Origin of the sequence: Paracoccus ferrooxidans (assembly GCF_029909815.1) — a bacterium.
Lineage (GTDB): Bacteria > Pseudomonadota > Alphaproteobacteria > Rhodobacterales > Rhodobacteraceae > Paracoccus > Paracoccus versutus.
Genome location: NZ_CP038198.1, coordinates 335,600 through 444,936, shown reverse-complemented (window position 1 = coordinate 444,936; position 109,337 = coordinate 335,600). Strand labels below are relative to the sequence as shown.

General features: G+C 69.1%; 105 protein-coding genes, 1 tRNA gene and 7 pseudogenes (2 of these 113 running past the window's edge). 50 read left to right on the top strand and 63 right to left on the bottom strand.

Annotated elements, in window-relative coordinates:
- The 5 genes from E3U26_RS02235 to E3U26_RS02215 all read right to left on the bottom strand — a co-directional run.
- Positions 1-631, bottom strand: partial view of a manganese-dependent inorganic pyrophosphatase gene (locus tag E3U26_RS02235; RefSeq protein WP_036758444.1) — the 5' portion only. It extends 290 nt beyond the left edge of the window; only the first 631 of its 921 coding nucleotides appear in the window; it begins with the start codon at positions 629-631; the stop codon falls past the left edge of the window.
- Between the two features lie 66 nt (positions 632-697).
- Positions 698-1,339, bottom strand: coding sequence for a DUF1345 domain-containing protein (locus E3U26_RS02230; protein WP_116222760.1), 642 nt, complete (start codon positions 1,337-1,339; stop codon positions 698-700).
- Positions 1,339-1,674: a DUF4440 domain-containing protein gene (locus E3U26_RS02225; RefSeq protein WP_036758438.1), complete on the bottom strand. Its 336-nt coding sequence runs from the start codon at positions 1,672-1,674 to the stop codon at positions 1,339-1,341. Before E3U26_RS02225 ends, E3U26_RS02230 begins: the two co-directional genes overlap by 1 nt.
- Entirely contained in the window at positions 1,664-2,710 is a 1,047-nt protein-coding gene (locus E3U26_RS02220) for a TraB/GumN family protein (protein WP_449044501.1), read from the bottom strand. The genes E3U26_RS02225 and E3U26_RS02220 overlap by 11 nt, the downstream gene beginning before the upstream one ends.
- A gap of 61 nt (positions 2,711-2,771) precedes the next feature.
- A complete protein-coding gene (locus tag E3U26_RS02215; RefSeq protein WP_072463616.1) occupies positions 2,772-4,073 on the bottom strand; it encodes a glycosyltransferase family 4 protein in 1,302 nt (433 codons plus the stop codon).
- Positions 4,074-4,270: 197 nt separating this feature from the next.
- Here E3U26_RS02215 and groES point away from each other — a divergent pair, with 197 nt between their 5' ends.
- Positions 4,271-4,558: a co-chaperone GroES gene (gene groES, locus E3U26_RS02210; protein WP_036758429.1), complete on the top strand. Its 288-nt coding sequence runs from the start codon at positions 4,271-4,273 to the stop codon at positions 4,556-4,558.
- Between the two features lie 38 nt (positions 4,559-4,596).
- Positions 4,597-6,234, top strand: coding sequence for a chaperonin GroEL (groL, locus tag E3U26_RS02205; protein ID WP_499105328.1), 1,638 nt, complete (start codon positions 4,597-4,599; stop codon positions 6,232-6,234).
- A 323-nt stretch (positions 6,235-6,557) separates the two neighbouring features.
- Here the strand turns inward: groL and E3U26_RS02200 are convergent.
- The 3 genes and pseudogenes from E3U26_RS02200 to ccoS form a co-directional block, all read right to left on the bottom strand.
- Positions 6,558-7,142 (bottom strand): annotated as a pseudogene (locus tag E3U26_RS02200) (AMP-binding enzyme); the annotation flags it as partial.
- 205 nt (positions 7,143-7,347) lie between these two features.
- Complete coding sequence (locus E3U26_RS02195; RefSeq protein WP_499105327.1) at positions 7,348-7,533, bottom strand: DUF6522 family protein; 186 nt, start codon at positions 7,531-7,533, stop codon at positions 7,348-7,350.
- A 99-nt stretch (positions 7,534-7,632) separates the two neighbouring features.
- Positions 7,633-7,809 carry a cbb3-type cytochrome oxidase assembly protein CcoS gene (gene ccoS, locus E3U26_RS02190; RefSeq protein ID WP_449045727.1) on the bottom strand — a complete coding sequence of 59 codons (177 nt, stop codon included), beginning with the start codon at positions 7,807-7,809 and terminating at the stop codon, positions 7,633-7,635.
- 41 nt (positions 7,810-7,850) lie between these two features.
- On the opposite strand from ccoS, the gene E3U26_RS02185 reads away from it, so the two are divergent.
- Positions 7,851-8,033 carry a hypothetical protein gene (locus E3U26_RS02185; protein WP_499105326.1) on the top strand — a complete coding sequence of 61 codons (183 nt, stop codon included), beginning with the start codon at positions 7,851-7,853 and terminating at the stop codon, positions 8,031-8,033.
- Here E3U26_RS02185 and E3U26_RS02180 read toward each other — a convergent pair.
- The 12 genes and pseudogenes from E3U26_RS02180 to E3U26_RS02125 all read right to left on the bottom strand — a co-directional run bounded on the left by E3U26_RS02180 (position 8,014) and on the right by E3U26_RS02125 (position 14,176).
- The gene (locus E3U26_RS02180) at positions 8,014-8,235 is read right to left on the bottom strand and encodes a DUF2189 domain-containing protein (RefSeq protein WP_499105324.1); all 222 of its coding nucleotides are present in this window, start codon (positions 8,233-8,235) and stop codon (positions 8,014-8,016) included. The genes E3U26_RS02185 and E3U26_RS02180 overlap by 20 nt on opposite strands.
- A 109-nt stretch (positions 8,236-8,344) precedes the next feature.
- Complete coding sequence (locus E3U26_RS02175; protein ID WP_243786049.1) at positions 8,345-8,578, bottom strand: DUF2189 domain-containing protein; 234 nt, start codon at positions 8,576-8,578, stop codon at positions 8,345-8,347.
- Positions 8,579-8,586: 8 nt separating this feature from the next.
- Positions 8,587-8,820 carry a hypothetical protein gene (locus tag E3U26_RS02170; protein ID WP_499105323.1) on the bottom strand — a complete coding sequence of 78 codons (234 nt, stop codon included), beginning with the start codon at positions 8,818-8,820 and terminating at the stop codon, positions 8,587-8,589.
- Between the two features lie 54 nt (positions 8,821-8,874).
- Positions 8,875-9,351 (bottom strand): cytochrome c family protein, encoded by a 477-nt coding sequence (locus E3U26_RS02165; protein ID WP_499105322.1) that lies wholly within the window; start codon positions 9,349-9,351, stop codon positions 8,875-8,877.
- 127 nt (positions 9,352-9,478) lie between these two features.
- Positions 9,479-9,592: pseudogene (locus E3U26_RS02160) on the bottom strand (cbb3-type cytochrome c oxidase N-terminal domain-containing protein); the annotation flags it as partial.
- Between the two features lie 119 nt (positions 9,593-9,711).
- Positions 9,712-10,352 (bottom strand): annotated as a pseudogene (locus E3U26_RS02155) (cbb3-type cytochrome c oxidase subunit II).
- Between the two features lie 266 nt (positions 10,353-10,618).
- Entirely contained in the window at positions 10,619-10,918 is a 300-nt protein-coding gene (locus E3U26_RS02150; RefSeq protein WP_499105320.1) for a cbb3-type cytochrome c oxidase subunit I, read from the bottom strand.
- Positions 10,919-10,954: 36 nt separating this feature from the next.
- On the bottom strand, positions 10,955-11,215 hold the full coding sequence (locus E3U26_RS02145) for a hypothetical protein (RefSeq protein WP_499105319.1): 261 nt from the start codon (positions 11,213-11,215) through the stop codon (positions 10,955-10,957).
- A 73-nt stretch (positions 11,216-11,288) separates the two neighbouring features.
- Entirely contained in the window at positions 11,289-11,819 is a 531-nt protein-coding gene (locus tag E3U26_RS02140) for a dihydrofolate reductase family protein (protein WP_499105318.1), read from the bottom strand.
- Positions 11,820-11,881: 62 nt separating this feature from the next.
- Complete coding sequence (locus E3U26_RS02135; protein WP_499105317.1) at positions 11,882-12,529, bottom strand: glutathione S-transferase family protein; 648 nt, start codon at positions 12,527-12,529, stop codon at positions 11,882-11,884.
- A gap of 16 nt (positions 12,530-12,545) precedes the next feature.
- Positions 12,546-12,989, bottom strand: coding sequence for an SRPBCC family protein (locus E3U26_RS02130; RefSeq protein ID WP_499105316.1), 444 nt, complete (start codon positions 12,987-12,989; stop codon positions 12,546-12,548).
- Positions 12,990-13,003: 14 nt separating this feature from the next.
- Entirely contained in the window at positions 13,004-14,176 is a 1,173-nt protein-coding gene (locus E3U26_RS02125) for a DJ-1/PfpI family protein (RefSeq protein WP_499105315.1), read from the bottom strand.
- Positions 14,177-14,263: 87 nt separating this feature from the next.
- Here E3U26_RS02125 and E3U26_RS02120 point away from each other — a divergent pair, with 87 nt between their 5' ends.
- The gene (locus tag E3U26_RS02120) at positions 14,264-15,274 is read left to right on the top strand and encodes a GlxA family transcriptional regulator (RefSeq protein WP_499105314.1); all 1,011 of its coding nucleotides are present in this window, start codon (positions 14,264-14,266) and stop codon (positions 15,272-15,274) included.
- A 159-nt stretch (positions 15,275-15,433) separates the two neighbouring features.
- On the opposite strand, the gene E3U26_RS02115 is transcribed toward E3U26_RS02120, so the two are convergent.
- Positions 15,434-16,486: a proline racemase family protein gene (locus tag E3U26_RS02115; protein WP_036760659.1), complete on the bottom strand. Its 1,053-nt coding sequence runs from the start codon at positions 16,484-16,486 to the stop codon at positions 15,434-15,436.
- Between the two features lie 146 nt (positions 16,487-16,632).
- Positions 16,633-17,634: a glycine betaine ABC transporter substrate-binding protein gene (locus E3U26_RS02110; RefSeq protein ID WP_036760660.1), complete on the bottom strand. Its 1,002-nt coding sequence runs from the start codon at positions 17,632-17,634 to the stop codon at positions 16,633-16,635.
- Positions 17,635-17,963: 329 nt separating this feature from the next.
- Here E3U26_RS02110 and copM (E3U26_RS02105) point away from each other — a divergent pair, with 329 nt between their 5' ends.
- The gene (copM, locus tag E3U26_RS02105) at positions 17,964-18,329 is read left to right on the top strand and encodes a CopM family metallochaperone (RefSeq protein ID WP_036760661.1); all 366 of its coding nucleotides are present in this window, start codon (positions 17,964-17,966) and stop codon (positions 18,327-18,329) included.
- Between the two features lie 127 nt (positions 18,330-18,456).
- Here the strand turns inward: copM (E3U26_RS02105) and E3U26_RS02100 are convergent, their stop codons facing one another.
- Together E3U26_RS02100 and hpbA are read right to left on the bottom strand one after the other, a co-directional pair.
- A complete protein-coding gene (locus tag E3U26_RS02100) occupies positions 18,457-19,008 on the bottom strand; it encodes a cupin domain-containing protein (protein ID WP_499105313.1) in 552 nt (183 codons plus the stop codon).
- Positions 18,965-21,001, bottom strand: coding sequence for an NADH:flavin oxidoreductase (hpbA, locus tag E3U26_RS02095; RefSeq protein WP_499105312.1), 2,037 nt, complete (start codon positions 20,999-21,001; stop codon positions 18,965-18,967). The genes E3U26_RS02100 and hpbA overlap by 44 nt, the downstream gene beginning before the upstream one ends.
- A gap of 148 nt (positions 21,002-21,149) precedes the next feature.
- Between hpbA and E3U26_RS02090 the strand changes: the two genes are divergently transcribed.
- From E3U26_RS02090 to E3U26_RS02065, 6 genes are all read left to right on the top strand, one after another.
- Positions 21,150-21,791, top strand: coding sequence for a TetR/AcrR family transcriptional regulator (locus E3U26_RS02090; RefSeq protein WP_499105311.1), 642 nt, complete (start codon positions 21,150-21,152; stop codon positions 21,789-21,791).
- Between the two features lie 101 nt (positions 21,792-21,892).
- Entirely contained in the window at positions 21,893-22,891 is a 999-nt protein-coding gene (locus E3U26_RS02085) for a glycine betaine ABC transporter substrate-binding protein (RefSeq protein WP_072464124.1), read from the top strand.
- Positions 22,892-23,288: 397 nt separating this feature from the next.
- Positions 23,289-24,176 (top strand): ABC transporter permease, encoded by an 888-nt coding sequence (locus E3U26_RS02080; protein WP_499105310.1) that lies wholly within the window; start codon positions 23,289-23,291, stop codon positions 24,174-24,176.
- Positions 24,169-25,296: a quaternary amine ABC transporter ATP-binding protein gene (locus E3U26_RS02075; RefSeq protein ID WP_499105309.1), complete on the top strand. Its 1,128-nt coding sequence runs from the start codon at positions 24,169-24,171 to the stop codon at positions 25,294-25,296. Before E3U26_RS02080 ends, E3U26_RS02075 begins: the two co-directional genes overlap by 8 nt.
- Positions 25,293-26,087, top strand: coding sequence for a pyrroline-5-carboxylate reductase family protein (locus tag E3U26_RS02070; protein ID WP_499105308.1), 795 nt, complete (start codon positions 25,293-25,295; stop codon positions 26,085-26,087). The genes E3U26_RS02075 and E3U26_RS02070 overlap by 4 nt, the downstream gene beginning before the upstream one ends.
- On the top strand, positions 26,084-27,556 hold the full coding sequence (locus E3U26_RS02065) for an FAD-dependent oxidoreductase (RefSeq protein WP_499105307.1): 1,473 nt from the start codon (positions 26,084-26,086) through the stop codon (positions 27,554-27,556). The genes E3U26_RS02070 and E3U26_RS02065 overlap by 4 nt, the downstream gene beginning before the upstream one ends.
- Before the next feature lie 6 nt (positions 27,557-27,562).
- Here the strand turns inward: E3U26_RS02065 and E3U26_RS02060 are convergent, their stop codons facing one another.
- Positions 27,563-28,402: a LysR family transcriptional regulator gene (locus E3U26_RS02060; RefSeq protein WP_499105306.1), complete on the bottom strand. Its 840-nt coding sequence runs from the start codon at positions 28,400-28,402 to the stop codon at positions 27,563-27,565.
- Between the two features lie 115 nt (positions 28,403-28,517).
- Here E3U26_RS02060 and E3U26_RS02055 point away from each other — a divergent pair, with 115 nt between their 5' ends.
- The 3 genes from E3U26_RS02055 (at position 28,518) to hpbD (ending at position 31,998) form a co-directional block, all read left to right on the top strand.
- Entirely contained in the window at positions 28,518-29,756 is a 1,239-nt protein-coding gene (locus E3U26_RS02055; RefSeq protein WP_116221257.1) for an aromatic ring-hydroxylating oxygenase subunit alpha, read from the top strand.
- Positions 29,757-29,758: 2 nt separating this feature from the next.
- The gene (locus E3U26_RS02050; RefSeq protein ID WP_499105305.1) at positions 29,759-30,826 is read left to right on the top strand and encodes an FAD-binding oxidoreductase; all 1,068 of its coding nucleotides are present in this window, start codon (positions 29,759-29,761) and stop codon (positions 30,824-30,826) included.
- Between the two features lie 62 nt (positions 30,827-30,888).
- Positions 30,889-31,998, top strand: a complete 1,110-nt coding sequence (hpbD, locus tag E3U26_RS02045; RefSeq protein WP_499105304.1) for a mandelate racemase/muconate lactonizing enzyme family protein — start codon at positions 30,889-30,891, stop codon at positions 31,996-31,998.
- A 345-nt stretch (positions 31,999-32,343) separates the two neighbouring features.
- Here hpbD and E3U26_RS02040 read toward each other — a convergent pair whose 3' ends face one another.
- Both E3U26_RS02040 and putA read right to left on the bottom strand, forming a co-directional pair.
- Positions 32,344-33,753, bottom strand: a complete 1,410-nt coding sequence (locus tag E3U26_RS02040) for a Glu/Leu/Phe/Val family dehydrogenase (protein WP_499105303.1) — start codon at positions 33,751-33,753, stop codon at positions 32,344-32,346.
- A gap of 63 nt (positions 33,754-33,816) precedes the next feature.
- On the bottom strand, positions 33,817-37,236 hold the full coding sequence (gene putA, locus E3U26_RS02035) for a bifunctional proline dehydrogenase/L-glutamate gamma-semialdehyde dehydrogenase PutA (RefSeq protein ID WP_499105302.1): 3,420 nt from the start codon (positions 37,234-37,236) through the stop codon (positions 33,817-33,819).
- Between the two features lie 109 nt (positions 37,237-37,345).
- Here putA and E3U26_RS02030 point away from each other — a divergent pair, with 109 nt between their 5' ends.
- Positions 37,346-37,810 carry an Lrp/AsnC family transcriptional regulator gene (locus E3U26_RS02030; protein ID WP_036759560.1) on the top strand — a complete coding sequence of 155 codons (465 nt, stop codon included), beginning with the start codon at positions 37,346-37,348 and terminating at the stop codon, positions 37,808-37,810.
- A 4-nt stretch (positions 37,811-37,814) separates the two neighbouring features.
- Here the strand turns inward: E3U26_RS02030 and E3U26_RS02025 are convergent, their stop codons facing one another.
- Both E3U26_RS02025 and E3U26_RS02020 read right to left on the bottom strand, forming a co-directional pair.
- Positions 37,815-38,762: an ornithine cyclodeaminase family protein gene (locus tag E3U26_RS02025; protein ID WP_499105301.1), complete on the bottom strand. Its 948-nt coding sequence runs from the start codon at positions 38,760-38,762 to the stop codon at positions 37,815-37,817.
- A gap of 30 nt (positions 38,763-38,792) precedes the next feature.
- A pseudogene (locus E3U26_RS02020) lies at positions 38,793-38,954 on the bottom strand (proline racemase family protein); the annotation flags it as partial.
- Between the two features lie 282 nt (positions 38,955-39,236).
- On the opposite strand from E3U26_RS02020, the gene E3U26_RS02015 reads away from it, so the two are divergent.
- On the top strand, positions 39,237-39,917 hold the full coding sequence (locus tag E3U26_RS02015; protein ID WP_499105299.1) for a GntR family transcriptional regulator: 681 nt from the start codon (positions 39,237-39,239) through the stop codon (positions 39,915-39,917).
- Positions 39,918-39,975: 58 nt separating this feature from the next.
- Here E3U26_RS02015 and dnaE read toward each other — a convergent pair whose 3' ends face one another.
- A complete protein-coding gene (gene dnaE, locus E3U26_RS02010) occupies positions 39,976-43,446 on the bottom strand; it encodes a DNA polymerase III subunit alpha (protein WP_499105297.1) in 3,471 nt (1,156 codons plus the stop codon).
- 92 nt (positions 43,447-43,538) lie between these two features.
- Here dnaE and E3U26_RS02005 point away from each other — a divergent pair, with 92 nt between their 5' ends.
- The 4 genes from E3U26_RS02005 to E3U26_RS01990 are packed head-to-tail and all read left to right on the top strand — an operon-like array spanning position 43,539 to position 48,097.
- On the top strand, positions 43,539-45,053 hold the full coding sequence (locus E3U26_RS02005) for an ABC transporter ATP-binding protein (RefSeq protein ID WP_243785737.1): 1,515 nt from the start codon (positions 43,539-43,541) through the stop codon (positions 45,051-45,053).
- Complete coding sequence (locus E3U26_RS02000; protein WP_116222730.1) at positions 45,040-46,110, top strand: ABC transporter permease; 1,071 nt, start codon at positions 45,040-45,042, stop codon at positions 46,108-46,110. The genes E3U26_RS02005 and E3U26_RS02000 overlap by 14 nt, the downstream gene beginning before the upstream one ends.
- Positions 46,107-46,997, top strand: coding sequence for an ABC transporter permease (locus tag E3U26_RS01995; RefSeq protein ID WP_214272734.1), 891 nt, complete (start codon positions 46,107-46,109; stop codon positions 46,995-46,997). The genes E3U26_RS02000 and E3U26_RS01995 overlap by 4 nt, the downstream gene beginning before the upstream one ends.
- Before the next feature lie 23 nt (positions 46,998-47,020).
- Positions 47,021-48,097: a BMP family ABC transporter substrate-binding protein gene (locus tag E3U26_RS01990; protein WP_036759571.1), complete on the top strand. Its 1,077-nt coding sequence runs from the start codon at positions 47,021-47,023 to the stop codon at positions 48,095-48,097.
- A gap of 55 nt (positions 48,098-48,152) precedes the next feature.
- Here the strand turns inward: E3U26_RS01990 and dps are convergent, their stop codons facing one another.
- From dps to E3U26_RS01965, 5 genes are all read right to left on the bottom strand, one after another.
- A complete protein-coding gene (dps, locus tag E3U26_RS01985) occupies positions 48,153-48,626 on the bottom strand; it encodes a DNA starvation/stationary phase protection protein Dps (RefSeq protein ID WP_024844371.1) in 474 nt (157 codons plus the stop codon).
- A 145-nt stretch (positions 48,627-48,771) separates the two neighbouring features.
- On the bottom strand, positions 48,772-49,005 hold the full coding sequence (locus tag E3U26_RS01980; protein ID WP_011748063.1) for an acyl carrier protein: 234 nt from the start codon (positions 49,003-49,005) through the stop codon (positions 48,772-48,774).
- A 136-nt stretch (positions 49,006-49,141) separates the two neighbouring features.
- Positions 49,142-49,879 (bottom strand): beta-ketoacyl-ACP reductase, encoded by a 738-nt coding sequence (fabG, locus tag E3U26_RS01975; RefSeq protein WP_499105294.1) that lies wholly within the window; start codon positions 49,877-49,879, stop codon positions 49,142-49,144.
- 64 nt (positions 49,880-49,943) lie between these two features.
- On the bottom strand, positions 49,944-50,870 hold the full coding sequence (gene fabD / locus E3U26_RS01970; protein WP_036759576.1) for an ACP S-malonyltransferase: 927 nt from the start codon (positions 50,868-50,870) through the stop codon (positions 49,944-49,946).
- 72 nt (positions 50,871-50,942) lie between these two features.
- A complete protein-coding gene (locus E3U26_RS01965; protein ID WP_499105293.1) occupies positions 50,943-52,280 on the bottom strand; it encodes a two-component system sensor histidine kinase family protein in 1,338 nt (445 codons plus the stop codon).
- A gap of 58 nt (positions 52,281-52,338) precedes the next feature.
- On the opposite strand from E3U26_RS01965, the gene E3U26_RS01960 reads away from it, so the two are divergent.
- Together E3U26_RS01960 and E3U26_RS01955 are read left to right on the top strand one after the other, a co-directional pair.
- Complete coding sequence (locus E3U26_RS01960) at positions 52,339-53,205, top strand: MBL fold metallo-hydrolase (RefSeq protein ID WP_499105292.1); 867 nt, start codon at positions 52,339-52,341, stop codon at positions 53,203-53,205.
- A 93-nt stretch (positions 53,206-53,298) separates the two neighbouring features.
- A tRNA-Asn gene (locus E3U26_RS01955) sits at positions 53,299-53,373 on the top strand.
- A gap of 310 nt (positions 53,374-53,683) precedes the next feature.
- Here the strand turns inward: E3U26_RS01955 and E3U26_RS01950 are convergent.
- The 3 genes and pseudogenes from E3U26_RS01950 to E3U26_RS01940 form a co-directional block, all read right to left on the bottom strand.
- Positions 53,684-54,304, bottom strand: coding sequence for an ArsR/SmtB family transcription factor (locus E3U26_RS01950; RefSeq protein WP_499105291.1), 621 nt, complete (start codon positions 54,302-54,304; stop codon positions 53,684-53,686).
- 74 nt (positions 54,305-54,378) lie between these two features.
- Positions 54,379-54,744 (bottom strand): annotated as a pseudogene (locus tag E3U26_RS01945) (FAD-dependent oxidoreductase); the annotation flags it as partial.
- A gap of 290 nt (positions 54,745-55,034) precedes the next feature.
- Positions 55,035-55,589 carry a helix-turn-helix domain-containing protein gene (locus tag E3U26_RS01940; protein WP_072462771.1) on the bottom strand — a complete coding sequence of 185 codons (555 nt, stop codon included), beginning with the start codon at positions 55,587-55,589 and terminating at the stop codon, positions 55,035-55,037.
- Between the two features lie 234 nt (positions 55,590-55,823).
- Between E3U26_RS01940 and E3U26_RS01935 the strand changes: the two genes are divergently transcribed.
- The 4 genes from E3U26_RS01935 (at position 55,824) to purU (ending at position 60,852) form a co-directional block, all read left to right on the top strand.
- Entirely contained in the window at positions 55,824-58,271 is a 2,448-nt protein-coding gene (locus E3U26_RS01935) for a GcvT family protein (RefSeq protein WP_499105289.1), read from the top strand.
- A gap of 178 nt (positions 58,272-58,449) precedes the next feature.
- Positions 58,450-58,881 carry a RidA family protein gene (locus E3U26_RS01930; RefSeq protein WP_499105288.1) on the top strand — a complete coding sequence of 144 codons (432 nt, stop codon included), beginning with the start codon at positions 58,450-58,452 and terminating at the stop codon, positions 58,879-58,881.
- Positions 58,882-58,955: 74 nt separating this feature from the next.
- Entirely contained in the window at positions 58,956-59,861 is a 906-nt protein-coding gene (folD, locus tag E3U26_RS01925) for a bifunctional methylenetetrahydrofolate dehydrogenase/methenyltetrahydrofolate cyclohydrolase FolD (protein ID WP_275600358.1), read from the top strand.
- Between the two features lie 106 nt (positions 59,862-59,967).
- Positions 59,968-60,852, top strand: a complete 885-nt coding sequence (gene purU, locus E3U26_RS01920) for a formyltetrahydrofolate deformylase (protein ID WP_036761466.1) — start codon at positions 59,968-59,970, stop codon at positions 60,850-60,852.
- A gap of 455 nt (positions 60,853-61,307) precedes the next feature.
- Here purU and E3U26_RS01915 read toward each other — a convergent pair whose 3' ends face one another.
- The 5 genes from E3U26_RS01915 to dsbD form a co-directional block, all read right to left on the bottom strand.
- A complete protein-coding gene (locus E3U26_RS01915) occupies positions 61,308-61,937 on the bottom strand; it encodes a DsbA family protein (RefSeq protein ID WP_114537879.1) in 630 nt (209 codons plus the stop codon).
- Between the two features lie 86 nt (positions 61,938-62,023).
- Positions 62,024-62,683: a DsbA family protein gene (locus E3U26_RS01910; protein WP_499105287.1), complete on the bottom strand. Its 660-nt coding sequence runs from the start codon at positions 62,681-62,683 to the stop codon at positions 62,024-62,026.
- Positions 62,680-63,432 (bottom strand): L,D-transpeptidase, encoded by a 753-nt coding sequence (locus E3U26_RS01905; RefSeq protein WP_499105286.1) that lies wholly within the window; start codon positions 63,430-63,432, stop codon positions 62,680-62,682. Before E3U26_RS01905 ends, E3U26_RS01910 begins: the two co-directional genes overlap by 4 nt.
- Positions 63,429-64,235, bottom strand: a complete 807-nt coding sequence (locus E3U26_RS01900; protein ID WP_499105285.1) for a TlpA disulfide reductase family protein — start codon at positions 64,233-64,235, stop codon at positions 63,429-63,431. The genes E3U26_RS01905 and E3U26_RS01900 overlap by 4 nt, the downstream gene beginning before the upstream one ends.
- Positions 64,232-66,007 (bottom strand): protein-disulfide reductase DsbD, encoded by a 1,776-nt coding sequence (gene dsbD, locus E3U26_RS01895; RefSeq protein WP_499105283.1) that lies wholly within the window; start codon positions 66,005-66,007, stop codon positions 64,232-64,234. The genes E3U26_RS01900 and dsbD overlap by 4 nt, the downstream gene beginning before the upstream one ends.
- A gap of 95 nt (positions 66,008-66,102) precedes the next feature.
- Between dsbD and E3U26_RS01890 the strand changes: the two genes are divergently transcribed.
- Positions 66,103-66,780 (top strand): response regulator transcription factor family protein, encoded by a 678-nt coding sequence (locus tag E3U26_RS01890; RefSeq protein ID WP_499105282.1) that lies wholly within the window; start codon positions 66,103-66,105, stop codon positions 66,778-66,780.
- Complete coding sequence (locus E3U26_RS01885) at positions 66,777-68,135, top strand: sensor histidine kinase family protein (protein WP_499105281.1); 1,359 nt, start codon at positions 66,777-66,779, stop codon at positions 68,133-68,135. Before E3U26_RS01890 ends, E3U26_RS01885 begins: the two co-directional genes overlap by 4 nt.
- A gap of 182 nt (positions 68,136-68,317) precedes the next feature.
- On the opposite strand, the gene E3U26_RS01880 is transcribed toward E3U26_RS01885, so the two are convergent.
- The 7 genes from E3U26_RS01880 to E3U26_RS01850 form a co-directional block, all read right to left on the bottom strand.
- Complete coding sequence (locus E3U26_RS01880; protein WP_499105280.1) at positions 68,318-69,274, bottom strand: aldo/keto reductase; 957 nt, start codon at positions 69,272-69,274, stop codon at positions 68,318-68,320.
- Positions 69,275-69,474: 200 nt separating this feature from the next.
- Complete coding sequence (copM, locus tag E3U26_RS01875; protein ID WP_499105278.1) at positions 69,475-70,887, bottom strand: CopM family metallochaperone; 1,413 nt, start codon at positions 70,885-70,887, stop codon at positions 69,475-69,477.
- A gap of 105 nt (positions 70,888-70,992) precedes the next feature.
- Positions 70,993-71,412 (bottom strand): hypothetical protein, encoded by a 420-nt coding sequence (locus E3U26_RS01870; protein ID WP_499105277.1) that lies wholly within the window; start codon positions 71,410-71,412, stop codon positions 70,993-70,995.
- Positions 71,413-71,439: 27 nt separating this feature from the next.
- On the bottom strand, positions 71,440-71,925 hold the full coding sequence (locus E3U26_RS01865; RefSeq protein WP_072462587.1) for a DUF411 domain-containing protein: 486 nt from the start codon (positions 71,923-71,925) through the stop codon (positions 71,440-71,442).
- Positions 71,926-71,927: 2 nt separating this feature from the next.
- Positions 71,928-73,076 carry a type 2 periplasmic-binding domain-containing protein gene (locus E3U26_RS01860; RefSeq protein ID WP_499105276.1) on the bottom strand — a complete coding sequence of 383 codons (1,149 nt, stop codon included), beginning with the start codon at positions 73,074-73,076 and terminating at the stop codon, positions 71,928-71,930.
- A gap of 10 nt (positions 73,077-73,086) precedes the next feature.
- Entirely contained in the window at positions 73,087-74,499 is a 1,413-nt protein-coding gene (locus E3U26_RS01855; RefSeq protein WP_499105275.1) for an amidase, read from the bottom strand.
- Positions 74,500-74,967: 468 nt separating this feature from the next.
- On the bottom strand, positions 74,968-75,216 hold the full coding sequence (locus E3U26_RS01850; protein WP_036755171.1) for a hypothetical protein: 249 nt from the start codon (positions 75,214-75,216) through the stop codon (positions 74,968-74,970).
- 768 nt (positions 75,217-75,984) lie between these two features.
- On the opposite strand from E3U26_RS01850, the gene E3U26_RS01845 reads away from it, so the two are divergent.
- Positions 75,985-76,593, top strand: a complete 609-nt coding sequence (locus E3U26_RS01845; protein ID WP_449045279.1) for a TetR/AcrR family transcriptional regulator — start codon at positions 75,985-75,987, stop codon at positions 76,591-76,593.
- 27 nt (positions 76,594-76,620) lie between these two features.
- On the opposite strand, the gene E3U26_RS01840 is transcribed toward E3U26_RS01845, so the two are convergent.
- The gene (locus tag E3U26_RS01840; protein WP_084197070.1) at positions 76,621-76,734 is read right to left on the bottom strand and encodes a hypothetical protein; all 114 of its coding nucleotides are present in this window, start codon (positions 76,732-76,734) and stop codon (positions 76,621-76,623) included.
- Here E3U26_RS01840 and E3U26_RS01835 point away from each other — a divergent pair.
- Together E3U26_RS01835 and E3U26_RS01830 are read left to right on the top strand one after the other, a co-directional pair.
- Entirely contained in the window at positions 76,700-77,125 is a 426-nt protein-coding gene (locus tag E3U26_RS01835) for a condensation domain-containing protein (protein ID WP_499105274.1), read from the top strand. The genes E3U26_RS01840 and E3U26_RS01835 overlap by 35 nt on opposite strands.
- Positions 77,125-80,352, top strand: a pseudogene (locus tag E3U26_RS01830) (AMP-binding protein); the annotation flags it as partial. The gene E3U26_RS01835 and the pseudogene E3U26_RS01830, both read left to right, overlap by 1 nt.
- A gap of 61 nt (positions 80,353-80,413) precedes the next feature.
- Here the strand turns inward: E3U26_RS01830 and E3U26_RS01825 are convergent.
- A complete protein-coding gene (locus E3U26_RS01825) occupies positions 80,414-81,049 on the bottom strand; it encodes an AMP-binding protein (RefSeq protein WP_338117762.1) in 636 nt (211 codons plus the stop codon).
- Between E3U26_RS01825 and E3U26_RS01820 the strand changes: the two genes are divergently transcribed.
- The 4 genes and pseudogenes from E3U26_RS01820 to E3U26_RS01805 all read left to right on the top strand — a co-directional run.
- A complete protein-coding gene (locus tag E3U26_RS01820) occupies positions 81,025-82,098 on the top strand; it encodes a TonB-dependent receptor (protein ID WP_499105273.1) in 1,074 nt (357 codons plus the stop codon). The genes E3U26_RS01825 and E3U26_RS01820 overlap by 25 nt on opposite strands.
- The gene (locus tag E3U26_RS01815; RefSeq protein WP_255469838.1) at positions 82,095-82,226 is read left to right on the top strand and encodes a hypothetical protein; all 132 of its coding nucleotides are present in this window, start codon (positions 82,095-82,097) and stop codon (positions 82,224-82,226) included. The genes E3U26_RS01820 and E3U26_RS01815 overlap by 4 nt, the downstream gene beginning before the upstream one ends.
- Entirely contained in the window at positions 82,205-82,516 is a 312-nt protein-coding gene (locus E3U26_RS01810) for a TonB-dependent receptor domain-containing protein (RefSeq protein ID WP_499105812.1), read from the top strand. The genes E3U26_RS01815 and E3U26_RS01810 overlap by 22 nt, the downstream gene beginning before the upstream one ends.
- Positions 82,462-82,908 (top strand): annotated as a pseudogene (locus E3U26_RS01805) (TonB-dependent receptor domain-containing protein); the annotation flags it as partial. The gene E3U26_RS01810 and the pseudogene E3U26_RS01805, both read left to right, overlap by 55 nt.
- Before the next feature lie 234 nt (positions 82,909-83,142).
- Here E3U26_RS01805 and ureG read toward each other — a convergent pair.
- Genes ureG through E3U26_RS01765 form a run of 8 tightly spaced genes read right to left on the bottom strand, consistent with a single transcriptional unit; the run spans position 83,143 to position 88,544 of the window.
- A complete protein-coding gene (ureG, locus tag E3U26_RS01800; RefSeq protein WP_114537839.1) occupies positions 83,143-83,763 on the bottom strand; it encodes an urease accessory protein UreG in 621 nt (206 codons plus the stop codon).
- Positions 83,760-84,404, bottom strand: coding sequence for an urease accessory protein UreF (locus E3U26_RS01795; protein ID WP_449045285.1), 645 nt, complete (start codon positions 84,402-84,404; stop codon positions 83,760-83,762). Before E3U26_RS01795 ends, ureG begins: the two co-directional genes overlap by 4 nt.
- Positions 84,379-84,882: an urease accessory protein UreE gene (locus E3U26_RS01790; RefSeq protein ID WP_499105271.1), complete on the bottom strand. Its 504-nt coding sequence runs from the start codon at positions 84,880-84,882 to the stop codon at positions 84,379-84,381. Before E3U26_RS01790 ends, E3U26_RS01795 begins: the two co-directional genes overlap by 26 nt.
- Before the next feature lie 2 nt (positions 84,883-84,884).
- Positions 84,885-86,576, bottom strand: coding sequence for an urease subunit alpha (gene ureC, locus E3U26_RS01785; protein ID WP_499105270.1), 1,692 nt, complete (start codon positions 86,574-86,576; stop codon positions 84,885-84,887).
- Between the two features lies 1 nt (position 86,577).
- On the bottom strand, positions 86,578-86,883 hold the full coding sequence (locus tag E3U26_RS01780) for an urease subunit beta (RefSeq protein WP_036755153.1): 306 nt from the start codon (positions 86,881-86,883) through the stop codon (positions 86,578-86,580).
- A 1-nt stretch (position 86,884) separates the two neighbouring features.
- Positions 86,885-87,427: a HupE/UreJ family protein gene (locus E3U26_RS01775; protein WP_114537843.1), complete on the bottom strand. Its 543-nt coding sequence runs from the start codon at positions 87,425-87,427 to the stop codon at positions 86,885-86,887.
- An 11-nt stretch (positions 87,428-87,438) separates the two neighbouring features.
- A complete protein-coding gene (locus E3U26_RS01770) occupies positions 87,439-87,741 on the bottom strand; it encodes an urease subunit gamma (protein WP_036755147.1) in 303 nt (100 codons plus the stop codon).
- Positions 87,742-87,749: 8 nt separating this feature from the next.
- Positions 87,750-88,544 carry an urease accessory protein UreD gene (locus tag E3U26_RS01765; RefSeq protein WP_036755143.1) on the bottom strand — a complete coding sequence of 265 codons (795 nt, stop codon included), beginning with the start codon at positions 88,542-88,544 and terminating at the stop codon, positions 87,750-87,752.
- 384 nt (positions 88,545-88,928) lie between these two features.
- Here E3U26_RS01765 and urtA point away from each other — a divergent pair, with 384 nt between their 5' ends.
- From urtA to E3U26_RS01725, 8 genes are all read left to right on the top strand, one after another.
- A complete protein-coding gene (gene urtA, locus E3U26_RS01760; RefSeq protein WP_499105269.1) occupies positions 88,929-90,215 on the top strand; it encodes an ABC transporter substrate-binding protein in 1,287 nt (428 codons plus the stop codon).
- A 49-nt stretch (positions 90,216-90,264) separates the two neighbouring features.
- The gene (gene urtB / locus E3U26_RS01755) at positions 90,265-92,175 is read left to right on the top strand and encodes an ABC transporter permease (protein ID WP_499105268.1); all 1,911 of its coding nucleotides are present in this window, start codon (positions 90,265-90,267) and stop codon (positions 92,173-92,175) included.
- A 1-nt stretch (position 92,176) separates the two neighbouring features.
- A complete protein-coding gene (urtC, locus tag E3U26_RS01750) occupies positions 92,177-93,412 on the top strand; it encodes an ABC transporter permease (protein ID WP_499105267.1) in 1,236 nt (411 codons plus the stop codon).
- Positions 93,409-94,149, top strand: a complete 741-nt coding sequence (gene urtD / locus E3U26_RS01745; protein ID WP_114537846.1) for an urea ABC transporter ATP-binding protein UrtD — start codon at positions 93,409-93,411, stop codon at positions 94,147-94,149. The genes urtC and urtD overlap by 4 nt, the downstream gene beginning before the upstream one ends.
- A gap of 3 nt (positions 94,150-94,152) precedes the next feature.
- Positions 94,153-94,860 carry an ABC transporter ATP-binding protein gene (gene urtE, locus E3U26_RS01740; RefSeq protein WP_499105266.1) on the top strand — a complete coding sequence of 236 codons (708 nt, stop codon included), beginning with the start codon at positions 94,153-94,155 and terminating at the stop codon, positions 94,858-94,860.
- 635 nt (positions 94,861-95,495) lie between these two features.
- A complete protein-coding gene (locus tag E3U26_RS01735) occupies positions 95,496-97,748 on the top strand; it encodes a caspase family protein (protein ID WP_499105265.1) in 2,253 nt (750 codons plus the stop codon).
- 185 nt (positions 97,749-97,933) lie between these two features.
- The gene (locus E3U26_RS01730) at positions 97,934-98,404 is read left to right on the top strand and encodes a MarR family winged helix-turn-helix transcriptional regulator (RefSeq protein WP_499105264.1); all 471 of its coding nucleotides are present in this window, start codon (positions 97,934-97,936) and stop codon (positions 98,402-98,404) included.
- The gene (locus tag E3U26_RS01725) at positions 98,401-99,606 is read left to right on the top strand and encodes a multidrug effflux MFS transporter (protein ID WP_499105263.1); all 1,206 of its coding nucleotides are present in this window, start codon (positions 98,401-98,403) and stop codon (positions 99,604-99,606) included. Before E3U26_RS01730 ends, E3U26_RS01725 begins: the two co-directional genes overlap by 4 nt.
- 82 nt (positions 99,607-99,688) lie before the next feature.
- On the opposite strand, the gene E3U26_RS01720 is transcribed toward E3U26_RS01725, so the two are convergent.
- Positions 99,689-100,399: a GntR family transcriptional regulator gene (locus E3U26_RS01720; RefSeq protein ID WP_072462566.1), complete on the bottom strand. Its 711-nt coding sequence runs from the start codon at positions 100,397-100,399 to the stop codon at positions 99,689-99,691.
- A gap of 215 nt (positions 100,400-100,614) precedes the next feature.
- On the opposite strand from E3U26_RS01720, the gene E3U26_RS01715 reads away from it, so the two are divergent.
- The 7 genes from E3U26_RS01715 to E3U26_RS01685 are packed head-to-tail and all read left to right on the top strand — an operon-like array spanning position 100,615 to position 106,762.
- Positions 100,615-101,802 (top strand): ABC transporter substrate-binding protein, encoded by a 1,188-nt coding sequence (locus E3U26_RS01715; RefSeq protein ID WP_036755121.1) that lies wholly within the window; start codon positions 100,615-100,617, stop codon positions 101,800-101,802.
- Between the two features lie 60 nt (positions 101,803-101,862).
- Positions 101,863-102,732: a branched-chain amino acid ABC transporter permease gene (locus E3U26_RS01710; RefSeq protein ID WP_499105261.1), complete on the top strand. Its 870-nt coding sequence runs from the start codon at positions 101,863-101,865 to the stop codon at positions 102,730-102,732.
- A gap of 10 nt (positions 102,733-102,742) precedes the next feature.
- On the top strand, positions 102,743-103,759 hold the full coding sequence (locus E3U26_RS01705) for a branched-chain amino acid ABC transporter permease (RefSeq protein ID WP_499105260.1): 1,017 nt from the start codon (positions 102,743-102,745) through the stop codon (positions 103,757-103,759).
- The gene (locus E3U26_RS01700; RefSeq protein ID WP_036755116.1) at positions 103,756-104,538 is read left to right on the top strand and encodes an ABC transporter ATP-binding protein; all 783 of its coding nucleotides are present in this window, start codon (positions 103,756-103,758) and stop codon (positions 104,536-104,538) included. Before E3U26_RS01705 ends, E3U26_RS01700 begins: the two co-directional genes overlap by 4 nt.
- A 4-nt stretch (positions 104,539-104,542) precedes the next feature.
- Positions 104,543-105,265: an ABC transporter ATP-binding protein gene (locus tag E3U26_RS01695; protein ID WP_036755114.1), complete on the top strand. Its 723-nt coding sequence runs from the start codon at positions 104,543-104,545 to the stop codon at positions 105,263-105,265.
- A gap of 7 nt (positions 105,266-105,272) precedes the next feature.
- A complete protein-coding gene (locus E3U26_RS01690; protein ID WP_072462565.1) occupies positions 105,273-105,980 on the top strand; it encodes an aspartate/glutamate racemase family protein in 708 nt (235 codons plus the stop codon).
- 44 nt (positions 105,981-106,024) lie between these two features.
- Positions 106,025-106,762, top strand: a complete 738-nt coding sequence (locus E3U26_RS01685) for an aspartate/glutamate racemase family protein (RefSeq protein WP_214272705.1) — start codon at positions 106,025-106,027, stop codon at positions 106,760-106,762.
- A 125-nt stretch (positions 106,763-106,887) separates the two neighbouring features.
- Here E3U26_RS01685 and E3U26_RS01680 read toward each other — a convergent pair whose 3' ends face one another.
- A complete protein-coding gene (locus E3U26_RS01680) occupies positions 106,888-108,957 on the bottom strand; it encodes an HAD family hydrolase (protein WP_499105257.1) in 2,070 nt (689 codons plus the stop codon).
- Positions 108,958-108,960: 3 nt separating this feature from the next.
- Positions 108,961-109,337 carry the 3' portion of a hypothetical protein gene (locus E3U26_RS01675; RefSeq protein WP_499105256.1) on the bottom strand. Its footprint extends 97 nt past the window's final position, so 377 of the gene's 474 nt are visible here — the last part of the coding sequence; the start codon falls outside the window, past its right edge — the gene reads right to left on this strand; its stop codon occupies positions 108,961-108,963.

Here is a 109,337-nt window from a genome sequence, read left to right as displayed (position 1 = left end):
CGCCCAGCTCGTATTCCTTGCTGTCCATACGCAGCAGGGCTTCCTCGGTAAAGGCCGACACGTCCGACTTGGCCGCGAACATCTCGGCCGCGTATTCGGGGATCGAGACGCCCAGATCCTTTGCCAGCTTCTCGGCCACGAAACGGTCGTGGGGCGTGGTGGTCGGGCTGCGGAACTCCAGCGTGTCCGACAGGATGCAGGTCAGCATCGCGCCCTTGATGGCGCGGGGCGCGCGGGCCAGATCCTCGTCGCCGATCAGGTCGTGCATGATCGTCGCGGTGCAGGCCAGCGGGCGGATGGTGATGTTGATCGGCAGGCGCGTGCGGATGCCGCCGGCCAGCAGGTGGTGGTCGATGATCTCGATCACATCGGCCTCGGCCAGCGAATCGGGCAGCTCGGCGGGGTTGTTGGTGTCCACCACCACGCATTGCTCGCCCGGCGCCACGTCGGCGATGATCTGGGGCTGGTCGAGGCCCCATTTCGCCAGCATCCAGGCGGCCTCGGTGTTCGGCTCGCCCTGAAGCACGGCCTGCGCGGGGGTCTTGCGCACCTCGGACAGATACCAGGCCCAGATGATGGGCGAGCCGGTCGAATCGGTGTCGGGGGCCTTGTGGCCGAAAACCTTGATCATGGGGATCCCCTGAAGCTTGGGCGGAAAATTCGCCGGGGTTATAGGGGCGCGGCCCGGCAATGTCTATCAACCCGGCGAGACGGCCGCATTCACCGCCAGCGCCAGCAGCACGGTGTTGTAGAAGAACGAGAAGGCCGAATGGAACAGCGTCACCCGCCGCATCCGCGTGCTCAGCGCCGTCACGTCCGCGGTCTGCGCCGCCATGCCCAGCGTGAAGCTGTAATAGAGGAAATCCCAGATCCCCGCATCCGCGTCCGGGGCCAGGCCCGGAAAGCCCAGGCCCCGCGCCTCGGTCCCGTCCGGGCCGGGCGCATACCACAGGCTGGCATAGTGGAAGGCCATGACGGTATGGATCATCGCCCAGCCCAGCGGCACCGAGGCCAGCGCCAGCACCGGGCGCAGCGCGATCCCGGCATGGGGGTCGCGGATCGTCAGCAGGATGGCGGCCAGGCTGATCGCCACCGCGCCGACGGCCAGCGGCACGATCAGGATCATCCCCTCGTCGTCGCGGTCGGCCTGGCCGCGCAGATCCTGCGCGCTGATGCCCCGCATCAGAAGCCCGGTCAGCAGCAGGTAGCCGGTGCAGAACAGCACGGAAAAGACCAGCAGCCGGTCCACCGGCTGCATGCGGTAAAGCGCCAGCCCCGCGGCAAGGCCAAGCGCAAAGCTCAGCAGGAAGCGCAGGTGCCTGCGCAGGTCTTGCAGCATCAGACCGGGGTCTGCTGGTGCTGCAGGATGCGCCAGTCGCCGGCGCGGCGGATCCAGGTCGTGGTGCAGAGCGCGCGATAGGTCTCGGCCCCGGCGCGGCGCGCGGTGGCGCGATAGGCCAGCACGCAAACCTCGTCGGTCTCGATGCTGGCGCGGTCGGCCATGGTCACTTCCTGCCAGCGCGGGGCGGATTGCAGCGCGGCGATCACCGCGGCGCGGTTCATGATGCCCCTGGGCTGAAAGGCCATCAGGCAGGAGCCGTCAAGCTTGCGCGCCGCCTCGGCCACCCCGGCCAGCCAGAATTCGCGTTCCTCGCGCCAAAGCTCATCCGCCATCGCCCGTCCCCTCCTCCAGCATGATCGGGCTGATGCTCCAGCCCCTTTCCTCCAGCAGCCGCAGCACGCCATGCTCTCCCGGCAGGTGCAGCGCGCCAAAGCCGATCACCACGCCCTTGCCCTGCCCGGCCGCCTCGGCCGCCGCCTGCTCAATCGGTTCGATCCAGCTTTCGTTCCGCCGGTCCATCAGCTTTTCCTGCGCCAGCCGCATCTGCTCGTCGACCGCGGCCCGGCTCAGGCCGGAATGGTCATAGGCGTCGAAACGGCCGAACTCCCAGATCAGCCAGCTGTCGCCGGCGAAATAGGTATCGGCCAGCGTCACCGCGTAATCGTCGGCATATTCGGCGGCGGGCATGGCGGCGCGGATCATGTCCTCTTCTTCCCTGGGGGTCATGTCCGCGAACAGGGTCAGGACCGTGTCCCAGGGCTCCAGCGCGCGAACCGGCACCCCGGCGGCCTGGGCGCGTTCCACCAGCAGGTGATCGAGCCCGCCGGGATCGCCCCTTTCCTCGATCAGCCGCATCATGCAGGGCGAGACCCCCAGCATGACCGCCACATACCAGGGCCGCAGCCGGCTGGCGATCACCGCCGGCAGGCCCCGCGCCTCCAGCGCGGCCGCCAGCGATTTCCACTCGGCATCGGTGAAGCGCTCGGGCAGGGTCGGCCCCTCGGGATCGACCAGCAGGGACGGGTCCGCGGCCATGGCCTGGGTCAGCCGCGCCTCTTCCTCGGGGCCGGCCTCGACCATCAGCAGGGCGGCTTCGTCGAGTTCGGGGCCGAAGCGGTCCATGGCGAGGCCGTGGCGCAGATCGGCGAAGTGATAGGTGCCCAGCAGCGTCACCCGCCGCTCGCCCTTTTCGGCCCGCCAGAACAGGCCCTGGCGATAGGGCACGCCCTCGGCGGCCGCGTGCAGTTCGGCCAGCCGCGCGGGCGGCATGCGCTCGAACAGGTTCTGGCCCACGCAATCCTGCGCCGCCGCCGGCAAGGCCAGGGTCGCGGCGGCGAAAAGGGCGGTCAGGATCGGCTTGAGGCGCATGGGATCGGTTCCGGCATCGAGGATGGCGGCAGCATGGCACGGGCGCGCGCAGGGCGCCAGCCTAGCGCGGCAGCGGCAGCTCCTGCGGCGGGGGCGCCCCGGCCGCGACCGCGCGCCAGATGCGCTCGACCTGCGCGGCCTTGGCGGCCCAGGTGAAATCGCGCATGACGCGGGCCTGCCCCGCCGCCGCCATCGCGGGCAGCACCGCCGGATCGGCGGCGATGGCCTCCAGCCGGGCGCGCAGCCCCGCCACCAGATCGGCGCGGCGGCCCATCGGAATGCGGAAACCCGTCGCGTCGTCGACCAGCTCGCCCGGTCCCGCGTAATCGGCGATCACCGGCACCACGCCAAGCGCCATCGCCTCCAGCACCACGCCGCCGCCGAACTCGCGCACCGAGGGGAACACCAGAAGCTGCGCCTGCGCCGCGACGCCCTGCACCTCGGCATGCGGCAGCCAGCCGTGGAAACGCACCGCCTGCCCCACCGCTTCGCGGGCGACCAGGTCGCGCAGCGCCTCGGCCTGCGGGCCGTCGCCGACGATGTCCAGCACCATCCGGCCGTCGCGCAGCAAGGGCAGCGCCGCCTCGATCGCCATGTCGGCGCCCTTGTAGGGCACCAGCCGGCCGATGAAGCAGCCGCGCAGCGGCAATGTGCCGGGCTGCGGCGCGGTCAGGCTGAAGCGCGAGGGCTCGATGGCGTTTTCCGGCAGCCAGACGGTCTTGGCCCGGTAGCGCGCCGGGATCTCGCCCAGCGTGTGCAGCGAGCCGCAGAGGATGGCCGAGGCATGGCGCAGCATCGCGCCGCGGCCCGGCAGCGCCTTGTAGGCGCCGCGGACATAGGACAGCCATTCCCTTTCCCGCCGCCGCTCGCTGTCGAACCCCCTGGGCCAGGGCACGCCGCCGTTCAGCGGCCCCAGGACGAAGGGCACGCCCGCGCGGGCGCAAAGCGGCGCGATGCGGCTGTTCGCCGTCGGCGTCAGCGGCGTCACCCGATGCACGACATCGTATTGCCCGGCGCGGATCGCCGGGCCGAAGGCGCGCCAGACCAGCCGCTCGAAATAGCCGTAGCCCAGGGTCGAGACCGCGGTCTTCATCGTCCAGCCCACGCCCTTGCCCATGCTCAGCCGCTCGGCCAGCCGCCACATCGGCGCGGCCAGCTTCTCGCTGTCGATGGCGGTGAAATCGCGCCCCTCGACCAGGCCGGCGCGCAGGATCGCCTCGCGGTTGCGGACCTGGGTGACGATATGCACATCGGCCACCCCGCGCAGCGCATGGGCCAGCGACCAGCCGACCAGCGGCACCGAGACCCATTCCGGGTTCGCCGCCTCGGCGATGACAAGGGCCTTCAGACGCCGTTCCACCATAAGCTCCGCCCCCGCTGCTTTCCCTTCGGCCTAGCCGCGCCGCGGAAAGCCCGTCAAGCGGATTTCATGGCCGATTTCGCGATTGCAGACCGTTGACAGGCCGCGGGCAGGCGCCTAGATGGTTCGCCATTGGCACTCACCCGATCCGAGTGCCAACAGCTGCAACACTGCAACCTGAAACACCGGAGTGTTCTACAATGGCTTTCAAACCGCTGCACGACCGCGTTCTGGTCCGTCGCGTCCAGTCGGACGAGAAAACCAAGGGCGGGCTGATCATCCCCGACAGCGCCAAGGAAAAACCCGCCGAGGGCGAGATCATCGCCGTGGGCGAAGGCGCGCGCAAGGATTCGGGCGAGCTGATCGCGCCCGCGGTCAAGGCCGGCGACCGGGTGCTGTTCGGCAAATGGTCGGGCACCGAGGTCTCGGTCGATGGCGAAGAACTGCTGATCATGAAGGAAAGCGACATCCTGGGCATCATCGCCTGATCGTCCCCTTCCGATAACCCATTCAAGGAGCAGAACAGATGGCTGCGAAAGAAGTTAAGTTCAACAGCGACGCGCGTGACCGGATGCTGAAGGGCGTGAACATCCTTGCGGATGCGGTCAAGGTGACGCTGGGCCCGAAGGGGCGCAACGTGGTGATCGACAAGTCCTTCGGCGCGCCGCGCATCACCAAGGACGGCGTTTCGGTCGCCAAGGAGATCGAGCTTTCCGACAAGTTCGAGAACATGGGCGCGCAGATGGTGCGCGAAGTGGCCTCGCGCACCAATGACGAGGCCGGCGACGGCACCACCACCGCCACCGTTCTGGCCCAGGCCATCGTGCGCGAGGGCCTCAAGGCCGTGGCCGCCGGCATGAACCCGATGGATCTCAAGCGCGGCATCGACGTCGCGACCGCCAAGGTCGTGGAAGCCATCAAATCCGCCGCCCGCCCGGTCAACGACAGCTCGGAAGTGGCGCAGGTCGGCACCATCTCGGCCAATGGCGAGGCCTTCATCGGCCAGCAGATCGCCGAGGCGATGCAGCGCGTCGGCAACGAGGGCGTGATCACCGTCGAAGAGAACAAGGGCATGGAGACCGAGGTCGAGGTCGTCGAGGGGATGCAGTTCGACCGCGGCTATCTCTCGCCCTATTTCGTCACCAACGCCGACAAGATGATCGCCGAGCTGGAGGATGCCTACATCCTGCTGCACGAGAAGAAGCTGTCGTCGCTGCAGCCGATGGTGCCGCTGCTCGAGGCCGTGATCCAGTCGCAAAAGCCGCTCCTGATCGTGGCCGAGGACGTCGAGGGCGAGGCCCTGGCGACGCTGGTCGTGAACAAGCTGCGCGGCGGGCTCAAGATCGCCGCGGTGAAGGCGCCGGGCTTCGGCGACCGCCGCAAGGCCATGCTGCAGGACATCGCCATCCTGACCGGCGGCCAGGTGATCTCGGAAGACCTGGGCATGAAGCTGGAGAACGTCACCATCGACATGCTGGGCCGGGCCAAGAAGATCTCGATCAACAAGGACAACACCACCATCGTCGACGGCGCCGGCGAGAAGGCCGAGATCGAGGCGCGCGTCGCCCAGATCCGCCAGCAGATCGAGGAGACCACCTCGGACTACGACCGCGAGAAGCTGCAGGAGCGCGTGGCCAAGCTGGCCGGCGGCGTGGCGGTGATCCGCGTCGGCGGCATGACCGAGATCGAGGTCAAGGAGCGCAAGGACCGCGTGGACGACGCGCTGAACGCGACCCGCGCCGCGGTGCAGGAAGGCATCGTGGTCGGCGGCGGCGTGGCGCTGGTGCAGGGGGCCAAGGCGCTGGAAGGGCTGGCCGGTGCGAACTCGGACCAGGAAGCCGGCATCGCCATCATCCGCCGTGCGCTGGAGGCGCCGATGCGCCAGATCGCCGAGAACGCCGGCGTGGACGGCGCCGTGGTTGCCGGCAAGGTGCGCGAATCCTCGGACAAGGCCTTCGGCTTCAACGCGCAGACCGAGGAATATGGCGACATGTTCAAGTTCGGCGTGATCGACCCGGCCAAGGTGGTTCGCACCGCGCTGGAGGATGCGGCCTCGGTCGCCGGCCTGCTGATCACCACCGAGGCGATGATCGCCGAGAAGCCCGAGCCCAAGGCCCCCGCCGGCGGCATGCCCGACATGGGCGGCATGGGCGGCATGATGTAAGCCGACCCGCCTTCGGCTAGGACCGGGCCGCCCCGCAGGGGGCGGCCTTTTTCGCGGGCGGACCGCGCCAAAACAAGGGCCTTGCCGCGCACCGGGGCCGCACCGGGGCCGCACTGGGCCGGGCTGGGGCCGCACCGGGCCGGGGTGGGCCGGGCTGGGGCCGGGAACCCGTCGGGAAAGGACGGGCCGGCCCAGGGCCCATGCAAGGCCATGCGCTTTTCCTGGCAGAGGCCACAGCCCTCCCCCGGTCCTTTACCCGAAGATTTTCATGCCCTGGAAGACGGAGACGGCCTGGCGACCGCAGGCCGCGCCCTGTCAGGCCTTCAGCGCCTTCTCGGCTGGTCGTAGAGCCCGGCGAAGCGCTGGCGCAGCAGGTTCTTTTGCACCTTGCCCATGGTGTTGCGCGGCAGTTCCTCGACGAAGAGCACGCGCTTGGGCTGCTTGAACCTGGCCAGCCGCCCTGCCAGCGCCGCCAGCACCCCCGCCTCGGCCAGCGCAGGACTGCCGGTCGGGACCACGACCGCCGTAACCCCCTCGCCGAAATCGCCATGCGGAAGGCCGATCACGGCGGATTCGACCACGCCGGGCAGCGCGTCGATCTCGGCCTCGACCTCCTTGGGATAGACGTTGTAGCCGCCGGTGATGATCAAATCCTTGCCGCGGCCGACGATGTGCAGATAGCCGCGCTCGTCGAATTTCCCCAGGTCGCCGGTGATGAAGAAGCCGTTCTCGCGCAGCTCGGCGGCGGTCTTTTCCGGCATGCGCCAATAGCCCTTGAACACGTTCGGGCCGCGCACCTCGATCATGCCGATCTCGCCCCGCGGCAGTTCCACGCCGGTCTCGGGGTCGGTGACGGTGATCTCGGTTCCGGGCAGCGGCAGGCCGACGGTGCCGGCGATGCGCGCGCCTTGTCTTTCCAGTCGAGGAGGACCAGACACGGCTGACAGTCGGGATCGCCGATAGACGAGGATGAAAATTCCTCGAAATGACTGAAGATATTCATCTCAATATATTGTTTTCCTGTATTAATATACCTCAAGATAATCAACCTTTCCGGCGGATCGCGACCGGAAACGCGATGGCCGACACGCAAAATTCTCTGCCAGAGGCACTTTATCTCCCGTTCCCAGCCGCGGGCTTGCGGGCGGGCATGACGAAGCGCAGGCGCTTCGGGATGCGGTCCTCGGCATCGATGACGATCCTGAAGATGTGGCCGTCGTGATGGAAGGTCAGGCGGTGCAGGCCGATGTCGCTGCCTGCGCCGCGCTCGGTGCGGCTGGTGGTGCCGCCGCCGCGCATCAGGGCTCGGGTGGCCTCGGCCGGCTGCCGAAAGCCGCGGCAAGCAGGTCCGCGCCGACGACGAAGCGGCCGTCGGCAATCTCGATCCGCTCGGCTTGCTCAGCTTCGGCCGCAGGGGCGCCGTGCCCGCCTTCCCCCTTCGTCGCCGGTCATCAGGACGCGCCATGCCGCCCCATCCAGACCCTTGAACTCGCGGTTGCGCAGCGCCCACAGGAAAGCCGCAAGCCCCGAAAGGCCCAGGGCCAGCGACAGCGGGATCAGCAGGGCCAGGCTCATGCCCGATCCCCCCGGCTGGCACGGAACAGGTGCCAGGTGCCGTGGCCCGGGACAAGATCAGGATCAGCTCCAGAAGCCCGGTCGCGACGCTGCGCGCGATGCCCTGCGTGACGATCCCGCCCCAGGCCAGCGAGGGGCCGGGATTGCGCGCCAGCATCGCAAAGCTGAACCCCGGCGCGGTCAGCGCATCGCGCCGCTCGGACATCAGCATCGGCAGGGCATAAAGGCTGATGCGAAGGCGAAGCCCGCGAACAGCTCACCGACCAGTCTGCCGGTCAGCAGCAGCATCCAGCCGTGCAGGGTGGTGAAGGTGTCGGCCAGCGCCTCGCCCGCCCCCGGATAGGATCGCAGCCCGAAGAACAGCGCGTAAAGCAGGTCCGCCGTGCGGCAGCCAGAACAGCAGCAGGCACAGAAGCAGTCCCGCATAGGCAAGCTGCGCGCCCGCAGCGGCGCGGGAATGGCGCATGTCGGCCAGATACGCGCCTTCGCCCCGTGCCAGCGCGCGAAAGCCCGATGGCCAGGACAGGCCCCAGGATCATGCGCCCGCCAGCGCGGGCAACACCAGGTATATCAGGCAGAAATGCCACAGGGCCCAGACCGCCGCGACCGAAAGCAGGAACAGCGCTACCCCAAGGTTGGCCAGGGGGTTGCGGCGGAAATCGCGCCAGCCCGCCGCAAGGCAGTCCAGCGCCACCCGCGCGGACAGGTTGCGGGCCAGCGTGTCCTGGGGCCGCGGGGACGCGCGCCGCATGGGAAGGGGTTCCAGCATTAACGCCCCTAACAGTTGTGCCGGTCGGGCGAGATCGCGGCGCATTCGGGCTGCGAGCGAAAGGCCACGGCGACCAGATGGACATTGGCGGCGGCAAAGACCAGCAGCGCCACTGCCGCGGCACAGATCGCCAGCCGCCTTTGCGACCCCGGCAGGCCGGCGACGTAAAGCGCCAGCAGGTTGCGCTCGACCTCGCTCAGCCGGCCTTCCCATGCCGGCAAGACCCCGGCGCGGCCGTTCATCAGCGTGGCGCGGATCGCGCCGGGCGTGCCGCCATAGATCCATTGCTCGTCGGCCTATGAGGGCGCACCGATGCTCATGCCGCCCTCGCCCCGCTCGCCATGGCACGAGGCGCAGTTGTCGGCGAACAGCGTCGCGGCGGGGCTGCCGGGATCGGCGGTGCCGTCGAAGGCGATGACATAGGGCACCAGCTGCTCGATCTCTGCGCGCGACAGCATCCCGTCGCGGCCGAAACCCATGATCTGGACGCTATTCGTCTCGGGGTGGTTGTTGTTGACGCCGACGCAGATCAGCTGGGCAATATCGGCGGGGTCTGTGGACCGCAGCCAGTCGCCGTCGTCCAGCGCCGGGAAACCCGTGCCGCCATGGCGGTCCCTGCCCTGCCCCTCGGCGCCGTGGCAGGCGGCGCAATTGTCGACAAAGAGCCGCGCTGGCGCCGGGCGGGCCACGGTCATCAGACCGGCATCCGCCGCCAGCGCCTTGAAATCGCCCGTGGCGAAGCGGTCCTTCCAGCCCGCGCACAGGGCGGTCATGCAGGCATGGCCGGCCTCGGTCTCGGTGGCCTTGGTCGATGCCCAGTAGGCCGCGGGTATAGTCGCGGCCCAGGGGCCAGGCGGGCAGCAGCACCCAGGCGACGACCGAATAGGCGAAACTCAGCGCCGGCGCCCAGATCACGATGCGCGGAAAGGGCGTGTTCAGCTCCTTGATGCCGTTCCAGTCATGGCCGGTGGTTTCGTGGCCGGTGACGGGGTCGATCTCTTGCTTGCCGCTCATCCCCGGCCCCCTGCCGCGCCGAGGGGCGCCAGGCCAGCCACAAAGCCACGCCGAAGAAACCCATCATCCAAAAAGCCCGAAGGTCTTGGCCATCAGGACCAGGAAATCATGCAGCGCCATCACCCGCCCTCCCCGCTGGCGACCCCGGTCAGCCGGCCCAGGGATTGCAGATAGGCGGCCAGCGCATCCATCTCCGTCAGCCGCCCCGGATCGCCGTCGAAGGCGCGGATGGGCGGCCGGTCGCCGTGGCGTTCCGCAAAACCCGCCGCGTCGCCGTCGGGCATAGCCTGCCCGGCGGCGTCGCGGGCGGCATGGGCGACCATCCCGTCGTCATAGGGCACGCCAAGCCGCACCAGCACGGCGATCTCCAGCGGCCGCATCAGCCAGGGACAGGCCGGCATGATCGAGGCCGGCACCAGCTCGCGCGCGCGACGCGCCAGTCGTCGGAATACTTGCCCCCCAGCCGGGCGATATCCGGCCCGGTGCGTTTCGATCCCCACGGCATCGGGAAATCCCAGGCGCTTTCGCCCGCGACCGAATAGGGGCCGTGGCGGTCGATCTCATCGGCCGGGGTGCGGATCATCTGGCTGTGGCAGGCAATGGCAGCCCTCGCGCATGTGGATCTCGCGCCCCAGTTCCAGCGGCGTCGGCGGCGCAGATCCGCGGGGATCTCGACCGTGCGCTGGATGGTGAAAAGCGGCGCGATCTCGACGATGCCGCCGGTCGAGGCCGCGACGATGATCCCCGCCACCAGCCCCATGGACAGCTTTCCAGGCTGCAATGCAGCCTCAGCATCGCGCTCCTCCGCCGCCATGGTCGCGTGGACTTGCTCACGCGCGCGGCGCTGGCGGAAGGTGGCGAGGGTATTGGCCACGCAGATCAGCACCCCAAGCAGGAACAGCGCGCCGCCGAATGTGCGCAGTAGGTCATAGGGCGCCATCGCCATCACCGATTGCAGGAAGCCGTGGGACCGCGCGCCACCTGCGTCATGATGCGCCACATCAGCCCCTGGGGGATGCCCGCGTTCTACATGGCGACGACATGGACCAGCGTCCCCGCCACCCCCAGTCGGAAATGCCGCTCGACCGCCCGCGGCCAGCGCATCCTGTCCTGCCCGGCCAGATGGGGCACCAGCGTATAAAGCGAGCCGAAGACGATCATCGCCAGCCAGCCAAGCGTGCCGGAATGGACGTGCCCGACCGTCCACTCGGTGCAATGCGACAGCGCGTTGACCGGCCGGATGGCCAGGAACAAGCCCTCGAAGGCCAAGAGCCCGTAGAACGCCGCCGCGACGAACATGAAACGCAGCGTGGCGTCGTCGCGCACCTTGTGCCCGACGCCGTTCAGCGTGGGTTGCGCCCGTCAGACAGCCCGTGACCGCCCCGGCAGCAGAACAGGTTGTAGCCCTGCAGCAGCACCCAGGGCCCCCGGCAGCCCCGCGCGCGCGTTGCGCTGGACGACATGGAACAAGGCCGGGATCAGCGCATTGCCGCCAAAGCCGAAGAGGATGCCGGTGGCATGGGCCGGCCGCAGCGGCCCGAAGCGGGTGGCGGGCCAGGGCGGCGTCGCCTCGGGCCAATAGAGCAGCCCCGCCCCCGTCAGGCTCGCGCAAGGCGCCGCCATCGCGGCAAGATAGCTCCGCCGGCACGGACCGGCGACGCACGCGTGTCCGGCCGGGGCACCCCCCCCCGCCGCGCTAGGCGGGCGCGTATGTCAGCCGGATCACCTCCCCGCCGATGCGGTCGCTGGCGACAAGGCGCAGCGGGGGCCGGGGGCCGGCGAAGAACGGCTTGCCGCGGCCCAGCACGACCGAGTGGACGTAGAGCCGATATTCGTCGATCAGCCCCCACTCGCCCAGGCTTTGCGCCAGCTCCGGCCCGGCGATGTCGATCTCTCCGGCGCATTCCGCCTTGAGGCGGCGGATCCGCGCCTCGATGTCATCCGAAACCAGCGTCGCATTGGGGCCGACCGAGGTCAGCGAGCGCGAGACCACCCATTTCGGCTGGCGCCGCCAGGCATCCGCGAAGGCGCGGTCTTCGGCGCTCCATTCGGGATGGTCCTCGTCCCAACAGCGCATCACCTCGTAGATGCGGCGGCCGTAGAGGCTGCCGGCCAGGCCGCGCACCTGCCCGGTCCAATGGTCAAACAGCACCGGATCGGGCGCGAAGGCGTCGTGATCGACATAGCCGTCCAGCGACAGGTTCATTCCGAAGACGAATTTCGCCATGCTGCATATCCTCCCTGGCCGTTGGTTCAGCCCGCCGTGATCCTGCCGCAAGCGGTCCCTGCTCAGCCATTCGATGCCGTGAACACCGCCCGCTGCGCGTCGAAGGCGCGCTGATAGGCGGGACGCGCCTTGCCGCGCGCGACATAGGCGCAGAGGTTCGGAAATGCGTCCAGCATGCCGCTGCCCTCCAGCCTGCGCAGCACCGTCACCATCAGCAGGTCGCCGGCGCTGAAGTCCCCGTCAAGCCAGTCGGCATCGCCGAGCCGGTTGGACAGTTGTTCCAGCCGGCCATGGATGCGTTTTTCCAGCAGGGGAAGGCGGGCCCGGTGCCAGGGCTTGTCGTGTTCATGGTAACGCGCCTGTTCGTGCTCGACGATGGGCGGCTCCATGGTGTTGAGCGCGGCAAAGATCCACATGATCGCCCGCGCCCGCGCATTCGCCTCCTCTGGCAGCAGGCCCGCATGGCGCGCGGCGATGTGCAGCACGATGGCGCCCGACTCGAACAGGGCCAGATCGCCCTCCTCATAGGTCGGGATCTGCCCGAAGGGGTGAAGCGCCAGATGCGCGGGCTGTTTCATCTCGTCGAAACTGACCAGCCGGACATCGTAAGGCTGGCCGACCTCCTCCAGGGCCCAGCGGACGCGCATGTCGCGCGCCAGCCCCTGGCCACGGTCGGGGGATTGCGCGAAGGCGGTGATGGTGGGGGTCATCGGAAAACTCCCGCGCCTATTGGTCGATTTCGGGCTCGACCAGCTTCGCCAGCTTGCGCAGCGAATCCTGCCAGCCGAGATAGCAGGCCTCGGCGGGGATCACGTCCGGCACGCCCTGCTGCTCGATGGTGATCTCGGTGCCGACGGAGACCTGTTTCAAGTCCACCGTGACCTTCATCTCGCCCGGCAGGTTGGGGTCGTCGAACCCGTCGGTATAGACGAGGCGCTGGCCGGGGATCAGTTCCAGATAGGTGCCGCCAAAGGAATGGCTCTGGCCGGTGGTGAAGTTGCGAAACGACATCCGGTAGCGGCCGCCGACCTTCGCCTCCAGTTCGTGGACGGTGCAGAGAAAGCCCCAGGGCGGCAGCCAGCTTGCCACCGCGTCGGGCTCGAGGAAGGCGCGATAAAGCTTTTCGGGCCTGGCCGCGATGACGCGGTGCAGTCGGATGGTGCTAGGCATGGTGTCCTCCGTGTCTACCTTGGATATTCCAGTTGCATGGCCACCGCGTCGGCGGTGCCTGCACCGTAACGCGCGGCGATCGCGGCAAGGGTCCGGTCGAGGGCCTCGGCGGGCGGGCTCTCGGGAAAGATGGGGACGCGCCGCGCCTCCGGTCCGTCCGTGCCCTGCCGGTCGGGGATGAGGCGGATGCCGTTCCGGGTCTCGACCGTGCCGCTCGGGGCATATGCCGTCACCGTCGACCGATAGGTCCGCGACCAGGCATCGGCTGCCAACGCCAGCGAGACCTCGTCCATGCCCGGTGCAAGGGCGATGCCCAACTCCTCATGGTTCCAGAAAGCCAGCCGGTTGGCCAGAACTGTCACCGCGAAAGGCCGGCTCAGCGCGAAGGCGCCGCTGGCATGGCGTGCGTCCCATCGGGCGATGCCGAGATCGCGGGCGACCGCTTCCGCCCTGGGCCGGCCGGCGATGGCCTCGATCAGGGTCAGCATCATCGGCATCGAGGCAGTGATGCCGGTCGTCGTCACCACGCCGCCATCCGCGACCATCCGCCGGTCGGGGGCATGGGCGATGGTCGGGTCGATCTTCCGCAGCCGGTCCAGGTAATACCAATGCGTCACCGCGCGCTTGCCCTTCAGCAATCCGGCGGCAGCGACGACCTTGGCGCCGGCGCAGATGCCGACGATCACCGCGCCCTTCCTCGCCTGATCCCGCAGCCAGCCCGTCACCACGGGGTCGTCGTCGCGGCTCATGGCGGGGACGATCACGTAGTCCGCGCCGCGCGGATGGGCGGCGTCGAATGCCGCGATGGTCATGTCGGGCTGCACGGTCAGCGCGGGAAACAGCCGCACCGGGCCGGGGCCGGTGGCAAGCGAGACCACCTCGGCCACATCGGCGCGCTTCAGGATGCCAGGGGGCAGCAGGTAATCGGTGGTCTCGGTCGCATCGTTGAGGCCGACGATGGCGATCAGGGGACGAGGGCGTTTCGGCTTCAGCGCAGCAAGCAGGGCGTCGGTCTCCGCTTGCGGCACCGGCGGGGCCAGGGCCACGGATGCGGGCGGCAGCGAGGCGATCCAGAGGCCGAAGCCCGCCGTCGAGAGAACGGCCAGTCCCAGGATGGCCCCCAGGACGAGGCGACGTTTCATCGGCTTGCTGGGCCGTGCCGGGCGGTCAGGCTGCAGGTCGCTCATGCCGGTTGCTCCTTCCTGCGCGGTGGCGGTCAGCTTTCGGCGATGGGGCAAGGATAGCAAGGTGCGCCTCTGGCAGAAATGACAGAAATGCCGTATTTTCGGCCAATGCACCAGGTCGCCTTCATCCTTTATCCAGGTTTCGAACTGCTGGACATCTCGGGGCCGGCATCGGTCTTCAACGGCGCCAATCGCGCCCTGGGCCAACGCGGCAGGCCGGCATTCTACAAGGTCGTGCCCCTGTCGGCCCAGGGCGGGGCCGTCGACAGCAGCAGCGGCATCGCCCTGGAAACCCGCCCCATCGCCGAACTGCCGGGGAAAGCCGGGACCGTGCTGGTGGTGGGCGCCGAACGGGAGCCCCTGCTGCAGGCGATGGCCGACCCCGTCCTGCGCTCCATGCTTCCGCGGCTGACGGCAGAGGCCGGGCGCTTCGGCTCGGTCTGCACCGGCGGCTTCGTCCTGGCCGCGTCCGGGCTGCTCGACGGGCACCGGGTCGCCACGCATTGGGACGCCTGCGAAGCCTTCGCGCGGGCCTTTCCCGGGGTCGCGGTCGAACCCGAGGCGCTTTACCTGGCCGAAGGCAGGCTCTGGACCTCGGCGGGGGTGACGACGGGCATCGACATGGCGCTGGCGATGGTGGCGCATGACCTCGACGCGGGGATCGCCGGCGAGGTGGCCAAGCGGCTGGTCCTCTATGCCCGGCGGCCCGGCTACCAGTCGCAGTTCAGCCCCCTTCTCAGGGCCCAGGCGCGGGGCGACAACCCGTTCGGGGATCTGATCGGCTGGATGCAGGCGAACCTCGACGCGCCCCTGGACGTGCCGTCGCTGGCAGCCCGCGCCGGGCTGTCCGAGCGCAGCTTCCACCGCAAGTTCACTGCGGCGACGGGCCAGACCCCGGCCCGCTTCGTCGAGACCGCCCGGCTGGATGCCGCGCGCCTGCTCCTGTCCCGCGGGCTGCCGCTGAAGACCGTCGCCGCGCAGGTCGGCCTGTCCCCGGCCCCGCGGTTCGTGCAAGCCTTCGAGCGCCGCTTCGGCATCACCCCGCGCCTGTTCCGGGACATGCATATGGACCCGCCGGCCGCAGCGGACGCGATCGGCTGAACCGTCGCCATGCCGCAGCTTTGCGGACCCGCGCATCGGTCCCTCGATTGCAGGAGTTTCGAGGGTTTATAGGGCAAGAACTTGATATTACTTCTTGCCTTGCACTCCATGGACGCTCTCGAATGACGAAGGGCATCGAGCCCTCCGCGGCGGCCGGAGCTATGCCCAGGTATCGCCGACGGTGAAGCCTTCGGTGAAGGGATCGTCATGATCCAGCACCAGCGTGTTGAGCCCGTAGATCCAGCTGGTCCCCGAGATTTCCGGCACGACGGCGCGCCGGCCCGCGATCTCGGTCTCCTCGACCAGCCGCCCGGTATAGACATTGCCCAGGATGCTCTGGTGGCGGAAGCTCTGGTCCAGCGGCAACTCGCCCTTGGCATGCAGCACCGCCATCTTGGCGCAGGTGCCGGTGCCGCAGGGGCAGCGGTCCAGCGCGCCGGTCCAGGTCGCGGGATTGTCCCAGGAGAAATCCCCCGAGGCCATGGTGACGGCGTTCCTCCAATCCGCGTTCGGATCGTCCGTCGGCCCGGAAAGCTGCGAGATGGTGATGCCCACGCCCGGATAATCGGGATGCTCGACCGGAAGCTGCTCGATCGCCGCCTGCCGGATCATGGCCGAGATGCGGGCGATCTCGCGGCCATGCTGGGGGATGAGCTCGAGGCCGGGAAACTGCCGGACATCGGCAATGGCATAGAACATGCCGCCCCAGCCGACATCGACGCGGACCTTGCCCAGATGCGGCACCTCGATCTCGGCGTCCAGATGGGCGGCGAAGGCCGGCACGTTGCGGAAGGTCACGCTCTTGACCTTGCCGCCCGCGCATTCGGCGCGGACCCGGATCAGCCCCGCAGGCGCCTCCAGCACCAGTTCGGTCATGGGCTCCTTCATCGGCAGCAGGCCCATTTCCAGCAGCACCGTGACGACCGAGATGGTGTTGCCGCCGGACATGACCGGATATTCGATCTGCTCCATGATGATGTATCCGGCATCCGCCTGGGGATGCGAGGGCGGCACGATGATGTTGCAGCAATGCGCCGAATAGCCGCGCGGCTCGCGCAGCATCAGCTTGCGCAGCTGGTCGTCGTTGGCCTCCAGCCATTTCATCTTCTCGTAGACCGAGTTTCCGGGGATATGCGGAACGCCCCCGGTAATCACCCGCATCGGCGTTCCGGCATGCGTATCGACGGCATGGATCATTCGCTTGAACGCCATTCCTGTTTCTCCTGAGGCAATTGTGTCGGGATGGGTTGGGACAGAGAGGGTTCGGTTCGCCCGAGGAATGTCCGGGCGAACCGAGGGTTTTCATTCGCGGCCCTTGATCGCCCCCGCCGCTCGGCGCGGCCGGGCGGCGAGTGCGGTCAAAGCGCGGCTTCGATCTTTTCCGCGACCTCGGCCGGCACCCATTTCGTCCACATGTCCTTGTTTTCCTCAAGGAAGTGGATCGCGCCATCCTCGCCCATGGCCTGGCTCTCTGCCTGCCAGGCCATCAGTTTGGCCACGGTTTCGTTGCTCCAGCCGCGGGTGTTGAAATAGTCCAGGATCTGGGGGCTGGTGCGGTCGGCGAAATCCTTGGTCAAGACCGTCATCACCGTATCGACCGGCCAGGCCGTGACCTTGGGATCGGGGCAGTCGAGGCTGGTGATGCACCGCTTCCATTCGGCCGGATCGTGTTCCTGCGAGGCTTCCAGCAGCACCAGCTCGTATTTGCCCAGCAGCGCGGTCGGCGCCCAGTAATAGGTGATGAAGCCCTCCTGCCGCTCATAGGCCCTGGCGATGGCGCCATCGAGGCCGGCGGCCGAGCCCGGCCGCATCAGGTTGAACCCCTTGCTTTCGGCCTCGTAGGCCTTGAACAGCTGCGCGGTGACGACCGTGGCGCCCCAGCCTTCGGCGCCGTTGAAGATCACGCCCCTGTCGGGGTTTTCCGGGTCGGGGAAAAGCTCGGGATGGGCCAGGGCATCCTCGACCGTCTTGATGTCGGGATGCGCGTCGGCAAGGTATTTGGGAATCCACCAGCCCTGGATGCCGCCGTCGGGCAAGGCCGGCGCGCCATAGACGATCTTGCCCTCCTCCAGCCCGCGCGGCACGATTTCGGGCAGCAGGTCCACCCAGGTCTCGGACGAAACGTCGGGCGAGCCCTTCTCGACCATCGAGGTGGTCGAGGGCACGGTGTCGCCGGGGATGGTCTCGACGCTGCAGCCATAGCCGTTCTCAAGGATGAACTTGTCGACATAGGTCAGCAGCTCGGCGCTTTGGACGTTGTGGAGCGCAAGCGTCACGTTGCCGCAATCCTGCGCCGAGGCCGACCAGGCCCCGCCAAGGAAGCCGGCGGCCAAAACGGTGGAAGCGAGTAGTCTTTGCACGTTCTTTCTCCCTGCATGCGGCGATTGATCGGGACAGGGCGCCGCTTGGTTCTGTCCCGTATGGGCGGCTGCATCTTCCCCAACAGGCTCGGGTGCGTTGGGGTCTTATTTTCGTATACGATATTTCAGATACGAAACTTTGCTCGCGTGCGCGATTCTGTCAAGCCGTTTTCCGGCCTGCCCGCCGCAGATCCCTGCGGCCGGCCCTTGACCTTCCGGGGGTGGAAAGCCCTATTCCTGTAGGCTGGAACGCAACGCAGGAGGGTTTTCCCATGAACTTCACGCGTCAAGGCCATCACCCCCACCCGACGCGGCCGCAGGAGGGTCGGATGAACCGGCTGGCACCGATCCTTGCCGCGGGCGTCCTCGCGATCTCGGCCGGGCTTGCCCTTGCGCAGGATGGCGACGCCCATGGCGATCACATGCACGCCGATGCCGACGGCGCCGCGACCCAGGCCTATGTCGCGGCGATGGAGCGGATGCATGACGACATGATGATCGAGCATACCGGCGATGCCGATGTCGATTTCATGCGCGGCATGATCCCGCATCACCAGGGCGCCATCGACATGGCCAGGATCGTGCTTGAGCACGGCTCGGACCCCGAGGTGCGCAAGCTGGCCGAAGAGGTCATCAAGGCCCAGGAGGCCGAGATCGCCATGATGCGCAAATGGCTTGAGGAGCGCGGCGAGTAAGGCGCCGGACCGTGCCCGCCCTGCGACGTCACCCGGCCCGGACCGCGAACAGGGGCTGCCCGCCCGATCGCCGGGCGCGCGGGGCGTTCGGGGGGACGAAGAAGCCGCCGCCGGCCCGGACCCGGCCCTAGCCGTCCTTGCGGAACTGGCCGGGCGAGAGGACCGGGTAGGTCTCCTCGGGCGCGTGCCGGTGGTCGGGATGGCGCGTGTGCGGGGCGACCAGGCCGAGGCCCGGCCACAGGCCGCGGCGCTCCTCGAGGCCGCCGGGGCGCAGCCGCATGGCATTGGCGGGGCTGTCCGCGACATTCGCGCTGGCGTTGGGGGCGCCGTTGCGCCGGCGCCAGCACAGCAGCGGCGACAGCGCCCGCAGGGCGGCCAGGTCCGCCTTGGCAACGGGTGGTCCCGCGCCGCCGCCAGCCAGCTGCGGGCCGGCAGCGTCGCCGGGCCGGCGCCGGCCTGGCCCTCGGCCCCAAGCGCCCCGGCGATGCGGCAGAGCGAAGCGGATGCCTGAATCGCCGGCAGGGCCGGATCGCGAAAGTCCCGCAGGGCTTGGGCTCGTGCCATGCTGATATCCCCCGTCGCTGTCGCCATCTTCCGGCCGCGCCGCGAAGCCGGTCGCGGCCGGATGCCTCGCCTCACAGATCCTTGACCAGCCGCAGCGCGTCGTAGATCGCCGCATGGGTGTTGCGCGCCGCCACCGCGTCGCCGATGCGGTAAAGGCGGAAGCGGCCCTCGGGGTTCTTGCGAACCTCTTGCAACCCGCCGGTGGTCAGGGCCTCGTAATCGACCTCGCCCAGGTTCGAGGACAGCGGCTTCAACTCGAAATACAGGTCGTCCAGCGGCCTTGTGCCATGGTTCACGACGACCTGGTCGACGATGCGCTCGCGGGTGAAATCGCCGTAGTCGCTGCCCAGGCGCGCACGCAGCTGGTTGCCCTCGCGCGCCACCGACATGAGCCGCCAGGTGACGGTGAAGGTGGTGTCGCGCTTTTGCAGGTTGCGCATATAGGGCACCAGGTTCATCGCCATCACCTCGGGCGAGAAGCTGCGGTCCGGGGTCACGATCTCGACCGCGGCGCCGGTGGCCGAGATCAGGTCGGCGGCCTGCAGCGCCGCATGGTCGCCCGCGTCGTCGAAGATCAGCACGTTGCGGCCCGGCTTCACGTCGCCCGACAGGATGTCCCAGGCGGAACAGACAAGGTCGTTGCCCTGCTCCAGCACCTCGGTATGCGGCAGGCCGCCGGTGGCGATGACGACCTCGTCCGGCTCGGTGGCCAGCACATCCTCCATCTCGGCGAAGGTGTTGAAGCGGAACTGGACGCCGTGCTTGTCGCACATCGCCTGCCGCCAGGCGATGATCGAGATCATCTCGCGCCGGCGCTCGTCCTGCGCGGTCAGGCGGATCTGGCCGCCGGGCTGGTCGGCGGCCTCGAAGACCGTCACCGCATGGCCGCGCTCGGCGGCGACGCGGGCGGCCTCCATGCCCCCTGGACCGGCGCCGACGATGGTGATGCGCTTCTTGACCGGCGCGGCGGGGATGCTGTGCGGCATGGTCTCTTCGCGCCCGGTCGCGGCATTGTGCAGGCAAAAGGCCATGCCGCCCTGGTAGATGCGGTCAAGGCAGTAGTTCGCGCCGACGCAGGGGCGGATGTCGTCCTCGCGCCCCTCGATCACCTTGCGGACCAGGTGCGGGTCGGCCATATGCGCCCGCGTCATGCCGACCATGTCCAAGAGCCCGGCGGCGATGGCATGGCGCGCGGTCGGCACGTCGGGGATCTTGGCCGCGTGGAAGGTGGGGAAATTCGTGGCCTTGCGGATGGCGCCCGCGAATTCCAGGTGCGGGGCGTTCCTCATGCCCTGGATCGGGATGGTGTCGGTGATGCCCGCATCGGTGTCGATATGGCCCTTGACCACGTTCAGGAAATCCACGAGCCCGCTGTCCTTCAGCCGGCGCGAGATCTCGATCCCGTCCTCGGCGGTCAGCCCGCCCGGCAGGTCCTCGTCGCCGGTATAGCGCACGCCCAGGATAAAATCCTCGCCGCAGCGTTCCCGGATGCCGCGCAGCACGTCGAAGGTAAAGCGCAGCCGGTTGTCCAGGCTGCCGCCATAGGGCCCGTCCAGGTCGTTGGTCAGCGGCGACCAGAACTGGTCCATCAGGTGGCCATAGGCCTGGATCTCGATCCCGTCCAGCCCCGCCGCCTTCATCCGCTCGGCCGCATCGACATAGTCGCCGATGACCCGTTCGATGTCCCAGTCCTCCATCTTCTTGGGAAAGGCGCGGTGGGCCGCCTCGCGCTCATGCCCCGGCGAGATCACCGGCAGCCAGTCGGCCTTGTCCCAGCGCGTGCGCCGGCCCAGGTGGGTCAGCTGGATCATCACCGCGCAACCGTGGTCGTGGCATTCGTCGGCCAGCCTCTTCATCCAGCCGACCACCTCGTCCTTCCAGGCCAGGATGTTGTTGAACACCGGCGGGCTGTCGCGCGCGACCGAGGCCGAGCCCGCGGTCATGGTCAGCGCCACGCCGGCCCTGGCGCGCTCGACGTGATAGGCGCGGTAGCGGTCCTTGGGCATGCCGTCCTCGGGATAGGCCGGCTCGTGGCTGGTGATCATGATGCGGTTGCGAAGCGTCAGGTGCTTCAGCCGATAGGGCTGCAGGAGGGGATCGTTCGACATCGGATCTGCCTGTGAAAGGTGGGGAGTCGCATCTCAGGATCAAAGTAATGTTCATCTGTGTCAATTAAAAAATCAAACATGAACATACCGGGATCATCCCAGGACATTTCTCCTTGCAGCGAATCGCGGGGCGGGCTAGGGCTGGGACATGAGAAATCGTGCAGCAACGGCGGAAACTGGATGGCGCGGGTCGCGCGAGGGCTGGCTTGAAACCGGCTATCAGGCGCTGATCGACGGCGGCATCGACGCGGTCAAGATCCAGCCCCTGGCCAAGCATCTGAACCTGTCCCGCACCAGCTTCTACTGGTTCTTCGAGGATCGCGAGGCGCTGCTGACCGCGCTGATCGACGGCTGGGAGGAAAGGACGACCGCGCCGCTGGTCCGCGCGACGCAGGAATATGCCGAGAGCCAAGCCGAGGCGATGCTGAACGTGCTGGCCTGCTTTCTTTGCGGCATCTTCGACAGCAAGCTGGAATTCGCCGTGCGCAGCTGGGCCTTGCAGGACGACAAGGTCGGCGCCCGCGTCGCCGCCGCGGACGAAACCCGGCTGTCGGCCCTGCGCGAGATGCTGATGCGCTGGGGCCACCAGGAACAGGGCGCCGATGTCCGGGCGCGCACCATCTACCTGACCCAGATCGGCTATATCTCGATGCGGGCGCAGGAAGAGGTGGATACCCGGCTTGCGCGCATCCCCACCTATGTCGAAATCTATACCGGGCAGGCTGCCGAGCCGCGCGAGATCGCGCGCTTCAATGCTCGGGTGAAAAGCTCGGCCAACCCGCCGTCATAAGAGCGGTCCGTCACCGATAAGGGGCGCGCGCGCCCCTTCCAGCCCCCGGTTTGCGCGACGGCTGGGGTTTGGGGGCCATGTTCGCGCCAGGGAGAAAGAGAATGGGAAGACGGTTTGTTTCCTGCGGTGCGGCGCTTTTGCTTGTGGGCTTTTCGGGCGCGGCCTGGGCGGATTGCGGCAGTCCGACGATTGCCAGCATGAACTGGCAGAGCGCCGAGCTTGCGGCGGCGCTGGATGCCTTCATCCTCAACGAGGGCTACGGCTGCAGCGCCGAGGTGATCCAGGGCGACACGGTGCCGACGCTGACCTCGATGGTCGAGAAGGGCCAGCCCGAGATCGCCCCCGAGGGCTGGGTCGACCTGGTGCCCGAAGTCATCCGGTCCGGCCTGGCCGAGGACCGGATCGTCGTCACCGGCGACATCCTCAGCGACGGCGCCGTGCAGGGCTGGTGGATCCCGAAATACCTCGCCGAGGCCAATCCCGAGCTGAAGACCATCGAGGACGTGCTCAAGCGCCCCGACCTGTTCCCCGATCCCGAGGATCCCGCGAAGGGCGCCATCTTCAACGGCCCGGCCGGCTGGGGCGGCACGGTGATCACCAGCCAGCTCTACAAGGCCTTCGGCGCCCAGGCGGCGGGCTTCAACCTGGTCGACACCGGCTCGGCCGCCGGGCTCGACGGCTCGATCGCGCGCGCCTATGAACGCCAGCAGGGCTGGGTCGGCTATTACTGGGCGCCGACCGCGCTGCTGGGCCGCTACGAGATGGTCAAGCTGGAGCACGGCGTGGCGCTCGACATGGACGAATGGCAGGGCTGCACCTCGAACGCCGATTGCGCCGAGCCCAGGAAGAACGACTGGCCGGCCGACAAGGTGCAGACCGTCGTCGCCAAGCGCTTCGCCGACAGCGCCCCGCCCGAGGTGATGGACTATCTTTCCAAGCGGAGCTGGACGAATGCGACGGTGAACGCGCTGATGGCCTGGATGACCGAGAACCAGGCGCAGGGCGAGGAGGGCGCGCGGCAGTTCCTGCGCGAGAACGAGGCGACGTGGACCGAATGGGTCACGCCCGAGGCGGCCGAAAGGATCAAGGCCGCGCTCTGACCGCGCGCCCCGCGGCCGGGCTGGGTGGGCCGAAAGTCCGCCCCGGCCCGCCCTCCGGCTCTCGGGTCCGGTCTTGGTCTGGCGAGACTCCGGCTCTCGGGCCCGCGGTCGCGGTCCGGCTTCGGTTTCGGCCCAGGACTGGCCCAGGACTGGCCCCGTGGAGCGGCTCTCGGGCCCGCGGACCCGCTCCCGGTTCCGGTCCCTGGCCCAGCCGGCGCTCGGGTCCGGGCCCTGACACCCCATCGGTCCGGCTCTCGGGTCGGGCCCTGACCACCCCTCGGCCCGGCTCTCCGGGCCGGTCCGCGGGACCGCCCCGACCCCGGCCCGGCCCGATGCCGCCACCCTTTCCCGGTCCCGGCCGCCCAGGCCGGCCCCCAGCCCCATGCGCGAGGATCCCATGACCTGGCTCACCTCCTTCCCCCAATTGAAAAGCGCCTGGCTGCGCGAGTTGCAGCGCGTCATCGACGACGGCTTTCGCAGCTTCACCCGCAGCCACGGCGACATGATCGAGGGCCTCTTCAGCCCGCTGCAGACCATGCTGATCTGGTTCGAGCGATTGCTTCTGGGCACCCCCTGGCTGCTCGTCCTGGCCGTCGTCGCCGCCCTGGCCTGGGGCGCCAGCCGCAGCCTGCGCGTGGTGATCGGCTCCGTGCTGACCCTGGTGCTGATCGGGCTCTTCGGCATGTGGGACGACACCATGAAGACCATCTCCATGGTGCTGGCCGCGACGCTTTTGTCCATCGCCATCGGCCTGCCGCTCGGCATCCTGATGGCGCGCTCGCAGCGGGTGCAGCGCATCATCAGCCCGATCCTCGACATCATGCAGACCATGCCCAGCTTCGTCTACCTGATCCCGGTGGTGATGCTGCTGGGCATCGGCCGGGTGCCCGGCCTGATCGCGGTGGTGATCTATGCCCTGCCGCCGATGATCCGGCTGACCAACCTCGGCATCCGCCAGGTCGACCGCGAGGTGCTGGAGGCGACCGACGCCTTCGGCTCCTCGGCCTGGCAGAAGCTGGTCAAGGCGCAGCTGCCGCTGGCGCTGCCCACGATCATGGCCGGCATCAACCAGACCATCATGATGGCGCTGGCCATGGTGGTGATCGCCTCGATGATCGGGGTGCAGGGGCTGGGCCAGCCGGTGCTGCGCGCGATCTCGAACCAGTATTTCACGCTCGGGCTCTTCAACGGCTTCGCCATCGTCGGCATCGCCATCCTCTTCGACCGCATCAGCCAGGCCTGGGGCAAGCGGCTGCAAAAACACCAGGAGGCCAGCCATGACTGATCCCGCCACCCCTGATCCCGCCACCACGGATCCCATCGGCATCGAGATCCGCAATCTCTACAAGATCTTCGGCGCCAATCCCGAGGCGCATGTCGCGGCCGTCCGCGCCGGCATGACCAAGGCCGAGCTGCAGGCCCGCCACCAGCACGTCCTGGGGCTGAGCGACATCAACATCCAGGTCGCGCCGGGCAGCATCCAGGTCATCATGGGCCTGTCGGGATCGGGCAAGTCGACGCTGATCCGCCACATCAACCGGCTGATCGAGCCCACCGCCGGCGAGATCGTGATCGAGGGCCGCAACGTCGTCGCCATGCCGCAGGCGGAGCTGCGCGCGTTCCGCCGCCACAAGACCGCGATGGTGTTCCAGAAATTCGGCCTGCTGCCGCATCGCACCGTGCTCGACAACGCGGCCTACGGGCTCGAGGTGCAGGGCATCCCGCAGGCCGAGCGCTACCGCACCGCCATGCGCTGGATCGAGCGGGTCGGGCTTTCCGGCTTCGAGAAGAGCTATCCGAGCCAGCTTTCGGGCGGCATGCAGCAGCGGGTGGGCCTGGCGCGCGCGCTGGCCAACGACGCGCCGATCCTGCTCATGGACGAGGCCTATTCGGCGCTCGACCCGCTGATCCGCTACGACATGCAGACGGTGCTCTTGGACCTGCAGCAGGAGGTCAGGAAGACCATCGTCTTCATCACCCACGACCTCGACGAGGCGCTGCGCATCGGCGACCGCATCGCGCTTCTGCGCGACGGCTCGGTGATCCAGCAGGGCACGGCGCAGGACATCGTGCTGCGCCCGGCCGACGATTACGTGGCGAATTTCGTCCAGCATGTCGACCGCGGCAAGGTGCTGAAGGTCGGCGCGGTGATGCAGGCCCGGCACGGCTTCGACGCCCCCGAAGCCGCCCCGCCCGACGCCGCCCTGCCCGAGGCCGCCATTGCCCCCGAGGCCAGCATCGCCGAGGCGCTGCAGCAGATGGCCGCCAGCCGGCTGCAGGCGCTGCGGGTCCAGGACCCCCAGGGCCGGGCCATCGGCGTCATCCCCTTCCAGGCCGCGATCAACGCCTATACCGGCCAGCATGGCGGGCAGCATGACGGGCGGCATGACGGGCAGCAGGCATGAGGGTCGGCCTGATCGGCGCCACCGGCTGGCTCGGCTCGGCGCTCGGCGCGGGGCTGCTCGCGCGCGGCATCCTGGCGCCGGGCGAGCTGGTGCTGCTCAATCGCAGCGCCCCGCAGACCAACTACCACGGCCATGCCAACGTGGCCTGGGCGCGGGACGTGGCCGAACTGGTGGCGCAAAGCGACGTGATCGTGGTCTCGGTGCGGCCCGAGGACTGGCCGGGGCTGGACCTGCGCGCCGGGGGCCGGCTGGTCCTGTCCTTCATGGCCGGGATCGGGGCAGCCACGCTGGCGTGCTGCGGCGGCCGGATCGTGCGGGCGATGCCCAATGCCGCGGCCGAGATCGGCGCCTCCTATTCGCCCTTCTGGGCCGGGCCGGGCGTGACCGCCGCCGACCGCGCCACGGTGCGCCGCCTGCTCTCGGCCATCGGCAGCACCGACGAGCTGGAGACCGAGGCGCAGATCGACCTGATGACCGCCCTGCCCGGCTCGGGCGCGGCCTATCCGGCGCTGATGGCCACGGCGATGGCCGCTTTCATGCGCGCGCGCGGCATCCCCGAGGCCATCGCCTGGCGCGCGGCCGAGGCGGCGGTGGTCGGCGGTGCCCGGCTGCTGGAAGACCGCATCACCGAGGCCCCCGCCCTGCTCGCCGCCTACCGCGCCTATCGCGGCACCACCGCCGCCGGCCTCGACGCCGCCGAGGCCGCAGGCTTCCCCCAAGCCATCGAGACCGCCCTCGCCGCCGCAACCGAAAAGGCCCGGACCATGACGCAGACCACGGCCCCCACATGACCCGCAAGACGATCGAAACCCTCCACGACACCGACTACGACACCATCGTCATCGGCGCCGGAGCCGTCGGCTGCGCCACCGCACGCCAACTCGCAGCACGCGGCTTTCGCACCCTGCTCGTCGACCGCGGAGACTTCGGCGCAGGAACCTCGTCGCGATCCAGCCGGATGCTCTATTCCGGGCTCGGCTATCTCGCCGCGCGCTATCCCTTGTGGCAGATGCCATTCCGGCCCGCCGACATGATCCGGCGGCTGCTCTATACCCGCGAGGTCATGCGCTGCCGGGCCGAGCTGGTGCGCGACATGCCGGGCCACCTGACGAAACATCGCTTCCACTACCCGTTCCGCAGGGGCGACCGCTATCCGCCCTGGCTGGTCGACCTGGGCTTTCGCTTGGTCGAGGCGCTGGACGGCTGGCGGGTGCCGCTGGCCTATCGCCGCCTCGCCCCGGCGCAGGCGGCCGCGGACAGCGCCATGGCCGCGGCCCTGGGCGGGCCGCTGCGCGGCGTGGGCGTGTTCGAGGAATACATGTATGCCTGGCCCGAGCGCATCTGCGTCGATACCGCCCTGGATGCCGAGCGGCGCGGCGCCACCATCCGCACCTATGCCGAGGTGACGGCGATTGCGCGCGAGGGCGAGGACTGGCTGGTCACGCTGGAGGAACGCGCGCCCGAGATGCAGGGCCGGGCGCAGGTCCGCGCCCGCATGGTGGTGAACGCCGCCGGCCCCTGGATCGACCGGGTGCCGGGCGGCGGCTCGGGCCGGCGGCGGGTGATCGGCATCAAGGGCGTCAACGTCATGGTGCGCCTGCCCGAGGCGTTCCGCGGCCAGGGGCTGGAAGCCTTTTCCCGCAAGGGCGAGCCCTATTACGTCTTTCCCTGGCGCGATTTCCACTTCATCGGCCCGACCGAGACCGAAGTCACCGCCAACCCCGACGACATCCACGTCGAGGAGGCCGAGGTCGACTATATCCTGGGCGAGGCCAACCACCTGTTCCCCGGCCTGCAGCTGACGCGCGCCGACGTGCTGCATTGCTGGTGCGGGGTGCGGCCGACCTCGACCCGCGACGGCCGCACCACCAGCCTGCCGGTCGAGGTGGCCGAAGACCCCGCGATGCCCGGCCTGCTGGCCGTCACCGGCTCGACCATCATGCTGCATCGCCACGCGGCGCGGCAGGTGGCGCGCCGCGTCGAAGGGCGCCTGGGCAAACGCGGCCCGGCGCCGGAGGGGATCATTTCGCCGCCGCAGGACCAGGGCATCGGCCAGATGGCGGCCGCCGAACATGTGGTGCGGCTTGCCGACCTGATCCGCCGGCGGCTGCCCGACGGGCTGGAGCCCGACCTGGGCCGGGCCCGTGCCGAGGCGCTGTCGCGCATCGCCGCCGCCAGCCTGGGCTGGTCCGAGGCCCGCCGGCAGGACGAGTTGCGCCATTTCGAGGAGGACACGGCCCGGGTCTATCGCCAGCCCTGACCCGGCTCAGCCCGCCGCCAGCCAGTCTGCGAACAGCCTTGCCCGTGCGGAGGCGCGGGGACTCTCGGGCACCAGGCTGACCAGGCGGCCGGCTTGCAGGACGCGGGCCATCAGCCCCTCCCAGCCCAGCACCGCGCCGACATCGTCCTCGGCCGCCTGCAGGGCGATCATGTGGTTGTTGACAAACAGGCTGCGCCCGGAGGGCGGCGGATGGCCGAGCTCGCGAAACCAGTCGGCCCAGCCTGTCCAGGCATTGTGGTCGTCGTTCATGTGGACCAGCGGCGCGCGCAGCAGATCCTTGATTCCCCGGATGCCGTGTTCCCTGGCGAAATGCGGCGTGCCATAGGCCAGGATGCGGTCGCGGAAGATTTCCCGCCATTCGTCGCCGTCATCGCCGGGAACCGCATAGCCGATGTGCAGGTCGTGCCGGCTGGCCGCCGTGGCCACGTCGCTGATGATCTGCGAGACGGTGATGCCGGGGTGGATCTTCCAGAAGGCGGTGATCTTGGGGGTCAGCCACAGCGCGCTGACCGCGGTGGTGGTGCGGATGGTCACGTCCACGGCATCGGGCCGGTCGCGCAGCCGGCTGACGGCGTCCGAGATCGTCTCGAAGCCGCGTTGCAGCGCAACCAGCAGGAAGGCGCCCTTCTCGGTCAGCTCGACCCCGCGGTGCCGGCGGATGAACAGCGCGCAGCCCAGGTTCCGCTCCAGCGCCTTGACCTGGTGGCTGATCGCGGCGGGGGTGACGTTCATCTCCTGCGCGGCGGCCTTGAAGCTCATGTTGCGGGCCGCCGCCTCGAAGCAGATCAGCGCGGTCATCGAGGCGAAGTCATGGGGATTGGGCATGCCGGGCCGTATCCAGGTTACTTCACCTAATCCAGGATGAATTTTTATGCCGTTGTCAACGGGAAACGAGTCGGCGGAATATTAGGCCAGTTCAACCTCAGCGTGGAAGCCGACAATGACAGCCACCCAACCGAACATCCATGACCTGCTTGCGCGCCGCCGGCCCGGACATGCGCTGGAACAGCCCTTCTACACCTCGGCCGAGATCTATCAGCTCGACCTGGAGAATATCTGGTATCGCGAATGGCTCTATGCCATCCCGGCCTGCCAGCTGGCCAGGGCGGGCAGCTACGTCACCCTGAAGATCGGCGATTACAACGTCATCATCGTCAAGGGCCGAGACGGCGAGATCCGCGCCTTCCACAACTCCTGCCGGCACCGCGGCTCGATCGTCTGCAAGGCCCGCGAGGGCCAGGTGGCCAAGCTGGTCTGCCCCTATCACTCCTGGACCTACGACCTCGACGGCCGGCTGGTCTGGGCCGACAAGATGAATGCCGATTTCGACCCCTCGCAGCACGGGCTGCGCAGCGTCCATCTGCGCGAGGTCGGTGGCCTGGTCTATATCTGCCTGGCCGAGAACCCGCCGAACTTCGAAACATTCGCGCAAAAGGCGGCGCCTTATCTGGACGTGCACGACCTCGGCGACGCCAAGGTGGCCTATACCTCCTCGATCATCGAGAAGGGCAACTGGAAGCTGGTGTGGGAAAACAACCGCGAATGCTATCATTGCAGCGCGAACCATCCGTCGCTGTGCCGATCCTTCCCGCTGGACCCGGAAATGTCCGGCATCATGCCCGACGGCAGCGTCTCGGAAAAACTGCAGGCGCATTTCGACCGCTGCACCGCGGCGGGCGCACCCGCGCAGTTCTACCTGGGCGAGCACGGCCAGTTCCGGCTGACCCGCGCCCCGCTGGAAGGCGATGCGGTCAGCTATACCATGGATGGCAAGGTCGCGGTGCAAAAGAACCTGGGCCGGGTGCCCTTTGCCGACGCCGGCCCGCTGATGGTGTTCCACTACCCGACCACCTGGAACCATTTCCTGCCCGATCACTCGCTGACCTTCCGGGTGATGCCGATCAGCCCGACCGAGACCGAAGTGACCACCACCTGGCTGGTGCACAAGGATGCGGTCGAGGGGGTGGACTACGACCTCAAGCGCCTGACCGAGGTCTGGATCGCCACCAATGACGAGGATCGCGAAGTGGTCGAGACCAACCAGCTTGGCGTCAGCACGCCTGCCTTCGTCCCCGGTCCCTATTCGGACTATTGGGAAAGCGGCGTCATCCAGTTCGTGGACTGGTATGCGGATGCCATGGAGCGTGCGCTCGGCCCCAGCCGCATGGCGGCCGAGTGACGATGAACGCAGCACTGAAACCGACGCTGGCCTTCTGGACCGACGCCGAGGAGCTGGAATGCGTCTCGTTCCTGCCCGAGGCGCCGGAGGTGATGACCTTCTGCTTCCGCAGCCCCTCGGGCGCGCTCTTCAGCCATGAGCCGGGGCAGTTCCTGACGCTGGAGCTGCCCCTGCCCGGCGGGCCGCTGCATCGCACCTATACCATCTCGTCCTCGCCCTCGCGGCCGACCTCGCTGACGGTGACGGTCAAGGCGCAGAGGGATTCCATCGGCACGCGCTGGATGTTCGACCACCTGCGGCCGGGGATGCGGATCCGCGCCAGGGGACCGGCGGGCAAGTTCTCGATGATGCGGGATCCGGCCGCGAAATACCTGTTCATCTCGGCCGGATCGGGCATCACGCCGATGATGTCGATGACGACCTTCCTTTACGATTCCGGGCGGGCGCCGGACATCGTCTTCGTCAACTGCGCCCGCCGCCCGTCCGAGATCATCTTCCGCGAGCGGCTGGAGCACATGGCGACGCGCGTCGCCGGCATCGACCTGAAATGGATCGTCGAGGAACCCGACCCCTATCGGCCCTGGACCGGCTATCGCGGCATGGTCAACCAGCTGGTGCTGGGCCTGGTCGCGCCCGACTACCTGGAGCGCGACGTCTATTGCTGCGGCCCCGAGCCCTTCATGCAGGCGGTGCGCGACATCCTGCACGGGCTGGGCTACGACATGGCCCGCTATCACCAGGAAAGCTTCGGCGGCCCGCCGGCCGAGGCCGAGGCGGTGCCCGAGGACGTGGTGCCGCAAGAGGACGCGCTGGCCGAGGTCAGCTTCGCCGCATCCGGCAAGACCGCCCGCTGCGCGCAAACCGAGACCATCCTGGCCACGGCGCGGGCCGCGGGCATCCCGATCCCCTCGGGCTGCGGCATGGGCTTCTGCGGCACCTGCCAGGTGCTCAGGCTCTCGGGCCAGGTCCACATGGTCCACAACGGCGGCATTACCGACGAGGATGTCGAGGCGGGCTATATCCTCGCCTGCTGCTCAAGGCCCATCGGAAACGTTACCATCGACCTGTGACGGGTTTCGGGGGCCGCCGCGCCCCCGAAAGCATTTCTCAAGCAAAATGACAGGGACAGGCCATGAAGATTGCCGAAATCCACCTGTATGCCCATGACCTGCCGGTCAGGGACGGCCCCTATGCCATCGCCAGCTCGACGGTCTGGTCGCTGCAGAGCACGCTGGTCAAGATCGTCGCCGACAACGGGCTGGTGGGCTGGGGCGAGACCTGCCCGGTCGGCCCGACCTATGCGCCCAGCCATGCGCTTGGCGCCCGTGCCGCGCTGGCCGAGATGGCGCCGGGCCTGATCGGCGCGAACCCGCTGCAGCCGCTGGTCCTGCACCGCCGCATGGACGGGCTGCTTTGCGGGCATAACTACGCCAAGGCGGCCATCGACATCGCCGCCCATGACCTGATGGGCAAGCATTACGGCGTCCGCGTGGCGGACCTCTTGGGCGGCGTCGCGGCCGAGCGCCTGCCCTCCTATTACGCCACCGGCATCGGCCAGCCCGACGAGATCGCCCGCATCGCCGCCGAGAAGGTCGCCGAGGGCTTCCCGCGCCTGCAGATCAAGATCGGCGCGCGCCCGGTCGAGATCGACATCGAGACCGTGCGCAAGGTCTGGGAGCGCATCCGCGGCACCGGCACGCGGCTGGCGGTGGACGGCAACCGCAGCCTGCCCGCCCGCGACGTGCTGCGGCTCAGCCGCGAATGCCCCGAGATCCCCTTCGTGCTGGAACAGCCCTGCAACACGCTGGAGGAGATCTCGGCCATTCGCGGCCGCGTCCAGCACGGCATCTACCTGGACGAGAGCGGCGAGGATCTGTCCACGGTGATCCGCGCCGCCGGCCAGGGGCTCTGCGACGGGTTCGGCATGAAGGTGACGCGCATCGGCGGGCTGCAACCGATGGCGGCGTTCCGCGACATCTGCGAGGCGCGCGCCCTGCCCCATACCTGCGACGACGCCTGGGGCGGCGACATCATCGCCGCTGCCTGCACCCATGTCGGCGCCACCGTCCAGCCGCGGCTGAACGAGGGCGTCTGGGTCGCCCAACCCTATATCGCGCAGCCCTACGACCCGGAGAACGGCATCCGCATCACGGGCGGCCATATCGACCTGCCCAAGGGTCCGGGCCTCGGGGTCATTCCTGAAGAAAGCCTGTTTAACCCGCCGGTTGCATCCTTTTCCTGAAGCGGTTTCACTAGAGACTCGCGCGGCCACCTGCCGGTCATGTCTCAAGGGCCACGATCATCCGCCGGGTCGGGCGATATGCGCGGGAAAGGACCGGCCGCGTATTGCGGCCGGTTTCTCCATTGGCCACAGGCCCGGCCGATGAATGCCTAAGTCCGGCGGCCAAGCCCGATGGCCTTGAATGCGGTTTCACGAGCAGCTCATACGGCCGCCTGCCGGTTCTGTCGCAAAGGCCACGATCATTCGCCGGGTCGGGCGGTATGGGCGCGAAAGGACCGGCCGCCTATCGCTGCCGGTTTCCCCCTTGGCCGCAGGACCGGGCCGATGGACACCCCGGCCCGGCGGCTAAAGCCCGATGGCCTTGTAGGCCTGCGCCACCTCGTCGATGGCCAGCACGTAGGCGGCGGTGCGCAGGTCCGGGTAGCTGCCGTCGGGGCGGTTCCACAGCGCGCTCATCCGGCGATAGGCGGCGCGCATGATGTCGTCGAGGCCCGAGCGGACCAGCGCGATCTCGCTGCGCGCCTCCAGGAAGCGGGCATGCTCGCGGGGAAAGTCCCGGCCGGTCATCTGCTCCAGCGAGCGCGCCAGCAGCCGGTGCTCGTCCTCTTCCAGCCGCCGTTCCATCAGGCCGAAGGGGATGTGGCTGAGGTTCTTCACCCATTCGAAATAGGACACCACCACGCCGCCGGCATTGGCGAAGAGGTCGGGCAGGATGATCTTGCCGGCCTGGCGCAGGATGGTGTCGGCGGCCTTGGTCGTGGGGCCGTTGGCGGCCTCGACGATCAGCGCCGCCTTGATGGCGGCGGCATTCTCGGCCGTGATCGCGCCCTCGGCCGCGGCGGGGATCAGGATGTCGCAATCGTCGGCCAGCGCCCCCATGTCGGGCGGGCTGACCGCGCCGCCGGCAAAGCCCTCGACCGAGCCGGTCTGGACCAGATGCGCCTTGAGCGCGTCGATGTCGATGCCGTCGGGGTTGCGCACCACGCCCGTGCGTTCGATCACCGTGACGATGCGCACCCCGTCCTCCTGCGACAGGAACTTGGCGGCGTGGAAGCCCACGTTTCCAAGGCCCTGCACCACGCAGGTCAGGCCGGACAGGATCTCGGACTGGAAGCCGGCGCGGGCGCGGTCGGCGGGATGGCGGAAGAATTCGCGGATCGCGTATTGCACGCCGCGGCCGGTGGCCTCGGTGCGGCCCTCGATGCCGCCGCCGCCGACCGGCTTGCCGGTGACGCAACCCAGCGCGTTGATGTCCTGCGGGCGGGCGCGGCGGTATTCGTCGGCGATCCACATCATGTTCAGTTCGCCCGTGCCCATGTCCGGTGCAGGCACGTTGGCGGCCGAGCTGAGGAATTCATGCGCCATCAGCTCCTGCGCGAAGCGGCGGGTGATCTTTTCCAGCTCGGTCTCGGTCCAGTCGGCGGGGTCGATCTTCAGCGCCCCCTTGGAGCCGCCGAAGGGCAGCCGCACCAGCGCGCATTTGTAGGTCATCAGCGCCGCCAGCGCCTCGACCTCGTCCTGGTCGGCATTGGGGGCAAAGCGGATGCCGCCCTTGGCCGGGCGGCTATGCGTCGAATGGACGGCGCGCCAGCCGGTGAAGGTATGCATGCGCCCGCGCAGCCGCACGCCGAAGCGGGTGACATAGGTCGCGTTGCAGACCTTGATCTTCTCGGCCAGCCCCTCGGGCAGGTCGCAGCGCGAGGCCGCGACGTCGAACATCTCGTTCACATCGGCCAGGAATGATTGATTGCTCATGGAACGCCTCCTCCGGGCTCTTTCTGGAAAACAGGGGGCCGCGGCGGGCCCCCTGCGGTCATCTCAGCCGGCCAGCAGCGCGGCGTTGCCGCCCGCGGCGGTGGTGTCCACGCAAAGGTGGCGCTCATGCGCGACATGGGCGAGGTCGGGCATGGCGCCGATCAGCGGCACGATGGCGCCTGCACGCGCAGCCAGCGCCCGGGCATAGGCGCGGCCCTGCGCCTCGTCGCCCCACCACAGCACCGCCGAAAGCTGCGGCAGCCGGGTCAGCGCCTCGGGCGGCAACTCGCCCTCGGCGCCGACGGCCTGGCCGCCAAGCGCCTGGACCGCCGCCACCTGCGCCGCCACCGCCTGCGGGCCGGGGCCGAGGCAGAGGACCGGCGGCCGGCTATGCGCGGAAAGCCGGTTCAACTCGCCCGTGGGGCCGGGCATCAGCCGCTCCTCGATCCTTGCCGGGACGGTGGCGGACAGCACGCCGCGCAGCCGCGCCTCGTCGGCCGGGCCCTGCCAGCCGCCCGCCGGGGCCGCGGGCTCGGCCGGCGCGAAGAAGCGCGGCAGGTAAAGCGGGCCGCCCGCCTTGGGCCCGGTGCCCGACAGCCCCTCGCCGCCAAAGGGCTGGCTGCCCACCACCGCGCCGATCTGGTTGCGGTTGACGTAGATATTGCCGGCATGGATGGCGTCCGACACCTCCTGCACGCGCGAATCGATGCGGGTGTGCAGCCCGAAGGTCAGGCCGAAGCCGCGCGCGTTGATCGCGGCGACGACGCGCTCCAGCTCGCCGGCGCGGAAGGTCGCGACATGCAGGACCGGGCCGAAGACCTCGCGCTCCAGGTCGTCGATGCCCTCGACCCGCAGCAGCACGGGGGCGATGAAATGGCCCTGCTTCGGCGCCCAGATGCGATGCAGGATGCGGTTCGCCTTGCTCTCCAGGTAGCGCTCGATGCCGGCCTGCGCCTCGGCGTCGATCACCGGGCCGACATCGGTCGAAAGCCGCCAGGGATCGCCCAGCCGCAGCTCGTCCATCGCGCCCTTGATCATGGCGATCAGATGCGGGGCGATGTCCTCCTGCACGTAAAGGCAGCGCAGCGCCGAGCAGCGCTGCCCGGCCGAGCGGAAGGCCGAGGCGACGATGTCGCGCACCGCCTGTTCCGGCAGTGCGGTGGAATCGACGATCATCGCGTTCAGCCCGCCGGTCTCGGCGATCAGCGGCGTGCCGGGGGCCATGTGCTCGGCCATGGCGCGGGCGATGGTCTGCGCCGTCTCGGTCGAGCCGGTGAAGACCACGCCGTTGATCCGCGAATCCGCGGTCAGCGCCGCCCCCACCGTGCCGCCCTGCCCCGGCAGCAGTTGCAGCGCGCCGGCCGGAACGCCGGCCTCGTGCAGCAGCCGCACGGCGATGGCGGCGACCAGCGGCGTCTGCTCGGCCGGCTTCGCCAACACGGCATTGCCCGCCATCAGCGCCGCGGCGATCTGGCCGGTAAAGATCGCCAGCGGAAAGTTCCAGGGGCTGATCGCCGCGATCACCCCGCGCGGCCGGCCGGTCGCCCCTTCGCCCTCGGCGGCGTAATAGCGCAGGAAATCGGCGGCCTCGCGCAATTCGCCCACGCAATCGGGCAGGGTCTTGCCCGCCTCGCGCGCCAGGGCGGCGAAGATCGGGCCGAAATGCGCCTCGTAAAGGTCGGCGGTACGGCGCAGCACCGCGGCGCGGGTGGCGGCGGGCGCGTCCCAGGGCCGGGCGTCGTCGATGGCGCGGGCGACGGTCTCGGCATCGGCCTCGGTCACATGGGCGACCAGCTCGCCCGTGGCCGGGTTCGCGACCGCGACCCGCGTGCCCGAGCCGGCGGAAACGGTCAGCGGCGCCGCATCCGGCACCGGGCCGTTGCGGGCGGCCTCGATCCGGGCCAGCGTCGCCTCGTCGCTCAGGTCGAAGCCCCGCGAATTGCGCCGGGCCTCGCCGAAGATCGCCGCGGGCGCGGCCAGCCCGGCTGGCGGACGGGCGCCGGCCAGCGCCTCGAACGGGTCGCGCGCGACTTCCTCGGGCGAGACGGATTCGTCCACGATCTGATGCACGAAGCTGCTGTTCGCGCCATTCTCCAGCAGGCGCCGCACCAGATAGGCCAGCAGGTCGCGATGCGCGCCGACCGGGGCATAGATGCGGCAGCGGCCGTTATAGTCGCGCAGCACGATGTCGTGCAGCCGCTCGCCCATGCCATGCAGGCGCTGGAACTCGAAGGGGATGTCGCCGGCCATTTCCAGGATCGCCGCGACGGTCTGGGCGTTATGGGTGGCGAATTGCGGATAGATGCGGTCGGCGTAGCCGATCAGCTTGCGGGCATGGGCGATATAGCTGACGTCGGTCGCGACCTTGCTGGTGAACAGCGGGAAGCCGTCGAAACCCTCGACCTGGGCACGCTTGATCTCGGTGTCCCAATAGGCGCCCTTGACCAGCCGCACCATGATGCGCCGGTCCAGCCGCTCGGCGGTGGTGTAAAGCCAGTCGATGACCTGGCCCGCGCGCTTGCCGTAAGCCTGCACCACCACGCCGAACCCGTCCCAGCCGGCCAGCGAGGGGTCCGACAGCACCGCCTCGATCACCTTCAGCGAGATCACCAGCCGGTCCTGTTCCTCGGCGTCGATGTTCATGCCCATGCCGGCGGCCTTGGCCTGGCGGGCCAGCGACAGCACCACCGGCACCAGCTCGGCCATGACGCGGGTTTCCTGCGCCACCTCATAGCGCGGATGCAGCGCCGAAAGCTTGATCGAGATGCCGGGGTTCATCTCGACCGAGCCCTTGTCGCAAGCCCTGGCGATGGCGGCGATGGCGTCGGCATAGGCGCGGGCATAGCGCGCGGCGTCGAGCCCGGTCATCGCCGCCTCGCCCAGCATGTCGTAGCTGTAGGTAAAGCCCTGCGCCTCGCGCTGCCTGGCGCGCTCCAGCGCCTTCTGGATGGTCTCGCCCAGCACGAACTGCCGGCCCATTTCCTTCATCGCCCGGCCGACGGCGGCGCGGATCACCGGCTCGCCCAGCCGCCGCACGGCGCCGCGCAGGGTGCCGGCGATGCCGCCCTGGTCGTCGTCCAGCACCTTGCCGGTCAGCATCAGCGCCCAGGTCGAGGCATTGACCAGCGACGAGGACGCCTCACCCAGGTGCCGGCCCCAATCCGAGGGCGCGATCTTGTCCTCGATCAGCGCGTCGATGGTCATGCGGTCGGGGACGCGCAGCATCGCCTCGGCCAGGCACATCAGCGCCACGCCCTCGCGCGTGGACAGGCCGTATTCGGCCAGGAAATGCTCCATCATCGTCGGCTTGGCCTCGGCGCGGATGCGGCGCACCAGGTCGGCGGCGCGACCGGTGATGGCGGCGCGGGCCTCGGGGCTCAGCGCGGCCTGCGCGACCAGCCGGTTCAGCAGTTCCGCCTCGTCGGCGAATTTCGCCTGGGTGGAAAACGCGTCGGAAAGCTCGGTGGGGTTGACACGTATCATGCCGATCTCCTTATTCGATAGGACAGGAATACCAGATGGCTGCCAGGCGGTGCGCCTGAATATCGGCCAGCAGGTAGGCCGATGGAACAAATTCGAGGCGATTTTCAGTATGGACCCGGATCTGGACACGCAGGACCGCAAGATCCTGGCGGAGCTGACGCAGAACGCGCGCATCCCCATCGCCGAACTGGCGCGCCGGGTTGGGCTGTCCAAGACCCCGGTGGCGCAGCGCATCCGGCATCTGGAAGAGATCGGCCTGATCACCGGCTATCGCGCCATCCTGTCGCCCCTGAAGCTGGGCCTGACCCATGTGACCTATGTCGAGGTCAGCATGAACGACACCCGCGAACATGCGCTGCAGCAGTTCAACGCCGCCGTCCGCGCCATCCCCGAGGTCGAGGAATGCTACATGATCGCCGGCGGCTGCGATTATCTGATGAAGGTGCGCTCGCGCGACATGGCCGATTTCCGCCGCATCCTGGCCGAGAAGATCTCGACCCTGCCCCATGTCAGCAACACCTCGAGCCATGTCTCGATGGAGGCGGTGGTCGAGCAGAACTTCCGCCTGGGCTGAGCGCTTACGCCGCCATCACCCGCGCGATCCAGGACGCGATCATCAGGTCCAGATGCGCGCCGCCGCCGTTCTTGAACACCGTGATCTCGTCATCCGAGCGGCGCCGGCGGGCACCGGGGTGCAGCAGGTCGTAGAAGTCGCCCAGCACGCTTTCGGCCGTGATCGCGCCCGAGGCGATGGGCATCGTCAGCTCGCCGATATGGCCCAGCGTGGTCGCGCGGCTGTCCACGAACAGCGCGGCCTTGGCCATCAGCGCATCGTCGGCCTCGCGCATGTCGGCCTTGAAGGCGCCGATCAGGTCGACATGGGTGCCGGGCCGGACCCAGTCGCCCAGGATCACCGGCTGCCGCGCCATGGTGGCGGCCGAGACGATGTCGGCCTGCCAGACCGCCGCGCGCAGGTCCGGCACCGCCACGAGGTTGGCTGTGACGCCGCCCAGCCCGGCCACCAGCGCCTGCGCCTGTTCCGGCCGGCGCGACCAGACCGAGACGCGCTCGATCCCCGGCAGCACCGCGGTATAGGCCCTGACCAGGCTGGCCGCGACCGTGCCCGCGCCGACGACCAGCAGGTGCCGGCTGTCCGGCCGCGCCAGCAGGCTGGCGCCCAGGACGGAATCGGCGGCGGTCTTGATCTCGGTCACAAGCGGGCTGTCCACGATGGCCTGCAGCGCGCCCGTATCCTTGTCGAAGACCAGCATCGCCCCCTGCACCGTGGGCAGCCCCTTGGCCGCATTGCCGTCGCAGACGGTGAAGGTCTTGGCCCCGTAGCCCAGCCCCTCGATGAAGGCCGAGCGGCTCATCATCGTGCCGGTGGGCGGGCCCAGGAACACGTCCCGGATCTCGGCCGGGGGCAGCGCATGGCCCTGCCGCAGCGCCTCGACGGCATCGGCCCAGCTTAGCCGGCCGATCGCGGCCGCGTAGGACAGGAATTGCGGAACCTTCGTGCCCGTCATCGTGTCATGCCTCCGTCACATGCCCATCGGTCAGGTATCCGACAGGCGATAGCCGCCCTGGAAAGGGTCGGCGGGATCGACCATCAGTTGCCTGGTGCCCACCACCCAGGCGCGGCCCGAGATGATCGGGCTGATCGCCGGCCTGCCGTTCACCTCGGTTTCGCCGTCGATGCGGCAATGGAACTCGGTCCCGGACCGTCTCGCCGGGCGGTGGGGCCACCCCGCCGACGATGACGTCGCCGACCTCGCCTTCCGCATGGCAGGACACGACATGCACGAGTCTGGAGCTGCGCATCTTTTCCTCGATCCGGGGAACGGGTTTGGGGTTGTATTTCGTATACCATATTCCAAACCCAGCCTGCCGGTTCCGCCCCGACCTGTCAAGCGGCTGGGGCGCGCCCCTCCCTTGCGGCCGAATATCGGCTACCATATCTTTCGCTGGCGGCCGAGGCCGCGGAATTGCGGGAGAGCGGAATGCCATTCAAGGACGCAGAGGTTCCCAACCTTGGCAAGGCGCCCACCGCCTCGGACATCATCCTGAAATTCATCCGCGATTCCATCGCCGACGGCTCGCTGGACGAGGGCGAGCCGATCCGCCAGGACGATGTCGCCAGGATGTTCAACGTCAGCAAGATCCCGGTGCGCGAGGCGCTGAAGCGGCTGGAGGCCGAGGGCCTGGTCGAGTTCCAGCGCAACAAGGGCGCCATCGTCACCGCGGTCTCCGAACCCGAGATCGCCCAGATCTTCGAAACCCGCGCCATCCTCGAATCGAACGCCATCCGGCTGTCGGTGCCGCATATGACGCCCGAAACCTTTGCCGAGGCCCAGGCTTTCTGCGACGCCTTCGCCGGGGAAACCGATGTGGCGCAATGGTCGGCGCTGAACTGGCAGTTCCACAGCCGCCTTTATCTGGATGCGCAGCGCCCGTTCCTGGTCAGCACGATCCGCGCGGTGAACGACCGGCTGGAACGCTATCTGCGCATCCAGCTGTCCCTGTCGCACGGGCAAGGCACCGCCGACCACGAGCATCGCGAGATCCTTGCCGCCTGCCGGGCCGGCGATGCGGAAAGGGCGGGCGAACTGGTCTATGCCCATATCATGGGCGCCTGTTCCTCGCTGCTGCACCACCTGCCGGCCGGCAAGGGCGCAAGCTGACGGCCACGGCACGGCTTGCACATGGCCGGGCCGGGAACGCCCCGGCAGCTTCGGCCGCCTATTCCTCCAGCACCTCCAGCACGCCGGGGATCACGCGCAGGGCCTGGCGGGCGGGCGTGGTCAGCGGCACGTCCTCGGCGATCTCGATATCCACCAGGTCGGCCCCGTCCTTCAGCCGCAGCGCGATGGGGCCGCGGGCGCGCGGCGGCACGTTCAGCTCGGCCAGGATGCGTTCCAGCGCCTCGGCGACGGCGGGGACGGCGTCCAGCCCGGCGATCTCGACCGCCAGGCGGTTCGCGCCGGCATCGGCCACCGCCTGCTCCAGCGGCATGACCGAGCGCGCCAGCAGCTTGACCTGGTCGCCCGAAGGCTCGACCTGCACCTGCAAGACCACGTTCTCGCCCGGCTCCAGGTGCTGGCGATGCGCATCCAGCGTGTCGGAAAACACCGTGACCTCGTAAAGCCCGGTCGGGTCGGACAGGCCGACAAAGGCGAAACGGGTGCCGCGGGCGGATTTCTTTTCCTGCCGGTGCGCCACGGTGCCGGCCAGCTGCGCCACCAGCGCGCCGTCCTGCGCCGCCTGCGTCACCTCGGCGAGCGTCTGCACCCCCTTGCGGCGCAGCGCCGGCTGGTAGTCGTCCAGCGGATGACCGGACAGGTAGAAGCCCACGGCCGCATGTTCCTCGGCCAGTTTCTCAGCCGGCATCCAGACGGGCGCGGCGACCGGGCGCGGCGGCGGCAGATCCTCGCCCCCGCCGAAAAGCGAGGACTGGCTGGAGGCCGCCGCCTCCTGCACCGCCGCCGACCAGGCCACCAGCCCGTCCAGCGCCTTCAGCACGCGGGCGCGGTTCGGCTCGAGCGCGTCGAAGGCGCCGGCGCGGGCCAGCATCTCCAGCGGCCGCTTGCCGACGCGGCGCATGTCCACCCGGCGGGCAAAGTCCTGCATGTCGGCAAAGGGCCGGTCGCCGCGGGCCTGCACGATCAGGTTCATCGCCTCGACCCCCACGCCCTTCAGCGCGCCAAGGGCATAGAGGATCTTGCCCTCCTTGACGCTGAACATGGCTTCGGAGCGGTTGACGCAGGGCGCGACCGTCTCGATCCCCATGCGGTCGGCCTCGCGCTTGTAGACGGCGAGCTTGTCGGTCAGGTGAATATCGCAGTTCATCACCGCGGCCATGAACTCGACCGGGTGGTTCGCCTTCAGCCAGGCGGTCTGGTAGCTGACCACGGCATAGGCCGCGGCATGGGACTTGTTGAAGCCGTAGTTGGCGAATTTTTCAAGCAGATCAAAGACCTCTCCGGCCTTCTTCGCGTCGATTCCCTGCGCCTTGCAGCCTTCGACGAACTTGGGCCGCTCCTTGGCCATCTCTTCGGCGATCTTCTTGCCCATCGCGCGGCGCAGCAGGTCGGCGCCGCCCAGCGAATAGCCGGCCATGACCTGCGCGATCTGCATCACCTGTTCCTGGTAGACGATGATGCCCTGGGTCTCGGCGAGGATATGGTCGATGGAAGGATGAATGGATTCAAGGGGTCGCAGGCCGTTCTTCACCTCGCAATAGGTCGGGATGTTCTCCATCGGGCCGGGGCGATACAGCGCCACCAGCGCCACGATGTCCTCGATGCAGGTGGGCTTCATGCGCCGCAGCGCGTCCATCATGCCCGAGCTTTCGACCTGGAACACCGCGACCGTGCGGGCGCTGGCGAACAGGTCGTAGCTGGGCTTGTCGTCCAGCGGGATGGCGTTGATCTGGTTCTCGGCCCCTTTCGCCGGCTCGTAAAGCACCCGACCGTCGGCCGCGACATGCAGCGGCCGGCCGCCCGCGTTGATCAGGTCCACGGCGTTCTGGATCACCGTCAGCGTCTTGAGGCCCAGGAAGTCGAACTTGACCAGCCCCGCCTGCTCGACCCATTTCATGTTGAACTGCGTGGCCGGCATGTCGGAGGCCGGGTCGCGGTAAAGCGGCACCAGCCGGTGCAGCGGCCGGTCGCCGATCACCACGCCGGCGGCATGGGTCGAGGCGTTCCTGAGCAGCCCCTCGATCTTGGCAGCATAGTCCAGCAGGCGGCCGACCACCTCCTCGCGCGCGGCCTCGCGCAGGCGCGGCTCGTCGGCCAGCGCCTTGGTGACGCTGACCGGCTTGACCCCTTCGACCGGGATCATCTTGGAAAGCCGGTCCACCTGGCCGAAGGGCAGTTGCAGCACCCTTCCGACGTCGCGCACCGCCGCCTTGGACAAAAGCGCGCCGAAGGTGATGATCTGGCCGACCTTGTCGCGGCCGTATTTCTCTTGCACGTATTGGATCACCTCCTCGCGGCGATCCATGCAGAAGTCGATGTCGAAGTCGGGCATCGACACCCGCTCCGGGTTCAGGAACCGCTCGAAGAGCAGGCTGTAACGTATTGGATCAAGGTCGGTAATCGTCAGAGCATAGGCGACGAGCGAACCCGCGCCCGAGCCCCGGCCGGGCCCCACCGGGATGCCGTGTTCCTTGGCCCATTTGATGAAATCGGCCACGATCAGGAAATAGCCGGGAAAGCCCATCTGCTCGATGATGCCCAGCTCGAAGCGCAACCGCTCCTCGTATTCCTCGACCGAGGCGGAATGCGGGATCACCGCCAGCCGGGCGCGCAAGCCGTCCCAGGCCTGGCGGCGCAGTTCCTCGACCTCGTCATCCGCAAAGCGCGGCAGGATCGGCTTGTGCTTCTTGACGGCAAAGGCGCAGCGGCGGGCGATCTCGACGGTGTTCTGCACCGCCTCGGGCAGGTCGGCGAACAGGGTCGCCATCTCGGCCGCGGACTTGAAGTAATGCTGCGGCGTCAGCCGGCGGCGCGGCGCGGTCTGGTCGACATAGGCGCGTTCGGAGATGCAGATCAGCGCGTCATGGGCGTCGAAAAGCTCGGGCTTGGGGAAATAGACGTCGTTGGTCGCGACCAGCGGCAGGTCCAGCGCATAGGCGATGTCGATCATGCCGCCTTCGGAACCCGCCTCTTCGGGGACCGGCTGGCCCTCGGCGTCGTGATGGCGCTGCAGTTCGACGTAAAGCCGGGTCGGGAAGGCGGCGGCGAGCCTTTCCGCCAGCGCGCACGCCTCGGCCTGCCGGCCTTGCAGCACCAGCTGGCCCAGCGGGCCGCCGGCGGCGCCGGTCAGGCAGATCAGCCCCTCGGCATGGGCTTCCAGTTCCTCGACCGTCACATGCGGCAAGGCGTGGTCGTCGCGCAGGTAAAGGCAGGTCGAAAGCGCCATCAGGTTCAGCCAGCCGGCCTCGTTCTGCGCCAGCAGCACCACCGGGCCGGTGACATCAGCCGCCAGCGTGACCTGGCAGCCGATGATCGGCTGCACCCCCGCGTCCTGGGCCTTGACCGAAAATTCCAGCGCCGCGAACAAGGCGTTGCTGTCGGTCAGCGCCACGGCGGGCATGCCGTTTTGCGCCGCGAGATCGGCAAGTTTCTTGACCGGCACCGCGCCTTCCAGCAGCGAATGTTCGGAATGGGTGCGCAGGTGGATGAATCGGGGGGAATTTTCAGGCATGGCGCCAATCTAGGGGCGACCTGCCTAACTGTGCAATTGCCCCTCGGCGGAAAACCGCTAATCTTGCGCAAAAAGCAGCGAGGCGCGCGACAGTGACGAATGTTTTCCGGGCCGAGGGCCTGGGCAAGACCTATCCCGGCGTGCGCGCCAATGACGACATCTCGTTCGGGGTCGAGGCGGGCGAGATCCACGCCCTTCTGGGCGAGAACGGCGCGGGCAAGTCCACGCTGGTCAAGATGATCTATGGCCTCGTGCGGCCGGACGAGGGGCATATGGCGCTGCTGGGCGCGCCTTACGCCCCGCATGACCCGCGCGCGGCCCGTGCGGCGGGCGTCGCCATGGTGTTCCAGCATTTCAGCCTGTTCGACGCGATGACGGTTGCGGAAAACATCGCGCTGGGGATGGAGAATCCGCCGCCCCGGCCCGAGCTTGCCCGCCGCATCGCCGAGCTGTCGCAGGGCTACGGCCTGCCGCTGAACCCCGCCCGCCGCATCGCCAGCCTTTCGGCGGGCGAGCGGCAGCGGGTCGAGATCCTGCGCTGCCTGCTGCAGAACCCACGGCTGCTGATCATGGACGAGCCGACCTCGGTCCTGACCCCGCAGGAGGCCGAGATCCTGTTCGCCACCCTGCGGCAACTGGCCGGGGCTGGCACGGCGATCCTGTATATCAGCCACAAGCTGGAAGAGATCCGCAGCCATTGCGACCGCGCCACCATCCTGCGCCAGGGCAAGCTGGTGGGCACGGTCGATCCGCGCGCCCATTCCGCCCGCGAACTGGCGGCGATGATGGTCGGGGCCGAGATGCGGCTGGTGGACCGTTCCGGCCGCAAGCCCGCCGCCCCGGTGCTGGAGGTCCGCGGCCTTTCGACGCCGGGCGGCGAGGGCATGGCGCTGAAGCAGATCGGCCTGACCCTGCGCTCGGGCGAGATCCTGGGCATCGGCGGCGTCGCCGGCAACGGGCAGGAGGAGCTGCTCTCGGCGCTGTCGGGCGAGACGCTGACCGCCCCCGGCACCGTCGCGCTGGAGGGCCGCGACCTGTCCCGCGCCGGCCCCGAGGCGCGGCGCCGCGCCGGCCTGCTGGCCGCGCCCGAGGACCGGCTGGGCCATGCCGCCGTGCCCGAGTTCAGCCTGGCGGAAAACACGCTGCTGACCGCAGGCGCCCGGCAGGGCCTGATCCGCCGCGGGCTGATCGACCGCAAGGCCGCCACGGGTTTCGCGCAAGAGGTGATCCGCGCCTTCGACGTGCGCACCCCCGGCCCGGATACGGCAGCCGGCGCGCTGTCGGGCGGCAATCTGCAGAAATTCGTCATCGGCCGCGAGGTGCTGGGCCGGCCGCGGGTGCTGGTCGTCAACCAGCCGACCTGGGGCGTCGATGCCGGCGCCGCCGCCGCCATCCGCCAGGCGCTGCTGGACCTGGCGGCGCAGGGCGCGGGGCTGATCGTCATCAGCCAGGACCTGGACGAATTGCTGGAGCTTTCGGACCGCTTCTGCGCCCTGAACCAGGGCCGGCTGTCCGCGCCCCGCCCGACCGAGGGGCTGACGGTCGAGGAGATCGGGCTGATGCTGGGCGGCGCCCATGGCATGGAGGTGGCGCATGTTCCGGCTTGAGCCCCGCGCCAGCGCCCCGCTGCTCTGGCAGGTGGCGACGCCCATCCTGGCCGTCCTGTCCACGATGGTGGTCGGCGGCGGGCTGTTCGCCGCCATGGGCTTCGACCCGCTGGCCGCGATCCGCACCATCTTCTGGGATCCGCTGTTCGGCCCCGCCGCCGGCTATTCGCGCCCGCAGCTTCTGGTCAAGGCCGGGCCGCTGATCCTGATCGCCTCGGGCCTGGCGCTGGGGTTCCGCGCCGGGATCTGGAACATCGGCGCCGAGGGGCAATACATCATCGGCGCGATCTGCGGCGCGGCGGTGGCGCTGGCCGCCTATCCGCTGGACGCCTTCTGGATCTTTCCGGCGATGATCCTGGCCGGCGCGGCGGGCGGCTGGGCCTGGGGCATGGTCCCGGCGATGCTGCGCAACTGGTTCGGCGCGTCCGAGATCCTGGTCTCGCTGATGCTGGTCTATGTCGCGCAGCGCATCGCGGCCTGGATGGCCTTCGGCCCGATGAAGAACCCCGAGGGCTTCAACTTTCCCGGCTCGCGCAACCTGCAGCAATACGAGCCCGCCTCGAACCCCGAACTCATCGCCAATTCCGGCCTGCATTGGGGCGGCGTGGCGGCGATCCTGGCCCTTGCGGCGACCTGGTTCGTCATGTCGCGCCATGTCCTGGGCTTTCACATCCGCACCGCCGGCGCCGCCCCCCGCGCCGCCCGCTTTGCCGGCGTCCGCCCCGAGCGGCTGGTGGCGCTGTGCCTGGGCGTCTCGGGCGCGCTGGCGGGGCTGGCGGGTCTCTTCGAGGTCGCGGGCCCGGCCGGGCAGATCACCGAAAGCTTCGGCTCGGGCTACGGCTTTACCGCGATCATCGTGGCCTTCCTGGGCCGGCTGCATCCGCTGGGCATCCTGCTGGCGGGACTGCTCATGGCGCTGACCTATATCGGCGGCGAGCTGGCGCAGATGATGCTGAACCTGCCCGCGGCGACGGTGCAGGTCTTTCAGGGGATGCTTCTGTTCTTCCTGCTCGGCTTCGACCTTCTGACCCGCTACCGCATTCGGAGGCGCGCATGATGATCGACCCGCTTTCCGTCTTCATCCTGCTGCTCGGCGCCGCGACGCCGATCCTGTTCGCCGCGCTTGGCGAATTGGTGGTCGAGCGCGCGGGCGTGCTGAACCTGGGCGTCGAGGGCATGATGATCACCGGCGCGCTGGCCGGTTTCGCCGCCGCCCATGCCAGCGGCAGCCCCGCCCTGGGCTTCCTGGCCGCGGCCCTGGCCGGTGCGGTGGTGTCCATGACATTCGCGGCGCTGACCCAATTCCTGCTGTCGAACCAGGTGGCGACGGGGCTGGCGCTGACGCTGTTCGGCCTGGGCCTGACCGCGATGTTCGGCAAGCCCTATGAGGGGATGAAGGCCCCGGCGATGATGCCCGGCCCGCTGGGCCTGAACTGGATGATCTGGCTGGGCATCGCGCTGGTGCCCGCGGTCTGGTGGTTCCTGGCCCGCACCCGGCCGGGCCTGATCCTGCGCGCGGTGGGCGAAAACCACGACGCCGCCCATGGTCTGGGCTATCCGGTGCGGCGGATGCGCGTCCTTGCCATCGGCTTCGGCGGCGCGCTGGCCGGGATGGGCGGCGCCTATATCTCGATCGCCACCGTGCTGCAATGGACCGAGGGCATGACGGCCGGCGCCGGCTGGATCGCGCTGGCCATCGTGGTCTTTGCGCAATGGAACCCCTGGGGCGTGCTGGCCGGGGCCTGGCTCTTCGGCGGCGTCACCGTCTTGCAGCTGCGGCTGCAGGCGGCCGGGGTCGCGGTGCCGGTGCAGCTGCTGTCCATGGCGCCCTATCTCGCCACGATCTTCGTGCTGGTGCTGATCTCGGCCCGGCAGAAATTCGGCCGCTCGGGCGCGGGCGCGGCCCCCGCCAGCCTGGGTCGGCCCTTCCACGCATTGAAATAGGCACAACCTGCAAGGAGCATGACATGAAACGCAGAACTCTTCTTGGCAGCGCCGCGGCGCTGGTGGCCAGCACGGCCCTGCCCGCCTTCGCGCAAGAGGAAAAGCTGAAGGTGGGCTTCATCTATGTCGGCCCGGTGGGCGACGGCGGCTGGACCTATCAGCACGACCTGGCCCGGCAGGCGGTGGAACGCGAATATGGCGACCGGGTCGAGACCACCTATATCGAAAGCGTCCCCGAAGGCGCCGATGCCGAGCGCGCCATCACGCAACTGGCGCTGTCCGGCCATAAGCTGATCTTCACCACCAGCTTCGGCTTCATGGACGCCACGATCAACGTCGCCAAGAAGTTCCCGGATGTGAAATTCGAGCACGCCACCGGCTACAAGACCGCCGAAAACGTCGCCACCTATGACGCCCGCTTCTACGAAGGCCGCGCGGTGCTGGGCACGATTGCCGGCCGCATGACCAAGTCGAACAAGATCGGCTATATCGGCTCCTTCCCGATCCCCGAGGTCGTGCAGGGCATCAACTCGGCCTATATCCACGCCAGGAAGGTGAACCCGGATGTCGAGATGAAGGTGGTCTGGGCCTATACTTGGTTCGACCCCGCGAAAGAGGCCGATGCCGCCGCCGCGCTGATCGCCGAGGGCGTGGACGTGTTCATGCAGCACACCGACTCGACCGCGCCGCTGGCCAAGGCGCAGGAAGCGGGCGCCTTCGGCTTCGGCCAGGCCTCGGACATGGCGAATTTCGCGCCCCAGCCCCGGCTCGCCTCGATCATCGACAATTGGGAGCCCTATTACATCAAGCGCGTCGGCGAGGTGCTGGACGGCACCTGGAAATCCCAGGGCGTCTGGCTGGGCATCGGCGACGGCGAGGTGGTGATCGGCGAGATCACCGATGCCGTCCCCGCCGAGGTCAAGGCCGAGGCCGAGGCGCTGCGCGACAAGATCGCCGCCGGCGAATACCACCCCTTCACCGGGCCGCTGAACAAGCAGGATGGCTCGGCCTGGCTGGCCGAGGGGCAGACGGCCAGCGACCAGGAACTCTCCTCGATGAACTTCTATGTCGAGGGGATCACCGCGCCGATGCCGAAATAGGCCGCGGCGCAAGCGGCAAACCGGGGCCTCGGCCCCGGTTCACCTGGCGGAAAGCCTATTCCAGGTGGCTTTCCAGGAACCACAGGTCCTTGTCCGCCGTGCGCGAGGCGGCGGTGAACAGGTCGGCGGTATCGGCATCGCCGGCCTCGTCGGTCGCGTCGATGGCGGCGCGCACCTTCTCGCCATAATCGCGCATGCGCTCGCAGACGGCCTTGATGTGGTCCTCGGCCTTGGTCAGGTCGGTCGGGTATTCCTTGAGCGTGCTGGCCTTGGCCACCTTCTCGACCGTGCCGACGGCGACGCCGTCCAGCACCTGCACGCGCTCGGCCATCATGTCCACATGCTCGTCCAGCCGCGCCTTCACGGTGTCGAACAGCTCATGCACGGCGATGAAGTTGCGGCCCTTGACGTTCCAATGCGCCTGCTTGATCGCCGCCGACAGCGCCAGCGCGTCGGCCAGGCGGGCATTCAGTTCGGCGATTGCGGTCTTGCGGGCATTGTCGCTGAGCCCTTTGACATTCACGGCCATGAAACTCTCCTTCGTCAGGTCCGCCCTTGAAACGACATGGGCCTTGCGGCGGTTCCCCGCGACGCTGGGTCAAACCGCCGCAGGCAAAGAAAAAGGGCGGCGCTTTCCACCGAAAGCACCGCCCCGAAAGCAGGTCAGAGCAGGATCAGACCGCGCCCTGGATGAATTTCACGGCATCGCCGAAGGTCTGGATGGTCTCGGCCGCATCGTCCGGGATCTCGATGCCGAACTCTTCCTCGAAAGCCATGACCAGCTCGACGGTGTCCAGCGAATCGGCGCCGAGATCGTCGATGAACGAGGCGGTCTCGGTGACCTTCTCTTCATCGACACCCAGGTGCTCGACGACAATTTTCTTCACGCGATCAGCGATATCGCTCATGTCTCTTCCTCGTTTTCGCGGGCAATCCGCCCAGATGTTCCAGCGATTGCCGGTCAGAGCCCAGGGCGGTTCCCCTGCGGCCTTGTTTGCGGGATATAGCACGGGAACGTGATCTTGCAACCCGCATAAACCACGTTCAGATCATCGCCATGCCGCCGTTGACATGCAGCGTGGCGCCGGTGACATAGCCCGCCTCGGGGCTGGCCAGATACAGCACGGCGGCGGCGATTTCCTGGGCGGAACCCATGCGCCCGGCGGGGATCTGCGTCAGGATCCGGCCCTTCTGCTCGTCGTTCAGCTTGCCGGTCATCGCCGTCTCGATGAAGCCGGGGGCGACGCAGTTCACGGTGATCCCGCGCGAGGCGACCTCATAGGCCAGGCTCTTCGACATGCCGACCAGCCCGGCCTTGGCGGCGGCGTAATTGCCCTGCCCCGGATTGCCGGTGGTGCCGACGATCGAGCCGATGTTCACGATCCGGCCCCAGCGCGCCTTCATCATGCTGCGCAGGACGCCCCGGCACAGCCGGAAGCTCGAGGTCAGGTTGACCTCCAGCACCTGCGCCCATTCCTCGTCGGACATGCGCATGAACAGGTTGTCGCGGGTGATCCCGGCATTGTTGACCAGGATGTCGACCGAACCCATCGCCTCGGCCGCCGCCTTGGGCAGGGCCTCGACCGCCGCCGCATCGGCCAGGTTGGCGGTGACCACATGCGCCCGCCCGCCCAGCCTCTCGGCCAGCTCGCGCAACGGCGCCTCGCGCGTGCCCGACAGCGCCACGGTGGCACCGGCGGCATGCAGCGCCTCGGCCACGGCGCCGCCGATCCCGCCCGACGCCCCGGTCACCAGCGCATTCCTGCCCGTCAGATCAAACATCACGCTCTTTCTCCGTTGTCCAAATACCCCGGGGGAATCCCGCAGGGATGGGGGCAGAGCCCCCTCATGCCTTCAGCGCCGCAATATCCGCCGGGACACCGATATTGCGCACCGCCGCATCCTTGGCGATGCGCTTGATCATGCCCGACAGCGCCTTGCCGGCGCCGATCTCCCAGAACTCGGTCACGCCCGCGCCGGCCAGGAACTCGACCGACTCGCGCCAGCGCACGGCACCCGTCACCTGCTCGACCAGCAGCCGGCGGATGGCGCCGGGCTCGGTCACCGGCTCGGCGCGGACATTGGCCACCAGCGGCACGGCCGGCGCGGCGATCTCGACCGCGGCCAGGGCCTCGGCCATCACCGCCGCCGCGGGCTGCATCAGCGCCGAATGGAACGGGGCCGAGACCGGCAGCATCAGCGCCCGCTTGGCGCCGCGCTCCTTGGCCAGCGCCGCGGCGCGCTCGACCGCCTCCTTGTGCCCCGAGATCACCACCTGCGCCGGATCGTTGTCATTGGCCGCCTGGCAGACCTCGCCCTCGGCCGCGTCGCGCGCGATCTGGTCGACCGCGGCGAAATCCAGGCCCAGGATCGCCGCCATGGCGCCCTGCCCCACCGGCACCGCCTCCTGCATGGCCTGGCCGCGCAGGCGCAACAGCCGCGCGGTGTCGGCCAGGCTCAGCGCGCCCGCCGCGCAAAGCGCCGAATATTCGCCCAGCGAGTGGCCGGCGACGAAATCCGCGTCCCGGATGCCGAAGCCCTCGGCCTCCAGCGCCCGGAAGGCCGCGATCGAGGTCGCCATCAGCGCCGGCTGCGCGTTCCGGGTCAGGGTCAGCGTCTCGATGTCGCCGTTCCAGACCAGGTCGGACAGGCTCTCTCCCAGCGCCTCGTCGACCTCGGCAAAGACCTCGCGCGCCGCCGGATAGGCCTCGGCCAGCTCGCGCCCCATGCCGACGACCTGTGCGCCCTGCCCCGGAAATACGAATGCCCGCATCGCGGAATCCCTTCTGTCCTATGTCCTTGCGACAGCCTTAGCCCGCGACGCCCCTTGCCGCAACCGCGGCCGTCAGCGCGGAATCACGATCTCGGCCCGCAATCCCCCCAGCCGCTCGCCCTGGCCCAGCCGCAACTGCCCGCCATGGGCGCGGGCGATGTCGGCGGCGATGGACAGGCCCAGCCCCACGCCCTGGCCGCGGTTCTGGTTGCGCGCGGGGTCGAGCCGGGTAAAGGGCTTCAGCGCCTCCTCGCGCCTCTCGGGCGGGATGCCGGGCCCGTCGTCCTCGACCGAGATGCGGAAATAGCTCGGCCCCAGCGCCGCCTCGACCTCGGCGCGCTCGCCGTAGCGCACGGCATTGCCGATCAGGTTCTCGACGGCGCGGCGCAGGCTGTCGCGGCGAAAGGTGGCGCGGCCGGCGCCGTCGCCCGCGACCGAATGCAGGACCACCCGCTGCCCGCCGCGCTGCGCATCGGCGACGATGCCGCGCACGAAATCCAGCGCCGGCACCGGTTCGGGCGGGGCATCCTGCGCCGCGTCGCGGGCATGGTCCAGGAAGGCGTCGACCATGGTGCCCATGGCCGCCACGTCGCTTTCCAGCGCCGCGATCTCCTCGGGTTCGGGCGGATAGTCCGGGCTCAGCATCGACAGGCCCAGCCGCAGCCGCGTCAGGGGCGTGCGCAGGTCGTGGCTGACGCCCGAGAGCATCTGCTTGCGCTGCTCGTTCTGGCGCTCGATGCGGGCGCGCATCTCCAGGAAGGCGGTGCCGGCGCTGCGGATCTCGCTGGCGCCGGCCGGGCGGTAGGAAATGATCCGCCCCTTGCCGTATTCCTCGGCCGCGCGCGCCAGCCGCCGGATCGGGCGCAGCTGGTTGCGCAGGAAGATCGTCGCGATCGCCGTCATCAGAAGCGAGGTGCCCACCATCAGCACCAGCAGCTGGTGCGGGTTCGAGGCGCTGACCCGCAGGCGCGGAAACACCAGCTGGTAATGCCCCCAGCGGCCCTGCAGCGTCACCCGCACCTCGCGCCGGTGGCTCAGGTCGACGGCGCGCACGGCGGGCACGCGCTCGTGCAGCTCGGCGATGACGATGCGGCCCGACAGGTCGTAGAAGGCCCGCCATTCCACGCCCGGCTCGGCCGGCAGCTGCAGCTCCAGCCCCAGCGGCACGACCACCTCGCCGGCAGAATCGCGCGCCGCCTGGACATCGGGCGCCGCCTCGATCCGGGCCGCGACCAGCGCGACCTCATGCGCCATGCCCGAGGTCATCTGCCGCGCCACGTCCTCGAAATGGCGCTGCAGGAACATGATGGTGACGACGATTGTCACCACCACGACCGGCAGGAACAGGATCAGCGCCGCCCGTCCGTAAAGCCCGCGCGGCATGGTCCGCTTCAGCCAGTCGAAATTCATTGCCTCATGCCCCACCCGGCCCTTGGAATACGGGCCCTGCCATGGCTAGGTTAGCCCCATGACAAGCGCCGAGAAAGCCCTGCGGATCATCACCGCCGACAATCCCTCGCCCTTCACCGGGCCGGGCACCAACACCTTCCTGCTGGGACGCGAGCGGATCGCGGTGATCGACCCCGGCCCGGACCTGGCCGCGCATCGCCGGGCGATCCTGGCCGCCGCGGGGCCGGGCCGCATCAGCCATATCTTCGTCACCCATGCGCATCTGGACCATTCCGGCGGCGCCCGCGCCCTGGCCCAGGCGACCGGCGCGCCGATCCTGGGCTTCGGCCCCGCCGAATCGGGCCGCTCGGCGGTGATGGAGCGGCTGGCGCGCGAAGGCGCCATCGACGGCGGCGAGGGGCTGGACCGCGGCTTCGCCCCCGACATCGCCCTGGCCGACGGCGCGGCGGTCGAGACCGACGAGTGGCGCCTGACCGCGCTGCACACGCCGGGCCATTTCGCCGGCCACCTGGCCTTTCGCCAGGACGAGACGATCTTTTGCGGCGACGTGGTGATGGGCTGGTCCTCGACCATCATCTCGCCGCCGGACGGCGATCTGGCGGATTACTTCCGTTCGCTCTCGCGGCTCGATTCGGCGGGGGCGCGGGTGCTGCTGCCCGCGCATGGCGATGCGGTGCGCGACCCGGCGGCACGGCTGGCCGAGCTTGCCGCGCATCGGCGCGAGCGCACGGTGCAGATCCTTGCCGCGCTGCGCGACGGCCCGGCCACGGCCGAGGCGCTGGCACGGCGAATCTACCGCATCCCGCCGGCGATGATCCCGGCGGCGATGCGCAACGTGCTGGCGCATCTGATCGCCCTGTCCGAGCTTGGCGCGGTCTCGACCCCCGGCCCGATCGGCTCGGATTCGGTCTTTTCCGCGCATTGACCGGGGCCGGCGGGGGATTTTCCGGATGGGTGAAAAAAATGCGCAAACCCCTCTGGACGACCCCGAAGAGCGCGGCTATACACCGCCCCGTGTTCCGGCGTAGCTCAGCGGTAGAGCAGTTGACTGTTAATCAATTGGTCGTAGGTTCGATCCCTACCGCCGGAGCCATAAAAATCAAGGTGATGAAGGGCGTCCTTCAGGTGTTGCGGACAGTTGTCCGACGCCGGGGATGAGGCCCGCATCTGCGGCGATTGCGAGATCGTTTCGAGCGGTTTCGGGGTGGCGCATTGCGTCCCGCGTCATCCGAGCTTCCGCATTCGATCAGGCGCCTTCGGGCAAGGCCGTCCGCATCGCCAAGTGCCGGCCCGTGGAAAACACTGCAGACGGGATAGCCAGCGGGACCGAGGCCGCGAACCGTGAAACCGGCGGCCTGCCCCGTTCATCCGCCAGGATGAGGGCACCTAGGCCCGCGTCGTTCTCAAGCCCCCGTCTCGACGGCCAGCCCCGCCGCCTTCCATTCGGCGAAACCATCTTCCAGCCGCATCGCCCTGAAGCCCCTGGCGCGCAGCGCGGCCACGGCCTCGACCGAAAAGACGCAATAGGGGTCGCGGCAATAGGCGATGATCTCGGTATCCTTGGGCAGCTCGGTCATCAGCCGGTCCAGTTCCGAAAACGGGATATTGCGCGCGCCCGGAAGATGGCCCTGCGCGAACTCCTCGGCGGGACGGACGTCCAGCACCGTGACCAGACCGGCCTCGATCCGCTGGGCCAGATCTTCGCGCGACACCGCCTCCATCGAATCCCGCGCATGGAAATAGTCGTCCAGCACGCGGTTGACCTCGGCGATATTGCGCTCTCCCACCCGGCTGAGCGCGCTGACGAGCGCCACCGCCTCGGCATCGCCGGCAAGGCTGTAGATCACATGCTTGCCGCGCCGCTCGATCTCGACCAGCCGCATGCGCCGCAGGATCTGCAGACGCCGCGAGGTGTTGGCAAAGGACATGCCCGACAGCGCGGACAGTTCCTCGACCGGACGGCGGCCCTGCGCCAGGTATTCCAGCAGTTCCAGACGGTGCGGATGGCCGAGCGCCTGCGCCACCTCGGCCAGGCTTGCGTGCCGGGAGTGTGGATCGCCGCGAAATAGTGCTTCGATCCGGTGCGGGCCTGGATCTCTTCCCGGCCGAGCCAGCGGTGCTCCTTGCCGATCTGCTTCAGCGCCACCGACATCTCGGTCAGGCATTTCTGCCCGCGCTCGGTCGCCGCGGCGTGGTATTTGCCCGAAGGGTCCCAGTCGCAATCGACGCCCAGTTCCTCGACCGCCTGGCGAAGATAGTCGATCCCCTCGCTGTTGACGTGGAACTCTTCCTCGTTGCCCTTTTTATCCTCGGCGAAGTGCTTGTTGCGCGGATTATGCGCCAGATCGATCGCAAAACCGGCGCAACGGCCGGCCGCGCCGTCGCCTATACTGCCGGCATCGACAAGAACGACGCGGGCGTCGGGGGCGAGTTCGCCCAGCCGGCGGGCACAGTGGAGCCCCATCCAGCCGCCTCCGACGACGAGATAATCGCATGCGATATCAGTATTCAACCGATTGGCTGCGGGCCGCGGACCCAGGGCGGCGAACCAACCGGAACGGGTCGGCTCCATATGGACAGGCATGATTTTCATAGCAGGACCGGGATGATTTTTCTGGTCCGAACCTACATCAACGGGCCAGCCGGCGTGATGCTGGAAATTTCCCGCTCAGTATAGAATGGATTTATGAATTCTCCCTGCATGGACAGGGGTCGCCGCATCGCGGCCAACGCGCACCCCGGCTGAACTGGCCGCTAGTAGATCGGCGGAGAGACGATCCAGATGGCGATGGCGGGTTCGTCGCCATCGTTGCGCCAGGCATAGTCCGTCTCGCGGAACTGGAAGCTGTCGCCGGGTTCCAGCCGGATCTCGCGGTCGCCGATGATCAGGGTCAGGCGGCCCGAGATCAGGACGCCGCCGTCCTCCTTCGGCCGCGCCTTTCGCCGTCCGCCGCTGGACGAGCGCGGCGCGAAGGTCGACTTGATCATCTCGAACGAGCCGCTGAGCGTCGGGGACAGCAGCTCCTCGACCAGCCCGCTTTCCTGCGAGCCGATGGGCGTCCGGTCCGCCGCGCGCAGGACCAGCCCGCGTTCCTCGGGCGCCCGGCTGGCAGAGCGGAAGAAGAAGCTGATGTTCACCCCCAGCCGGTCCGAGATCTGCCCCAGGTCATGGACCGACGGCGTGGTCTGCCCGCGCTCGACCTGGCTCAGCCAGCCGACCGAGCGCCCGACATCGCCCGCAAGCTCCAGCAGCGTCATGCCCCGCGACTTGCGCAGCGACCGGATGTCTTCACCCACATGATGGCTCATCGGCTCTCCTTCAGAGGATGCCGGCAAGGTGCAGCAATTCCGCTGAAATCTCAACACGACCGCAGCCGGTAAATGAAATTCCTGGATAGATCGGACTAAAAATGAAATTTTTAATTGAAATTTCATTCTCGCCATGGATAGTTCCACCCTATCGGAAAGAACGGAATCGCCCCCCCTTCCCCGGCGACCCCCCGGCCCTGCACAGCTCACCCAGTCCAACAGCGGATAACCATCATGGTCGAACTTCCCAGCCAAGCCCGCGTCGTCATCATCGGCGGCGGCATTTCGGGCTGTTCCGTCGCCTATCACCTTGCCAAGCTCGGCTGGACCGACATCGTGCTGCTGGAACGCAAGCAGCTGACATCCGGCACCACCTGGCACGCGGCGGGGCTGATCGGCCAGCTGCGCGCCAGCCAGAACATGACCCGGCTGGCGAAATATTCCGCCGACCTCTACACCAAGCTGGAGGCCGAGACCGGGCTTGCCACCGGCCTGCGGCAATGCGGCTCGATCACCGTCGCCCTGACCGAAGAGCGGCGCGAGGAGATCCTGCGCCAGGCGGCGCTGGCCCGCGCCTTCGGCGTGGACGTGAACGAGCTTTCGCCGCGCGAGGTGCTGGAGCTTTATCCGCATCTGGAGATCTCCGACGTGGTTGCCGGCGTCCACCTGCCGCTGGACGGCCAGGCCGATCCGGGCAATATCGCGCTGGCGCTGGCCAAGGGCGCGCGGATGCGCGGCGCCCGGATCGTCGAGCAGGTCAAGGTCACGCGCATCACCACCGCCAATGGCCGCGTGACCGGCGTCGAGTGGGAAGCCGGCGGCGAGCGCGGCCATATCGCCACCGAAAACGTGGTGAACTGCGGCGGCATGTGGAGCCGCGACCTTGCGGCGCAAAACGGCGTCACCCTGCCACTGCACGCCTGCGAGCATTTCTACATCGTCACCGAGAACATCCCCGACCTGGCCCAGCTTCCGGTCCTGCGCGTGCCCGACGAATGCGCCTATTACAAGGAGGACGCGGGCAAGATACTGCTCGGCGCCTTCGAGCCCAAGGCCAAGCCCTGGGGCATGGCGGGCATCCCCGAGGATTTCTGCTTCGACCAGCTGCCCGAGGATTTCGATCATTTCGAGCCGATCCTGGAAAAGGCGGTGGCCCGCATGCCGCTGCTGGGCCAGGCGGGCATCCACACCTTCTTCAACGGCCCGGAAAGCTTCACCCCCGACGACCGCTATTACCTGGGCGAGTCGCCCGAGCTTGCCGGCTACTGGGTCGCGGCCGGCTACAATTCCATCGGCATCGTGTCCTCCGGCGGGGCGGGCATGGCGCTGGCGCAATGGATGGAGGACGGCGAGCCGCCTTTCGATCTGTGGGAGGTCGATATCCGCCGCGCCCAGCCCTTCCAGCGCAATCGCCGCTATCTGAAGGAACGGGTCAGCGAGACGCTGGGCCTGCTTTACGCCGATCATTTCCCCTATCGGCAGATGGCGACCTCGCGCGGCATCCGCCGCTCGCCCCTGCACGAGCATCTCAAGGCGCGCGGCGCGGTCTTTGGCGAGGTCGCGGGCTGGGAGCGTGCCAACTGGTTCGCCGCGGACGGGCAAGAGCGCGAATACCGCTATGGCTGGAAGCGCCAGAACTGGTTCGACAACCAGCGCGCCGAGCATATGGCGATGCGCGAGGGCGTGGGCCTGCTGGACATGACCAGCTTCGGCAAGATCCGGGTCGAGGGGCGCGATGCGCTTGCCTTCCTGCAGCGGCTTTGCGCGAATGACATGGACGTGGCGGCGGGCCGCATCGTCTATACGCAGATGCTGAACCACCGCGGCGGCATTGAGTCCGACCTGACGGCGACGCGGCTTTCCGAAACCGCCTTCTTCCTGGTCGTGCCCGGCGCGACCTTGCAGCGCGACCTGGCCTGGCTGCGCCGGCATCTGGGCGATGAGTTCGTCACCATCACCGACATCACCGCGTCGGAAGCCGTGCTGCCGCTGATGGGCCCGCGCTCGCGCCAGCTTCTGTCGCTGGTCTCGCCCGATGATTTCTCGAACGAGGCGCATCCCTTCGGCACCGCGCGCGAGATCGAGATCGGCATGGGCCTGGCCCGCGCCCATCGCGTGACCTATGTCGGCGAATTGGGATGGGAGCTTTACGTTTCCACCGACCAGGCCGCACATGTCTTCGAGGTGCTGGCTGAGGCGGGCGAGCAGGTCGGCCTGAAGCTGTGTGGTCTGCACGCGATGGACAGCTGCCGCATCGAGAAGGCCTATCGCCATTTCGGCCATGACATCACCGACGAGGACCATGTGCTGGAGGCGGGCCTGGGCTTCGCGGTGAAAACCGACAAGGGCGACTTCATCGGCCGCGACGCGGTGCTGAAGAAGCGCGAAACCGGGCTGGAGCGCCGCCTGGTCCAGTTCCGGCTGAAGGATCCCGAACCGCTGCTGTTCCACAACGAGCCGGTCCTGCGCGACGGCAAGATCGTCGGCTTCCTGACCTCGGGCAATTACGGCCATGCGCTCGGCGCCGCGATCGGCCTGGGCTATGTGCCCTGCCGGGGGGACGAGACCGCGGCCGAGATGCTGGCGTCGGATTATACCATCGACGTGGCAGGCCGGATCGTGGCTGCCGAGGCCAGCCTGGCGCCCCTCTACGATCCCAAGTCGGCGCGGGTGCGCGGCTGAAACCGAACTCGTGGAAGGACGGGAGCCATGAAGCTCCTGGTCCCCGTGAAGCGGGTGATCGACTACAACGTGAAGGCCCGCATTCCGGTGACAGCATCCGGCTGAACTTCTCGCAGGACCATGCGGCGGCGACGGCCGCGGTCGAGCGCCTGGCGGCGCTGGTCGAACGGTATCGCGCATGAGCGCGGCTCCCGGACAGGGCAACCCGGTGCCGCAGGGCGATTACGTCGCGGCAACGCGGCACGGATCGCTGATCTTCACCGCCGGGATGACCCCGCGCGTGAACGGCCGGCTGATGTTCAGCGGCCCGGTCCGCAGGGACCAGCCGCTGGAAGCCTGGCGCGAGGCGGTGGTGCTGGCCTGCAGCAACGCGCTGCGGGCCGCGCGCGCGACCCTGGCGCCGGGCGAGGATCTGGCGGCCGTCCTCAGCCTGACCGTCTATGTCGCCGCGGAAGCGGGGTTTGCCGCGCATTCCGCGCTTGCCGATTTCGCCTCGCAGTTCCTCAAGGAACAGCTGGGCGCAGGTGGCATCGGCAGCCGCTGCGCGGTGGGCGTGGCGACGCTGCCGGGGAATGCGCCGGTCGAAATCCAGATGGTGGCGGCGGTCTGATCTCCCGCGCCGCGCGTGTGGGTGCCGGGCTTTTGCTTTGGGGCGGGCTGCGGACATTGCAAGGAGAATGGCTTATGGGTGCAAGGATCATCGACGGGCGGGGCTTTGCGGCCGGGGTGCGGGCGCGTGTTGCCGAGGCTGTGGGCCGGCTGCGGTCTGGGCACGGGTTGGTGCCCGGGCTTGCGGTTGTTCTGGTGGGCGAGGATCCTGCGAGCCAGGTCTATGTCAGGAACAAGGCGGTCCAGACGCGCGAGGCGGGGATGGCGAGCTTCGAGCACCGGCTTGCGGCCGAGACGCCGCAGGCGGCGCTGCTGGCGCTGGTCGCGCGGCTCAATGCCGACCCGGCCGTGCACGGCATCCTGGTGCAGCTGCCGCTGCCCGCGCATATGGACGCCGGGGCGGTGATCGCCGCCATCGACCCGCGAAAGGACGTGGACGGGTTCCATGCGCTGAACGTGGGGCTGCTGGGGACCGGGCAGAAGGCGCTGGTGCCCTGCACGCCCTCGGGCTGCCTGATGCTCTTGCGCGAGACGCTCGGGGATCTGTCGGGGCTGGAGGCGGTGGTGGTGGGGCGCTCGAACATCGTGGGCAAGCCGATGGCGCAGCTCTTGCTGGCCGAGAACTGCACGGTGACCATCGCCCACAGCCGCACCCGCGAGCTGGCGGCGGTCTGCCGGCGGGCGGACATCCTGGTGGCGGCGGTGGGCCGGGCGCGGATGATCCGGGGCGAGTGGATCAAGCCCGGCGCCACGGTGATCGACGTGGGCATCAACCGCATCGAGGAGGAGGGCCGGTCGCGGCTGGTCGGCGACGTGGACTTCGCGGGCGCGGCGCAGGTGGCGGGCGCGATCACCCCGGTGCCGGGGGGCGTGGGGCCGATGACCATCGCCTGCCTGCTGGCCAATACGCTGGTGGCCTGCTGCCGGGCGCATGGCCTGCCCGAGCCGGATCCGGGCCGGGCCGAAGGCGCGGCGGCCTGAGGGATGGCGCGGGACGGCGGGGGGCGCTGCCCCCCGCTCCTGCGGCCCCCCGGGATATTTGCACACGGAAGAAACCAGGGCGCTTGCCCTTTCAGTGGAGAGCCAGATGAAGAAATACACGCTGACGGTCGCCTGCCCCTCGACGCGCGGCATCGTCGCCACCGTGGCCGGCTTTCTGGCCGAGCACGGCTGCAACATCACCGACAGTTCGCAGTTCGACGATACCGAGACCGGGCGCTTCTTCATGCGGGTGAGCTTCGTCTCGGAGGAGGGCGTGGGGCTGGAGGCGCTGCGCGCGGGCCTGGCCGGCCCGGCCGAGCCCTTCGGCATGGACTACGCCATCCATGACGAGGCCGAGAAGATGAAGGTGGTGATCATGGTCAGCCGCTTCGGCCATTGCCTGAACGACCTGCTCTATCGCTGGCGCATCGGCGCGCTGCCGATCGAGATCGTGGCGGTGATCTCGAACCACATGGACTACCAGAAGGTGGTGGTGAACCACGACATCCCCTTCCACTGCATCAAGGTCACGCGCGAGAACAAGCCGCAGGCCGAGGCGCAGCTGATGGCGGTGGTCGAGGATTCGGGGGCCGAGCTGGTGGTTCTGGCGCGCTACATGCAGGTGCTGTCGGACGCATTGTGCCGCAAGATGTCGGGGCGGATCATCAACATCCACCATTCCTTCCTGCCGAGCTTCAAGGGCGCCAACCCCTACAAGCAGGCCTTCGAGCGCGGGGTGAAGCTGATCGGGGCGACCAGCCATTACGTGACCGCCGACCTCGACGAGGGCCCGATCATCGAGCAGGACACCGTCCGGGTCACCCATGCGCAATCGCCCGAGGACTATGTCAGCCTCGGCCGCGACGTCGAAAGCCAGGTCCTGGCCCGCGCCATCCACGCCCATATCCACCGCCGGGTGTTCCTCAACGGCAACAAGACCGTGGTCTTCCCCGCCTCGCCAGGAAGCTACGCATCCGAAAGAATGGGGTGAAACAGCGCCCCCCACCCCCACCCCGCCCCGGTCTTCCGTGGACAAATATCCCCGCCGGAGGCAAGCAGCGGGGAAACCGGCGAAGGCCTTGCCTACCTGTTCCCGTGTCGCGTCCCAACCTGCCATCGCTTCGCTTCCGAAGCACCGCCGTCAAGCTCATACCCAATCGTGATGACCACGGAATCTACGGTTTCCATCCGAGGTGCCGAGGGAGGGCAAGGGGCTCCTTTGCTGACAGGCAACGGATCCTGCGCCCGGCGGCGGAGAAGATCGGCGCGGCATGGGGTCCAGCCCGCAGCGATGGCCCGGATGAGTTCGGGGTCAGCATGGTCCTGCGCGATCGGCACGACCGCTCCCTGCGTGGCGGATTGGCCGCGACGCCCCGAAGCTCGTGCGCCTTGCCGGCGACAAGCCTGGGGCAAGGCTCAACAACCGGGCCGTTCCGACGGGCGGCTCTAGGTCGCCATCGTTTCCCTTGCGCGCTGGACCAGCCCGCGCAACTCATCGAGGCTGTATTCGCCGAAAGCGCCTTCATCGCCGGCGACGAAGGTGGGGGTGCCGATCAGCCCCATGTGCTCGGCCAGCATATGGCTCATGGCGATGTGACGCTCGACCGGCTCGGCTGCCATGTCGCGCTCCAGCCGCGCGGTATCGAGGCCAATGTCGCGGGCGGCGCGCATCGTGGCGGCCTCGGTCACTCGCCCCCTGGTGCGGAACAGCGCGGTATGGAACTGCCAATACCGCCCCTGTTGCAACGAGGCCAGCGAGGCCCGTGCCGCGAAATCCGAATCCTCGCCGAAGACCGGCCATTCGCGAAACACCACCCGCAGCTTCGGGTCGGAGGTGATCAGCCGGTGCATCGGCTCGACCATCTTGCGGCAGAAGGGGCAGTTGTAGTCGAAGAACTCGGACAGGGTGATGTCGCCCTGCGGGTTGCCCAGAACCGGGGCGGTCGGGTCGCGTTCCAGCGACTGGCGCAGCGCCTCGGGCATCGGGTTGGCGCGCTCTTGCGCCAGGCCCGTGCGGGGCAGGACCGGCAGGGCCAGCAGGCTCGCGCCCGCAAGGACGAGGTGACGGCGTTGCATGATCTCTCCTTCATGGTTCCGCCCCCGGCGGGTGCGCCGGGAAGCGATGGCGGCGGGGATGTCCCGCCCTTTTTAGACCATCCTGCTCAGGACGTCCGCCGTGCCTGGGCGATGGCACCGCGCAGGCGCGTCTCGTCCAGCGCGCCGGGATGGATCGTCCGGCCGATGATGAAGGCCGGCGTGCCGCGCAGCCCCAGCGCCGCCGCCTGCGCCGAGTTGCGCGCCAGCAGCCCGTCCCATTTGTCGCGCTCGGCGCGATAGGCGGCCAGTGCCGCGCCGGTGTCGATGCCACCGTCGCCCAGCACCTGCCGGATCCGATCCTCGGAGAGCCTGGCTTCGGTCGCCATCAGCGCCTTGTGGGCCTGCGCGTAATCGCCCATCGCGGCCGCCCCGAGGACCAGCTGGCTGGCCAGGACCGAGGGCGCGCCGAAGATCGGCCAGTCCTTCATCACCAGCCGGATGTCGCCGTCCTCGCCGACCACGCGGGTCAGCATCGAATGGCCCATCTTGCAATAGGGGCATTGGTAGTCGAAATATTCGACGATGGTCAGCGTGCCCGCGGGGTTGCCCAGGACCGGGTTGTCGGGGTCGTGCAGCACGTCGTCGGCGGTCATCTCGGCCGCGGCGGTGCCGCTGGCGCCGTTCCCGCCTCCCCTGCTCCGGGTCAGCAGGACGGCTCCTCCAACAAGGCCCGCCAGGCCAAGGCCGGCTGTTCCGGCCAGGACGTGACGTCGGGTGATGCTCATGTCGTTCCTCCTGTCTGAACGGGGCCGGCAGCCAGCGCATCCGCGGGCGCGGGTTGCGGCAAGGGCTGGCCCGGCGGCACCGTGCCCTTGCCGGATTCCGCCTCGCTCAGCACGACGACCTTGGTCATGCTGCCGGTCTGTCCGGCCAGGTGGATGATGTCCTGATTGAACAGCCGGATGCAGCCCGCCGAGGTCGCCTGCCCGATCGAGGCCGGGTCCATGGTGCCGTGAATGCGGTAATAGGTATCGCCCCGGCCGTTGTGCAGATAGAGCGCGCGGGCGCCCATCGGGTTGTCGATGCCGCCTTCCAGCCCCTTTTCCACCGGGCCGTAAAGCTCGGGCTGGGTCGCGACCATGTTGTCGGTGGGCTTCCAGCTTGGCCAATCGCGCTGATAGGGGATATGCGCCTCGCCGGTGAAGCCGTAGCCGGCCGCGCCCACGGCGACGGCATAGCGCATCGCCTGGTTGCCGGGCCGGACCTGGTAGAGATAGCGCGCATGGGGATCGACGATGATCGTGCCGGGCTTTTCGTCGCTCCAGTAGTCCACGACCTGCCGCGCCTTGTCCTCGGTCAGCAGATTGGGATCGACGGCGGGGATGTGGTGGCCGTTATCCTCCATCGCGCCATACATGGCCGCCAGTTCGGGGCGGATGGCAGGCGTCGGCTCGGCGGGGGCTGTCGGTTCGGTCGAGGCGCAGGCGGCCAGTGCCAGCAGCATCGCGCCCGCCCATGCGGCATGTCCTCTCATCGCGAATCTCCTGTCGCCTGCGCGATCATCCGGGCCAGGGCGGCGCGCGAGATCTCGCCCGTCTGCGCCGCGACCAGCCGTCCCTTGGCGTCGAAGACCAGCGTCGAGGGCAGGCCGACCGCGCCCAGCGCCTCCATCAGCCGGCCATGCGGATCGCGGATCATGCCTTCGCGGGGCAGGTTCTCGTCTCGCAGGAACGCCATGATCCGGGCCGCTTCCTCGCCCTGGTTGGCAAAGACGAACTCGACGCCGGGCGTATTCGCAGCCAGGTCGGTCATCATCGGCATCTCGCGCCGGCAGGGCGGGCACCAGGTCGCCCAGAGGTTCAGAACCACCGGCCAGTCGCGTCCGCCCAGGTGCACGCCGCGCCCGTCCAGCGCGATCAGCTGCATGTCGGGGATGGTGACGGAAGGGCGCGGCAACGCGGCGATGACGGCCTGATGCCCGGCCAGCGCCGCAGCGCCGCCCAGGACCAGCGGCAGGGCTGCGCCCCGCACCCGGCGCAGCAGCGCCAGCGACAGGACGGCGATGCCCCCGGCCCAGCCGGCAGCGGGCAGGAAACCGCCTTGCCAGAGCTTGAGCGCGTCCAGCGGATGCGCGGCGAATGCAGGCCAGTTGGCGATGACGAAGCCCACGCGCGCCCCGACGATCCAGGCCAGCACGGCGATGCCGGCCCATCGGCCCGCGTCGCCTTTTTGCAGCCGCGCCGCGATCTCGATTACCGCGAAGAACAGCAGCAACGCCACGACTGCGGCGAAACGCGCGCCGTCGAAGACCAGCGGGCCGATCGAGATCGCGTTCATCGGGCCACCTTCCCGATCGAGGCCAGCAGCGCGGCGCTGTCCATTGCGCCGACCAGGCGGCTGCCCGCGGCCTCGGCGCGGCTGGCGTCGAGAAAGACCATGGTCGGCGGCCCGGCGGCGGCAAGATCCCGCATCAGCGCCTGCGCCTCGGCGTCGAAGGTGCTGACATCCAGCTTGATCGCCGCCAAGCCGGCCAACGCGGCATGGACGGCGGGATCGGCCAGAGGCCCGCGCTCGATGGCGCGGCAGGTCACGCACCAATCGGCGGTGACGTAAAGCAGCGCCGCCCTGCCCTCGGCCAGCGCCAGCGCCCGATCCAGCCCTGCGCGGGTGGTGACGGGGGCGAATTGCGCCTCGGCCGGCGCGGCGCCCGCCAGCGGCGCCAGCGGCCGCAGCGGATCTTGCGCCCCCAGCGCCGCGCCGAGACCCTGCACCAGACCGGCCAACAGCAGCAGCACCGCCAGCGTCGCGCCAAGCCGGCGGCCCCGCGAAGTATCGCCCTCCAGCCGGTCCAGCGCCCCCAGGAACACCGCCGTCCCGACCAGCAGCGCCGCCCAGAGCGCCAGCGTGACCGACCCCGGCAGCACCCGCCCCGCCAGCCAGATCGCAAAGCCCAGGAAGATCACGCCGAAGGCCCGCTTCGCGCCCTCCATCCAGCCACCGCCGCGGGGCAGGATGCGCGGGCCGAAGAGCCCGATGGCCAGCAGCGGCAGCTCCTGCCCCAGCCCCAGCGCGAACAGCGCCGCCGCGCCCAGCATCACCTCGCCGGTCTGCGCGATATAGAGCAGCGCCCCGGCCAGCGGCGCGGTCACGCAGGGCCCGACGATCAGCGCCGAGGTGAAGCCAAGCAGCATCGCCCCGCCGACCGAGCCGCGGCGGCCGCCGATGCGGCCCAGGCGAGCTTGCAGCGCCTGCGGCAGTTGCAGGCCGTAAAAGCCGAACATCGACAGGGCCAGCGCGACAAAGATCGCCGCGATCACGCCGATGGCTATCGGCGATTGCAGCACCATCTGCAAATTCGCCCCCGACCAGGCCGCGGCGATGCCCAGCAGCCCGAAGGCCGCCGCCATCGCCAGCACATAAGCGCCCGTCAGGGCCAACCCGCGCCTTGCAGTCAGGCTCTCGCCCTGCCCGGCCAGCATTCCGGCGACGATGGGAAACATCGGAAAGACGCAGGGCGTGAAGGCCAGCAGCAGCCCGAAGCCCAGGAAACCGGCGACCACCAGCGCCCCGCCGCCGCGCGCGGCCAGACCCTGCACCAGCCCCTCATCCTGCGCCAGCGTCAATCCCGTATTCGTTTGCGCCGCGCCGGCTGGATCGGACGCACCCTGCGTCTGAGGGCTCCAGCCCGAACCGCCGGTATCCCCGTCGGCCAGCATCCTGCCATCCGCATCCAGCTGCGCGCTTTGCGGGGCATAGCAGATACCGTCCTGCTGACAGCCCTGCCAATGCAAGGTGACCGGCTGGCCCGCATGCGCAAGCCGCGCCGTGACCTCGCCGCGATAGATCTGGCCCTCGCCAAAATACGGATCTTCATAGGCCTCGCCCTCCGGCAGGGACAGCGGCAGGCTCTGGCCATCCGCCTCCGCCGCGAAGGTGCCGCGATAGAGATAATAGCCCTCGGCGATGCGCCAGTTCAGCACCAGCGCACCATCCTCGCCTTGACTTACGCTCAGGGCGAAGGCGTCTTCGGGTTGCAAGGGCTGCGCCTGCGCCGTCGCCAGGAAACCGGCGATCAGCAGCGAAAGCGCGGCCATCAGGAAAGCAAACATTCTCGTCATCATGCCGGGCTGGCTAGAGACGCCACCTTAAGCCCAGCTTAAGCTTGATCGACGAAAGCGTGATCGTCAAGCCAAGGGAGAACGCCATGCGCCTGCTGATCGTCGAGGACGACCCGGTCCTGTCCGATGGGCTTACCGTCGGGCTGGGCCTGTCGGGCTTCAATGCCGATGCGGTCGGCACCCTTGCCGATGCCCGCGCGGCGCTGGCGGGCGGCGGTTTTGCGGGCGTGGTCCTGGACATCATGCTGCCCGACGGCTCGGGGCTGGAGCTGCTGGCCGAATTGCGACGGGCGGGCGAACGGCTGCCGGTGCTGCTGCTGACCGCCCGCGACCGGGTGCGCGACCGGGTCCTGGGGCTGGACGCGGGGGCGGACGACTACCTGGGCAAGCCCTTCGACCTCGACGAACTCGCCGCCCGGCTGCGCGCCATGCTGCGCCGGCAGGAGGGGCGCGCGGCGGCGGTGATCGAGTGGAACGGGCTGCGGTTGGACCCCGCCACACAGGCCGGGCGGATCGGCGGGCGCGAGTTGCGCTTTTCGCGCCGCGAATTCACCATCCTGCACGCCCTGGCCGAGCATCCGGGCCGCATCCTGTCCAAGACCCAGCTGGAAGAGCGGCTCTACGGCTGGCAGGAGGATGTCGAAAGCAACACGGTCGAGGTCCATGTCCACCACCTGCGCGCCAAGCTGGGCCGGGCGTTCATCGAAACCGTCCGCGGCGCGGGATACCGGCTGGCGGCGGCAGAGGAAGGGCAGCGGACATGATCTCGATCCGCAGGCGGCTGCTGACCATCCTGCTGCTGGCGACCGGAGCGATCTGGCTCTGCGCCGTCATCTGGATCCAGCATTCGACCCGCACCGAGGTCGGCCATGTGCTGGACCGGCGCCTGCAGGAATCGGCGCAGATGGTCGCCTCGCTGATCCGCCGGGGCGGCGGCATCGCCGGCCCGGAGGCGGCGGCGCTGGCCGAGGCCGCCCCCGCCCTGGCCGAGACCGGGCGCGGTTTCGCCCGCCAGCTGATCTGCCAGGTCTGGGGCTTCGACGGCCAGCTGAAAAGCCAATCCGACGGCGCGCCCGCGGGGCAGCTGGCCCGGCAGGAAGGCTTCAGCGAGCGCGAAGTCGATGGCGAGGTCTGGCGCGTCTATACCCATGTCGACCGGGACCTGGGCATCCGCGTCATGGTCGGCGATGCGCGGTCCATGCGCGACCGGCTGGTGCATGGCGTGGCGATGGGGCTTCTGGCCCCGGCCATGCTGGTCCTGCCGCTGCTGGCGGCGCTGATCTGGCTGGCGGTGCGCAGCGGGCTTGCGCCGCTGGACCGGCTGGCGCAGGCGCTGTCGCGCCGCCCCGCGACCGACCTGAGCCCGCTGGGAGAGACCCGCGCGCCCGCCGAACTGCGCCCGATGATCGAGGCGCTGAACGGGCTGTTCCACCGCGTCGAGGGGCTGCGCGAGCGCGAGCGCAGCTTTACCGCCTTTGCCGCGCATGAGCTGAAGACGCCACTGGCCGGGCTGAAGACCCAGGCGCAGGTCGCGACGCTGGCCCCCGATGCCGCAACGCGCGACCGGGCGCTGGCGCAGATCGCGCAAGGCGTGGACCGCACCGACCGCATGGTGCGCCAGCTTCTGGACATGACCGCGGCCGAGAATGCCGTCGACGGCACGGCTCCGGCCGAGGACGGCGCAAGGATCCTTGCCGATGTGGCCGACGAACTGGCCGGGCTGGCGCAGGCGCGCGGCGTCGCGCTGCGGCTGGAAACCGGCGGGACCGAATGGCGCAGCACGCAGGGGCCGCTGCTGGCGCCGGCGCTGCGCAACCTGCTGGAGAATGCGATCCTCGCCTCGCCCAAGGGGGCGAGTGTCGAGGCGCGGCTGACGCGCGAGGGCGAGAGGATCCGCTTCAGCGTGCTGGACCGCGGCCCCGGCATCGCCGAGGCCGACCGCCCCCATGTCACCGAGCGCTTCTACCGCGGCGCGGCCAGCCCTTCGGGCGGCGGCAGCGGGCTGGGCCTCGCCATCGTCGCGGCGGCTGTCGAGGCGATGGGGGGCGAGCTGCGCCTGTCGCCGCGCAAGGGCGGCGGCGAGCAGGCCGAAATCATCCTGCCCGCCGCGCCTGCTTGAGCCTCCCACGCCCTCCAGAGCGGCATCCCATGCTTGAGGCGCTGCGCGAAAGCTCCGAAAGCCGGCGGTTGACCGGCAAGCGGGCCGTCGCGGGGCGGTTCCTGGTCCCACCGGCCATCCGGCGGGGCCATCTGCGACGCATCATCGTCGCGAAGGTCGAAGGCCCGGCCCTCGCGGCGAAGTCACGCCCCTGCCCGCGTCAGCTTCTCGATCTCATCCGCGGCCAGCGTCAGCGCCGCGGCCTTGGCGAAGCTTTCGACCTGCGCCACCGTCGTCGCGCTGGCGATCGGCGCGGTGACGCCGGGCTGCGCCATCAGCCAGGCCAACGCCACCTCGGCAGGCTTCGCACCATGGGCGCCGGCGACCTCGTCCAGCGCGGCAAGGATCGCCATGCCCCTGGGCGTCAGGTATTTCCCGACCCCGCCGCCGCGGGCGGATCGGCCCAGGTCGGCCGCCGAGCGGTATTTCCCCGACAGGAACCCGGCGGCGAGGCTGTAATAGGTCACGACGCCGATCCCCTCGGCCAGGCAGAGATCGCGCAGCGGCCCCTCGAACCCGTCGCGGTCATAGAGATTGTATCCCGGCTGCAGCACCTGGTAGCCCGGCAGGCCGGCGTCCCGCGCGGCCCTGAGCGACTCCGCAAGCTGCGCCGCATCGACATTGGACACGCCGATGGCGCGGATCTTGCCGGCCTGCCGCAGCTTGTCGAAGGCCCCCAGCGTTTCCTGATAGCTGGTGCCGAGCGGGTCGGGCCAATGCGCGAAGTAAAGGTCGATGGCCTCGATCCCCAGCCGCTGCAGCGAGGCGTCGCAGGCGGGCAGGATATGCGCCTCGGTCAAGCCGCCCTCGTGCGGGGCGCCGGTGATCGAGCCGACCTTGGTGAAGATCGTCACCCGGTCGCGCATGCCGGGGCGGGCCTTCAGCCAGTTGCCGATGATCGTCTCGGATTCGCCGCCCCTGTTGCCGGGCGCCCAGGCGGAATAGCAATCCGCCGTGTCGATGGCATCGAAGCCGTGATCGACGAAAGCGTCCAGCACGGCGAAGCTCTGCGCCTCGTCGATGGTCCAGCCGAAGACATTGCCGCCGAAGACCAGCGGCATGATCCTCAGCCCGCTCCTGCCCAGATCGCGACGTTCCATGGGGGCCTCCATCCGATGTTGGTTCCGAAGGCCAGTTCCACCACGTCCGCGCGCCGGCGGCAAGCGCGGCAAGCGCGGCAAGAAGGCCGGCGGCTTTCATGCAGGCCTTCGCCAGGGGCTAGTCGCCCCTGGGTAATGGCGACAGCCGGCCCATGGGTCGCGATGGCGCCGGATCGCTCCGGCGCCATCCCCTGGTCGCGTCAGTGCGACCGCCCGTGGACGATGCCGTTGGGCCGATCACCGACCGGGATCGTCCGAATGACCGTGCCGCTTGCCGCCTCGATCACCGAGATGCTGTCCTCGGCGGTGTTGGTCACGAAGACATGCGCCCCATCGGCCGAGGCCGACACGCCATGGGCGCCCTTGCCGGCGGTGACGGTCCGCACCACCCGGCCGCTCGCCGTGTCGATCACCGAGACGGTGTCGTTCGGCTCTGCCTCGCTGCCCTGGTTGGCCACATAGACCCAGCGGCCGTCCGCGGTCGCCAGGACCTGGATCGGACCCGGCCCCACATCCACCTTGCCGGTGACCTGGCGGGACCGGGTGTCGATGACCGCCACCCGGTTCTCGTCGCGAAGCGAGACATAGACCTGGTCGCCCGAAGGCGTGAAGCCGACCTGAACCGGCCCGGCGCCGACCGGAATGCGGGCGAGTTCGGCCAGCCCGGCCGTATCGATCACGGACACCGACCCGTCCCGGACATTGGCGACGTAGAGCTGCGCCTCGTCCGGGCTGAGCCGCAGGCCGTGCGGATAGCCGCCCGTCGCGATGCGCGCGACCACCTCGGCCCGCGCCAGATCGACCACGGCGATCGCGTCGCCGCCGGCCAGGGACACATAGGCGCGCCCCAGCCGGTCGGCGACCACATGGGCCGGATGCAACCCCACCGCGACCGCCGCCGCCGGCGCCGCAAGGTCTTGCGGATCCAGGATGACGAGCAGCCCTTCGCCTGCGTCTGCGTCTGCGCCAACACCGGCGCCATGCCCGTGGCCCTGCGATCCGTGGTCGCCCTGGGCCGCGGGATCGCCGACCGCCAGCAGCAGCCCGCCGTCCGGCGTCAGATCGACGTTATGCGGGGCGATGGGAAGCGAGACCGTGGCGGCCGCCCCGGTGCCCAGGTCGACGGCGCTGATGGAATTGCCGCCTTCGTTGGCGGAATAGACGGCGCCCCCCAAAGGCGCGGCGGCGGCCGCTTCCCCGCCCGCCCTGGCCTCCAGCCAGGCTTGCATCTCGGCGATCTCGCGTTCCTGCGCCTCGATGATCTGGGCGGCCCATGCCTGCGTCTGCGGATCGTCCCCGTATTGCCGGACGATCCTGGCCATGTCGATCGCACCCTGATGGTGCGGGATCATGCCCTGGACAAAGGCCAGGTCGGGGTCGTCGGCCATGATCCCCTCCATCATCGGCCCATGCATGTCGTTCATCGCCGCGACATTGGCCTTGGTGAAATCGGGAAGGTCGGCGGCGGCGGGCGACACCGCGGTCTGGGGCGCCTGCCCGATTTGCGCCGGGGGGTTCCCGGAGTGATGGGCGTCATGCCCGGCTTGCGCCAGGGCAAGGCCGGGCAACCCGGCCAGCAGCCCGACGGAAAGGGCGATTGCGGCTTGTCTCATTGTTGTCATCCTTTGGCAGCGCGGAACCGGCGCCGCCTTGGGGCGCGGGATTCCGCCTTCGTCTGATTGGACCGGCAGAGGGGGACACCCTCTGCCATGCGCGATTCAGGCAGTCGCAATCGGACGTGGCGGCCTCAGGATGCCCGCGGGGATGCGCCCCTGGCGGTCCGGCCCCGTGACGCCAAGGTGGCCGTTTTCCGGCGAGGGCGGCAGGGCCTGGGTTTCGGGAAGGATGGCAGCCGCCAGGCAGGCCTGGCAGCAATCGAACAGGCCCGGTCCGGCCGGGTCGGGATCGCAATGATCGGCGGCAGCCCCGTCGCCCGGTCCATGGGCATGCGGGCAAGGCTGCGCCATTGCCGCGGCGGCGACGTCATGATGCAGGGAATACCCGTGCGGACCGGCATGCGCCACCGGCAGCAAAAGGACGCCGCCCAGGGCCAGCAGCAGCAGCGCGACCGACAGAAGGCGCAACCGGAACGCCGCCCACAGGCGCGGGCCGGAACAGGATCGGGGCGGTCTGGTCACGGGGCGGGCGATCATGGCGGCCTTCGATCAGATCTCCTTGGCGCCGTGGAAGCGGGCATAGGTCTTGCGGCCCGAGGCATCGAACAGCAGCACGTCGTAGGATTCGGGCTCGGTGCCGGGCAGGTCCATGCCGGGCGAGCCGGCGGGCATTCCCGGCGCGGCAAGGCCGATGGCCTGCGGCCGCTCGGCCAGAAGGCGGCGGATGGCCGTTGCCGGGACATGGCCCTCGATCACATAGCCCGCGACCTCGGCCGTGTGGCAAGAGGCCAGGTCGGGCGGCACGCCCAGCCGCTCCTTGAGGGCGAAGACCTCGTCCGAGTTCACCGCGCGGACCGGAAAGCCGGCGGCGCGCATGTGGTCGATCCAGCCGCCGCAGCAGCCGCAACCGGGATCCTTGGTCACTGTCACCAGCGGCAGCGTCTCGGCCCGCAGCCGGCCAGGCAGGGCGAACGCCAGGGGAAGGACGGCCGCGGCCATCAGGACGGCGCGCCGGCTCAGGGTGTGATTTCGCATCGTCAAACCTCGCTTGCGGATGGCATTCTTCCGCCATGCCGCGCGGGACGCCAGCCACGATAAGGTGAACGGGCGCCCGCATTCCGCGGCATGGTGTCGCGAGCGCCCTGGGGCCGGCGGTCCCGCCCGATCCCCAGGGCCTGGGCCATCGCTTCCAGCAGTTCGGTGCCGTTCTTGCCGGCGGCATCCATCTCGGCCGCCCATTCCTGCGCCGCCTTCAGCAGCCGCTCGCGCCATAGCTGGACCTCGGCCTCGGGCAGTTCCGACACGGTCAGCTCGCCGCTGGCGATCAGGCTTTGGCGGATGTTCTCGTCATCCTCGTCCGTCCAGGCGCAAAAGCTCTGCTGCACGGGAAGGCCGGCCGCGGTGATCGCCTGCTGCACGTCCTCGGGCAAGGCCGCAAACCGGCTTTCGCTCATCCCGACGAACCAGCTGGAGACGCCGAACTTCACCCCGCCGACCTCATGCCCCAGCTTGCCGCCAAGCTTGTAGGCGTTGGTGCTGGAATAGGGGAAAAGCGCCCCGTCGACGGTTCCGCGCGACACGGAATCGTAAAGCTCCGACGCGGTGATGCTGATCGGGATGCTGCCCACGGCCCGCAGCGCCCTGGGCAGGGCGGAGCCCGCGGCATAGATCTTGAGCCCGCCCGCGTCGCCAAGCGAGGCGACCGGCTTCGATGACGTCATGTAGCGCTGCGGCGCCGTGGTCATCGCAAACACCACCCGCAGGCCCTGCGCGCCATATTCGGCCGCATCCAGGGCGCCGCCGGGCCTTGCCAGTTCCCAATATTTCTCGGCCGCCTCGCAAGTGGTGTCGTAGAAGCTGGAAAACTCGGTCACGCCGGTCAGCGGGAACTTGTCGGGCGCGTAAAGCGGCACGATCATCGCCATGTCGGCGATCCCCGAGCGCAGCAGCCCATAGGCATCCCGGCCCAGCTGGTTGGCGGGATAGACCTCGAACTGCACGCGCCCGTCGGTCGCCTCGGTGATGGAATCGAGCATCTTCTTGATGCCCAGTTCCCAGGAATAATGGGTCTCGGGCAAGGGATGCGCCACTTTCAGCGTGATCGTCTCTTGCGCCACGGCGGGGGTGCCGCCCAGGGCAAGGACCATCGCCGCGACGCGAAAGGCGGGGAAAACAACCGATCTCATTCATTCCTCCCTATGAGCTGGTCTTGTGGTCAAGCGCGCGCAGCACGGAAAAGCCGCTTGCGCGCTCGATGATCTTGCCCGCGGCCAGCAGGACGTCCTCGCGGAACCACCGCGCGACCAGCTGGACGCCGACCGGAACGCCATCCGCCAGGCCGGTCGGCACCGCCAGGCCCGGCAGGCCGAGCGTGGCCACCGTGGTCAGGCAGGACAGGTCGCGGATCATCTCGCGATAGCGTTCGGGCGTGTGCTGGTCCTCGTCCAGCGGAATGCGGTGGCGCCACGAGACGGGGGTCAGCATCAGGTCATGATCGGCAAGATGCAGCGACCAGGCGCGCGCGATGGCAAGCTTGCGCTGATAGGCGGCAAGCGCCTCGTCGGTGTCGCGCGGCGCCGACATCTGCAGGATGTTGTCGAACACCTTGCGGGCCATGCGGTCCCCGGTCTTGTCGATGCCGGCCTGCGCCCGCCGGCTGTCGTCGACGGCCATGCGGTTGCGCATCTCTTCCAGCTCGTCGAAATGCGGCGGCATCCCCTCTTCGACGATGCAGCCCGCCTCGCTCAACGCCGCCGCCGCCTGGTCCAGCGCCGCCGCCACCGCCGGGTCGGCGCCGCGGTCCCCCCAACGGCGGAACAGCGACACCCGCAGGGGCGCGCGGATCGCCTGCTCCAAGGGCGCCGGAACCCATTGCGGATCGCGCGGATCGGGCTGGCCGAAGACCGCCAACGCCAGTTGCGCATCGCGCACCGTGCGCGTGATCGGCCCCCAGACCGAGGTCAGCTGGTTGGTCAGGTTCCGCTCGGCCCTTTCGCTGGCGTTGCGGACCGCGACCCGCCCCGCCGTCGGCCGCAGGCCCACGACGCCGCAGGACCAGGACGGCAGCCGAATGGAACCGCCCCGGTCGCTGGCGACATGGATCGGCCCCAGCCCCAGCGCCGCAGCCGCGGCCGCCCCGCCGCTGGAGCCGCCCGCCGAGGCGGTCGCGTCGAAGGGATTCAGCGTCCGGCCGTAAAGCTCGTTATCGGTGAAGCCGCGCATCGAGAAGCACGGCGCATTGCTTTTCCCGATATAGATCGCACCGGCGCGGCGCAGGTGGCCGACAGCCGGGGCATCCTCGGCCGCCAGGTTGTCGCGCATCGCCGCCGAGCCGAAATCGGTGATCTTGCCGGCCACGTCGGTATCCAGCTTGACGGTAAAGGGAACCCCGTGCAACGGCCCCGCCGGCCCATCCTGGGCCAGCCGCCGGTCGGCGTCGCGGGCCATGGCGCGGGCCTCGTCGGCCTCGACCGAGGTCAGGGCGTTATGGGCCGCGTTCACCTCTTGCACCCGGTCCAGGACCGAATCGACGGCCTCGGCGCAAGAGATTTCGCGCCGGCGTATCCGGTCGGACAGTTCAGCCGCATCCATCATCCAGAATGGAAGCATGAATCACTCCTCCGCTGTGGCTAAGCGATGCAAACGCATTGCAGGATCGACGAGATCGCAGAGGGGTGGCCGGTTCCTCCGCGATGTCCTGACTTCTTTCGGCGCCCTTGCGCCATCCCAGGCATCATCTACGGCGGTCAGGCTATTGCCCGGCCCCGGTCTCTTCAATTTCCTTTTCCGAAAGCCGCAATTTTGCAGGACAGAATTCGGCTTGGCCGCATGGGTGCGGGCCAGCTCGACATGGCCGATGTCAATGCCGCGCAATGCCGCCATGGGTGCCGCCATGGGCCGGCACCAGGACGGCGGCGAAGATGATGAAGATCTTGCGCCCGCCGGATCCGGGGCCGCCAGCCGATCAGCGCCGAGAGTCCCGTCCTGGGGACGCCCCTGGATACGGCGCTGCGACCAGCGCCGCGGGCCGGTCCGGCAACAGCCCGGCCGCCCCGCCCCGCCTTGGGAAACCGGCTTCTACGACGCCAGCCAGTTCTGCGCCGCTGCCGGGCGGCGATCCCGGCCAAGGGTCGCGGGCGTCATATGGTCTTCGATGTCGAGCCGTCTCAGCGCCGCGAGTGCGCTTTTCGCCATTTCGGGGGAAACCCGGCCGGTGGAATCGCCACCTGCAATTCGGATCAGCGCCTGGGTGATGGTATCCGCGCCGATCGGCGTTCCGGCCCGCGCAAGACGCAGAATCACCCGGCCGAGCGTGAAGGCAATCATGTCAGGGTTATTAGTGTAAAGCAAATCGTCACCCTCCCAATAATGTCAACCGCTTGCAAAGAATCCCCAAGCGAGAACCAATCTATAGTTGCATGTTTGCCAATCCATTCATCCAAGGCAACCATGTTGAATGCCGGGAAACCTGGAGAAAAAGGCAAGTCGCGCGCAAGGTTGAGGGAAAATGTTCATGCCGGCACAACCCAGGCGATAGCCGGGCAGGCATCCAGGGGGCCGCAGGACGCGCAAGGGCGATGTTTACTTGACGTCACGCCTGAACCACTCGGTGGATCGAACTTGGCATTTATGGTATTCAGCGCCCCGAACTGTTAGCGGAAACTCTCAGCATATGTTGGCATACATCCTGGCCGGCGTCATCGGAGGCATGACGTCGGCGGTCATCACTCTTGCACTCGGCTGCGCCTGGGTTGCGGCACTCTTGTGTTACGTCGGCTTCGGCATTGCCGGGCTTACCCTGGCGGCGCTGCCGCGGATGGCGGTCCCGTCCTGGGCAAATGGCCGGACCGGGTCGCCGGAATGCGGCCCGATGAACGATCTGGGACGGGCCGGATAATCGCCCCCCTGCGATGACGGGCGGATGGCGCCCTTGGATCGCGCCGAATCCCGCCGATCCCAATACAACCGGAAAGATATACATTTAGCCAGCTACACGCTTCGGGAGACGGGAGCATAATGGATCTATTCATTATGCTCCGTTTCACCGTGTCGTGGTTTCCGATTCTCGCGAACTGGCTGTTATTGGAGTAGACCATGACCTACCAAAACCGCGGCAGCAGGAATCTCTGCACCGATGCGACCAGCGCCTTTCGCAAGCTGCTGACCAAAACCGGCCGCCCGCCCAGCCTTGACGAGGTGGCGGCGGCGCTCGAGATCCCGCCCGAAACCCTGGCTTCCGTCTTTCGCGACGAGGCGCATCTGATGGAGATGGCGGTCGAAAGCGCGCTGCTGCGCCTGCACGACCGCTGCATCCGGGCGACGACGGTGATCGACGGCGCCGACCCGATGGCGCAGCTCAAGGCCCTGGCCGACGCCTATATCGACTGGGCCATCGACCATCCCGGCGTGTTCCTGGCCCTGCATTCGCCGACGCTGGGCGCGCTGCGAAAGAACGCCCGCGTCACCCGCTTCGAGCAGGCGGTGATCGCGCTGATGCAGCGGCTGATCGCCCGCGCGCAGCAGGACGGCCTGCTGGCCGGGCGGGACGATCCGGGGATGCTTGCGGAACTGATCCGCTCGTTCATCTGCGGCGCGCTGCACAAGGCGATGCTGGAACGGCTGCCGGGGGAAAAGCCCGGTCCGGGGGATCTGGCCGAGATGCGCGAAAACCTGCGGCTGCTTCTGCAGCGGCTGACCGCCTAGCCCGACAATCGACGCGCCGGGCGCGATCTAGGGCAGCCGCGCCTGGATCAGGCGCCACCAAGCCTCGATGCTGGGCTCCTGCAGCAGTCCCCGCGCGCCAAGCGTGATGCCCGCCTGCTTCAGCTCCCCCACCAGCGTCATCACGGAAAGCGAATCCAGGCCCGGAAACAGCAGGTTCTCGTCGGCCGGGCTTGGCGCGGTCGAGGAACCCGAGGGCTGTTATTTCGACTACCTGGGCCGGCTGGGCCCCGACCCGGCCGAGGCGGCGGACCGCGGCTGGTGGCGCGCGCGGCTGCGCGACCTGCCGCCCCCGCCATCCCTGCCGCTGAACGACGCGGCGCCGGCGCCGGAAAGCACCCGGCTTTCGGCCCTGCTTTCGCCGGCGCAGGCCGCTGCGCTGCGGGGCCTGGCGCGGGAACTGCCGGTCACGCAAACCTCGCTTTACCTGGTAGTCTTTGCCGCCGTTCTGGCGCGGGCGACGGGCGACCGGGCCTTTCGCCTGACGCTGCCGGGCTTTTCCGCGCCCTGGTGATGCGCGACGCCTCGCGGCTGGTCGGGGATTGCACCGATATCCTGCCGCTTGGCCTGCGGGTGGGGCCGGAGGCCACGCTGGCCGGGCTGGCGCGCGAAACGGGGCGCGAGATCGCCGAGGCGCTGTCGCACCAGGCCTGCCCCGGCGTCGCCGTGCTGCGCGAGATGTCGCGCGGCGGGCAGGGCGTGGATTCCGCGCCGATGGTCTTTATCAGCGGGCTCGACCTGGACGGGGCGCAGCGCCAGCTGCTCAGCCCCCGCGTCGGCCGGCTGTTCGGGCGGCTGGTCTGGAGCGTCTCGCAGGCGCCGCAGGTGGCGCTGGACGTGCGGGTGGCCGCGCTGGCCGAAGGCGTGCTGCTGAACTGGGATCTGCGGCTTGACGCGCTGCCCGAGGATTGGGTCCACGGCGGTTTGGATGCCTGTCATGCGGCGCTGCGCCGGCTGGCCGATGCGCCCGCCCTGGCGGCGGCGCCGCTGTCGGACTGGCTGCCGGCGCCGATGCGGATGCGGCGGCTGGGCGACCTGCAAAAGGCCTATCTGCTGGGCCGCGAGGGCGAAGTGCCCCTGGGCCGCACCGCCATGCAGGAATATCGCTGCTATCGCGGCCTGCTGGATGCCGGGGCCCTGGCGATCCGGGCCAGGGCGCTGATCGCCCGGCACGAGGCGCTGCGCAGCCGGCTCGACCCTGCCCATTCCGCGCTGCGCGTGCTGGACGCGGCCGAGGTGCGGCTCTCGGCCCTGCGGGACGAATTCGCCCACGCGCCGCTGCCGCTGGACGGGCTGCTGTGCCGGCTGGTGCTGGTGGACATGCCGCAGGCGGATGACCAAGCGCTGCTGGTCAGGATGGACGCGCTGGAAGCAAGCCCCCCGGTCTCGCGGGGGCTTGCGGCGCTGTCCCGCTCGCCGGCGGCGGCCTATTACCTTTACACCTCGGGCACTACCGGGCGGCCGAAATGCGTGGTGCTGAACAATCGCGCCACCGCCAACGTCGTCGGCCATACGCTGGACGCCTGGGGGATCGGCGCCAAGGACGTGGTGATCTCGGTCACGCCGGTGCATCACGACATGTCGGTCTTCGACCTGTCCGGCACGCTGGCCGCCGGCGCGCGGTTGGTCATGCCGTCGCCGGCCGAGGAAAAGGACGCGGTCGCCTGGAACTGCCTGGTGCGCGACCATGGCGTGACCATCTGGCGCTCGGTTCCCGCCATCGTCGAGATGCTGCTGGCCTGCGCGCCCCAGGACGGGCTCGGCTCGCTGCGGCTGGTGGCGCGGGGCGGCGACTACATCAAGCCCGCGGTGATCGACCGGCTGCGCCGGCTGCGGCCAGATGCTGCCCTGTGGTCGCTGGGCGGCCCGACCGAGACCATGATCTGGAGCGTCTGGCACCGGATCGGCCCCGAGGACGACCGCATCATCCCCTATGGCCGCGCCTTGCCCGGCAACCGCTACCTGCTGCTGAACCCGCAGGGCGAGCCCTGCCCCCAGGGCGTGGCCGGCCGCATCCACACCACCGGCGTGAACCTGGCCCTGGGCTATCTGCGCGACGGCGCGCCGGAACAGACCGACTTCACCGAGGTCGAGGACACCCGCGCCTTTCGCAGCGGCGACCTGAGTCGGCTGCGCGGCGACGGCACGATCCTGATCGACAGCCGGGTGAACGGCTATGTCAAGGTGCGCGGCGTGCCCATCTCGTTGGCGGATGTCGAGGCCGAGCTGGCCGCCCATCCCGCCGTCGCGCAGGCGCTGGTCGTGGACCTGCCCGACGCGCGGGACGAGACGGTGCTGGCCGCGCTGATCGCCGGCCGCGCCCTGCCCGAGCCGGCGGCGCTGCGCGCCTTCCTGCGAAAGCGGCTGCCGCAATCGCACCTTCCCGACCGCATCCTTGCGGTCCCGGCCCTGCCGCTGTCGGCCAATGGCAAACCCGACCGCCGCCGCGCGCGCCAGATCGCAGCCGAGCCCGGCCCCGAGCCCGCCGCGCCGCGCCGGACACCGGGCGACGCGCCCGCGGACGCGGACGAACTGGCGGGCCTGATCCTTGACGCCTTCCGCGAGGCGCTCGGCGCGCCGGGGATGGGGCCCGAGGACGATTTCTTCAACCATGGCGGGCATTCGCTGGTCGCGACCCGCATCATCGGCAAGTTGCAGGCCGAATACGGCATCATCCTGCGCTTCATCGACATCTTCCGCCATCCGACCGCCCGTGCGCTGGCGGATGTCGCCACCCGCAGCGCGCCGGCCGCGCCGCCGCCCGCAGCCGGCGAGAACGCCGCCGAGGCCCAGGCGGCGCTGTCCTTGGCCCAGCAATCGCTGCGGAAGGCCTATGCCGCCTTCGGCCATGGCGGCATCTTCAACCTGCCTTTCGCCTTGCGTTTCCCGACACCGGTGGACGAGACGGTCTTCGGCCTGGCTTTCGGCGACCTGATCCGCCGCCATCCCGTCCTGCGCAGCCATTTCCGCGAACGGGACGGCCAGCCGCTGCAAGAGGTGGTCGTGGCCGAGCGGCTGGGCGACTACCGCTGGTTCTGGACCAGCGCCGAGGCCGGCGATGCCAGCCGCCGGACCGAGGCCGGCCATGTCTTCGACCTTGCCCGCGAATTGCCGCTGCGGCTGCGCTTCTTCCGCGAGGGGAACGAGCAGGTGCTGTCCATGCTGTTCCACCATGTCGTGCTGGACGAATGGTCGCTGAACCTGCTGATGGACCAGCTTGGCCACGCCTATCGCCAGCGGGCGGCGGGGCTGGCGCCGGAATGGCCCGACCAGCCCCCGGGCTTCCACCGCTTCGCCACCGCGCAAAGGGCGGCGCAGGCGGACCGCGCGCATCTGGACTATTGGCTGCATCACCTGCGCGGCGCGCCCCGCGCCCGGCCGATCCTGGGCGATGCGCCGGGCGGACGGGATCCGCAGGGCGGCTGGACCCGGATCGACCTGCCGGCGGAAATCGCGCGCGGGCTCTATGCCACGGCGCGGCGAAACGCGGCTTCGCTCTTCGCCACCGCCTATGCGGCGATCGGCGTGGCGCTGGGGCGCCTGGGCGGCATCGGCGACCTGGTAATCGGCACCTCAGCCTCGGGGCGCAACGATCCGGCTTGGTTCGATACCGTGGGCTATTTCACCACCATGACCGCGCATCGCCTGGCTTTGGGGGCGCAGGACACGCCCGCCGCGCTGATCGCGCAGGTGCGCGACCGCATCGCCCGGTCGCTGCCGCACTCCGAGATTCCGCTGGATCAGGTGGCCGAAGCGCTGACCGGCAATCCCGTCACCCGGCTGGACGAGATGTTCGAAGTCTTCATCCAGATCCACGCCCGGAACCGGATGAACGGCGCCATCGCGTTGATGGACGGCAAGTCGCGTCGAATACCGGCAGATCGACCCGGACAAGGCAGAGACCCTTCTTGGCCTCCAATTCGAGATCGTCGAGGACGTGGCGGGCGAGACCGTCGGCCTGCGCATCATGATGAGCCATCGCGCCGACCGCTACGGCCCGGCCAAGATCCGGCAGATCACCGCGGCGGTCCAGGCGATGCTGGCCCACTTTGCGCAACCCCAGGACGATCAGCCGCTGGCCGCCGGCCTGGCAGACCCCAGTGGCGCGGCCAGCGCCCCGCCGGCATGGGCCTCGCGGGATCGTATAGGGGCCGTGGACCTGCAGCTCGCCCGGCTCGCCGATGGCGGCCTCGCGCCTGTCGGGGCGGATGATGCGCAGCTCGTCCCAGGGCGACATCGGCCGGCCCTGGGTGTTCACGATGCGCTCTTCGCTGTCGGGCGGCGCGGTAAAGCAGACCAGCCCCTCGGCCATGCCGAAGACCTGCTGCAACTGGCAGCCCAGCCCGGGCCGGATGCGAATCACATCTGGCAGCCAGCACCCGCCAGCCCGCAGCTTCTCAAGAGGGTTTGGAGATGAATGGACGCAAGATCCCGGCATGGGTCGGCACGGGCACCCTGCTGGCATTGGCCATCGCCCCGGCGCTTGCCCAGGACGGCCAGGGCGCGACCGAGACGATGCGGCTGGACGAAATCGTCCTGACCGGCGAAAAGCAGGCGCGCAGCGTCAAGCACACCGCCTCTTCCGTGGCGATCCTGACCGCGCGCGACCTTGAGGAGAACGGCGGGCAGGACAGCGTCGCCGATGCGGCGACGGGCATCGCCAACGTGACCTATGTCGCCTCGGGCGGACAGGGCGGCGCGCCCACCATCCGCGGCCAGGACAGCGAAGGCGCGCATTCGGGCGCGGTGGCCTTTTTCGGCGGCACCGCGCCGCGGCTGGCCTTCACCCTCGACGGCCATTCCCTGGGCTATAACGAAATCGTCTGGGGCAGCCAGGCGCTGTGGGACGTGGAATCCATCGAGGTCTTCCGCGGCCCGCAGACGGCGGCCCAGGGCGCGAAGTCGATCGCCGGGGCGATCATCGCCAGGACCAAGGATCCGACCTTTCAGCCCCAGGGCGCCGCGCAGATGGAATACGGCAGCCACAGCCGCCTGATGGCCTCGGGATCCTTGTCCGAGGATCTGGCCGGGCGCATCGCCGTCGATGACTGGGCGCGCGACAACTGCATCGACTATACCAATCCCGCCTTCACGGTCGGCTCGACCGACCGGGACCATGAATCGCGCACCATTCGCGCCAAGCTGCTGTGGCAGCCGCAAGAGATCCCCGAATTCCCGGGCAAGCTGACCTTCTTGCACGGCATGACGAACCGGCCGGACTGGGAGGCCGCGACCGAACCCTATGAGGACCTGGAAAGCGCCACCGCCTCGAACCCCAGCTGGCGGCTGCGCACCAACACCACGATCCTGGACCTGAGCCATGATTTCGGCAACGGCTGGACGCTGTTCAACCAGCTGCAATATTCCGACATCCGGATCAAGCGCTCGACCGAGCCGGTCAACTCGGGCACGGTGGTCCTGGACCAGGACGTGACCTCGAACGAGACCCGACCTTCGGCACGCCCGAGGATCGGATCAGCGGCGTGACGGGGCTGTTCGTCTCGCACACGGATTCGGACGAGTTGCTGGATTACCACGGCACCACCCCCTATGACGACCGCAAGGACAGCCTGGGGCTGTTCGCCGAAGCCACCTGGCGGACCGCTGGAACCTGACCGGCGGGCTGCGCTATCAGCGCGACGATATCACCCGGCGCGGCGTGTCGAGCTTTACCCCCAACCTGCTGGACTACGACGAAAGCTTCGACGCCTGGCTGCCCAAGCTGGCGCTGGCCCATGACCTCGACCGGTCGACCCGCATCGGCGTCATGGTCAGCAAGGGCTACAACCCCGGCGGGGTGACGCTGAACCTGACCAGCGGCGAATACGTGCCCTTCGATGCGGAGATCTCGTGGAACTCCGAGATTTCGGCCGCATCCGGTTGCTCGACGACCGGATCGGGCTGACCGGGAACCTGTCCTGCACCCGCCTGCACGATGCGCAGCGCTATGTCGTGACCAGCCTGCCCGAGAACATCGGCAGCGCGATCACCGTCAATGCCGAGCGCACCAGATCCTATGGCCTGGAAATGGGGATGGACGATCTGCTGCGCGACAACCTGCGGGTCAAGGCGGGGCTGGGCCTGCTGCATGCCGAGATCGGCCGCTTCACCAGCGCGGCGGCGGATTACCAGGGCCACCGCTTCGGCCGCGCGCCCGACTATACGCTTTCGCTGGCGGCCGATTGGGACATCACGCCGCAATGGCGGCTCAGCGGCCAGCTACGCCATACCGACGGCTATTATTCCGACGACAACGAGGACCGCGGCACTTGGGTCGATTCCTATACCGTCGCCAATGCCCGGCTGACCTGGCAACCGCGCGAGAACCTGCAGGCCTTCGCCTATGTCAACAACCTGTTCGACGACCGCTCGGTGACCTATCTGCGGGCCAGCCGCTCGATCGGCGGCTTCGGGGCCACCGTGGTCGAGCCGCGCCAGCTGGGCATCGGCCTGAAGGTGACGTTCTGGTGCAAAGGGTGCCCCGGCAGCGACCGGGCCGCCCTGCCCCAGGGTCGCGCTGCGGCAGGCGGGTCAGGCGCCGTCCAGCCCGCCCAGGCGGCGGATCTCGGCCACGACCTCGGCCACGCCCTCGCCGGTGCGCAGGGAGCAGAAGCGCACCGGGCGCGCGCCGCGTTGCCGGGCCGCGTCGCGCGCCATGCGGTCGCGGTCGCAGCCCACCGCCTCGGCGATGTCGATCTTGTTGACGACCAGCAGGTCCGAGCGCGTGACCCCCGGCCCGCCCTTGCGCGGGATGTCGTCGCCCATGCCGCAGTCGATCTGATAGACCGTCAGGTCCGCCAGTTCCGGCGAGAAGGTGGCCGACAGGTTGTCGCCCCCCGACTCGATCAGGATCACGTCGAGGTCGGGAAAGGCCGCCCTCAGCTCTTCGACGGCGGCAAGGTTGATCGAGCAATCCTCGCGGATCGCCGTATGCGGGCAGCCGCCGGTCTCGACGCCGCGGATGCGCTCCAGCGGCAGGGCCTGCACGCGCATCAGGTATTCGGCATCCTCGCGCGTATAGATGTCGTTGGTGATCGCGGCGACGGACAGGTCTTGCGACAGCGCCCGGCAAAGCGCCTCGGTCAGGCGGGTCTTGCCCGCGCCGACCGGGCCGCCGATGCCGATGCGAAGCGGGCCGTTCGGGCTGGTCATGTGCGATAGATCCTTGGTTGCAGCGTTTCGTGGCGGATGGCGGCCAGGTCGCCGCGCAAGGTGCAGCCGCCCAGCTCGTCCAGCGTCGCGACCTCGGCCTCGGCGGCGATCTCGCGGATCAACGGCATCAGGGCGGCCAGCACGCGCTGGCCCTGAGTCGGGCCGATGGGCACGGACTTGACGCAGGCCGTGACCAGGTTCGAGGCAAAGGCCTGCAGGAAGAGCGCCAGCGTTTCGGCAAGCGGCACCCCCGCACGGGCGGCCGCCATGCCGATGGCGACGGGATAGGGGGCGGGTGGCAGCGCGCCCTCGACGGCCGAGAGGGCGCGGGCGAAGCTTGCCCCCTGCTCGGCCGCCTCGCGGCGACGCTCGGCGCAACCGGACAGCGCCAGGGCAAGCTCGGCCACATCCTCGCCCCGCCAGGCATGGGCCAAGAGGATCGCGTCATTGCGGCCCGCGCCGTGGCGCAGGATGTCGGCGATCCAGTCCCGCACCGCGTCCGGCCCGGTCAGCCAGCCATCGCCGATGGCCTGCTCGATGCCGTGCGAATAGGCAAAGCTGCCCACCGGCCAGGCGGGCGACAGCCAGGCAAACAGCCGTTGCAGCGCGGCAAGCTCAGCCATGGGGGTGGGGGTGGCCATGCGCATGCTGGTGCCCGTGCCCGTCCCCATGCCCATACCCATGCCCATGCGAATGGCCCATGACCTGGGCCGGACCATAGGCGCCGCCTTCGGGGATGAAAGGCTGCCGCGCCTCGGTCACGGTCGCGCCCAGGCCCTGCAGCATGGCGCGCAGGACGTGATCGGCGCGGATGACCAGGTGGAAGGGCTCGATCTGGCAGGGGGTGTGGCGGTTGCCGATATGCCAGGCCAGGCGCGGCAGGTCGCCGGTGACGATCAGCACCGGCTCGGCTGCGGCGACGACCTCGACCGGGCCGGAATCGGTCAGCAGCGCATCGCCATGGGCCAGCGCGGTGACTTTCGGCAGATCGACCAGCAGGTCGGCGCCCGAGCGGGTGCGCAGCAATTTGCGGCGCAGGAAGCGGGCATCATAGTCCAGCTCGACCCGGTCGATGGGCCGGGCGGCAAGCGGCGGGTGAAGGACGGCGGTAGCTTTCATCGTCAGAACAGGAAATAGCGTTGCGTCATGGGCAGGCTTTCGGCGGGCTGGCAGGTCAGCAACTCGCCATCCGCGCGCACCTCGTAGGTTTCGGGGTCGACATGGATCTCGGGGGTGGCGTCGTTCAGCACCATCTGCGCCTTGCCGATGCCGCGCGTGCCGCGCACGGCGACCGTGTCCTTGGCCAGCCCCAGATGGCCCAGCTCGGCATCGCGGCTGACGAAGGTCACGGCGCTGCGTTCGACCGAGCGCCCGAAGGCCCCGAACATGGGCCACGAATGCACCGGCTGCGGCGTCGGGATCGAGGCGTTGGGATCGCCCATCTGCGCCATGACCACGGTGCCGCCCAGCAGCACCATCTCGGGCTTGACGCCGAAGAAGGCGGGGTTCCACAGCACCAGGTCGGCGCGCTTGCCCGGCTCGACCGAACCGATCTCATGCGCCAATCCATGCGCGATGGCCGGGTTGATGGTGTATTTCGCGACATAGCGGCGGACGCGGAAATTGTCGGCCGGGCCATCGCCCAGCACGCCCCTTTGCACGCGCATCTTGTGGGCGGTCTGCCAGGTGCGGATCAGCACCTCGCCCACCCGGCCCATGGCCTGGCTGTCGGACGAGATGATCGACATGGCACCGATGTCGTGCAGGATGTCCTCGGCCGCGATGGTCTCGCGCCGGATGCGGGATTCGGCAAAGGCGATGTCTTCCGGGATCGAGCGGTCCAGGTGATGGCAGACCATCAGCATGTCCAGATGCTCTTCCATCGTGTTGACGGTGAAGGGCCGCGTCGGGTTGGTCGAGGACGGGATCACGTTCGCCAGCCCCGCCACCCGGATGATGTCGGGCGCATGGCCGCCGCCCGCGCCCTCGGTATGGAAGGCATGGATGGTGCGGCCGGCGATGGCGGCGACGGTGTCCTCGACAAAGCCGCTTTCGTTCAGCGTGTCGGTGTGGATCATCACCTGCACGTCCATGCGGTCGGCGACGGAAAGGCAGCAGTCGATGGCGGCGGGGGTGGTGCCCCAGTCCTCGTGCAGCTTCATCGCGCAGGCGCCGGCGCGGACCTGTTCCTCCAGCGCGGCGGGCAGCGAGGCGTTGCCCTTGCCCGCAAACGCGAGGTTCATGGGGAAGGCGTCCGCGGCCTGCAGCATCCGGCCGATATGCCAGGGCCCCGGCGTGCAGGTGGTGGCCAGCGTGCCATGCGCCGGGCCGGTGCCGCCGCCCAGCATGGTGGTGATGCCCGAATGCAGCGCATCGTCGATCTGCTGGGGACAGATGAAATGGATATGCGCGTCCATGGCGCCGGCGGTCAGGATGCGGCCTTCGCCGGCGATGATCTCGGTCCCCGGCCCGATCAGCACGGTGACGGCGGGCTGGGTATCGGGGTTGCCGGCCTTGCCGATCACCGCGATGCGCCCGTCCCGCAGGCCCACGTCCGCCTTGTAGATGCCGGTCGCATCCACGATCAGCGCGTTGGTGATGACGGTGTCCATCGCGCCCTCGGCGCGGGATTTCTGCGACTGGCCCATGCCGTCGCGGATGACCTTGCCGCCGCCGAACTTGACCTCCTCGCCATAGGTGGTCAGGTCGCGCTCGACCTCGATGACCAGTTCGGTATCGGCCAGGCGCACGCGGTCGCCGGTGGTGGGGCCATAGATCGCCGCGTAATCGGCGCGGGACAGCGTGGCGGGCATCCTACAGCTCCCCCATGACGGCGGCGCGAAAGCCGAAGACCCGGCGGTCGCCCGCAAAGGGGATCAGGCCCACGTCGCGGGTCTGGCCCGGCTCGAAGCGGATCGCGGTGCCGGCGGCGATGTCGAGACGCATCCCTCGCGCGGCCTCGCGGTCGAAATCCAGCGCCGGGTTGGTTTCGGCGAAATGGTAATGGCTGCCGACCTGCACCGGGCGGTCGCCGGTATTAGCGACGGTCAGGACCAGGCGGGGGCGGCCGGCGTTCAGCACGATCTCGCCCTCGGCGGGGATGATCTCTCCGGGGATCATCTCAGGCCACCGCCAGCGCAAGGCCCGCCGCGGCGGTCGCAGCGCCCAGCCAGCGCGCCAGCGGCAGGCGCCCCAGCGCGATGCCGATGCCGTGCAGGCCCGCCGTCGCCAGCGCAAAGCCCGCGGCATAGGCGGCCAGCCCCTGCGCCGGGCCTTCGATCCCGTGCGCATGGCCGTGCATCATGCCGAAGACCGCGATCACCGGCAGCACCATGGCCAGGCCCGGCCGCAGGGCCAGCGCGATCGCCGCGCCGATGACGATGGAAGAGGCCAGGATCACCGGCTCGACCAGCGGCAGGCCGACCCCCGCCGCACCCAGCGCGCCGCCCGCGACCATCGCCGCCACGAAGGCCAGCGGCAACGCCCAGATCGCGCGTCCGCCGATGCCGGCCGCCCACAGGCCCACAGCCAGCATGGCCAGCAGGTGATCGGCCCCGCCCAGCGGGTGGGACAGCCCCGCCACCAGGGGCGCGCCCCCGCCGTGGCCGGTATGGGCAAGGGCCGCGGTCGGTGCCAGCAGCAGGGCGACAAGAAGCTTTTTCATCGCGAAGTCCTTCAGCGGATGGGATGGTGGACCGTCACCAGCTTGGTGCCGTCGGGAAAGGTGGCCTCGACCTGGATCTCGGGGATCATCTCGGGCACGCCTTCCATGCAATCCTCGGCGCGCAGGATCTCGGCGCCCCAGGACATCAGGTCGGCGACCGAGCGGCCGTCGCGGGCGCCCTCGACCACGGCGTCGGTGATGATGGCGACGGCCTCGGGGTGGTTCAGTCTGACGCCGCGCGCCATACGGTTGCGGGCGACGATGGCGGCCATGGCCACCAGCAGCTTGTCCTTTTCGCGGGGTGTCAGGTTCATCTCTCGCCTCACAATTGCCAGACGCGCGGCGGCGGGCCGGCGCGGAAATGCGCGATGAGCGGCACCAGCGCCGCCCGCAGGGCCTGGGCCGAGGGCGCCAGGAACCGCGCCACCAGCAGGCCCGGCAGCGCGCTGACCCCGGCCTCGGCGCCCTGGGGGATCGCCGCGCGGGCCGCGTCCAGCCCATGCTCGGCCCCCGGCGCGGCAAGGATCATGGTGGCGGCGGCGCGCACCCCCGCCAGGGTGGCGGGCCCCGTGGGCATCCCGTCCAGCCGCATCGCCTCGGCATGGATCAGGCGGTCGCCGCGGCGGATGCGCCAATGGTCGCGCAGATGGAACCGGCGCAGCGTTTCCCCATGCGCCGCGCGCCCGAAGACCACGCTTTCGGCGGCCAGCAGCGTCGCGCCCGGCGCCATCTCCACGGTCAGCCGCCGTTCGAGGGCCGAGCCCTCGAACAGGATCGTCTCCTGCGGCAGCCAGTCGATGCGGGCGCCTTCGTCAAGCGTCAGGAGGTTCGACACCTGTCCTGCCCCGCCGGCACTGCGATAGACGCGCTCGGCCGCCTGCGTCGTCACCGTCAGGCTTTCGCCCCGGCCCGCATGGATGCCAAGCGCCAGCCGGTCGCCGCCGGTGATGCCGCCGGCGGTATTGACCACCACCGCCTCGCAGCGGTTCCGCGGCATCAGGATCTTGAGGCAGCCTTGCTGGTGCAGGCGCCGCAGCCGCCCTTCGGCACGCGACAGCTGCGCCGCGCCGTGGCTGCGCGGCAATGCCTGAACCGAACTGGAGATGTCCAAAGCCATGAGCGGATCCCGATGCGTTGCCCCGACCTCGGCCATGAAACAGGGCGGCGATCAACCGATGGGCAGCCGCCGCCAAGCGGCCGGGACAAAACGCCCGGCAACCTGCCCGGATATTCGCCACGGCGACGGGTTTTTGGGCAATCGCCGAACGCCTGCCGCCCTTTGGCCGCCGGTGCCGGACCTGGGCCGGGAAAACCGACCGCCCCGGCCCTGCTTCGATCCATTTCTGCCCGTTCGGCAAGCGATCGCCCGCGGAACTGGCTGAAACTTCATCACCGCATGTCGCCCGGCGCCGCGCCGCGGCATGGGATTTGGCGCGGTGCCGCCGATGGCCTCTAGTGCCCCTGAACCCGCTGCCAATGACACAGGGAAGGGAAGACAGGGATGAAGAGGATTATCAGCGCAGCCGCCGCACTGGCCGTTTCGACCGGCCTTGCCGGCACCGCGCAGGCACAGGAAGGCGAGCCGATCAAGATCGGCGTGCTGCATTCGTTGTCGGGCACGATGGCGATTTCGGAAACCACGCTGAAGGACACCGTCCTGATGATGGTCGAGCGCCAGAACGCCAAGGGCGGCCTTCTGGGCCGCCCGCTGGAGGCGGTGGTGGTCGATCCCGCCTCGGACTGGCCGCTCTTTGCCGAGAAGGCGCGCGAACTGCTGACCGTGTCCGAGGTGGACGTGATCTTCGGCTGCTGGACCTCGGTCTCGCGCAAGTCCGTCCTGCCGGTGCTCGAGGAACTCAACGGGCTGATGTTCTATCCCGTACAATATGAAGGCGAGGAAAGCTCGAAGAACGTCATCTATACCGGCGCCGCCCCGAACCAGCAGGCGATCCCGGCGGTCGATTACATGACCGAGGAGCTGGGCGTCGAGAAATGGGCGCTGCTCGGGACCGACTACGTCTATCCGCGCACGACGAACAACATCCTCGACGCCTATCTGAAGGGCAAGGGCGTGGCAGAGGGCGACATCTTCGTCAACTACACGCCCTTCGGGCATTCCGACTGGTCCAAGATCGTCGCGGACGTGGTCGCGCTTGGCGCCGACGGCAAGAAGGTCGGCGTGGTCTCGACGATCAACGGCGACGCCAATGTCGGCTTCTACAAGGAGCTGGCCGCGGCGGGCGTCTCGGCCGAGGACATCCCGGTCATCGCCTTCTCGGTCGGCGAGGAAGAGCTTTCGGGGCTGGATACCACGAACCTCGTGGGCCACCTGGCCGCCTGGAACTATTTCCAATCCGCCGACACGCCGGAAAACGCCGCATTCATCGAGGACTGGCACAAGTTCATCGGCGACGACAAGCGCGTGACCAACGACCCGATGGAGGCGACGGTGATCGGCTTCAACGCCTGGGTGGCGGCGGTCGAAAAGGCCGGGACCACGGATGTCGATCCGGTGCTGGACGCCATCGTCGGCGTCGAGGTGCCGAACCTGACCGGCGGCACGGCGACGGTCCTGCCCAACCACCACCTGACCAAGCCGGTGCTGATCGGCGAGATCCGCGAGGACGGGCAGTTCGACATCGTCAGCCAGACCGAGCCGGTGCCGGGCGACGCCTGGACCGACTTCCTGCCCGAATCCGCGGTGCTCGAGGCCGACTGGCAGGACAGGAAATGCGGCATGTTCAACACGCAGACCGACAGCTGCGTGCAGATCCAGTCGAATTACTGACAGATTGCGGGGGCGGTTCCGCCGCCCCCTTCCTTGGACGGGAGCGCCCATGACCTGCCGCCTGATCGCCCTTTTGCTGACGCTGCTTCTGGCCCTGCCTGCCGCCGCCAACCCGGCGCTGGAAGCCGTCGTCGCCGACAACCTCGACCAGATCGAAAAGCCCTCGCGCCGCACGGTCGAGCCGCTGGTCGCCGAAATCGCCGCCACCGGCCCCGAGGGGTTGGCCTTACTGTCGGCCTGGGCGGGCCGCGCGCTTGGCCTGGCCGGCGGGCGGCTGGTGATCGTGAACGGCGACGGCGCCACCGATGCGGTGACGGGACAGCCTGTCGCGGACGCGGAGCCCAGGATGCTGCGGCCCAATTCCGGCGTGCGCGGGGTCATCGAATCGGCGCTGGTCGCGGGCGAGATCGCCAGCCCCGACCGCGCCCGCCGCGCCGCCGCGCTGGCCAGCATCGCCCGCGACGGCACCGCCGCGCATCTGGCCGCCCTGCGCTCGGCCGCGCCCGAGGTCGATCCCGTCCTGGCCGCGCGCCGCGACCGGATCGAAAGGCTGCTGACCATCCGCTTCGATACCGACCCCGCCGCCCGCGTGGCCGCCATCCAGCTGATGGCGGGCGATGTCGGGCTGGATTTCCGCGCCGCGCTGAACCCGCTGCTGGCGACGCGCCGCCTGGCCGCGGCGGAGGAGCCGCAAGCCAATATCGCCCGCGAATTGCGCCCAGGCTCGGATGATTTCCCGCGCGAGGCCGCCGTCGCCCTGCTGACCGCCGAGGGGCTGATCCAGCCGCGCCTGACGCCCGCCGACCAGCGCGCCGCGCTGGCCGCGCATGTCGCCCAGGGCCGCGTGGGCGGCGTTCCCGTCGCAGAACTGTCCGACCCGCAAGCCCGCGACCGCGCCTATGAGGCGCTGGAGGCCGCGGGCGCCGTCCCCCCCGCCGCGACCGAGGCCGAGACCGAGGCGGCGCTGGCCGGCACCCGCTTCTTCGAGGTCTATGCGGAGGCCGACCCCGACGTGACCGACGCTGCCCGCGCCGCGCAAAGGGGCGCGGAATGGCGGTTGGCGGCGATGTCCGGCATCGACCTGGGGCTGGACGCGCTGTCCCTGGCCTCGATCTATTTCCTGGCCGCCATCGGGCTGGCGATCACCTTCGGCGTCATGCGCGTCATCAACATGGCGCATGGCGAATTCATCATGATGGGCGCCTATACCGGCTATGTCACCCAGACCATGATCGCGGATCGCACCCTGTCGCTGGTGGTGGCGCTGCCGCTGGCCTTTGCAGTGACCTTCGCGGCCGGGGTGGCGCTTTACCGGCTGGTGATCCGGCACCTGGCGCATCGCCCGCTGGAGACGCTGCTGGCGACCTTCGGCGTGTCCATCGCGCTGCAACAGCTGGCCAAGAACATCTTCGGCACCCAGGCCCGGCCGCTGACCGCGCCGGCATGGCTGGAGGGGGCGATCACCGTGAACGACGTGATCTCGATCTCCTCGATCCGGGTGGCGATCCTGGTGCTTGCGGTGCTGTTCCTGGGGCTGTTCCTGTTCATCATGAAGCGCACCCGGCTGGGGCTCGAGGTGCGCGCGGTCACGCAAAACCCCGGCATGGCCGCCAGCATGGGCATCAACCCCGACCGCATCGCCATGATGACCTTTGGCCTCGGCTCGGGCATCGCCGGGATCGCGGGGGTGGCCATCGGCCTTTTCGCGCAGGTCACGTCCGAGCTGGGCCAGCAATACATCGTGCAAAGCTTCATGACCGTCGTGGTGGGCGGCGTCGGCAATATCTGGGGCACGCTGGCGGGCGCCGGGCTGATCGGGGTGCTGTCGAAGGTGATCGAATCCTTCAACCCCTCGAACACGCTGGCGGCGCAGACCTTCATGATCCTGTTCATCGTGATCTTCATCCAGTTCCGTCCGCGCGGCATCATCCCGCAGCGCGGCCGTGCGGCGGAGGCCTGACATGACCCGGCAACCCCTGATCCTGCGCAACCCCTCGGTGCTGGTCGTCCTGGCGCTGCTGGCCGTCTTTACCCTGGCCGTCACGCTGCTGAGCCAGGCCTACGGCTCGGGCGTCGTGCCGACCTCGACCGTCAAGATCCTGGGCAAGACGCTGTGCCTGGCGCTGGCCGCCCTGGCGATGGACCTGGTCTGGGGCTATCTGGGCATCCTGTCGCTGGGGCAGATGGCCTTCTTCGCGCTTGGCGGCTACATGATCGGGCAATGGCTGATGTATGCCAGGACCGAGGCCATCGTCGCGGCCGCGATGGCCGGCAACCCGATCCCGCCCACCGCGCAGGAACTGCGCGAGGCCGTCGCCAACCAGATCTTCGGCGTCGTCGGCTCGTCCGAGCTGCCGCTGGCCTGGGCCTTCGCCCACAGCCTGACGGCGCAGCTGGTGCTGGTGGTCGCGGTGCCGGGGCTGCTGGCGCTGGCCTTCGGCTGGCTTGCCTTCCGCTCGCGCGTGAACGGGGTCTACCTGTCCATCCTGACCCAGGCGATGACGCTGGCCCTGGCCTTGTGGCTCTTCCAGAACGACAGCGGCTTTCGCGGCAACAACGGGCTGTCGGGCCTGCAGAACATCCCCGGCCTGGACGGCGTCCCGCAGGCCACGCTGTCGGTCTGGTTCCTCTGGGCCTCGGCCGCGGCGCTGGCGCTTTGCTACGTGCTGGCCGCCTGGCTGGTCAGCGGCAAGTTCGGCAGCGTCATCCGCGCCATCCGCGACGACGAGACGCGGGTGCGCTTCCTCGGCTATCCGGTCGAGGGCTTCAAGCTGGTCGTCTTTACCCTGGCCGCGATGATCACCGCCGTCGCCGGCGCGCTCTATTACCCGCAGGCCGGCATCATCAACCCGGCCGAGCTGATGCCCATCGCCTCGATCTACCTGGCGGTCTGGGTGGCGATCGGCGGGCGCGGCCGGCTTTACGGCGCGATGATCGGCGCCATCGCGGTGTCGCTCATGTCAAGCTGGTTCACCGGCGGCCGCGCGCCCGACCTGCCGCTGCCGGGCTACACGGTCAAATGGGTGGATTGGTGGCAGGTGGCGCTGGGCCTCAGCTTCGTGCTGGTCACGCTGTTTGCGCCCAAGGGCATCGCCGGCATCTTCGACCGGCTGGCGGGCGTGCTGCCGCCGCGCCGGCACGGCCGCGACCTTGGCCCCGGCCAGGGCGCCTTGCAGGAAAAGGAGGCCAAGGCATGAGCGCGCTTCTGGAGGTCGACGGCATCTCGGTCAGCTTCGACGGGTTCCGGGCGATCAACAACCTGTCCTTTGCCATCGGCGCGGCGGAACTGCGCGCGGTGATCGGCCCGAACGGCGCCGGCAAGACCACCTTCATGGACATCGTGACCGGCAAGACCCGACCCGATTCCGGCGATGTCCGTTTCGGCGAGACCTCGCGCTCGCTCTTGCGGATGAACGAGGCGCAGATCGCCCGCGCCGGCATCGGCCGCAAGTTCCAGCGCCCCACCGTCTTCGAGGACCAGAGCGTCGCCGCCAACCTGACCATGGCGCTGAAGGCGGGCCGCGGCCCCTTTGCGGTGCTGTTCTGGAAACCCTCGGCTGCATCGGTGGCGCGGGTCGCGGAACTGGCGGCCGAGGTCGGGCTGGCCGAACACACCGGCCGCAAGGCGGGCGAGCTGAGCCACGGCCAGAAACAATGGCTGGAGATCGGCATGCTCCTGGCGCAAGAGCCGCGGCTGCTGCTGGTGGACGAGCCGGCGGCGGGCATGACCCTGGCCGAGCGCGAGCAGACCACCGCGCTTCTGGTGCGGCTGGCGCGGACCCGCGCCGTGGTGGTGGTGGAACATGACATGGATTTCGTGCGCCGGCTCGACTGCAAGGTGACGGTGCTGCACCAGGGCGCGGTCCTGGCCGAGGGCACGCTGGACCACGTGACCCGCAATCCCGACGTGATCGAAGTCTATCTGGGGCGCTGAGAGATGCTGGAAGCCAGGAACCTGACCCTTCACTATGGCGGCAGCCAGATCCTTCACGGCATCGACATCGACGCCCGGCCCGGCGCGGTGGTCTGCGTGATGGGCAACAACGGCGTGGGCAAGACCTCGCTGCTGAGCCTGCTGGCCGGGCGGCATCCGCGTTCGGGCGGCACGATCCGCCTGGACGGGCGCGAGCTGGGCCGCGTCAGCGCGCAGCAGATGGCGCGGATGGGCGTGGGCTACGTCCCGCAGGGCCGGGCGATCTTCCCGATGCTGACCGTGCGCGAGAACATGGAGACCGGCTTCGCCTGCCTGCCCCGCGCCGAGCGCCGCATCCCCGACGAGATCTTCGACAGCTTCCCGGTGCTGGCCGAGATGGCGCATCGGCGCGGCGGCGACCTTTCGGGCGGCCAGCAGCAGCAGCTGGCCATCGCCCGCGCGCTGATCACCCGGCCGCGCCTTTTGCTGCTGGACGAGCCGACCGAGGGCATCCAGCCCAACATCATCGCCCAGATCGGCCGGGTGATCGCCGCGCTGCGCGACCGCGGCGACATGGCCATCGTGCTGGTCGAGCAGTATTTCGACTTCGCCTGGGATCTGGGCGACGACTTCCTGGTGCTGGAGCGCGGCCGGGCGGTGGCGCAGGGCCCCAAGCCGCGGCTGCGGCGCGAGGATCTGCACGCGCGGCTGGCCGGCCACGCGGCCGCCTGACGGGTCCAGGGTCGCCCGGCCTGTCCATGCGGCGCCATGGGACGGGGTTCGCGGCGACATGCCGGCCCGGTTTTGCAAAGGCGCTCCGGTCCTCTCGCATCAACGCCGGCCGTCCTGTGCAAGACATGCGGTTTCGGGACGCGACAGTCAGGCCGGACCCACCGGCACGGCGTTCCGGCCGGCCGGGAAAGGCGTCGGGACGAGCAGGAATTTCTGGCTGGATTGCGCGATTTGGACTATCATCGTCCCATTGCAACGGGGGCGGCAAAGATGCGTATCCTGGCCCTAACTCTCTCGACAGCAGCAATCGCGCTCGTTTCCGGCTGTGAGGAGGTTCCCACTTCCTCCGCAACCGGCCAGCAGGCGCAGCCGGCCGTTTCCTCGGCCGGGTCAACGGGCGGAACCGGCGGCGGCCGGGCAAATGAATCCGGCGGCGGTGGCTCGAGCGGCGGCAACAGCGGCGGCTCGAGCGGCGGCAACAGCGGCGGCTCGAGCGGCGGAACCGGCGGCGGTGGCTCGGGCGGCGGAACCGGCAGCGACTCGGATGACGGAGCCGGCGGCGATGACGGCGGAGGGGGCTGGGGCTAGCGATGTCGGCCGGGCGACCAGCTAGGTCTCTGCTGCTGGCTGCGGCGATGTCGCTGGGCCTGACCACCCTGGCCGGGGCCGAAGGCGCCCGCATCGCGCTGGTCGTCGGCAACGGGGACTATCAGCGCGCGCCCTCGCTGGACAATGCCGTGCGCGACGCCCGCGACATCGCCGACATGCTGCGCGGCTTCGGCTTTACCGTGCAGGAATCCCACGACCTCGACCGGACGGGCTTCGAATCCTTCCTGCGCACGGCCTTGCTGAACATTCCCGAGGGATCGGAGCTGGTCTTCTTCTATGCCGGCCATGGCATCCAGATCGGGCGGCGCAACTATCTGCTGCCGACCGACGTGGCCTTCGAAAGCATCTACGACCTGCCGGTGCAGTCCATCACCCTGGACCGGGTGGTCGAGCTGCTGTCGGCCCGCGGCTCGACCCATGTCGCCATGATCGACGCCTGTCGGGAAAACCCCTTTCCGAACCTGCGCCTGGCGGCCAATCTTGATGCGACGCTGTTCGAGACCAAATCCGGCTTCGAGGTCTTCTCGACCCCGATCAATTCGCTGGTCGCCTTTTCGACCTCGCCCGGACAGGTGGCCTATGACGGCGAGGCGGGCGGGAACGGGCCCTATGCCCAGGCCATCCTGGACGCGGCCGGGCAATATTCGGATGAAAACATCCTGACCATGCTGGCCGACGTGCGCCAGCGCGTCTATCAATCGACCAGCGGCCGGCAGGTGCCCTGGGAAAGCTCGACCCTGGTGCAGCCCTTCTACCTGGTCCAGGGCGGGACCGCCGCCGCCCCGCCGTCCGCGGATTCCGCCGTCTCGCAGCCCAACCGCAGCGCCGCGCCCGCGCGGGAACAGGCGGTCGACCTGACCCTGCCCTTCGCGCGCGAACTGCCGCTGGGCGAGCGGCTGGCCGAAGGGATCGGCGGCCCTCTGGGCGATGTCTCGGTGATCGAGGCGCCGCAGCATGGACAGATCGACCTTGCCGGCGGGGCCCCGACCTATCGCCCGCACCTGGCCGAGACCCCGATGGCCGGCAGGACCGAGCATGTCGTCCGGGACCGCTTCACCCTTGGCATCGGCGGCGCCGAGCCCGGCGTGCTGACGGTCTCGGTCCAGATGCCCGCCCTGGCCTGCGACGTGCAGGCGGGCGATGCGCTGGACCTTCAGGGCGTGGGCCTTTACCGGCTGCCGAACCAGATCGAGCCCCGGCGCGCGCTGGCCGATTGCATGCAGGCCGTGGCCGAAAACCCCGGCGTCCCGCGGCTGCTCTACCAGCTGGGCCGCGCGCAGCAGGCGTCGGGCGACCTGAAAGCGGCCTATGACAGCTTTCGCGCCGCCGCCGCGGCCGGCCATGTCCGCGCCGGCCATGCCGCCGCCATGCTGCTGCTGAGCCCGCGCGTGGACCGCGCCGCGGTGCCGATCCCGCTGGACGAGGCGCAGGGCAACGCGCTGCTGGACCAGGCCATCGCCAGCGGCGATCCCTTTGCCATGCACAGCCGCGGCCTGCGCCTGCTGCGCAACGGCCCCGCCGAAGCCGACCGCCAGCGCGGCTTCGAACTGCTGGAGCGCGCCGTAGAGCTTGGCCATACCTATTCCATGAACGAGCTGGGCGCCTATTTCCTGGACCCCGACAGCCGCTGGTTCCGGCCCGAGCGCGGGCTGACCTATCTGCGCGCCTCGGCCGAGCGCAAGGACATCTACGGCTATAACAACCTGGGGCTGGTGGCGCTGCGCGGTCATGGCGACGTGAAGCCCGATCCCGCCGCCGCCCGCGACTGGTTCGAGCGCGCAGCCCAGGGCGGGCATCCCTTTGCGCCCGCGAACCTGGGCCGGATGATCATGCGCGGCCAGTTGGGCAAGCCCGATCCGCGCGCGGCGCTGCGCTGGTATGACATGGGGCTGGCGCGGGGCGACGGCTGGAGCGGGGCCAACGGCGCCGGCATCATCCTGGGGGGCGACGCCCGGCCGCTGGGCCCGGCCGATGCCGCCCTGCGCGCCGCCAAGGCGCTGCACCTGCCCTCTGCCGAGGCGGCCGCCCGCGCGCGCGAACTGCTGGAGGGGGTGGCCGCCGCCGACCTGGACCGGGCGACGCAGATGATCCTGAACGAGCTGGGCGAAGCGGTCGCCGTGGACGGGCGGGCCGGGCCCGCCACCATCGCGGCATTGGCGCGGGCAGGCAGCCGCGCGGGGCTGGAAGCCTTGCCGCCCGGCGCCGGCCCGCGGGAGCGGCTGCTGATGGCAGCCCGCGCCTGGTGGACGCAGAACCCGCCCCGCGTCGATCTGTTCTGAGGCGACCGGGACGGGCAAGCACCCCGCCCCGCCGGTCCTGGCTTTTCTGCCGGTGCGCTGCGTCCGCCTGCCCCCAGGCCCAGCCGACGGCTGCCCCGTCAGCGCATAGCTCGTTTGCAATCTCATGCGTTGCGGCGAATTGGTTTGGATGCCATCTATTTCTGCATCACAGCAGGATCTCCCCGATGTCCGAAGACGACGAGCAGGGCCGGCCGCCCCGACTGGGCAGGCTGATCGGCCTGGCGAGCCGCCGCTGGCGGCAAGCCATCGACCACAGGCTGCAGGGCTGCAAAGTCACCGATGCCGGCCTGGCGCCGCTGGTCCAGCTGGCCCGCGCAGGCGAGCCGGTCCGGCAAAAGGAACTGGCCGCCGCGCTGTCGCTGGACAGCTCGTCCCTGGTCCGCATCCTCGCCCGGCTCGAGGCCGACGGGCTGGTGCGCAGCGAACCGGACCCGCGGGACGGCCGCGCCAAGGCCCTGAGCCTGACCCCGGCCGGAGAGGCTTTGGGCCGCCGCGCCCTTGCCGTCTCGCGCGAGCTGGAGGCCGAGGTGCTGGCCGGCATCGACGAGGACCGGATCGCCGCCGCCCGCGACGTCCTGCAACGCATCCTTGACCGGCTGGCGCCGGAACGAACCGACAAAGGCAACGCCCCATGACCATGGCCACCTGTCACGAGCCGCAAGGCTGGCGAACCGCCCCGGCGCCCGCGCCGCTGTGGCTGCTGGCCATGCTTACCCTGGGCGGCACCATGGCGATCCATATCTTCGTGCCGGCGCTGCCGATGGTGGCCGCGGCCTTTGGCACCACCGCCGGCGCGGCACAGATGACGCTCAGCGCCTATGTCGTCGGTCTGGCGCTGGCGCAGGTCGTCTACGGGCCGATAGCCGACTGTTTCGGGCGCCGCCCGGTGCTGATCGCGGGCATGGTGATCTATGCCCTTGCCGGGGCGACGGCATTCCTGGCCCCGACCATCGAGATGCTGATCGTCGCGCGCTTCTTCGAGGCGATCGGCGGCGGCTCGGGCCTGGTCCTGGGCCGGGCGATGCTGCGCGACGGCCATTCGCACGAAGAGGCGGCAAGGAAGCTGTCGCTCATGAACCTGATGGTCATGGTCGGGCCGGGCCTTTCGCCGCTGGTCGGCGCGCTTCTGGCCGAGGCGACCGGCTGGCGCTCGATCTTCCTGGTCCTCTGTGCGCTGGGGCTGGTAAACCTGCTGCTGGTCTGGCGCCGCCTGCCGCATGGCCCCGACCTGCACGGCCGGGATCTGGGCCGGGTGATGCGCAGCTATGCCGGGCTTCTGGGCTCGCGCCGCTTCCTGGGCTATGCCATCGGCGGCGGCTTCGCCACGACGGCGATCTATGCCTATCTGGGCGCCGCCCCCTTCATCTTCGTCGACCAGCTGCACCGCCCGGCCAGCGAGGTCGCCTTCTACCTGGCCTTCAACGTACTGGGCGTATGGTTCGGCAGCCTTGCCGCCAGCCGGCTGGCGGGCCGCATTCGCATGGGGCGCCTGATGGTGGCGGGCAACCTGATCAGCTGCCTGGGGGCCGTGCTGTTCCTGCTGGCGGTCCTGAGCGGCACGCTGAGCGTGGCCCTGGCGATCCTGCCGATGCTGGTGCTGAGCTTCGGCGCCGGGCTCGCCTCGCCCATGGCGCTGTCCGAGGCGCTGAGCCTCGACCCGGCCGCCTCCGGCTCGGCCTCGGGACTTTACGGCTTCATCCAGATGGTGATCGGCGCGGCCTGCGCCGCGCTGAGCGGCATCGGCGGCAATCCGGCCCTGGCCGCGGCGCTGGTGCTGACGGCGGCGGGCATCCTGGCGCAGCTGTCGTTCCACATCGCGCATCGCAGCCGGGCCTGACGCGGCGATCCCGGACCGAGCCGGCGGCGGCCGGCCCGCGCGGCCTTGCCGGGGGCTGGCTCAGGACGTGCTCAGGACGTGCTCAGGACGTGCCCTGGCGCTTCAGGATCGACACGAGGTCAAGCGCGTTCGTGGCACGGCCGGACAGGTCCAGGTCGCGCTTGATCTGGGCCAGATGCTCTTGCATCAGGCGCGCGCCTTCCTCGGCATCGCGCCGGCGGATCGCATCGACGATCCGGGAATGATCGTGGTCGCGGCAATCGGTCATGTCCTGCGCGCCGAAAATCCCGATGATCAGCGAGGTGCGCGTGATCAGCTCGCGCATCATCCGCAGCATCACCGAATTCCCTGCCACCTGCGCCAGAAGGCCGTGGAACTGGCCCGACAGGCGGATGGCGTCGCGGCGCCTGCCGATGTGATGGGCCTCGTGCTCGCGCTCGATATGGGCGGCGAGCATGGCGATTTCGGCATCGGTCGCGCGCTGCACCGCAAGGCGGGTGATCGAGGGTTCCAGCATTAGCCGCGCCTCGAAGACCTCATGCGCCTGTTCCGCGGTCGGGCTGGCGACGAAGGCCCCGCGATTGGCCTGCAGATCGACGATCTGGCGGCTGGCCAGCAGCAGCAGCGCCCGGCGGATCCGCATCCGCCCGACGCCGAACGCGTCGCACAGGGCCGATTCGGAAAGCTTGGTGCCGGGGGGCAGGCGCTGTTCTATGACTGCTTCGAAAATATGCTCGACGATGTCTTCTTCACCAATCTCGGTGCTTTCGTCCTGTGCTGCTGCGAACTCCATCGACAGTCAATTCCCCGGCAATGCCCTTCTGTTCCCCCGAAAATAGGGTCTAACCCAGGCTACAACAAGAATCCGACGTGATCCAGATTGTTAACATAATTGTTGACATATCTGTTAACGGGTTCACGATGGGCCTTGTCGAAAATCGCAAAAGCACCCGCGCGGCGGCCTGGAGCAGCTGCCCGGACAGTCAACAGACAGGGAGAACTGAACTCATGCTGCGTCGTAGCTTTCTGAAATCCACCGCATTGGCCGCCGTCGCCACCCTGGCGCTGATCCCGGCGGCCCATGCCGAGAATGCCAAGCTGAAGATCGGCTTCGTGGGCGTGACCTCGGGCCCGGCGGCCGCCTGGGGCATTTCCAACCAGCGCTCGATGGAGGCCCGCGCGGCCTGGCTGAACGAACTGGGCGGGGTGCAGATCGGCGACACGACCTATGACGTGCAGATCGTCGCCTTCGACGACCAGAAGGATCCCAAGCGCGCCATCGCCGGGATGGAAAAGATGGCGCAGGACGGCGTGCATTACGTCGTCGGCCCGAATGTCGACGACGGCGCGGCCGCCGTCCGCCCGGTCGCCGAGCAGAAGGGGATCATCTATTTCCCCTATGCCTTCCCCAAGACGCTCTATGTCGCCCCCGCCTCGAACGCCATCCTGGGCATGGTCGCGAACTATCAGTCCGGCCCGGCGATCTACAAATACCTGATGGAGAACAAGGGCGTGAAGAAGGTGGCCTTCGTCGCCGCCAATGAATCCGACCCGCTGAGCCAGCGCGATTCCGGCATCGAGGCGGCCAAGGCGCTGGGGCTCGAGGTGGTGTCGGACAAAGTGACCTACCAGGTGGACACCACCGACTTCACCCCGGTCCTGCTGCCGGTGCTGCAGGCGCAGCCCGACCTGCTGGTGCTGTCGGGCGTGTCGCCCGCCAACGCGCCGCAGCTGATCCGTTCGGCGCGCGAACTGGGCTACGAGGGGCTGATCTCGACCGAGACCGCGCAGGATGCCAGCGTGCTGGCCGAGGGCGCGGGCGACCTGGCCGAGGGCTTCATCTCGGTCGGCGGCGCCTCGACCGAGGAGCTGGCCTCGGACGCGATGCGCGAATTCGTGGAGCGCTATACCAAGATGTTCGGCGAATATAACGACGAGTCGAACACCAAGGTCTATGCGCTGGAATACATCATCGAGACGCTGAAGGCGAACCCCGCCGCGATCAGCGACGTCGAGGAGTTCAAGAAGACCATCGACACCTTCGAGGCGCCCAACCCCTTCATGGTCGGCGATGCCAAGCTGCGCTATGTCGGCGAAAGTTCCTTCGGACAGAAGCGGCAGCTTTCGGTGCCGCTGGTCGTGAACGAATACCGCGGCGGCAAGTTCGAGACCCTGTTCGTGGCCGAGGTCGACTGACGCCGCATCGCGTCGGGGGCCTTGCGACCGCATGGCCCCGGTTTCACACACGAGGACGGGATGGAACAGATCATCGCAAACGGCCTGTATCTGGGTGCGCAATACGCCCTGATCGCCCTGGGCCTGACACTTATCTTTTCACTGATGAACGTGCTGAACTTCGCGCATGGGCAGATGTATGTCCTGGGCGGCTTCGTCTGCTACACCGTCGTGGCGCAGCTGGGGATGCCGTTCATCGTCGGGCTGGTCGCCTCGGCCCTGGTGCTGGCGGTGCTGGGCGGGCTGATCGAGCGGTTCCTGTTCCGCCCCGTCATCCGCCGCTCCAAGCGCGACGAATCCACCATGCTGCTGGCGGCGGGGATCGCCTTCTTCCTGGACGCGGTGATCCTGCTGCTGTTCGGCGAAAAGCAGCGCGGCGTGCCCAAGGTGGTCAACGGGGTCTTCAACTGGGACTTCCGCATCATCATACCCTATGACCGCATCCTGATCGGGATGCTGGCCATCGGCCTGATCGTCGCCTTCATCCTGTTCATGCAATATTCCAAGGCCGGCCGCGCCATGCGGGCCCTGGCGCAGGACCGGGTGGCGGCGCAGCTGATGGGCGTCGACGTGGACCGCTATTCCATGATCGGCTTTGCCATGGGCGCGATGCTGGCCGGGCTGGTCGGGGCGCTGCTGGTCACGATCACCGGCGTCAACCTGGGCATGGGCGGCCCCACCTCGATCAAGGCCTTCCTGATGATCATGATCGGCGGCGCCGGGGTGATCTCGGGCGCCATCGCCGGGGGGTTCATCCTGGGGATGATGGAAAGCGTCGGCCTGTCGGTCTTGTCCTCCTATGGCGACGTGACCTATCTGGTGATCTTCGCCACCCTGATGATCTTCCTTGCCATCCGGCCGCAGGGCCTGATGGGCAAACCCTGGGGCTGAGGCGATGACGATGCAAAACCAACCGCACGCCGCGCCCTTGGCGGCCGGCAAGGGGCTGACGATGCCCAAGATGCTGGGCGTGGCCGCCTTCCTGGCCTTCGTCTTCGCAGCCGTGCCCATGTTCATCGCGGCGACCGGCCGCTGGGACTTCTACTATACGCTGACCTCGGTGGCGCTGCTGTCCATCGGGGCGGCGGGGGTCTGGCTGACCTTCTATATCGGGCGGATCAACATCGGACAGGGGGCCTATGCGCTGGCCGGCGGCTATGTCTCGGCCGTGCTGATCACGCAGGCGGGCGTCAGCTTCTGGCTGACCCTGCCGCTGGCGGGGCTGTTCTGCGCGCTGATCTCGGTGCTGATCGGCCTGCCGATCCTGCGGCTGCGCGGCGTCTATTTCGCCATGGTCACGCTGGTGCTGACCGAGGTGGCGCGGCTGACCGCGCTGGCCCTGCCGGTGACGAACGGGGCCAAGGGCATCACCTCGATCCCGCTGCCGGGGGGCGTCTCGGCCTTCGGCATCACCCTGATCCCCGATTTCGCCACGCTGCAGAACCCGCGCCAGGCGTTCTATTTCGCCGCCATCGGCCTGATGATCCTGGTCTACGTGATCCTGTGGCGGATCGTGAACTCGCGCCTGGGCCACCTGTGCCGCAGCCTGCAGCAGAACGAAGAGCTTTCGGCCTCCATCGGCGTCAACACAGCATGGCTGCGGATCATGGCCTATGCCATCTCCAGCTTCTTCGGGGGTGTCGCGGGGGCGATGTTCGTGTCGATCTCGCAATCCATCTATCCCTCGTCCTTCGTGGTGCAGGACAGCGTGAACTTCATGCTCTACTGCTTCCTCGGCGGCCTGGGCTATGTCTTCGGCCCGATGCTGGGCACGCTGCTGCTGTATTTCGGCTGGGATCTGCTGTCGGTGGCCGGGAAATACCAGCTGCTGATCTATTCGGGGGCGATGATCACGCTGATGCTGGTGCTGCCGAACGGCGTGCTGAGCCTGTTTGACCGGAAGGAGGGCGGCAAATGAGCCCGATCCTGGAAATCCGCAACGTCACCAAGAAATTCGGCGGGCTGACGGCGAACAACGACATCAGCTTCGACGTCGCACCCGGCGAGATCCTGTCGGTGATCGGGCCGAACGGCGCCGGGAAATCGACGCTGTTCAAGCAGATCGCCGGTTTCGAGAAGCCGACCACCGGCGAGGTCCGCTTCAAGGGCGAACGCATCTCGGGGCTGGCGCCGCACAGGGTGGCGCGGCTGGGCGTGGTGCGCACCTTTCAGGAAACCACCATCTTCCGGTCGATGACCGTGCGCGAGAACGTCATCGTCTCGCATCACCTGCGCTCGCGCGCCAGCCTGCTGGGCTATTTCCTGGGCACCGCCACCGCCCGCGCGGACGAGGCGGAATTCGCCCGCTCGGCCGACGAGATCATCGACTTCCTGGGCCTGGGCGCCATCCGCGACGAGCTGGCCTCGAACCTGCCGCAGGGGCATCTGCGGGCGCTTGGCATGGCCATCGGCCTGGCCACGCAGCCGCAGGTCATCCTGCTGGACGAACCCTTCGCCGGCATGAACCACGACGAAACCATGCGCATGGTCGCCCTGGTCCGCAGGCTGCGCGACGAACGCGGCGTGACCGTGCTGCTGGTCGAACACGACATGCCCGCGGTGATGAAGATCTCGGACCGGATCGTCTGCATCAACTTCGGCGAGAAGATCGCCGAGGGCAGCCCCGCCGAGATTCAGGCCAACCCCCGCGTCATCGAAGCCTATCTCGGCTCGGAAGACGCGGCCATCGGGATGTAAGCGCATGACCAGGATGCTCAGCTTCGACAATGTCGAGCTTTACTACGACCATGTCTATGCGCTGAAAGGCGTGTCCATCGAACTGAACGAGGGCGAGACCGTGGCGCTGATCGGCGCGAACGGGGCCGGCAAGTCCTCGATCCTGCGGGCGATCACCGGCCTGCGCAAGATCAAGTCCGGCCAGATCACCTACATGGGCGAGCGGCTGGACGGCACCTCCGCCCCCGAGGTCGTCAGGAAGGGCATCGCCATGGTCCCCGAGGGACGGCGCGTCTTTCCGCTGATGAGCGTCAAGGACAACCTGCTGATGGGGGCCTTCACCCGCAGCGACAAGCCCGGCATCGAACAGACGCTGGAAAGCATCCTGACGCGGTTTCCCCGCCTGCGCGAACGCTTCAACCAGCAGGCCAGCACGCTTTCGGGCGGAGAGCAGCAGATGATGGTGATCGGCCGCGCGCTGATGGCCAAGCCCAGGCTGTTGCTGCTGGACGAGCCCTCGCTGGGGATCGCGCCCAAGCTGGTGCAGGACATCGCCCGCGCCATCGTCGCCATCAGCCGCGACGAGGGGGTGTCGGTCCTGCTGGTCGAGCAGAACAGCCGCATGGCGCTGTCCATCTCGAACCGGGCCTATGCGCTGTCCCTGGGACAGGTCGTCCTGTCGGGCAATTCGCGCGAGCTGCTGAACGACCCGCGCGTCAAGGCCGCCTATCTGGGCGGGGATGTCTGAGGAAAACATGCGCATTCTGGTTCTGAACCCCAATACCACCGCTTCGATGACCGAAAAGATCGCCGCCGCCGCCCGGCGCGCGGCCTCGCCCGGAACCGAGATCGTGGCGGCCAACCCCGCCCGCGGCCCGGCCTCCATCGAGGGTTTCTATGACGAGGCGATGAGCCTGTCGGGCCTGTTGCAGGTGATCCGCGAGACCCCCGATGTCGATGCCGTGGTGATCGCCTGTTTCGACGACACCGGCCTCGATGCGGCGCGCTGCCTGACCGACATTCCCGTGGTCGGCATCGGCGAGGCCGCCTATCACATGGCCTCGCTGATCTCGAACAGGTTCTCGGTGGTCACGACGCTGGCGCGCTCGGTCCCGGCGCTGGAACACAACCTGCACCGCTATGGCCTGTGGTCGCGATGCGGGCGGGTGCGCTCGTCCGAGGTCGCCGTGCTGGAGCTGGAAGAGCCGGGCAGCAACGCCAGCGCCCGCATCGGCCGCGAGATCGCCCGCGCCATCGCCGACGACCGGGCCGAGGCCATCGTGCTGGGCTGCGCCGGGATGACCGACCTGACCGAGCGGCTGGCCGCCGAACATGGCGTCCCCGTGCTGGACGGGGTCAGCTGTGCCGTGACCCTGTGCGAGGCGATGGTGCGGCTGAAGCTGCGGACGTCCCGCCTGGGCGGCTATGCCCCGGTGCCGCAACACAAGCTGGCCCCGGCCTGACCCTGGCGCGCCCCGCGCATCCTGATCCCACGGAGGTAAGACAGATGAAACACCGCACCCATCCGGTTTTGGCCGCGCTGATGCTGACCCTGGCGACCGCCCCCCAGGCGCTGGCGGAAACGCCCGCCATCGTGCTGATCAACCCCAATTCCAATGCCGAGGCGACCAGAAGCATGGCCGATCTGGCCCGCGGCGTCGCCGGCGACCGCGCCACCATCGTCGAGCGGACGAATGCAGGCGTTCCCGCGCTGCTGACCACGCCTGAGGACATGGCGAATGCCGCCAGGGGCGTCGCCGCCATCGGGCAGGAGGTTGCAGCCGAGCCCGGCGTCGCCGCGGTCATCGTGGCCGCCTTCAGCGATCCGGGCCTGCCGGAGCTGCGCCAGGCCGTGACCGGGATCGGTGTCTTCGGCATCGGCGAAGAGGCGTTCCACGAGGCGGCGCGGGATGGCCGGCCTTTCTCCATCGTGACCATCACCCCCGACGAGGGGCTGCTCGAATCCTTCCGCCTGCGGGCCGAGGAGCTGGGCTATGCCGACCAATACCGGGGCGTCACGGTGACGGAGGGGGATCCGAACGAGCTGGTCAAGGATGCCGATGCGCTGGACGCCGCGCTGGCGGATGCGGTCGAACGGGCCATCGCGGAAAAGGGCGCGGCGGCGATCATCATGGGCGGCGGCCCGCTGTCGGCCCCCGCGATGCGCATCCAGGACAAGTTCCAGGTTCCGCTGGTCGTGGCGGTGGCGGCGGCGACAAGGGCCGCCCTGGCCGGGATCGACTAGGACCGTCGCCGGCCGCGGCCGGGTGATCCGCACGGCAAGCCGGCCGCGGCCTGGCGCGCCCGTGATGCCGGCCAAGGCGGATCGCCGTCGCGGCAAGCCTGCGGAACGGCCGGGCCTGGCGCCGCTCAGGCGCCGGCGGGCCTGCGGGTCATGCCGAGCGCCCGCCGATGCCGCATCGAGCGGACGAGGACCGCGATGGTCGTGCCGTTATGCAAGAGCGCCGTGGTCGCGGGCGCAAGCAGGCCCGTCGTCGCCCCGGCCAGGATCGCCGAGTTCACCCCCACCGCGACGCGGAAGTTCGAGCGGATCAGCGCCATGGTGTCCTGCGCGATCTCCAGCACGTCGGCCAAGGCGTCCAGCCGGTCCTCGACCAGCAGCACGTCGGCGGTTGCCCGCGCGATGTCGGCTGCGCGCGGCATGGCAAGGCCCACATCGGCCACCATCAGCGCCGGCCCGTCGTTCACCCCGTCGCCGACATAGGCGACCTTGGCGCCCTGCGCCTTGAGCGCGGCGATCAGGCTGGCCTTGTCCTCGGGCTGCTGTTCGTAATGCACCTCGTCCATGCCCAGCACGCGGCCGAAGGCCAGCGCCTTTTCGCGCGCGTCGCCGGTGATCATCACCATGCGCCGGATGCCCATCGCCCGCAGCCGCGCCAGCACCGGCGCCGCCTCGTCCCGCAGCCGGTCGCGCAGGGCGAACATCGCCAGCGGGCGGTCGTCCTGCGCGGCATAGAGCATCGACTTGCCCTCGGCCTTCAGCGCCTCGACCCGCGCGCGTTCGGCGGCGAAGGAGACATGCTCGTCGTCTTCCAGGAAATGCCGGCTGCCGAAGCGGATCACGTTGCCGCCGATCCTGCCCTCGACGCCGTGGCCGACGATGAAGTTCACCTCTTCATGCGCGACATGGGCCAGATGCCGGGCCTGCGCCAGTTCCACCACCGCGCGGGCGATGGGATGGGCGGTGTGTTCCCCCAGCGAGGCGACCATGGCCACGGCCCGCTCTTCGTCCACGCCCCTGGCCAGCGGCACGATGTCGGTGACTTGCAGCGTATTGTGGGTCAGCGTCCCTGTCTTGTCGAAGACCAGCGTATCGACGCCCGCCAGCGCCTCCAGCGCCTGGCCGGACTTGATCAGGCAGCCCTGTTTCGCGGCGCGATACATCGCGCTCTTGATGGCGATGGGGGTGCCCAGCTTCACGGTGCAGGAATAATCGACCATGAAGACCGATTCCATCCGCCGCCAGTCGCGCGTCGCGGCAAAGACCCCGGCGGCCGAGGCCAGCGTGATGCCGATGCGCTTGTCGGCAAGCTGCTCGGACACGGTCTCGATCTCGGCCGGGCGTTCCAGCGCCTCCTGGATATAGCGGGTGATGCGGCCGGTGGTGGTGGCGTCGCCCACCCGGTCGGCGCGGATCACCAGCCGGCCGTCGGTGACGATGCTGCCCGACAGCGCCACCTCGCCCGGCATCCGCGACAGGGGCAGGCTTTCGCCCGTCACCGCCGACTGGTCGACATAGCCCGCACCCGCCAGCACCAGCCCGTCGACGGGCACGGTCTCGCCCATGCCGACCACGACGCTTTCGCCGCCCTGCAGGCTGTCGAAGGGGACGCGGACGGTCTGGCCGCCGCGCTCGACCCAGACGTCGTCGGGGCGGCGGTGCAGCAGCGTGCGCAACAGCTCGTCCGAGCGCTGCTCGGTGCCCGCCTCGATGTAATTCGCCAGCTCCATCAGGAAGCGGGTGAAGTTCGCCGTGCCGTATTCGCCGCGCAGCGCCGGCAGGCCCATGGCGATGGCGTCCAGCACCTCGACCTTCAGCCCCTCGGTCAGCGCCGCCCCGGCGCCGGTCAGGACCGGCCGGGCGACATTCGCCCAGGTGGCCAGCGCGGCCAGGGGGCGCGGCAGGGCGAAGGCCCCGGCGACCGAGCCAGCCGCCAGCGCCAGGTCCAGCCCGTCCGCCCCCTCGGGCGGCACGAAGCCCTCGGCAGGGGCGGGCGGGTTGGCGGCGGTGGCGAGGATGCGCGCGCGCAGGCCGGGGCGGCCGTCATGAAGGACCACGACCGAGCCGCCCCGCCGGTTCACCCGCAGCCCGGTCACGCCCGGCAGGGCGCGGATCGCCGCCCCCGCCCGCGCGATCAGCGCGGCATCGGCCGGCAGCCGCAGGCGCAGGCGGCCGGGCAGTTCATGGGCGATCCGCATGGCCTAGCCGTTCACCGGGCGCGGGCCGCTGCGGTCGGCCTGGGGATCGACCGCCGCCTGGGGCTCAGCGGGGGCCTCGGGCGTCGCCGGGGCTTCGGCGGCCGCTTCGGCCTCGGCGTCGTGATAGCGTTCCTTCAGCTCCTCGATCCCGCCCTGCAGCGTCGCCCAAAGCTGCACCGCGGTGCGCATGATGACGCGCTGCGCCGGCTCGCTGGTCAGAAGCCAGGCCGCGCCGGCGCCGACCGCCAGCCCCTTGACCAGCGAATCCGCCTGCGGATGCGGGTGCGGATTGGCCATGCCCGGCGCGGGCTGGCCGGGCTGGCCGCGATAGCCGGGAAAGGCCGGCGGGCCGGCCCATGGCTGGGGTTGCGGCTGGGGCT

What these genes read in the sequence shown, in the direction of transcription:
- E3U26_RS02130 (WP_499105316.1), bottom strand. Translation starts at nt 12,989, where the DNA reads ATGCCTAGCACCATCCGACTGCACCGCGTCATCGCGGCCAGGCCCGAA.
- purU (WP_036761466.1), top strand. Translation starts at nt 59,968, where the DNA reads ATGAAGAAATACACGCTGACGGTCGCCTGCCCCTCGACGCGCGGCATC.
- E3U26_RS02100 (WP_499105313.1), bottom strand. Translation starts at nt 19,008, where the DNA reads ATGCGGCGATCTACGACGCGCTGCGGCTGGTCAAGGATCTGTGAGGCG.
- E3U26_RS02225 (WP_036758438.1), bottom strand. Translation starts at nt 1,674, where the DNA reads ATGGCGGATGAGCTTTGGCGCGAGGAACGCGAATTCTGGCTGGCCGGG.
- E3U26_RS02165 (WP_499105322.1), bottom strand. Translation starts at nt 9,351, where the DNA reads ATGACCGCCCTGTGCGCGGGCTGGAAGGACCGCTTCGCCACGGGCGAT.
- ureC (WP_499105270.1), bottom strand. Translation starts at nt 86,576, where the DNA reads ATGCCCGCCACGCTGTCCCGCGCCGATTACGCGGCGATCTATGGCCCC.
- urtE (WP_499105266.1), top strand. Translation starts at nt 94,153, where the DNA reads ATGCTGGAAGCCAGGAACCTGACCCTTCACTATGGCGGCAGCCAGATC.
- E3U26_RS01995 (WP_214272734.1), top strand. Translation starts at nt 46,107, where the DNA reads ATGATGATCGACCCGCTTTCCGTCTTCATCCTGCTGCTCGGCGCCGCG.
- groL (WP_499105328.1), top strand. Translation starts at nt 4,597, where the DNA reads ATGGCTGCGAAAGAAGTTAAGTTCAACAGCGACGCGCGTGACCGGATG.
- E3U26_RS01690 (WP_072462565.1), top strand. Translation starts at nt 105,273, where the DNA reads ATGCGCATTCTGGTTCTGAACCCCAATACCACCGCTTCGATGACCGAA.
- E3U26_RS01990 (WP_036759571.1), top strand. Translation starts at nt 47,021, where the DNA reads ATGAAACGCAGAACTCTTCTTGGCAGCGCCGCGGCGCTGGTGGCCAGC.
- E3U26_RS01980 (WP_011748063.1), bottom strand. Translation starts at nt 49,005, where the DNA reads ATGAGCGATATCGCTGATCGCGTGAAGAAAATTGTCGTCGAGCACCTG.
- E3U26_RS02180 (WP_499105324.1), bottom strand. Translation starts at nt 8,235, where the DNA reads ATGCGGGACTGCTTCTGTGCCTGCTGCTGTTCTGGCTGCCGCACGGCG.
- E3U26_RS01835 (WP_499105274.1), top strand. Translation starts at nt 76,700, where the DNA reads ATGCCCGCCTGCTTCAGCTCCCCCACCAGCGTCATCACGGAAAGCGAA.
- E3U26_RS02120 (WP_499105314.1), top strand. Translation starts at nt 14,264, where the DNA reads ATGCCGTATTTTCGGCCAATGCACCAGGTCGCCTTCATCCTTTATCCA.
- E3U26_RS01855 (WP_499105275.1), bottom strand. Translation starts at nt 74,499, where the DNA reads ATGCTTCCATTCTGGATGATGGATGCGGCTGAACTGTCCGACCGGATA.
- copM (WP_499105278.1), bottom strand. Translation starts at nt 70,887, where the DNA reads ATGAGACAAGCCGCAATCGCCCTTTCCGTCGGGCTGCTGGCCGGGTTG.
- E3U26_RS02070 (WP_499105308.1), top strand. Translation starts at nt 25,293, where the DNA reads ATGAGGGTCGGCCTGATCGGCGCCACCGGCTGGCTCGGCTCGGCGCTC.
- E3U26_RS02135 (WP_499105317.1), bottom strand. Translation starts at nt 12,529, where the DNA reads ATGACCCCCACCATCACCGCCTTCGCGCAATCCCCCGACCGTGGCCAG.
- E3U26_RS01770 (WP_036755147.1), bottom strand. Translation starts at nt 87,741, where the DNA reads ATGAACCTGACACCCCGCGAAAAGGACAAGCTGCTGGTGGCCATGGCC.
- E3U26_RS01915 (WP_114537879.1), bottom strand. Translation starts at nt 61,937, where the DNA reads ATGCAACGCCGTCACCTCGTCCTTGCGGGCGCGAGCCTGCTGGCCCTG.
- urtA (WP_499105269.1), top strand. Translation starts at nt 88,929, where the DNA reads ATGAAGAGGATTATCAGCGCAGCCGCCGCACTGGCCGTTTCGACCGGC.
- E3U26_RS01775 (WP_114537843.1), bottom strand. Translation starts at nt 87,427, where the DNA reads ATGAAAAAGCTTCTTGTCGCCCTGCTGCTGGCACCGACCGCGGCCCTT.
- E3U26_RS01865 (WP_072462587.1), bottom strand. Translation starts at nt 71,925, where the DNA reads ATGCGAAATCACACCCTGAGCCGGCGCGCCGTCCTGATGGCCGCGGCC.
- E3U26_RS01765 (WP_036755143.1), bottom strand. Translation starts at nt 88,544, where the DNA reads ATGGCTTTGGACATCTCCAGTTCGGTTCAGGCATTGCCGCGCAGCCAC.
- E3U26_RS01720 (WP_072462566.1), bottom strand. Translation starts at nt 100,399, where the DNA reads ATGGAGTTCGCAGCAGCACAGGACGAAAGCACCGAGATTGGTGAAGAA.
- ccoS (WP_449045727.1), bottom strand. Translation starts at nt 7,809, where the DNA reads ATGAGCCTGGCCCTGCTGATCCCGCTGTCGCTGGCCCTGGGCCTTTCG.
- ureG (WP_114537839.1), bottom strand. Translation starts at nt 83,763, where the DNA reads ATGACCAGCCCGAACGGCCCGCTTCGCATCGGCATCGGCGGCCCGGTC.
- E3U26_RS02230 (WP_116222760.1), bottom strand. Translation starts at nt 1,339, where the DNA reads ATGCTGCAAGACCTGCGCAGGCACCTGCGCTTCCTGCTGAGCTTTGCG.
- E3U26_RS02220 (WP_449044501.1), bottom strand. Translation starts at nt 2,710, where the DNA reads ATGCGCCTCAAGCCGATCCTGACCGCCCTTTTCGCCGCCGCGACCCTG.
- E3U26_RS02065 (WP_499105307.1), top strand. Translation starts at nt 26,084, where the DNA reads ATGACCCGCAAGACGATCGAAACCCTCCACGACACCGACTACGACACC.
- dnaE (WP_499105297.1), bottom strand. Translation starts at nt 43,446, where the DNA reads ATGCCTGAAAATTCCCCCCGATTCATCCACCTGCGCACCCATTCCGAA.
- E3U26_RS01700 (WP_036755116.1), top strand. Translation starts at nt 103,756, where the DNA reads ATGAGCCCGATCCTGGAAATCCGCAACGTCACCAAGAAATTCGGCGGG.
- E3U26_RS02080 (WP_499105310.1), top strand. Translation starts at nt 23,289, where the DNA reads ATGACCTGGCTCACCTCCTTCCCCCAATTGAAAAGCGCCTGGCTGCGC.
- E3U26_RS01735 (WP_499105265.1), top strand. Translation starts at nt 95,496, where the DNA reads ATGTCGCTGGGCCTGACCACCCTGGCCGGGGCCGAAGGCGCCCGCATC.
- fabD (WP_036759576.1), bottom strand. Translation starts at nt 50,870, where the DNA reads ATGCGGGCATTCGTATTTCCGGGGCAGGGCGCACAGGTCGTCGGCATG.
- E3U26_RS01850 (WP_036755171.1), bottom strand. Translation starts at nt 75,216, where the DNA reads ATGATTGCCTTCACGCTCGGCCGGGTGATTCTGCGTCTTGCGCGGGCC.
- E3U26_RS02025 (WP_499105301.1), bottom strand. Translation starts at nt 38,762, where the DNA reads ATGACGGGCACGAAGGTTCCGCAATTCCTGTCCTACGCGGCCGCGATC.
- E3U26_RS02195 (WP_499105327.1), bottom strand. Translation starts at nt 7,533, where the DNA reads ATGCGCGGCGGCGGCACCACCAGCCGCACCGAGCGCGGCGCAGGCAGC.
- E3U26_RS01730 (WP_499105264.1), top strand. Translation starts at nt 97,934, where the DNA reads ATGTCCGAAGACGACGAGCAGGGCCGGCCGCCCCGACTGGGCAGGCTG.
- E3U26_RS01960 (WP_499105292.1), top strand. Translation starts at nt 52,339, where the DNA reads ATGACAAGCGCCGAGAAAGCCCTGCGGATCATCACCGCCGACAATCCC.
- E3U26_RS01790 (WP_499105271.1), bottom strand. Translation starts at nt 84,882, where the DNA reads ATGAAAGCTACCGCCGTCCTTCACCCGCCGCTTGCCGCCCGGCCCATC.
- groES (WP_036758429.1), top strand. Translation starts at nt 4,271, where the DNA reads ATGGCTTTCAAACCGCTGCACGACCGCGTTCTGGTCCGTCGCGTCCAG.
- E3U26_RS01965 (WP_499105293.1), bottom strand. Translation starts at nt 52,280, where the DNA reads ATGAATTTCGACTGGCTGAAGCGGACCATGCCGCGCGGGCTTTACGGA.
- E3U26_RS02145 (WP_499105319.1), bottom strand. Translation starts at nt 11,215, where the DNA reads ATGGCGGCGCCTTGCGCGAGCCTGACGGGGGCGGGGCTGCTCTATTGG.
- E3U26_RS02170 (WP_499105323.1), bottom strand. Translation starts at nt 8,820, where the DNA reads ATGAACGGCCGCGCCGGGGTCTTGCCGGCATGGGAAGGCCGGCTGAGC.
- E3U26_RS01680 (WP_499105257.1), bottom strand. Translation starts at nt 108,957, where the DNA reads ATGCGGATCGCCCATGAACTGCCCGGCCGCCTGCGCCTGCGGCTGCCG.
- E3U26_RS01930 (WP_499105288.1), top strand. Translation starts at nt 58,450, where the DNA reads ATGAGCGCGGCTCCCGGACAGGGCAACCCGGTGCCGCAGGGCGATTAC.
- E3U26_RS01940 (WP_072462771.1), bottom strand. Translation starts at nt 55,589, where the DNA reads ATGAGCCATCATGTGGGTGAAGACATCCGGTCGCTGCGCAAGTCGCGG.
- E3U26_RS02000 (WP_116222730.1), top strand. Translation starts at nt 45,040, where the DNA reads ATGTTCCGGCTTGAGCCCCGCGCCAGCGCCCCGCTGCTCTGGCAGGTG.
- E3U26_RS02085 (WP_072464124.1), top strand. Translation starts at nt 21,893, where the DNA reads ATGGGAAGACGGTTTGTTTCCTGCGGTGCGGCGCTTTTGCTTGTGGGC.
- E3U26_RS02015 (WP_499105299.1), top strand. Translation starts at nt 39,237, where the DNA reads ATGCCATTCAAGGACGCAGAGGTTCCCAACCTTGGCAAGGCGCCCACC.
- E3U26_RS01860 (WP_499105276.1), bottom strand. Translation starts at nt 73,076, where the DNA reads ATGAGATCGGTTGTTTTCCCCGCCTTTCGCGTCGCGGCGATGGTCCTT.
- E3U26_RS01795 (WP_449045285.1), bottom strand. Translation starts at nt 84,404, where the DNA reads ATGGCCACCCCCACCCCCATGGCTGAGCTTGCCGCGCTGCAACGGCTG.
- E3U26_RS01780 (WP_036755153.1), bottom strand. Translation starts at nt 86,883, where the DNA reads ATGATCCCCGGAGAGATCATCCCCGCCGAGGGCGAGATCGTGCTGAAC.
- E3U26_RS02090 (WP_499105311.1), top strand. Translation starts at nt 21,150, where the DNA reads ATGAGAAATCGTGCAGCAACGGCGGAAACTGGATGGCGCGGGTCGCGC.
- dsbD (WP_499105283.1), bottom strand. Translation starts at nt 66,007, where the DNA reads ATGTTTGCTTTCCTGATGGCCGCGCTTTCGCTGCTGATCGCCGGTTTC.
- E3U26_RS02140 (WP_499105318.1), bottom strand. Translation starts at nt 11,819, where the DNA reads ATGGCGAAATTCGTCTTCGGAATGAACCTGTCGCTGGACGGCTATGTC.
- E3U26_RS01710 (WP_499105261.1), top strand. Translation starts at nt 101,863, where the DNA reads ATGGAACAGATCATCGCAAACGGCCTGTATCTGGGTGCGCAATACGCC.
- E3U26_RS01905 (WP_499105286.1), bottom strand. Translation starts at nt 63,432, where the DNA reads ATGAGAGGACATGCCGCATGGGCGGGCGCGATGCTGCTGGCACTGGCC.
- E3U26_RS02115 (WP_036760659.1), bottom strand. Translation starts at nt 16,486, where the DNA reads ATGGCGTTCAAGCGAATGATCCATGCCGTCGATACGCATGCCGGAACG.
- E3U26_RS02055 (WP_116221257.1), top strand. Translation starts at nt 28,518, where the DNA reads ATGACAGCCACCCAACCGAACATCCATGACCTGCTTGCGCGCCGCCGG.
- E3U26_RS01885 (WP_499105281.1), top strand. Translation starts at nt 66,777, where the DNA reads ATGATCTCGATCCGCAGGCGGCTGCTGACCATCCTGCTGCTGGCGACC.
- dps (WP_024844371.1), bottom strand. Translation starts at nt 48,626, where the DNA reads ATGGCCGTGAATGTCAAAGGGCTCAGCGACAATGCCCGCAAGACCGCA.
- E3U26_RS01890 (WP_499105282.1), top strand. Translation starts at nt 66,103, where the DNA reads ATGCGCCTGCTGATCGTCGAGGACGACCCGGTCCTGTCCGATGGGCTT.
- E3U26_RS01900 (WP_499105285.1), bottom strand. Translation starts at nt 64,235, where the DNA reads ATGAACGCGATCTCGATCGGCCCGCTGGTCTTCGACGGCGCGCGTTTC.
- E3U26_RS01725 (WP_499105263.1), top strand. Translation starts at nt 98,401, where the DNA reads ATGACCATGGCCACCTGTCACGAGCCGCAAGGCTGGCGAACCGCCCCG.
- urtB (WP_499105268.1), top strand. Translation starts at nt 90,265, where the DNA reads ATGACCTGCCGCCTGATCGCCCTTTTGCTGACGCTGCTTCTGGCCCTG.
- folD (WP_275600358.1), top strand. Translation starts at nt 58,956, where the DNA reads ATGGGTGCAAGGATCATCGACGGGCGGGGCTTTGCGGCCGGGGTGCGG.
- E3U26_RS01715 (WP_036755121.1), top strand. Translation starts at nt 100,615, where the DNA reads ATGCTGCGTCGTAGCTTTCTGAAATCCACCGCATTGGCCGCCGTCGCC.
- urtC (WP_499105267.1), top strand. Translation starts at nt 92,177, where the DNA reads ATGACCCGGCAACCCCTGATCCTGCGCAACCCCTCGGTGCTGGTCGTC.
- E3U26_RS02175 (WP_243786049.1), bottom strand. Translation starts at nt 8,578, where the DNA reads ATGCTGGAACCCCTTCCCATGCGGCGCGCGTCCCCGCGGCCCCAGGAC.
- E3U26_RS02030 (WP_036759560.1), top strand. Translation starts at nt 37,346, where the DNA reads ATGGACCCGGATCTGGACACGCAGGACCGCAAGATCCTGGCGGAGCTG.
- copM (WP_036760661.1), top strand. Translation starts at nt 17,964, where the DNA reads ATGAACCGGCTGGCACCGATCCTTGCCGCGGGCGTCCTCGCGATCTCG.
- E3U26_RS01880 (WP_499105280.1), bottom strand. Translation starts at nt 69,274, where the DNA reads ATGGAACGTCGCGATCTGGGCAGGAGCGGGCTGAGGATCATGCCGCTG.
- E3U26_RS01845 (WP_449045279.1), top strand. Translation starts at nt 75,985, where the DNA reads ATGACCTACCAAAACCGCGGCAGCAGGAATCTCTGCACCGATGCGACC.
- fabG (WP_499105294.1), bottom strand. Translation starts at nt 49,879, where the DNA reads ATGTTTGATCTGACGGGCAGGAATGCGCTGGTGACCGGGGCGTCGGGC.
- E3U26_RS02075 (WP_499105309.1), top strand. Translation starts at nt 24,169, where the DNA reads ATGACTGATCCCGCCACCCCTGATCCCGCCACCACGGATCCCATCGGC.
- hpbD (WP_499105304.1), top strand. Translation starts at nt 30,889, where the DNA reads ATGAAGATTGCCGAAATCCACCTGTATGCCCATGACCTGCCGGTCAGG.
- E3U26_RS01705 (WP_499105260.1), top strand. Translation starts at nt 102,743, where the DNA reads ATGCAAAACCAACCGCACGCCGCGCCCTTGGCGGCCGGCAAGGGGCTG.
- urtD (WP_114537846.1), top strand. Translation starts at nt 93,409, where the DNA reads ATGAGCGCGCTTCTGGAGGTCGACGGCATCTCGGTCAGCTTCGACGGG.
- putA (WP_499105302.1), bottom strand. Translation starts at nt 37,236, where the DNA reads ATGATACGTGTCAACCCCACCGAGCTTTCCGACGCGTTTTCCACCCAG.
- E3U26_RS01820 (WP_499105273.1), top strand. Translation starts at nt 81,025, where the DNA reads ATGAATGGACGCAAGATCCCGGCATGGGTCGGCACGGGCACCCTGCTG.
- E3U26_RS01840 (WP_084197070.1), bottom strand. Translation starts at nt 76,734, where the DNA reads ATGACGCTGGTGGGGGAGCTGAAGCAGGCGGGCATCACGCTTGGCGCG.
- E3U26_RS01910 (WP_499105287.1), bottom strand. Translation starts at nt 62,683, where the DNA reads ATGAGCATCACCCGACGTCACGTCCTGGCCGGAACAGCCGGCCTTGGC.
- E3U26_RS02125 (WP_499105315.1), bottom strand. Translation starts at nt 14,176, where the DNA reads ATGAGCGACCTGCAGCCTGACCGCCCGGCACGGCCCAGCAAGCCGATG.
- E3U26_RS02060 (WP_499105306.1), bottom strand. Translation starts at nt 28,402, where the DNA reads ATGCCCAATCCCCATGACTTCGCCTCGATGACCGCGCTGATCTGCTTC.
- E3U26_RS02050 (WP_499105305.1), top strand. Translation starts at nt 29,759, where the DNA reads ATGAACGCAGCACTGAAACCGACGCTGGCCTTCTGGACCGACGCCGAG.
- E3U26_RS01685 (WP_214272705.1), top strand. Translation starts at nt 106,025, where the DNA reads ATGAAACACCGCACCCATCCGGTTTTGGCCGCGCTGATGCTGACCCTG.
- E3U26_RS01825 (WP_338117762.1), bottom strand. Translation starts at nt 81,049, where the DNA reads ATGCCGGGATCTTGCGTCCATTCATCTCCAAACCCTCTTGAGAAGCTG.
- E3U26_RS01695 (WP_036755114.1), top strand. Translation starts at nt 104,543, where the DNA reads ATGACCAGGATGCTCAGCTTCGACAATGTCGAGCTTTACTACGACCAT.
- E3U26_RS01935 (WP_499105289.1), top strand. Translation starts at nt 55,824, where the DNA reads ATGGTCGAACTTCCCAGCCAAGCCCGCGTCGTCATCATCGGCGGCGGC.
- hpbA (WP_499105312.1), bottom strand. Translation starts at nt 21,001, where the DNA reads ATGTCGAACGATCCCCTCCTGCAGCCCTATCGGCTGAAGCACCTGACG.
- E3U26_RS02040 (WP_499105303.1), bottom strand. Translation starts at nt 33,753, where the DNA reads ATGAGCAATCAATCATTCCTGGCCGATGTGAACGAGATGTTCGACGTC.
- E3U26_RS02215 (WP_072463616.1), bottom strand. Translation starts at nt 4,073, where the DNA reads ATGGTGGAACGGCGTCTGAAGGCCCTTGTCATCGCCGAGGCGGCGAAC.